This is a genomic window from Paenibacillus sp. ACRRY (genome assembly GCF_022346995.1).
Classification (GTDB): domain Bacteria; phylum Bacillota; class Bacilli; order Paenibacillales; family Paenibacillaceae; genus Paenibacillus.
The window spans coordinates 57,672-173,014 of sequence record NZ_JAKRNM010000008.1 but is presented as its reverse complement, the minus strand read 5'-3'; the positions used below and the strand labels follow the sequence as shown (position 1 = coordinate 173,014).

101 protein-coding genes and 4 pseudogenes (1 of these 105 only partly in view) are annotated in these 115,343 nt (G+C 45.9%); 29 read left to right on the top strand and 76 right to left on the bottom strand.

The window, feature by feature from the left end:
* From MH144_RS23475 to MH144_RS31115, 11 genes and pseudogenes are all read right to left on the bottom strand, one after another.
* Nucleotides 1-567 carry the 5' portion of a hypothetical protein gene (locus MH144_RS23475; RefSeq protein WP_239304648.1) on the bottom strand. The gene continues 27 nt to the left of window position 1, outside the view, so 567 of the gene's 594 nt are visible here — the first part of the coding sequence; it begins with the start codon at nucleotides 565-567; the stop codon falls past the left edge of the window.
* Between the two features lie 202 nt (nucleotides 568-769).
* Nucleotides 770-1,336 (bottom strand): GrpB family protein, encoded by a 567-nt coding sequence (locus MH144_RS23470; protein WP_239304646.1) that lies wholly within the window; start codon nucleotides 1,334-1,336, stop codon nucleotides 770-772.
* Between the two features lie 234 nt (nucleotides 1,337-1,570).
* Nucleotides 1,571-2,224 (bottom strand): lysozyme inhibitor LprI family protein, encoded by a 654-nt coding sequence (locus MH144_RS23465; protein ID WP_239304644.1) that lies wholly within the window; start codon nucleotides 2,222-2,224, stop codon nucleotides 1,571-1,573.
* A 226-nt stretch (nucleotides 2,225-2,450) separates the two neighbouring features.
* Entirely contained in the window at nucleotides 2,451-2,846 is a 396-nt protein-coding gene (locus MH144_RS23460) for a hypothetical protein (RefSeq protein WP_239304642.1), read from the bottom strand.
* 131 nt (nucleotides 2,847-2,977) lie between these two features.
* On the bottom strand, nucleotides 2,978-3,298 hold the full coding sequence (locus MH144_RS23455; protein WP_239304640.1) for a hypothetical protein: 321 nt from the start codon (nucleotides 3,296-3,298) through the stop codon (nucleotides 2,978-2,980).
* Nucleotides 3,299-3,368: 70 nt separating this feature from the next.
* On the bottom strand, nucleotides 3,369-3,725 hold the full coding sequence (locus tag MH144_RS23450) for an NIPSNAP family protein (RefSeq protein WP_239304638.1): 357 nt from the start codon (nucleotides 3,723-3,725) through the stop codon (nucleotides 3,369-3,371).
* A gap of 217 nt (nucleotides 3,726-3,942) precedes the next feature.
* Nucleotides 3,943-4,104 (bottom strand): annotated as a pseudogene (locus MH144_RS23445) (VOC family protein); the annotation flags it as partial.
* A gap of 86 nt (nucleotides 4,105-4,190) precedes the next feature.
* Nucleotides 4,191-4,634, bottom strand: coding sequence for a GNAT family N-acetyltransferase (locus MH144_RS23440; RefSeq protein WP_239304637.1), 444 nt, complete (start codon nucleotides 4,632-4,634; stop codon nucleotides 4,191-4,193).
* A 655-nt stretch (nucleotides 4,635-5,289) separates the two neighbouring features.
* Nucleotides 5,290-5,745 carry a hypothetical protein gene (locus tag MH144_RS23435; RefSeq protein ID WP_239304635.1) on the bottom strand — a complete coding sequence of 152 codons (456 nt, stop codon included), beginning with the start codon at nucleotides 5,743-5,745 and terminating at the stop codon, nucleotides 5,290-5,292.
* A gap of 205 nt (nucleotides 5,746-5,950) precedes the next feature.
* Complete coding sequence (locus MH144_RS23430; RefSeq protein ID WP_239304633.1) at nucleotides 5,951-6,445, bottom strand: hypothetical protein; 495 nt, start codon at nucleotides 6,443-6,445, stop codon at nucleotides 5,951-5,953.
* 76 nt (nucleotides 6,446-6,521) lie between these two features.
* Nucleotides 6,522-6,872: a tyrosine-type recombinase/integrase gene (locus MH144_RS31115; protein ID WP_481857389.1), complete on the bottom strand. Its 351-nt coding sequence runs from the start codon at nucleotides 6,870-6,872 to the stop codon at nucleotides 6,522-6,524.
* Between MH144_RS31115 and MH144_RS23420 the strand changes: the two are divergent.
* A pseudogene (locus MH144_RS23420) lies at nucleotides 6,778-7,005 on the top strand (ABC transporter ATP-binding protein); the annotation flags it as partial. The gene MH144_RS31115 and the pseudogene MH144_RS23420 sit on opposite strands and share 95 nt — an antisense overlap.
* Nucleotides 7,006-7,326: 321 nt before the next feature.
* Here the strand turns inward: MH144_RS23420 and MH144_RS23415 are convergent.
* The 10 genes from MH144_RS23415 to MH144_RS23370 all read right to left on the bottom strand — a co-directional run bounded on the left by MH144_RS23415 (nucleotide 7,327) and on the right by MH144_RS23370 (nucleotide 19,307).
* Complete coding sequence (locus tag MH144_RS23415; protein ID WP_193722926.1) at nucleotides 7,327-8,163, bottom strand: carbohydrate ABC transporter permease; 837 nt, start codon at nucleotides 8,161-8,163, stop codon at nucleotides 7,327-7,329.
* A 14-nt stretch (nucleotides 8,164-8,177) separates the two neighbouring features.
* Entirely contained in the window at nucleotides 8,178-9,113 is a 936-nt protein-coding gene (locus tag MH144_RS23410; protein ID WP_239304631.1) for a carbohydrate ABC transporter permease, read from the bottom strand.
* A 72-nt stretch (nucleotides 9,114-9,185) separates the two neighbouring features.
* A complete protein-coding gene (locus MH144_RS23405) occupies nucleotides 9,186-10,487 on the bottom strand; it encodes an ABC transporter substrate-binding protein (protein WP_239304629.1) in 1,302 nt (433 codons plus the stop codon).
* Nucleotides 10,488-11,014: 527 nt separating this feature from the next.
* Complete coding sequence (locus MH144_RS23400) at nucleotides 11,015-12,139, bottom strand: GntR family transcriptional regulator (protein WP_239304627.1); 1,125 nt, start codon at nucleotides 12,137-12,139, stop codon at nucleotides 11,015-11,017.
* A 159-nt stretch (nucleotides 12,140-12,298) separates the two neighbouring features.
* A complete protein-coding gene (locus MH144_RS23395; protein WP_239304625.1) occupies nucleotides 12,299-13,849 on the bottom strand; it encodes a hydantoinase/oxoprolinase family protein in 1,551 nt (516 codons plus the stop codon).
* Nucleotides 13,842-14,945, bottom strand: a complete 1,104-nt coding sequence (locus MH144_RS23390; RefSeq protein ID WP_153977501.1) for a DUF917 domain-containing protein — start codon at nucleotides 14,943-14,945, stop codon at nucleotides 13,842-13,844. The genes MH144_RS23395 and MH144_RS23390 overlap by 8 nt, the downstream gene beginning before the upstream one ends.
* Nucleotides 14,946-16,211 (bottom strand): cytosine permease, encoded by a 1,266-nt coding sequence (locus MH144_RS23385; protein ID WP_239304623.1) that lies wholly within the window; start codon nucleotides 16,209-16,211, stop codon nucleotides 14,946-14,948. It lies immediately after the preceding gene.
* A 130-nt stretch (nucleotides 16,212-16,341) separates the two neighbouring features.
* Nucleotides 16,342-17,871 (bottom strand): PucR family transcriptional regulator, encoded by a 1,530-nt coding sequence (locus MH144_RS23380; RefSeq protein ID WP_239304621.1) that lies wholly within the window; start codon nucleotides 17,869-17,871, stop codon nucleotides 16,342-16,344.
* 360 nt (nucleotides 17,872-18,231) lie between these two features.
* The gene (locus tag MH144_RS23375; RefSeq protein WP_239304619.1) at nucleotides 18,232-18,984 is read right to left on the bottom strand and encodes a nucleotidyltransferase domain-containing protein; all 753 of its coding nucleotides are present in this window, start codon (nucleotides 18,982-18,984) and stop codon (nucleotides 18,232-18,234) included.
* An 11-nt stretch (nucleotides 18,985-18,995) separates the two neighbouring features.
* On the bottom strand, nucleotides 18,996-19,307 hold the full coding sequence (locus MH144_RS23370; RefSeq protein ID WP_239304617.1) for a nuclear transport factor 2 family protein: 312 nt from the start codon (nucleotides 19,305-19,307) through the stop codon (nucleotides 18,996-18,998).
* 767 nt (nucleotides 19,308-20,074) lie between these two features.
* Here MH144_RS23370 and MH144_RS23365 point away from each other — a divergent pair.
* Nucleotides 20,075-20,782: a CAP domain-containing protein gene (locus MH144_RS23365; RefSeq protein ID WP_239304615.1), complete on the top strand. Its 708-nt coding sequence runs from the start codon at nucleotides 20,075-20,077 to the stop codon at nucleotides 20,780-20,782.
* Nucleotides 20,783-20,970: 188 nt separating this feature from the next.
* Here MH144_RS23365 and MH144_RS23360 read toward each other — a convergent pair whose 3' ends face one another.
* The 9 genes from MH144_RS23360 to MH144_RS23320 form a co-directional block, all read right to left on the bottom strand.
* Nucleotides 20,971-21,267, bottom strand: a complete 297-nt coding sequence (locus tag MH144_RS23360) for a hypothetical protein (protein WP_239304613.1) — start codon at nucleotides 21,265-21,267, stop codon at nucleotides 20,971-20,973.
* 234 nt (nucleotides 21,268-21,501) lie between these two features.
* Complete coding sequence (locus MH144_RS23355) at nucleotides 21,502-22,263, bottom strand: hypothetical protein (RefSeq protein ID WP_239304611.1); 762 nt, start codon at nucleotides 22,261-22,263, stop codon at nucleotides 21,502-21,504.
* 112 nt (nucleotides 22,264-22,375) lie between these two features.
* Nucleotides 22,376-22,777, bottom strand: coding sequence for a DUF4279 domain-containing protein (locus MH144_RS23350; RefSeq protein ID WP_239304609.1), 402 nt, complete (start codon nucleotides 22,775-22,777; stop codon nucleotides 22,376-22,378).
* Nucleotides 22,778-24,184: 1,407 nt separating this feature from the next.
* Nucleotides 24,185-25,996, bottom strand: coding sequence for a serine hydrolase domain-containing protein (locus MH144_RS23345; RefSeq protein ID WP_239304607.1), 1,812 nt, complete (start codon nucleotides 25,994-25,996; stop codon nucleotides 24,185-24,187).
* A gap of 502 nt (nucleotides 25,997-26,498) precedes the next feature.
* Nucleotides 26,499-30,107 carry an S-layer homology domain-containing protein gene (locus MH144_RS23340; protein ID WP_239304605.1) on the bottom strand — a complete coding sequence of 1,203 codons (3,609 nt, stop codon included), beginning with the start codon at nucleotides 30,105-30,107 and terminating at the stop codon, nucleotides 26,499-26,501.
* A gap of 620 nt (nucleotides 30,108-30,727) precedes the next feature.
* Entirely contained in the window at nucleotides 30,728-31,915 is a 1,188-nt protein-coding gene (locus tag MH144_RS23335; protein WP_239304603.1) for a glycoside hydrolase family 88 protein, read from the bottom strand.
* Nucleotides 31,916-31,982: 67 nt separating this feature from the next.
* The gene (locus MH144_RS23330; RefSeq protein WP_239304601.1) at nucleotides 31,983-32,783 is read right to left on the bottom strand and encodes a polysaccharide deacetylase family protein; all 801 of its coding nucleotides are present in this window, start codon (nucleotides 32,781-32,783) and stop codon (nucleotides 31,983-31,985) included.
* 11 nt (nucleotides 32,784-32,794) lie between these two features.
* On the bottom strand, nucleotides 32,795-33,937 hold the full coding sequence (locus tag MH144_RS23325) for a serine hydrolase domain-containing protein (protein ID WP_239304599.1): 1,143 nt from the start codon (nucleotides 33,935-33,937) through the stop codon (nucleotides 32,795-32,797).
* Between the two features lie 26 nt (nucleotides 33,938-33,963).
* Nucleotides 33,964-35,937, bottom strand: a complete 1,974-nt coding sequence (locus MH144_RS23320) for an alpha-amylase family protein (RefSeq protein ID WP_239304597.1) — start codon at nucleotides 35,935-35,937, stop codon at nucleotides 33,964-33,966.
* A gap of 158 nt (nucleotides 35,938-36,095) precedes the next feature.
* Between MH144_RS23320 and MH144_RS23315 the strand changes: the two genes are divergently transcribed.
* Complete coding sequence (locus tag MH144_RS23315; RefSeq protein ID WP_239304595.1) at nucleotides 36,096-36,965, top strand: helix-turn-helix transcriptional regulator; 870 nt, start codon at nucleotides 36,096-36,098, stop codon at nucleotides 36,963-36,965.
* 133 nt (nucleotides 36,966-37,098) lie between these two features.
* On the opposite strand, the gene MH144_RS23310 is transcribed toward MH144_RS23315, so the two are convergent.
* Nucleotides 37,099-37,959, bottom strand: coding sequence for an AraC family transcriptional regulator (locus MH144_RS23310; protein ID WP_239304593.1), 861 nt, complete (start codon nucleotides 37,957-37,959; stop codon nucleotides 37,099-37,101).
* 76 nt (nucleotides 37,960-38,035) lie between these two features.
* Here MH144_RS23310 and MH144_RS23305 point away from each other — a divergent pair, with 76 nt between their 5' ends.
* The 3 genes from MH144_RS23305 to MH144_RS23295 all read left to right on the top strand — a co-directional run bounded on the left by MH144_RS23305 (nucleotide 38,036) and on the right by MH144_RS23295 (nucleotide 43,759).
* Nucleotides 38,036-38,692 carry a hypothetical protein gene (locus MH144_RS23305; RefSeq protein WP_239304591.1) on the top strand — a complete coding sequence of 219 codons (657 nt, stop codon included), beginning with the start codon at nucleotides 38,036-38,038 and terminating at the stop codon, nucleotides 38,690-38,692.
* 69 nt (nucleotides 38,693-38,761) lie between these two features.
* The gene (locus MH144_RS23300; RefSeq protein WP_239304589.1) at nucleotides 38,762-42,715 is read left to right on the top strand and encodes a glycoside hydrolase family 2 TIM barrel-domain containing protein; all 3,954 of its coding nucleotides are present in this window, start codon (nucleotides 38,762-38,764) and stop codon (nucleotides 42,713-42,715) included.
* A 72-nt stretch (nucleotides 42,716-42,787) separates the two neighbouring features.
* Nucleotides 42,788-43,759 carry an alginate lyase family protein gene (locus MH144_RS23295; protein ID WP_239304587.1) on the top strand — a complete coding sequence of 324 codons (972 nt, stop codon included), beginning with the start codon at nucleotides 42,788-42,790 and terminating at the stop codon, nucleotides 43,757-43,759.
* A 52-nt stretch (nucleotides 43,760-43,811) separates the two neighbouring features.
* On the opposite strand, the gene MH144_RS23290 is transcribed toward MH144_RS23295, so the two are convergent.
* The 4 genes from MH144_RS23290 to MH144_RS23275 form a co-directional block, all read right to left on the bottom strand.
* Nucleotides 43,812-48,326 (bottom strand): Ig-like domain-containing protein, encoded by a 4,515-nt coding sequence (locus tag MH144_RS23290; RefSeq protein WP_239304585.1) that lies wholly within the window; start codon nucleotides 48,324-48,326, stop codon nucleotides 43,812-43,814.
* A gap of 51 nt (nucleotides 48,327-48,377) precedes the next feature.
* Nucleotides 48,378-49,247: a carbohydrate ABC transporter permease gene (locus tag MH144_RS23285; protein WP_239304583.1), complete on the bottom strand. Its 870-nt coding sequence runs from the start codon at nucleotides 49,245-49,247 to the stop codon at nucleotides 48,378-48,380.
* 19 nt (nucleotides 49,248-49,266) lie between these two features.
* Nucleotides 49,267-50,166, bottom strand: coding sequence for an ABC transporter permease (locus MH144_RS23280; protein ID WP_239304581.1), 900 nt, complete (start codon nucleotides 50,164-50,166; stop codon nucleotides 49,267-49,269).
* Between the two features lie 83 nt (nucleotides 50,167-50,249).
* Nucleotides 50,250-51,812, bottom strand: coding sequence for an extracellular solute-binding protein (locus tag MH144_RS23275; RefSeq protein WP_239304579.1), 1,563 nt, complete (start codon nucleotides 51,810-51,812; stop codon nucleotides 50,250-50,252).
* Nucleotides 51,813-52,142: 330 nt separating this feature from the next.
* Here MH144_RS23275 and MH144_RS23270 point away from each other — a divergent pair, with 330 nt between their 5' ends.
* The gene (locus MH144_RS23270) at nucleotides 52,143-54,491 is read left to right on the top strand and encodes a helix-turn-helix domain-containing protein (RefSeq protein ID WP_239304577.1); all 2,349 of its coding nucleotides are present in this window, start codon (nucleotides 52,143-52,145) and stop codon (nucleotides 54,489-54,491) included.
* 210 nt (nucleotides 54,492-54,701) lie between these two features.
* Here the strand turns inward: MH144_RS23270 and MH144_RS23265 are convergent, their stop codons facing one another.
* From MH144_RS23265 to MH144_RS23220, 10 genes are all read right to left on the bottom strand, one after another.
* Entirely contained in the window at nucleotides 54,702-56,423 is a 1,722-nt protein-coding gene (locus MH144_RS23265) for a helix-turn-helix domain-containing protein (protein WP_239304575.1), read from the bottom strand.
* Nucleotides 56,424-56,467: 44 nt separating this feature from the next.
* Nucleotides 56,468-57,244, bottom strand: coding sequence for a (2Fe-2S)-binding protein (locus tag MH144_RS23260; RefSeq protein WP_239304573.1), 777 nt, complete (start codon nucleotides 57,242-57,244; stop codon nucleotides 56,468-56,470).
* Nucleotide 57,245: 1 nt separating this feature from the next.
* Complete coding sequence (locus tag MH144_RS23255; protein WP_239304571.1) at nucleotides 57,246-58,292, bottom strand: ABC transporter substrate-binding protein; 1,047 nt, start codon at nucleotides 58,290-58,292, stop codon at nucleotides 57,246-57,248.
* 289 nt (nucleotides 58,293-58,581) lie between these two features.
* A complete protein-coding gene (locus MH144_RS23250) occupies nucleotides 58,582-58,938 on the bottom strand; it encodes a hypothetical protein (RefSeq protein WP_239304569.1) in 357 nt (118 codons plus the stop codon).
* Between the two features lie 124 nt (nucleotides 58,939-59,062).
* Nucleotides 59,063-59,647, bottom strand: a complete 585-nt coding sequence (locus MH144_RS23245; RefSeq protein WP_239304739.1) for a chloramphenicol phosphotransferase CPT family protein — start codon at nucleotides 59,645-59,647, stop codon at nucleotides 59,063-59,065.
* A gap of 142 nt (nucleotides 59,648-59,789) precedes the next feature.
* Nucleotides 59,790-60,272, bottom strand: coding sequence for a hypothetical protein (locus MH144_RS23240; protein WP_239304567.1), 483 nt, complete (start codon nucleotides 60,270-60,272; stop codon nucleotides 59,790-59,792).
* Between the two features lie 20 nt (nucleotides 60,273-60,292).
* Complete coding sequence (locus tag MH144_RS23235; RefSeq protein ID WP_239304565.1) at nucleotides 60,293-60,793, bottom strand: NUDIX hydrolase; 501 nt, start codon at nucleotides 60,791-60,793, stop codon at nucleotides 60,293-60,295.
* A 90-nt stretch (nucleotides 60,794-60,883) separates the two neighbouring features.
* A complete protein-coding gene (locus MH144_RS23230; protein WP_239304563.1) occupies nucleotides 60,884-61,456 on the bottom strand; it encodes a hypothetical protein in 573 nt (190 codons plus the stop codon).
* Nucleotides 61,457-61,898: 442 nt separating this feature from the next.
* Nucleotides 61,899-62,627: a hypothetical protein gene (locus tag MH144_RS23225; RefSeq protein WP_239304561.1), complete on the bottom strand. Its 729-nt coding sequence runs from the start codon at nucleotides 62,625-62,627 to the stop codon at nucleotides 61,899-61,901.
* Nucleotides 62,628-62,691: 64 nt separating this feature from the next.
* Nucleotides 62,692-63,258 (bottom strand): histidine phosphatase family protein, encoded by a 567-nt coding sequence (locus MH144_RS23220; RefSeq protein ID WP_239304559.1) that lies wholly within the window; start codon nucleotides 63,256-63,258, stop codon nucleotides 62,692-62,694.
* Nucleotides 63,259-63,332: 74 nt separating this feature from the next.
* Here MH144_RS23220 and MH144_RS23215 point away from each other — a divergent pair, with 74 nt between their 5' ends.
* A complete protein-coding gene (locus MH144_RS23215) occupies nucleotides 63,333-63,998 on the top strand; it encodes a hypothetical protein (RefSeq protein ID WP_239304557.1) in 666 nt (221 codons plus the stop codon).
* A 357-nt stretch (nucleotides 63,999-64,355) separates the two neighbouring features.
* On the opposite strand, the gene MH144_RS23210 is transcribed toward MH144_RS23215, so the two are convergent.
* The 3 genes and pseudogenes from MH144_RS23210 to MH144_RS23200 form a co-directional block, all read right to left on the bottom strand.
* On the bottom strand, nucleotides 64,356-66,365 hold the full coding sequence (locus tag MH144_RS23210) for a B12-binding domain-containing radical SAM protein (protein ID WP_239304555.1): 2,010 nt from the start codon (nucleotides 66,363-66,365) through the stop codon (nucleotides 64,356-64,358).
* Nucleotides 66,366-66,874: 509 nt separating this feature from the next.
* Nucleotides 66,875-68,755 (bottom strand): DNA helicase RecQ, encoded by a 1,881-nt coding sequence (recQ, locus tag MH144_RS23205; RefSeq protein ID WP_239304553.1) that lies wholly within the window; start codon nucleotides 68,753-68,755, stop codon nucleotides 66,875-66,877.
* 401 nt (nucleotides 68,756-69,156) lie between these two features.
* Nucleotides 69,157-69,450 (bottom strand): annotated as a pseudogene (locus tag MH144_RS23200) (Rpn family recombination-promoting nuclease/putative transposase); the annotation flags it as partial.
* 158 nt (nucleotides 69,451-69,608) lie between these two features.
* Here MH144_RS23200 and MH144_RS23195 point away from each other — a divergent pair.
* A complete protein-coding gene (locus tag MH144_RS23195) occupies nucleotides 69,609-70,133 on the top strand; it encodes a DUF5412 family protein (protein WP_239304551.1) in 525 nt (174 codons plus the stop codon).
* Between the two features lie 99 nt (nucleotides 70,134-70,232).
* Here MH144_RS23195 and MH144_RS23190 read toward each other — a convergent pair whose 3' ends face one another.
* The 5 genes from MH144_RS23190 to MH144_RS23170 are packed head-to-tail and all read right to left on the bottom strand — an operon-like array spanning nucleotide 70,233 to nucleotide 75,357.
* On the bottom strand, nucleotides 70,233-71,363 hold the full coding sequence (locus MH144_RS23190; RefSeq protein WP_239304549.1) for a glycosyltransferase: 1,131 nt from the start codon (nucleotides 71,361-71,363) through the stop codon (nucleotides 70,233-70,235).
* A gap of 54 nt (nucleotides 71,364-71,417) precedes the next feature.
* Nucleotides 71,418-72,164, bottom strand: a complete 747-nt coding sequence (locus MH144_RS23185) for a class I SAM-dependent methyltransferase (protein WP_239304547.1) — start codon at nucleotides 72,162-72,164, stop codon at nucleotides 71,418-71,420.
* Entirely contained in the window at nucleotides 72,151-73,626 is a 1,476-nt protein-coding gene (locus tag MH144_RS23180) for a nucleotide sugar dehydrogenase (RefSeq protein WP_239304545.1), read from the bottom strand. The genes MH144_RS23185 and MH144_RS23180 overlap by 14 nt, the downstream gene beginning before the upstream one ends.
* A gap of 33 nt (nucleotides 73,627-73,659) precedes the next feature.
* The gene (locus MH144_RS23175; protein WP_239304543.1) at nucleotides 73,660-74,649 is read right to left on the bottom strand and encodes a polysaccharide biosynthesis protein; all 990 of its coding nucleotides are present in this window, start codon (nucleotides 74,647-74,649) and stop codon (nucleotides 73,660-73,662) included.
* Between the two features lie 18 nt (nucleotides 74,650-74,667).
* Nucleotides 74,668-75,357: a glycosyltransferase gene (locus MH144_RS23170; RefSeq protein ID WP_239304541.1), complete on the bottom strand. Its 690-nt coding sequence runs from the start codon at nucleotides 75,355-75,357 to the stop codon at nucleotides 74,668-74,670.
* Nucleotides 75,358-75,606: 249 nt separating this feature from the next.
* Between MH144_RS23170 and MH144_RS23165 the strand changes: the two genes are divergently transcribed.
* Nucleotides 75,607-76,317, top strand: coding sequence for a GT-D fold domain-containing glycosyltransferase (locus MH144_RS23165; RefSeq protein ID WP_239304539.1), 711 nt, complete (start codon nucleotides 75,607-75,609; stop codon nucleotides 76,315-76,317).
* A gap of 243 nt (nucleotides 76,318-76,560) precedes the next feature.
* Here the strand turns inward: MH144_RS23165 and MH144_RS23160 are convergent, their stop codons facing one another.
* A complete protein-coding gene (locus MH144_RS23160; protein WP_239304537.1) occupies nucleotides 76,561-76,968 on the bottom strand; it encodes a hypothetical protein in 408 nt (135 codons plus the stop codon).
* A gap of 190 nt (nucleotides 76,969-77,158) precedes the next feature.
* Between MH144_RS23160 and MH144_RS23155 the strand changes: the two genes are divergently transcribed.
* The 12 genes and pseudogenes from MH144_RS23155 (at nucleotide 77,159) to MH144_RS23100 (ending at nucleotide 86,686) form a co-directional block, all read left to right on the top strand.
* Nucleotides 77,159-78,271 (top strand): RluA family pseudouridine synthase, encoded by a 1,113-nt coding sequence (locus MH144_RS23155; RefSeq protein WP_239304535.1) that lies wholly within the window; start codon nucleotides 77,159-77,161, stop codon nucleotides 78,269-78,271.
* Between the two features lie 54 nt (nucleotides 78,272-78,325).
* A complete protein-coding gene (locus MH144_RS23150) occupies nucleotides 78,326-78,904 on the top strand; it encodes an SLOG family protein (protein WP_239304737.1) in 579 nt (192 codons plus the stop codon).
* 112 nt (nucleotides 78,905-79,016) lie between these two features.
* Nucleotides 79,017-79,853, top strand: a complete 837-nt coding sequence (speD, locus tag MH144_RS23145) for an adenosylmethionine decarboxylase (protein WP_095289300.1) — start codon at nucleotides 79,017-79,019, stop codon at nucleotides 79,851-79,853.
* A gap of 180 nt (nucleotides 79,854-80,033) precedes the next feature.
* Nucleotides 80,034-80,525, top strand: a pseudogene (locus tag MH144_RS23140) (GNAT family N-acetyltransferase); the annotation flags it as partial.
* Nucleotides 80,526-80,642: 117 nt separating this feature from the next.
* Nucleotides 80,643-81,074: an NUDIX domain-containing protein gene (locus tag MH144_RS23135; RefSeq protein ID WP_239304735.1), complete on the top strand. Its 432-nt coding sequence runs from the start codon at nucleotides 80,643-80,645 to the stop codon at nucleotides 81,072-81,074.
* 16 nt (nucleotides 81,075-81,090) lie between these two features.
* Nucleotides 81,091-81,609, top strand: a complete 519-nt coding sequence (locus tag MH144_RS23130; RefSeq protein ID WP_239304533.1) for an ankyrin repeat domain-containing protein — start codon at nucleotides 81,091-81,093, stop codon at nucleotides 81,607-81,609.
* 211 nt (nucleotides 81,610-81,820) lie between these two features.
* Nucleotides 81,821-82,330: an RNA polymerase sigma factor gene (locus MH144_RS23125; protein WP_239304531.1), complete on the top strand. Its 510-nt coding sequence runs from the start codon at nucleotides 81,821-81,823 to the stop codon at nucleotides 82,328-82,330.
* Between the two features lie 2 nt (nucleotides 82,331-82,332).
* Entirely contained in the window at nucleotides 82,333-83,670 is a 1,338-nt protein-coding gene (locus MH144_RS23120) for a DUF5643 domain-containing protein (protein ID WP_239304529.1), read from the top strand.
* Between the two features lie 94 nt (nucleotides 83,671-83,764).
* Entirely contained in the window at nucleotides 83,765-84,808 is a 1,044-nt protein-coding gene (locus MH144_RS23115; RefSeq protein ID WP_239304527.1) for a S66 family peptidase, read from the top strand.
* A 64-nt stretch (nucleotides 84,809-84,872) separates the two neighbouring features.
* Complete coding sequence (locus tag MH144_RS23110; protein ID WP_239304525.1) at nucleotides 84,873-85,178, top strand: hypothetical protein; 306 nt, start codon at nucleotides 84,873-84,875, stop codon at nucleotides 85,176-85,178.
* A gap of 278 nt (nucleotides 85,179-85,456) precedes the next feature.
* Entirely contained in the window at nucleotides 85,457-86,218 is a 762-nt protein-coding gene (locus tag MH144_RS23105) for a threonine/serine exporter family protein (RefSeq protein ID WP_343226103.1), read from the top strand.
* Between the two features lie 18 nt (nucleotides 86,219-86,236).
* Nucleotides 86,237-86,686, top strand: coding sequence for a threonine/serine exporter family protein (locus MH144_RS23100; protein ID WP_239304523.1), 450 nt, complete (start codon nucleotides 86,237-86,239; stop codon nucleotides 86,684-86,686).
* 132 nt (nucleotides 86,687-86,818) lie between these two features.
* On the opposite strand, the gene MH144_RS23095 is transcribed toward MH144_RS23100, so the two are convergent.
* The 10 genes from MH144_RS23095 to MH144_RS23050 all read right to left on the bottom strand — a co-directional run bounded on the left by MH144_RS23095 (nucleotide 86,819) and on the right by MH144_RS23050 (nucleotide 96,629).
* Nucleotides 86,819-87,364 carry a DUF2569 domain-containing protein gene (locus MH144_RS23095; RefSeq protein WP_239304521.1) on the bottom strand — a complete coding sequence of 182 codons (546 nt, stop codon included), beginning with the start codon at nucleotides 87,362-87,364 and terminating at the stop codon, nucleotides 86,819-86,821.
* 103 nt (nucleotides 87,365-87,467) lie between these two features.
* The gene (locus MH144_RS23090) at nucleotides 87,468-89,330 is read right to left on the bottom strand and encodes a transglycosylase domain-containing protein (protein WP_239304519.1); all 1,863 of its coding nucleotides are present in this window, start codon (nucleotides 89,328-89,330) and stop codon (nucleotides 87,468-87,470) included.
* Nucleotides 89,327-90,049 (bottom strand): HAMP domain-containing protein, encoded by a 723-nt coding sequence (locus MH144_RS23085; RefSeq protein WP_239304517.1) that lies wholly within the window; start codon nucleotides 90,047-90,049, stop codon nucleotides 89,327-89,329. The genes MH144_RS23090 and MH144_RS23085 overlap by 4 nt, the downstream gene beginning before the upstream one ends.
* Before the next feature lie 123 nt (nucleotides 90,050-90,172).
* Complete coding sequence (locus tag MH144_RS23080) at nucleotides 90,173-91,309, bottom strand: sensor histidine kinase (RefSeq protein WP_239304515.1); 1,137 nt, start codon at nucleotides 91,307-91,309, stop codon at nucleotides 90,173-90,175.
* 66 nt (nucleotides 91,310-91,375) lie between these two features.
* On the bottom strand, nucleotides 91,376-92,107 hold the full coding sequence (locus MH144_RS23075; RefSeq protein ID WP_239304513.1) for a response regulator transcription factor: 732 nt from the start codon (nucleotides 92,105-92,107) through the stop codon (nucleotides 91,376-91,378).
* Complete coding sequence (locus MH144_RS23070; RefSeq protein ID WP_239304511.1) at nucleotides 92,104-93,045, bottom strand: aminoglycoside phosphotransferase family protein; 942 nt, start codon at nucleotides 93,043-93,045, stop codon at nucleotides 92,104-92,106. Before MH144_RS23070 ends, MH144_RS23075 begins: the two co-directional genes overlap by 4 nt.
* Nucleotides 93,046-93,184: 139 nt before the next feature.
* A complete protein-coding gene (locus tag MH144_RS23065; RefSeq protein ID WP_095289288.1) occupies nucleotides 93,185-93,646 on the bottom strand; it encodes a DinB family protein in 462 nt (153 codons plus the stop codon).
* A gap of 185 nt (nucleotides 93,647-93,831) precedes the next feature.
* Entirely contained in the window at nucleotides 93,832-94,773 is a 942-nt protein-coding gene (locus MH144_RS23060; protein ID WP_239304509.1) for a DUF1963 domain-containing protein, read from the bottom strand.
* 150 nt (nucleotides 94,774-94,923) lie between these two features.
* Entirely contained in the window at nucleotides 94,924-96,213 is a 1,290-nt protein-coding gene (locus MH144_RS23055) for an ammonium transporter (protein ID WP_239304507.1), read from the bottom strand.
* Nucleotides 96,210-96,629 carry a hypothetical protein gene (locus tag MH144_RS23050; RefSeq protein ID WP_095289285.1) on the bottom strand — a complete coding sequence of 140 codons (420 nt, stop codon included), beginning with the start codon at nucleotides 96,627-96,629 and terminating at the stop codon, nucleotides 96,210-96,212. The genes MH144_RS23055 and MH144_RS23050 overlap by 4 nt, the downstream gene beginning before the upstream one ends.
* Before the next feature lie 281 nt (nucleotides 96,630-96,910).
* Here MH144_RS23050 and MH144_RS23045 point away from each other — a divergent pair, with 281 nt between their 5' ends.
* Nucleotides 96,911-97,402, top strand: coding sequence for a DinB family protein (locus MH144_RS23045; RefSeq protein WP_239304505.1), 492 nt, complete (start codon nucleotides 96,911-96,913; stop codon nucleotides 97,400-97,402).
* A gap of 129 nt (nucleotides 97,403-97,531) precedes the next feature.
* Here MH144_RS23045 and MH144_RS23040 read toward each other — a convergent pair whose 3' ends face one another.
* A complete protein-coding gene (locus tag MH144_RS23040) occupies nucleotides 97,532-98,038 on the bottom strand; it encodes a GNAT family N-acetyltransferase (RefSeq protein WP_239304503.1) in 507 nt (168 codons plus the stop codon).
* A gap of 134 nt (nucleotides 98,039-98,172) precedes the next feature.
* Nucleotides 98,173-98,595, bottom strand: coding sequence for an Lrp/AsnC family transcriptional regulator (locus tag MH144_RS23035; RefSeq protein ID WP_239304501.1), 423 nt, complete (start codon nucleotides 98,593-98,595; stop codon nucleotides 98,173-98,175).
* A gap of 168 nt (nucleotides 98,596-98,763) precedes the next feature.
* On the opposite strand from MH144_RS23035, the gene MH144_RS23030 reads away from it, so the two are divergent.
* Nucleotides 98,764-98,970, top strand: coding sequence for a DUF1272 domain-containing protein (locus MH144_RS23030; protein WP_239304499.1), 207 nt, complete (start codon nucleotides 98,764-98,766; stop codon nucleotides 98,968-98,970).
* Nucleotides 98,971-99,031: 61 nt separating this feature from the next.
* Here the strand turns inward: MH144_RS23030 and MH144_RS23025 are convergent, their stop codons facing one another.
* From MH144_RS23025 to MH144_RS23015, 3 genes are all read right to left on the bottom strand, one after another.
* Nucleotides 99,032-100,015 carry an alpha/beta fold hydrolase gene (locus tag MH144_RS23025; protein ID WP_239304497.1) on the bottom strand — a complete coding sequence of 328 codons (984 nt, stop codon included), beginning with the start codon at nucleotides 100,013-100,015 and terminating at the stop codon, nucleotides 99,032-99,034.
* Nucleotides 100,016-100,267: 252 nt separating this feature from the next.
* On the bottom strand, nucleotides 100,268-101,506 hold the full coding sequence (locus tag MH144_RS23020) for an MFS transporter (protein WP_239304495.1): 1,239 nt from the start codon (nucleotides 101,504-101,506) through the stop codon (nucleotides 100,268-100,270).
* Nucleotides 101,507-101,528: 22 nt separating this feature from the next.
* Nucleotides 101,529-103,205 carry a glycoside hydrolase family 43 protein gene (locus tag MH144_RS23015; protein ID WP_239304493.1) on the bottom strand — a complete coding sequence of 559 codons (1,677 nt, stop codon included), beginning with the start codon at nucleotides 103,203-103,205 and terminating at the stop codon, nucleotides 101,529-101,531.
* Nucleotides 103,206-103,476: 271 nt separating this feature from the next.
* On the opposite strand from MH144_RS23015, the gene MH144_RS23010 reads away from it, so the two are divergent.
* Nucleotides 103,477-104,376 (top strand): AraC family transcriptional regulator, encoded by a 900-nt coding sequence (locus MH144_RS23010; protein ID WP_239304491.1) that lies wholly within the window; start codon nucleotides 103,477-103,479, stop codon nucleotides 104,374-104,376.
* Nucleotides 104,377-104,558: 182 nt separating this feature from the next.
* Entirely contained in the window at nucleotides 104,559-105,104 is a 546-nt protein-coding gene (locus tag MH144_RS23005; RefSeq protein WP_239304489.1) for a GNAT family N-acetyltransferase, read from the top strand.
* Between the two features lie 61 nt (nucleotides 105,105-105,165).
* Here the strand turns inward: MH144_RS23005 and MH144_RS23000 are convergent, their stop codons facing one another.
* Together MH144_RS23000 and MH144_RS22995 are read right to left on the bottom strand one after the other, a co-directional pair.
* Complete coding sequence (locus tag MH144_RS23000; RefSeq protein ID WP_239304487.1) at nucleotides 105,166-106,458, bottom strand: alpha/beta hydrolase family protein; 1,293 nt, start codon at nucleotides 106,456-106,458, stop codon at nucleotides 105,166-105,168.
* 373 nt (nucleotides 106,459-106,831) lie between these two features.
* Entirely contained in the window at nucleotides 106,832-107,716 is an 885-nt protein-coding gene (locus tag MH144_RS22995) for a LysR family transcriptional regulator (RefSeq protein ID WP_239304485.1), read from the bottom strand.
* A 116-nt stretch (nucleotides 107,717-107,832) separates the two neighbouring features.
* Here MH144_RS22995 and MH144_RS22990 point away from each other — a divergent pair, with 116 nt between their 5' ends.
* Nucleotides 107,833-109,221, top strand: a complete 1,389-nt coding sequence (locus MH144_RS22990) for an MFS transporter (RefSeq protein ID WP_239304483.1) — start codon at nucleotides 107,833-107,835, stop codon at nucleotides 109,219-109,221.
* Nucleotides 109,222-109,435: 214 nt separating this feature from the next.
* On the opposite strand, the gene MH144_RS22985 is transcribed toward MH144_RS22990, so the two are convergent.
* From MH144_RS22985 to MH144_RS22965, 5 genes are all read right to left on the bottom strand, one after another.
* A complete protein-coding gene (locus MH144_RS22985) occupies nucleotides 109,436-109,873 on the bottom strand; it encodes a rhodanese-like domain-containing protein (protein WP_239304481.1) in 438 nt (145 codons plus the stop codon).
* Between the two features lie 96 nt (nucleotides 109,874-109,969).
* Nucleotides 109,970-110,854, bottom strand: coding sequence for a LysR family transcriptional regulator (locus MH144_RS22980; protein WP_239304479.1), 885 nt, complete (start codon nucleotides 110,852-110,854; stop codon nucleotides 109,970-109,972).
* Between the two features lie 194 nt (nucleotides 110,855-111,048).
* The gene (locus MH144_RS22975; protein WP_239304477.1) at nucleotides 111,049-111,411 is read right to left on the bottom strand and encodes a hypothetical protein; all 363 of its coding nucleotides are present in this window, start codon (nucleotides 111,409-111,411) and stop codon (nucleotides 111,049-111,051) included.
* 232 nt (nucleotides 111,412-111,643) lie between these two features.
* Nucleotides 111,644-112,486: an oxidoreductase gene (locus MH144_RS22970; RefSeq protein ID WP_239304475.1), complete on the bottom strand. Its 843-nt coding sequence runs from the start codon at nucleotides 112,484-112,486 to the stop codon at nucleotides 111,644-111,646.
* 56 nt (nucleotides 112,487-112,542) lie between these two features.
* A complete protein-coding gene (locus tag MH144_RS22965; RefSeq protein WP_239304473.1) occupies nucleotides 112,543-112,932 on the bottom strand; it encodes a MerR family transcriptional regulator in 390 nt (129 codons plus the stop codon).
* Nucleotides 112,933-113,158: 226 nt separating this feature from the next.
* Between MH144_RS22965 and MH144_RS22960 the strand changes: the two genes are divergently transcribed.
* Nucleotides 113,159-113,626, top strand: coding sequence for a MarR family transcriptional regulator (locus tag MH144_RS22960; RefSeq protein WP_239304471.1), 468 nt, complete (start codon nucleotides 113,159-113,161; stop codon nucleotides 113,624-113,626).
* Nucleotides 113,627-113,787: 161 nt separating this feature from the next.
* Nucleotides 113,788-115,197: an MDR family MFS transporter gene (locus tag MH144_RS22955; protein ID WP_239304469.1), complete on the top strand. Its 1,410-nt coding sequence runs from the start codon at nucleotides 113,788-113,790 to the stop codon at nucleotides 115,195-115,197.
* Nucleotides 115,198-115,343 lie beyond the last annotated feature (146 nt).

The following is a 115,343-nucleotide window of genomic DNA, read 5'->3' as shown; positions in this document are numbered from 1 at the left end:
TTTCATTTTTTCAGCTGTATCTCGATCTCTTCGATAAATCCATTCAAAGAGCGGCTTATCAATAAAATCTTTCAAAACATATTTGGATTTATCAAGACAAGATAAAATTTCTTCAAACTTAAAATTAATATGGAAAACGTCCGATCGATCATTAGAATCTGGATTATCAGACCAGACGATGGCCATTTTATCCTTATAAGTTATTCCCGGTGAGGGATCATGTCCAAGCCAGGGACTCTCTCTATTAAGAATACAATTATAAATCTCCCTAAATTGTTCTAGACCACAGCAACAACTTGGCATAATAAATTTTTCTTCACTTTCAAAAAAAGCAACACCGCCCAAAATAGCTACAGATTCATTCGCAAATAGTTCATTAAAAGTGTCTTCCATTGATTGATCTACATTTGTATTGCTATATCCAAATAAATGTATTAAAAAGAGTTCAACTTCAGAAGATGTACACTCGCCCGAGAGCGTAAGAAACTCTGAACGATGCACATAATTGTCAAACCACTTTGGACAATCATAATACGGTTCTCTAATAACCGGTCTTGTATAAGACATCTCTGAATTTACACCTCTGAATAAATAATTGGTGGAATTTTAGCTAACGTTACGGTATCTACTAACCAAAGAGGATTAAAGGAGCGTCATCGACTGGATCCGACGGACTTAGCCTCGTAAGGTTGTGAGCTGAATCCGCTTCTCTGGTTACCTCAACTTGCAAATCAAAGGCCGAATGGCCTGCAGCGTAGACACTTTGTCATCAGATGTCTTCATCGTTCTGTAATACACTATCTTGGTATTCATTCATTATTCTCGTAATAAATTCTGTCTTTCCAGCAGTATAGGCTTGGCGATTGTTTCTGTATTTATTAGCTAGTTGGAACTTTAAATTCGCATACTCAGATACTAATAAGGGATGCTTTCTTAGTATATCTCTGAACCTTATATGTCTTTTCAATTCTTCACTTTCCCGATTGCATACGTATAGATGATGTTCTTGCTTCTCATTGCCTACACTAGTGTAGGGTACATCAACGTCCCTTCTTGCAAATGCTTCTCTGTTTTTAATCCCCAAATCACCTTCATGGATATATCCCAATTCTTCTAGCTTTTTGATTACCTGTGGTAGGCAGTCCATAGATTCAATTACTACATCTATATCAATAATTGGTTTGGCTGAAAGACTCGGGATTGATGTACTTCCAACGTGTTCAATTCGTAATGCCAGACTATTTAATTTGCTGGAAATAACCGATTCTATGATATTGAACAATCTTGGCCATTCATTATTGTATCCTTCAATAATCACTGGTTTTTGAATCTTCATTGGAATGCTCCTAGCATAATTATTTTACGAAAATTTCTCATAACGTTCTTGTATCCGAAACGACCCAGCTTTAGATAACTCTTATCTTAGGCTGGGTCGTATGATGTCTGAGTGCTCTTCCATGATTATACAGATAAAAACCAAAGGGTTGTATCCCGCAGCTTGAGTACAGAGATATACGCCGTTACTGCATTCGAAGCATCACCTTAAAAAACATTGATCAAAATTTCAACTTTATTTTTCACTTTGGTAAACAAACTCAACTTCACCATCTAGTAAATATCGATATTCAAATAATTGCATTGTTCTTTCCCTAGTTCTCTCCCGTATAACCGTGGTTAAGCTTACTGGTCCTCTTGATCCAAGATAACCATTATAAATAAATGTCTCCTCTACAAATTTTGATTCCCTTAAGTGATACTGCAACCATTCTTTCTGCGTTTCAATTAGTGCCTCTCTTGGTTCTTTATCCAATTTAGAAAGAAGCGTTTTATATATTTGATTCAACTCTTTATCCCAAATCTCTGTATATTTGCTTTCGAATGCCCCCCATTCCAATGTTGTAATAATCTCTTTAGAATTTTGAAATTGATTAAATTCCACTTCATAATCATGATCTATAGGATTTTGAAGCATTTCATCATAAAATTCTCCTTTCAAATCAAGCTTTCCAATGCTCATGGGTAATATTTTATTGTTAGCAGGATCTGATCGACCTTCCGTTATTTCTTTTGATTCTGTTCCATCACCTATACTCACTACATCAGAAGGCAGTACAGAATTCCTTATTGAATTATTTTCGCTGTTCAAAGTAGTCGGTTGACTACTCTCTTGACAAGATGAACACATTATCGCCATCAAAAATAAGAAGAGTAGTTTAGCTTTCATAATTTATCTCCTTAAGTATTATCTTTAATATTTTCAGGTAATGGTGCATAACGTTCCTTTATTTACGAAACGCCCCAGCCTTAGATAGCTGTTATCCTAGGTTGGGGCATTTATGTCTAACCTCTTCAATGATTTAACATCTGTCAACCAAAGGCAATAGCCTTTATGCGTGAGTACGTTGTTGTAGGATGTCATCGCCTTCTTTAAAATACTTTTTCTTATCTAGTTATTCATTATTATATACATACTGGGAGCCAATTCCCCAAAATTTATATTCATAGTTTGTTGGATTTTGCATTAGGTTCTTAGATCGAGTAATCCATGATTTTAACTCTTCTGACTTTGCTGTCACTTCTATTTTCTTTATTAATTGAGACAATTTATTGAGTTCTTCGATTTCTTCCGCTCTTACAATGTCACCGGTAAACACATAAAGACTACTAAGAAAAAATGAGGTATGTTTGCATTCTTTATCATCAACGAATGTACAAATCATTGGAATGTTTTCAAAACTATTTACGGCTAATTCCCAATCTTGTTCTGGTATTAACTCATTACTATACGCCCACAGTCTAATTTCCTCAGGCGCAGGGTTCCATGCATGTTGAGAATCTCTGAACACATACTTCACCTCCTTGATTTGTTTTTAAATTTCGAGTATGGGGTTCCTCTTTTATTGATTTTAAAGCTATTAGCTATCTGTTTTTTAGCTTTTCCAATAATTCTATCTCCTCTTCCCCTGAAAGTTGTTCTTCAAGCTCTTGTTCTCGTCTCACCTATCTTTCGTACTTTTAATCCTCTTTTTATGAGCCATTCTTCACCAGGTTTCATTGTAGTTGCGGGATGTGGGTATACATCCTCACTTATAATTTCTTCATCGATTATGTAAATATATCCACATAACTTACCATTATGAAATCTTGCGCCATTCTCGTCAAAAGCAACAATAGATGGTTTGTGTGAAAAGATTCTTGCTAACTCTCGATCCTGAGTTATTGTGCTTCCGACTAGTAGTTCATCTAATAATATTGGAGAACCATGAAACCAAGGCTTACTGTAGTCCCAATCCTTCATAAGTATCACCTTCAATTAAGTTATATAATGGTTCTTCTTTTTATTGTTCTTTGGTTTATTCATCTTGACTTTAGGGATTGCGCCTAACGTCTGATAGTGTAGAAATTAGTTCTTCGTTTTTTACTTCATAGATATATTCCTTAGCTATATGATCTCTTCCCCCGTGGAGTTCATACCACTCATTGATCTTCTTATAATGTTCTTTGTCGCTTCTGATATTCGTTTCAATCTCTTCATATTTTTCAATACTATCATATTCCCAGATTGCAAAAATCTCAGTTGTTTTCTCTGAATGTGGGACCATCCATCTACCAACTAGACGAGCTCCATTCTTCAACTGATTAGGTAAATTGGTTTCAATGAAGTGTCTGTTAAAGATGTCAACGAATTCATTATTGACGACATAATATTTTCTTCGATAAAACACAGTGATCACCTCCACTAAGTTATATTATGTACTCTTCGTCTCACGCACTTCGGATTTTTCAGATAACATTCCTGTATTCATGAACCCCGAAGGGATTGTCTGCTGAAATGCCCCTCTAAATTCCTACTTGCAGATCAAGGCTCCATCGGAGCCGCAGCATGAATATTATGTTATCTGACGCCGCACTTCATTTGAAATATCCCAATTAATAAGTTCTTTAATTCATCTCTTTCAAAAGCTCTTCCCATTCTTCTATTGATAATTTATTCGATATATTTTTTAAGTTTTCAGGGACGCTTACAAAACACATTAATTCTAAACTATTTCCATCTGGATCATCGAAATAAACTGAAGCGTTTCCCTGATTAGGTCTGACAAAAATAACGTTTTTGTATCTACAAGCTGGACGACTCGCAGCTTAGGTACACTTTTATACGACGGACCTCTAGAACTACTTTCAGATTCTTATGATTTAAATTTCATGTTTGTATAATATGTTTTAAATCCGAGTTCTTCCCAAAAACTTCTTCCATTCGGATTACTTTCTAAAACATCTATAGATATAGTTGAATCCTGAAATAATTCATTTCTTAATAAATCTATTCCTTGTTTCCCTAATCCTCTTCTTCGATATTTCCTACTGATATAATACTGTCTTATATGGAAGGTTTTTTTCTTCTTATTGCTTACGTCCTCTCTTTCCTGATATAAGGCATACCCTACAACATGATCACCCAAGACAAGTAAAGTCGCCTTCCAATCATTATCGAGAAAATCTTTCATCCTGTTGTTCAATTCATTTATTGTCATTTGGTTATCGTTTTTTTCATCTTCAATAAGCTCTTTATTCATTTGGCTTAAAATGTGCACATCGCATAATTGCGCAGGTATTATTCTCAAGGTTTCCATGTTTCAATACCTCGTCTTCTATAAAATAATTGCTTTGGTCTGTCGTATAACGTTCCCGTATTCACGAGATCCCACCCCTTCAGCTAGAAGGGCAGCCGCGATGCGGTTAGTCGGTGCGGATGTGTCCGCTGAATCTACTTCCCTGCCAATTGCTTCTCGCGGACCGAGGAACCACCAGGCTCCGATACGTGGGTATGATGTTAGCTGAAATCATTGTCGTCCTTGAATATGCTAATAATCTTTACAAAAGTAGCTCTTCAATTGTTTCATTTAAGAACCCAATTTTTTCTTCTAATTCTTCAATATATTTATTCATCTTATTTTTGTATTCTTGTTTAAGTTCAGATGAAATTTTGTCTTTAACTTGTTCTACGATTCGTACGGAATATATTAAGCTTGACCAATTTGAGTTGATTAATTTTATTGAAAGTCATTTGAATTAAACTCCTTATTACAATGATTTCAGCTAACGTTGTTGTATTCACGAACCCTAGAGGCTTAAGGAGCGTTAGCGCCAGGCCGAAGACTTAGCCTCGCAGGGTTGCCCACCTGAACCCACTTCTTCGAAATTCCTCTAGTGGACCAAGGGGCCTAAGCCCCGCAGTGTGAATCTGTGTTATCAGATTTTGGTGCGTCTTTGAATATTACTCTCAAATTATTCTTTTAATTTTTCTTTAGCGCCAGATAACACTATTTCTATCTCTTCATATAAATTTAAGTCACTAAATTCTTCATGAATCCACAATTTCTCTGTTATTTCTCCGCCGCCCATACCTCCGCCAATTCCTTCTTCAGGTTGGCGAACTTCATAATATAGTCCTTTACCTTCACCTTCATTACAGTCCCATGCAATGGTATCTAAATCAATAAGTAAGTTTTTTAATGTGTCTTCATTGCATTTGACTATGTCCATTGGACAAGAAAGATAAACCTGTCCACCCCAATCACCTTCCATAATCACATATGTACCATTTGTATTTTTGGCTTGTAGAAAACTTTCGACAAACATATCATTCGGTTTCCCGTTGGCTTCATTAAGAATATGCCTTACAGCACTATGCTGTTCAGGTACAATCATTTCTTCATTATTTTCATCTTTCTTATTACTCACTTTGATTCACCTTCTTTGATAGTTTTACGCCAATTTCTGATAACGTTATTGTATTCACGAAACGACCCAGCCTTAGATAGCTCTTATCTTAGGCTGGGTCGTTTGTTGTCTGAACTCCTTCCATGATTATACATCTGACAACCAAAGGGCGATAGCCCTTCAGCGTGAATACTTTGTTAGATGCTGTCGCCTCTTCTTCGATTTATCAATCAAAACCTTCATTAATATTTCTATTTACTTGATTTAATATTTTGGGGTAAATATTGTCGATATAGTCATTTTCTATTGCCTCTTCTATCCAAAGCACTCTTGTTTCTTCTTCATTGTATGTAGCATGTTCATAGGTAAAGAGTTTAAATCTACACTCACTCAACTTCCCATTCTTCTGCACTACTATACTTCGATAAGTAATTCTGTCTCTAGCAATAATGTTTATTAAATCTTCTAGATCATAAGGTTTATACCAATAAACTAATTCATTCTCTACAAATGAATAGTTCATTTCAAACACTTTCTCTTTGCTTTTTATTATTGTCCGCTCTTCAATATATGCCCTATGATCAGGAAATGCTGCGAAATTACATTCAAAATAAGGAAATAACAATTCATACTCAGCATCTATAAACTGACTTAGAATTGTTGCTTCTTCTTCAGTTGTTAAATCGAAATTATAAATTGAACGATTGTCAAAGATTAACATCCTACTCACTCCCATGATCTTTAGGCAATTGCGTCTAACAGCTAATTTATGTACTTCGTAAATACCAAACATTCGTTCACGTATCTGAACTACGTATATGATAACCCATGTTGTGGCATTTTCGTAGAAAAATTAGTGAAAAAGGAATATTCAGAAAATCATTTAGTCCCCATTTCCATCCGATCCAACGGGCATTGAATACGCTAAATACTTTTCTTACTAACCGCTGAGTTGTTCGCGCGCTCATGTAACCAAGTAAATCCTGAATGTACCGTAGTTCTGTCCCATTTTCCAGCAAATGAGTGGCGAGGGAGTGCCTCAGGGCATGAATACTTACCTTCGCCAGAGCTTTGGTCGGAGAACCTGAATTAATTCCGGCCGATGAGTCTACTGGAAATCTGGATCGAAAAACCGGAGAAGAGATCATGAATCTCTTGCAGCAGCTCCATCAAGGAGGGAAAACCGTCATTATCGTAACGAATGATCTGGAAGTCGCCAAAAGATGCAACCTAATCATCGAAATTGTTGATGGAAAAATAAATAAAGATCAGCTTTCATAGTATGATGAATGTACAAAGAAACCGTCTCTTTTGGTATATGGTTGCTCGCACACCCCTTTACCAAGGAACGGTTTCTTTTGATTTTACAATTTTAATAATGGGGCTATGCCGCCTAATCATTTACGACTTATGGGACAGCCCCACGAGCTGGATGTTTCTCCTCATCTAAAAGCTGCCTTTCAAACCAACAGAGCCTGAGCGATCTGATCTATAATGCCATTGATGCTTGTGAGTCCATAACAGCCGATCCATGTCGCGGAATGGTCCGTCCTTAATCCCTTGGGTCCCGCATCGTTGGAGCTTCATTCATTTAAATGATGTTCAACCTTTTATACCGCTAAATGTAATGCCGCTAATAAACGTCTTTTGAAGAAAAAAGAACAGAACGATAATAGGTAATGTCATCAAGGTGGATACGGCCATTAATAGACCCCATTCCGATCCCTTTTGGCTCTGAAATTGCTGCAATCCGAGCGAAACCGTGTAAGATGGTTCATTGGTTAAATAGAGCAAGGGGCCCATGAAATCAGTCCAGCTCCCCATAAATTGAAACAATGCCACAGCTAATACGGCGGATTTGGCTAGTGGAAACATGATCTGTAAATATATGCGGAACTCACTAGCGCCGTCTAAGCGGGCCGCTTCGCGCAGGGCATCAGGCAGTCCCATGAAAAACTGCCGCAACAGAAAAATGTAAATGGGCACTCCAAAAAATTGGGGTACAATCAGTGGAAGAGGTGTTCCTACCCAACCTAATTTAGTAAACAACAGGAATAGAGGAATCATTGTCACCTGTCCGGGAATCATCATAACAGCGAGGGTTACAAAGAAAAGTAAACCTCTCCCACGGTACTCTAACTTGGCAAAACTATATGCAACCAAGGGACAGGATATGATCACACCGAGCGTACTCGCGATGGTTATAATCGCCGTGTTTTTCAGATATGTCCAGAAAGGGATATACTCAACAGCACGGGAATAATTACTCCACAGAATTGGACGCGGAATCCACTCTGGTGGGAATGTAAAGATTTGCGTGAGTGGTTTAAGAGAAGTCGAAAGCAGCCAAATGAACGGAATCATGAAAAATGCAGAAGCAACAATTAGACATACATAGGCTAACGCACGATTGATTCTTTTAATAGCGGTAGGATTCATCCCTTACTTCCTCCTTATTTCCCTTGATAATGAACCCAGCGTTTAGACGTAATAAAAATAATTCCGGTTAATGCCATAACGATAATAAATAAGATCCAGGCCATTGCGGAGGCATAACCCATTTTGAAATACCTGAATCCGTTCTCATATAAATACATGACGTAAAATGTCATGGAATTTGCAGGAGTTCCTTGCCCTTTGGTCAACGTATAGGGAAGAGTAAACTGTTGGAATGCACCAATCATTCCCATGACAAGGTTGTAGAAAATAACGGGAGTGAGCAAAGGCAGGGTTACCTTTCTCGTTTTCTGAAACCAGTTAGCTCCATCGATTTGCGCCGCTTCATAGTACTCATCAGGGATGTCTCCTAATCCAGCAAGGTAGATAACGACAGCTTGCCCAATACCCCAAAGCGACATCAGAATGAGAGAGGGCTTGGACCACGACTCACCACCAAGCCAAGCGGGCCCATCGATACCGATATTCGCTAACATCCCGTTCACCAATCCGAAGTTTGGATGTAACAGCCACATCCACAGAACAGCCAGAGCTACTTGTGGCACGAGAGTAGGTAAGAAAAAGATCGTTCTGAATACAGCCATACCCTTGACCTTCATATTCAACATCATAGCGAGTGCCACACCAAAAAATATACTTAAGGGAACAAAAAATACCGTAAAATAAATCGTGTTGTATATGGATTTCCAAAACAAAGGATCATGGAAAAGATCTCTATAATTATTCATCCCGACAAATTCACCAGGCTGTAGAATGCTGTAAGTCGTGAAGCTGAAGTAGATGGACATTAGCATGGGAATTGCATAAAAGCATAGCAGCCCTATAGCCCAAGGTGAAGCAAACAGCCACCCAATCACGTGAGTTCTGCGGAGTGCTCGTTTCCTTGCCGAAGGAATTGCTTTTACTTGAACTGGATCGGCCAGTTTCGCCATGTACATTCTCCTTCCAATTGTCATTTATGAATAGGCAAGGAGAGAGAGTTCGCTCCCTGCCTACCGAGCACTCTATTTGTCGTATTTTTCTAAAGCCTTATTAACCGTCTCTGTAACTCTATCCAGGTTCTCTTTCGGAGTACCGTTACCGCGGGTAGCCTTTTCCGTAGCGGAAGCTAACTCATTCCACAGCAGTTGTCCTTCAGGAATAACCGGGCGGTTATGTGAATTGGGCAAGATATTAATAAATTCCTTCATAATCGGATCGTCTTTGTAACCGTATTTGTCGTTAACTGAATCAATAACGGAAATTTGAGAGTCAGCGTTTAATAACGTTTGCCCCTCTTCTTTCCCTAAAAATTCGAGGAATTCCCAAGCAGCAGCGACGTTCTTGGCGCCTTTAGGGATAATAGCGGACCCGCCTCCCGACCATGTCGTAAAATTAGTACCTGTTGGGGTCGGTATTGGTGCAACACCGTAGTTTAAATCCGGCTTAAATTTTTCGATACCCTTCACCGTGAAGTTTCCACTTATCTTCATGCTGACTTGACCGGAAATGAACGGATCCATTTCCTCCGTACCCGCTGCACTTGTGAATCCGGCGATATCCTCGACATTGTATTTTTTGCCGAAGTCGGTCATCCATTGTAATGCTTCAACGACTTTAGGATCATTTGCGGTAATTTTGCCGGTGGCAGCATCCTGGAATTCTCCTCCAAATGCCCATCCCCAAGTATACAGCCAGCCTTGCGAATACCATGGGATGAACCCGATCCGTTTGAAACGTTTACCTTCCTTGATGGTTAACTTATCGGCGGCCGCTTCAAGCTCGGCGATCGTTTGTGGTGGTTTGTTGGGATCCAACCCTACTTCTTTGAAATGATCCTTATTGTAAAATAGCAGGCGAGAGTCCGTATCCATCGGCATTGCATAAAGCTTTCCTTGATAACTGGACTCCTCCCATGCAAATGGATAATACATTTCCTTACGTATTCCGGATTCTGCTGCCATCGAGGATAAGTCAGTCAGAGAACCTTGTGCAGCCCAAGTACCGACCTTAAACCGATCGAAAAGTGCAACGTCAGGAGGATTGCCGCCTGCGACTGCAGTCAGCAGCTTCTGATCGGATCCCTCGTTGGATTCTGTATAAACCAAATTCATTTTGATCGTAGGGTTTTTCTCCTCAAATGCCTTCACGACTTTATTCATATTATCTAAATCAATTGAGGTAAGACCATGCCACATCGTAACCGTTGTAATCCCCTCTCCGGCCTGATCGCTAGAGCCTCCCTTCGTTGAACAAGCCGTTACAAGTAGTAACATAACCAGAAAGCAAACAAGAATTGGAAATGCGAATTTTTTGGATCTCCTCATTCAAAGTCCCCCTTAAGTTAAATGAACTCGTTTAACTTGAATTCCTATAGGATTCACTTCATTTCCTGATCATCCACAACTTATGTAAGCGCTAACAACTTCGGTGATATGAACTATTAAAATCAGAAAATGATGAACACCGTGAATTTGTTATAGGAACTCACTAGTTATACTAAGTATATTAATATGACATTACAAAACATGTCAATTGCAATATTACGACATCACTATTCATGATGTATGGCTATAATTTAGATATAGAAATCAACGTTTCAAGGTTGGTTGATCTCCGGTCCCCTAACCCATTCCCTGATGTGAAACATGCTTTACCATAAGAAAAACGCTTATCGATATACTTCATAGAAGACAGACCGCGTCTAAAAGAGGTTTTTCTTGCGATATCAGGTCAGGAAGGTCCCTGCTTCGAAGTTTATATGTCTAATATCAAAAAAAAAGTGCCGATAAGCCCCTTGGGACTTCTCGACACTTTGAACTATTGCTTTGGTTTAGCTGCCCTTGTATAAACCTTACCGGTTATCTTTCACGACCATACGATGTTTAATAATGTTCAGCTCGGGAACTGCTGTTCCATGCAATTGAGAGATTAACATATCCACTGCCAATTCACCCATCTGCTTCTCATCCTGCTTAATATGAGTGAAGATGGGTTGACCCAGGTGATCGTTCAGGGAGTCGAAACAAACGATTTCGAATTCCTCCAGAGATTTCCCCATCGAGTGGATGACTTGAGCCAGCATGGTAGCTATTAGGAATTCCGATGCGACAAACGCCTTTACATCAGGGTGTTGTTCCAAAAAATGCTTTACTATTTCTTTATCACTTTCAATCGCTGTTCCATTTATGTTCTTGGGAAGGGTGCCCTTCAAGTTCGTAAAAACATAATTTTTGTTCAAATTCATTCCTTCCTGGGTGAAGGCAAACGTATATCCGAGCAGCCTTTCCTCCAATGTTGAAGTGTTCTCTTCCGGTGGAGATAAAAAGGCAATTTTTTTATGACCTTTGCTAATCAGATGACGCGTAAGATCCATGGCTGCTTTCTTATTGTCTGTATATACCGAACAAACCGGAATTCCTTTTAGATATCTATCGGCCAGGACAATTGGAAACCGATCTAATACAAGTCGAAGCAGTTCAGAATTATAGTGTTGACCATGAATGGGGGTCACGATTAATCCTTTGATGCCTAAACCAATAAATAAGTCGATCGCACGTTTTTCCTCATCCCGATCCCCGCAAGTTCGCTTGATAATGAGTTGATAATTATGCTCAGCACTCCGCTTTTCCATCGATCTAAGAAGTTGCAGGCCAAACTCGTCAGAAAAATTCGGTATAATAAAACCGATCAACCGCTTATCATCCTCAGGAACCAAGGTTGTTTTTACCTCTGAATAGTGCTTCGGTTCTTGTCCTCCAATGATACCATCGGCCACAAATGAACCCTTTCCTTGTATTCTTTTAATAACTCCAGAATCTGCCAATTTCTCCAGAGCCTTTTTAGATGTAATACGACTGACGCCAAATTGTTCAGCCAACTCTTTTTCAGAAGAGACTCGGTCTCCTTCTTTTAATCGACCGTCTTTGATCTCTTGTACAATATAGACATATATCTGCTCGTATAAATGCAATTCCACAAGACCACCCTGACATCATAATATTAATATACTAAGTATATTACACAAGAAGTAATTCGCAAAGTTAATGAGAATACTTTTCCGCTCATCCACTTGCACCTCATCGATAACAAAAAAGAGCCCCACACAAGTTGTATCAACTCATGTGAAGCTCCTCTTCTACTTCATGTTTCCTACGACTTTCACTCGAAGCCTCGTCGCATTTCCCGGATGATAAGCGAGCGGAGTTTCTTCCACTTCCACGAGCTCAACTGTCGCCGGATCGGCGCCAGCAAGTTCCGCCTGTTTCACGGCTTTTTCCCGAGCATCTCTTAATGCTGCCTCACGGGGCTCTGTAGAATAGATGTAAATCTGCTCATATTGGCCGCTGATTTGGGCAATACACGCACCAATGGCGTTAGCCACGCCCCCGTTCTCAGGCTTAATCATATGGGATACCCCGCGAATGGTGTCCGGAATCACGACACTGCCTCCGCCTACCAACACAAGCTCAACATCACCTGAAGATGTCTTCATTTTATCAATGGTCTGTTCTATGATGGCTGCAATTTCGCCCTGCACCTGTTTAGCAAAGTCTTCATCCAGATGCGCTACCAGGCTCTGATCCCCGACATCTGCAAGACCCAGCCGAACGGCAATGTCCGTTGTCGTGAGCGTATTCCCGCCAAAGACAAGAGCCTCTTTTCCGATCCTGTATCCTACGCTGTCCGGGCCAACTGTAATTTTGCCATTCTCCGAGCGCACGATGCTTCCGCCGCCCAGTCCTACTGAGATAATATCGGGCATGCGGAAATTCGTGCGGATATCACCAACCTCGACTGCAACCGACGATTCCCTCGGGAAGCCGTCCTGCAAAACGCCGATGTCCGATGTCGTGCCGCCCACGTCGAGAACCATCGTATCTTTGATTTTTGCCAAATAAGAGGCACCGCGTATGCTGTTCGTAGGTCCACAGGCAATGGTCAGGATCGGAAACTGTTTAGCGTAATCTACTGACATTAAGGTACCGTCATTTTGGCATAAAAACACCGCTGCATCCGATATACCTTCTTCTTCTAATGCCTGCACAAACCCCTCGGTTGTCGTTTCAATGACCTTGCACAATGCCGCATTGAGGATGGTCGCATTTTCCCGTTCGATTAAACCAACCGAACCAATCAATGAAGAACAGGAAACAGGAAATTCGGGTCCGTACATTTGATGAATGAGATCGCGAACGTGAAACTCCTGATCATTTTTAAGGGATGAAAATACGCCGATGACCGCAATGGATTCAATACTACCGCGCCACTCCTCCAGAAGAGCTGTAATTTCGCCTTCGTCAACTTCTCCGAGCAATTGGCCATCGTATTCATATCCGCCCTGTACGAGAGCATATTTACCCGACAGCTTCTGAACCATATCCTCAGGCCAGGACGTGTACGGAGCAACGGAAGCCGTTGCCGGGTACCCCAGACGAATGACACCCACTTGAGCCAGCTTTTTTCTTTCAACGATGGCATTGGTGCATTGTGTTGTGCCTAACATGGCATGTGTGATTTGATTTTTATCAATATTCGCCCCCTGCAGCAGCTGCCGGAGCGAGGTTTCAATCCCTGTGCGAATATCCAAGGTTGTTGGGGATTTCACCGCATGGATCAACTGATGATTCTCGTTCAAAATGATGGCATCTGTGTTGGTGCCGCCTACATCGATCCCGATTCTATACATTGTCAGCCACCGCCTTTTTCACCATTTCCTCAAGTGGTACATAATCGTAATCATAGCCGAAGTATCTTGGACCTGCCGTCTGGATTCCCTTATCCGTTCTCCACTTTTCATGAGCGGGCAATCCAATAACCCGTACGCGTTTACCGTATTTCAGGCTCTCTGTGGTCACAGGCAACAACGTTTCGTAATCAACCAGACAGATCAGATCGGGCGTCATCGCTATCACCTGACCGTTCTTTTCAGCAATCAGGTTTTCATTTTGAAAATGAACCTTCATCTCTCCGGCTTTAAACGCCTCGATGCCTTCGAGATGCATGCAGCCGAGATTAAATCCGCCCTTGGTTTCACGGATGACATCCACAATCTTTCCTTGGAATAGCTCATAGCCGGATACCCGTTTCAACAGCTCCTCAAGCTTGTCCTTGGCATCTCGGTTCTTCGATGTAATGATTGCTCCGATCTGTTCGGACAGGGTTACGATATGATGAACGCCACTCTGCTTGATTTGTGCACCCGTTGCCGGATACAGGCTGACTAAAGAACTGGCCCCCATTTCAACTGTAGCTACCCTGGCGAGCCGTTCTGTCCATTTGTTGTCAATGGTCTCAAAGATGCCAATATTCCCTTTCTCATCCGTTATGGCCATCGGCGTCGCTGGAATGCCGTCCAGGTTAAACGTCACCATCTGAAGCTCCGGGAACGCGCGGCCCATACCGTCACAGTCGATCAGAGGCAATCCCAGCTGTGCCGCAACAACAATCGGAATCATGGAATTGACGCCCCCCGCTTCCATCGGAAACGTACCCGCAATCTTGTCTTTTCCTAAATAATTCGCTAATTTCTGAAAAACCTTCACAAACTCGTCCCCGCGAGGGAATTTCTCCACTAATACGGAAGGCGCCCCCATCATCGCGGCTGGAATGAAAAAGTCCTCATCCCCAATCTCGTCCACGGAATATAGTTTGACAGGTCCAAACTTCTTAATGGCTGAGAGAGCCATCAATTTTCCGATATAAGGGTCTCCCCCTCCACCCGTTCCCAGAAATGCTGCCCCGACGGCAATATGTTCAACAGCTGTTTCATCTAAATATCTCATTTATAATTCCTCCAATATAACAGTCTTCTGAGCAAATAAACGATAGCCGATATAATATATGACAAAAGAAATGACAATTCCGGTCAACGGCTGATTTGGTACCTGGGGCAGGCTTGGGAACAAGGATAACACGACAGGCGTGCAGGCTATGATCGCGCCCACAAGCCATGAGACAACGCCCAACACGTTCACGCCCTCAACCTCTTGCCAGCGTCTCTTATCCCCTTTGCCAAGCACCCAATACGAAGCAATCATCACGCCTGCCACCGGCGGAATCATAGCCGACAGAATGGACATGATCGGAGTAAAATAGTTAAGTATGCCAACGACAGCGAGCACGGTCCCAAGGGTTCCCGCAATGCCGACAGCCCACTTCTCTTTCTCCTTCGAAACGTTGAACACGTTAATTAAGGCAAAACCACCTGAAATCACATTCACAAGATTCGTTTTCCATGTAGCCAAGATCAAAATCATACCGCCAACAAACGGCGTCATGATACTCAAAAAGGTTGCTGTGATGTCGCTGGCTTGGTAAGCAATCGTCAGGACGGCTCCTGCACCAATCATCAGCAAGCCTGCCGGAACAATCCCGAATAGAGCGGCTTTCAAGACATCAGACCGTTTTCTCGAAAATTGCGAATAATCTCCCGCGATGACTGCCCCTAACGCAAATGAACCTAGGGTTACGGCCAGTCCGTCGGTAAAATTCATAACAGCAGCAGGCTTATAATTTTGGATGATCTGCAGAGAGTCCCCAGTCAATGCTTCGATCAGACCGTACACGCTGATTCCGATCAATAAAGGGACGGCAATATAACTGATCACCCGCAGCACTTTAACGCCGTACATGGCCGAAACGACCATCACGAGACCGCAGATGAGTGATGCGAGTGGTACAGGAATAGTTATACCGATCTCGGCCAGCAAATTGGCCAAAGCTTCCCCGCATACATTCGCCTGGATCCCGAACCATCCAAGACACGCAATAGCGAGGATAATGGACAAAATCGTTCGGGAACCTCTTTTGCCAAAAACCTGACCTGCGACCTGAACCGTCGACCTTCCCAAATCCGTACTTTGAATCCCCTGTAAAATCATGAGCAGCACAATAATGGAGTAACCTACTAACGTGACAAGCAATACCTTCGATAGTCCCATGCCAGCAATCAGCGCATTCCCTACCAACAAACTCGGGATGCTGATGACTGCACCAGCCCAGATGATCCCGAGACTGAACCAGGATTGATGCTCTTTAACGGCGTTCATATGATCTCCCCCAATCCTGTTCGTTCGAATATTGTTTTCTTATTGTAAAAGATGAAGGAGGTCAGCGTCTTTTTCAGAAAACAAAAAAAAATCCGATGTTTTTGTCTTATTGGACAAAACATCGGAACTTTTAGTCATGAATGAGACGGTAGACCATGCAGGCAGTATAAACATCGTACGATTCGGAATTGATGGTCACATCATATCCGATGAGCTCGCAAATTTTTTTAATGCGATATTTCACCGTATTTTTGTGGACAAACAACAACTTGCTGCAATCATCCATATTCCCCTTCGCATCCAACAGAAAAGTCATCAGCGTTTTCAACGCGTCAGGGTCGTCCATAATTGGCTCCATGACGGACAGGCATTCTTCAGTGATCTCTTCCCCTTGTTTACTGAGGTCTATGGCTCGTTTCATAGAACGAACTTCAGCTGCGGTGTACAGTTTGCGGTGATGATAAATGCGGTGAACCTCTTTAGAGACCCCGTTAACGAGCTGATACATTCGGCGTACATCCTGTGTGTTACGCATTCTCGGTGAATACACGATGCTTGATATGTCAGCGATGAGACTCGTCGTTTCGATATATTCCGCTGCGATTTCAAACTCATTGTATTTAGAGGAACAATTCCCTAGCAACACGACAACGCAATGATCGATCGTTTGAATGACCGCGGTTTTATAATATTGCAGGAGATGCGCTTTTAAGTCTTCCCTTACCCTTCTTTCCTCCGACAAATCCCGAACGTACACGAGCCACATTATTTGGATCCCGGAAACGTCAATATGGAGCAAACTGGCCAATCTGCGCATTTTTTCGCTTTCATCATTCACGATGGCTTTAACCAAAGCGTACTCGCTGACCTCATTATGCTTGTCTCCCCACAAATTGATGGCCACCTGCACCACTTCGCTGATTTGATCCATCGTCTTCGGAGGCAGCTTCGTATTCTCTTTAATGAGAAACAGGTAAAGGACCTCCCCGTTTTTTTGATGAACCCGTTTGTATTCAACAAAGCAGGACGAATCCAGCTCGCCTTCTCCCAGTCTGCCGTTCAAAATAGAAGGCGCCATGGACCGGATCAGACTCGTCACATCAAGCGATGAATTGCGCGGCCACATGACACGATTGATGATATCCAGATTGCTGTTTGTCAGAACGATGTTCGCTTTCATCCGGTCCGACAGCAGTTTAAGGGTGATTTCCACGCTTCGCAAATGTTCCGGAAGCAGCGAGACCTTTTCCAGTGATTCATTCACGAAATGTTCATTCACCTTCTGATTGCTTACGATTGCCTCCATGGCTTCATAAATGACTTCATTATACCTAAGCGAGTAATCGTTTCTCGGCATGCAAATGATAATAAAATTCAGCGATTCTGCCAGCTCAAGCACTTCATCGGCTATATCCGGCAATACAATGCCAACATAATACAAAATCAATCCCATTTCACCAAGGTCATGCAAGTATTGAACCGTCTGACATTGCTGCTCCACGCTGTCCTTAATGGAATAAAAAGAGCTGATGACCAGCTCTTCAGCATACCATTCTTCTTGAACCGTTTGAATAATTTGCGAGAAGAAATTGACATCTGCCACTTCCAACACAGATAAAGAGGAAACGGTCTGATGAAGCCTGCTTGTTCCAGTGATCACCTGAGCTCCTCTAAATGAAGGAAGCTGCAGTAAATCTTTAACGGTTACCCCAATTCAACCACCACTTTTTTGTTCAATTCATGCTGCTCCTATTGTATCTGTACGTAATCTATATCTGTAATAGATCATTTCATCCAGATGGAGCTTCTCTTCGTAAGAGCTTGTTAAAACCAGGCTATGATGCGCGGCATAACGAAGCAGCCTAAGATAGCTTTCATTATATATTAGTATAACCCTCGCTATGATAAGTAACCAAGTGAGTTCGTGGCCAACTATGAAATTTATTGCATACTCGGCTTAGTCCACTTAGATGCTGAGTCGAGTATCGAGCCGTACCGATAACGCAACTTGTAAACTGCTTTATAATTTTCTCATTGCATTTAGATCGTTCTCAAAATAGCTATAGACTTCATCTGCAATTCCCAGAAACTCTTCAACAAGTACATCACTATCCAAGTAACAAGCATACAGATCCTCAACTAAAGCGGAGTCAATCTCGCAATACTTTATTATGGCATTCTTCATCTCAATAATGTCATCTTGCCATACACCTGTATCTACTATAACCAAAGAGTATAATGCACGAATTAATCTCTTCGAATACCCTTTAATATATCTGGTTTTCAGCGTGTCATCACTAGCAGTAGAAAGTGAACGACGTATACGATCTACTTCTTCCTTGGTCTCTGTATTTAAGTCTAGAATGAACGCTGGAGAAATAATGATCGGTGGTACTTTTTCACCAATATCATTGCCATATACGCAAACACAGATGATCTTAACCCAAAAACCCCACTCATTCGGTTTATTTAACACATCGTCAATTGAGCAAATGATCGTATCAATCTTAGTGACTATTGGATATTCTTTCAAAAGCCTGTCTTTAATATTTGTCAATCTTTCGTAATCAATATCTTCGGGATTTGCACAGACAATAGTAAAGTCCGCATCTGACTTAAAAGGTTTAGCAGTTCCTTTGGGAATCGAGCCACACATATAAACGCTATGAATCTTACCTTTAAATTCGGTAAGGATCTGATCTATATACTTATCAACCAAATCCTTATATTCACTTTGTATTTCAATTCTATCTATAACTTTTTCTAGTATCATATTGATTCCTCCTAAATTAAGAACTTCTTTCGGGCTAACGTTTCCGCATTAACGACGCTTGGCGTATGCCAAGTATGTCCGGAAGCCTCTGCTTTATCTCCTGCGAAAATAATGTTCTTTATTACTTGACGCCTTTGAGAAAATACCTGAATTGACTGCTCTGCTAATGTGCGAAATTCCTGAATCCCCTTTGTTTCCGAATTCACTTCAATGTTTCGAAAATGAATATTTTCATTCAAAACTCCTATTATTCCATCAATGTTAAACGTGTTATATGTGCTCAGGTATTTTTCAATAAGATCTTTTAAATTTGAGTTCTCCATGTCGAATCAAACTCCTAGATTTTGATATTACATATTTGTCCTTATTTCAGATAACGTTGCTGTATTCACGAATCCGAGAGGCTTAAAGGAGCGTAGCGACTGGGTCCGTCAGGACTTGCCTCTCAGTGGTTGTCGCCTGATTCCGCTTCCTTTCTACTGAATTTCGCCTCGTTATGAATCTGCTTCTCTTGTTCCGGTCGACCCATGGCCTTATCAGGCCCGCAGCGTGATTTCTTCCATGATTATACATCTGTCAATCAAGGGGCGATAGCCCCGCAGCTTGAATACTGTGTTAAACGCAGTTGCTGACTTCATCGATTTATCAAATACTAGCTTTCAGTTTGTTTTATATGATGCAGCATATGGTTTATACTCTATAAAATTGTCTGTCCCACCAACGGAGGCGTTTAGTTAAGCAGGACTTCGAAAAGTACACTGTATCTCACAGCAATAATGAATGAGTTAAATTAGTTTGAATAGATTCTTCCAATTATCCATCGAAATACTCCAATCATCAGGAATCCCATTGAAATAGATAACATTCATCCCGTGATGCATTTATGATCCGATATGGCCTCCTTTATCCATAACCATTCGCAGCACGCTTTGCTTTCCTCGAGACACAAAAAAAGACAAGGCGATCTAAATGGTATCGATCATAAAAAAGTACTGGATAAGGAGAGAACCATATTAGGAATAAGTAAATGGCATGCAGGAAAACATAAATCCGGGAACTTCATTAACTAACGGATCTAGGAGGTTGGCAAATGGCAAAGTTTTTCGTTATAACAATATTATTATTGGTGGCAGGCTGTTCGTCCCATAACAATATGATGCAAAAACAAGTGACTCCTGAGCAAAAACAAATTTCAATTCATCAGCATGCTGCTGCACCAAACTCTGTCCACACACAGGCATCATCAACAGCTACATCTTGGCAAGAGAGATCTATTACAACAAAAGAAGCCCAAAATGGAATTCCATTGGATTTGTTGGATCTGATTCGAACACCGGATGGAAATCCAGTAAACCAGGAACCTGCAGGAAATCCTGAAAATAAGGAGCCAACAGGACAAGTACAGGAAGGTAAAAAAAATACTACGGATAAAACAGATTTTGAGCAGCAGGTTCTGGATCTGGTCAATCAAGAAAGGGCCAAAACGGGATTAAGTTCCTTGAGTAGGAATGAAGAATTGTCAAAAGTGGCTATGGTCAAGGCACAGGACATGTACAACAACAGTTACTTTGATCATAATTCGCCAACACATGGATCCCCCTTCGATATGATGAAGGAATTCGGGATAACATATAATACCGCTGGAGAAAACATTGCAAAAGGGCAAACCACCCCTGCCCAGGTTATGAAGGAGTGGATGAACAGTCCCGGCCACAAAGCAAATATACTGAATAATAGTTATACTCATATCGGTATTGCTTATTATAACAACACATGGGTCCAGGAATTTACTGGGTAGCGCCTTTCATCTCCCAACAATAAAGTATCAAAAACCCGCAATTTATGTCGGGTTTTTGATACTTACAGATCCTACATACGCCACCAGTTGTTTTGTTTCCTCGAACCGGAATAAAAGTAAAGATGAGCACAGCCAGTTCAATAAGAAATTGCCACTACATATAGCTACACCAAAGCATACACTACTGATCAATCATGGATACAGTAGACGATTGAACCAGCTGGTACTTCTTCTGGGAATATTTCTTTCCCCAAACATATACCAATATTCTTTTTGCCGGCTATAGAATGATTAATTTGAATAGAAACGACTCCATACACTTGCTCTTCCCCGTCCATTTTTTTTATGATAATCTGGTCACCGATCATCTCTTTGATTGTTGACGGAAGTTGTTTATCCAACCCTTCATTGGCCCCCATAACGATGGTTCCGAATTCCGGTGTATCGATGACTAACCCCACGCCAAACAACATTTTAGCTTCCATTCTTTGACCACCTTATCTCTGATCTATGAATAGCTTGCCTTTGACATCTCGCACCCTGAGATCAGCATAACAAAGTCTAACCTTGCCTCAGACTGAATAGGCTTCCTTACTTCTAAAATGTCTCACCGAATCCCTTCTAACCTTCTACTTGGACTGAGTGTAGGGAGAAAGGACTTTTACTTAGAGATAGATTATAAAGACTTGTAACTTCATGAACAGTTATTAACTTCAATTTCAAAATTCATTGATATGTACATTCGTAAAAAGTTCTTCATATAGATGATCTTTTGAGATATTCTCAAATTTATCACTGTTATTTTCAGTGGCTGTATACATTTTTTCATTGTCCTGATAAGTATATGAAAATTCCAATTTATAAACCGGATAAGTTGATAGAAAATTCACACCAACTTCAGAGCACTTTCCAGCAAAATCTTCCTGTGATAATTTACTTTCACCTGACCAACTTATATGAACAACCAGTACTTGATCTCCGATACTATTGTGAACATATTGAATATTTTCTTTGCCAAACTCTTGATAATACGCATCTTCGTCAATTGATTGATGAAGAACATCGGCTTTAGCCGTAGGGATACTTTCTTGAACTTTAGCATTGAACTGATCTTCAGCATCAGCTAGTAATGCCCAAAACAAAAAGTCATCATCCCTTACACCAATAAACATATTTAGATCAACATTGAACTTAATTTTTTGTTGTTTATTTTGAGTATATACCGGAACTGTATACCATCCATCAAAGATATTATTAAAAATACTCTGGCTCGGCCAACCAATTTTCATATCCTTTTCATAATATTTGTTTTCGAGATAACCTATTGCTTGTTGTCTGGCTACTCCATAAAAGACAAGGTGAATAACCATTATTAGTGTAATAATTAAACCTATTAGACCAAATATCTTTTTTATTTTAACCACTACTTCCGCCAGTTTATATAAGGTTCTGTATTCATGAACTACTATTTTTGTTTTCATGGACCAACTTCTCTAAGGTGTCCGGCTAATGCCGGACCCAGGACGAATGTCCGCAGCGCAAATATTATGTTAGGTGATGTCTACTACTCTTTGAGTCTACTATCGTCGGTTCTTAGCTATAAATGTATAAGTCAAAATCAATTTCTGCCCCTAAATCATATATGAACTTTATAGTTTCTTTATTAAGATACATGGCTGGCTTTACATTATTCTCAATATTAACTACCACTTCAAACTTACATTCAAGATTGTTCTCTCTTATTAATCTTATCACTTTGTCTTTTTTATCCTGAATCAAATTTTTAACCTTATTAATCTGATCATTGATATTCAAAGATTCTTCATACTCTGTCTCTAGCTCCCAACACGTTTCTTTACGAACTAAATCTCTTCGTATAGGATCGCCTTTGAGCCAGATTCTTGTAGGAGTAATTAACAATGTATTTGTAATTATATTGGGGTCAAATTGATCTCCAAATATACTAAATTCGACTTTTACATTTGTTCTATCCATCTTGAAATTCTCCTCAATTTATGTCCCACGGGATTTCACCTAAACAGTACTTCGTGAATTACCACTCATCCTATCATTATCCGAACTATGTATATAATAACCCAAAATATTACATATGCGAAGAAAAATCCGTTGAAAAAGGGGAAGTTAGCATAATACTCAATCTCCCATGTCCTTTGATCAGGCTTTAATTACGCAGAATAATTTTCGTACTAACATGCGTATATCACTGCGTTGTTCGTACTCGTATGACCAAGTAGCTGATGAATGTATCCTAGATCTATTTCGTTTTCCAGAATACGAGTGGCGAAGGGCATGCATGGCTCACCTATTTCACAATTCCTGCACGTGTCTTTCTTCTTCAAAAACCTTGTGCATGCTCCGCTCGGTAAGATGATGAAAAATTTGCCCCGGAAACAGCCAACGATTAGGCCTATATTCTGCTATGTATTTCTGCACGATAACCCAGGCAGGATTTGAAGGAAACGTCTTCCGATCCTTCTGCCCCTTCCCCTCAATATCCAGATCACTGCAACGCAGACGTACAACTTCACCTACACGAAGCCCGGAAGAATAGGCTGATCTTTGTAACTTTAAGTGCCTTTTGCAAAGGTTCTTTGATTTTCATTGGTTGTTTATCTTGTTAGCATTTTATTCGAAATGAAACAATCCACTTACAGATATCGGAAAATTTTGCTAGAATGAAACGGATAATGAAGTGATTTTATGTTAAACGCTAAATAAAATGACCTTTGTGGTCCTACAATTTTAATAATGAAATATTAGATGAATAACAACAGTATTTTTATTAATACAAATATAAGGATGGTGTTTATTTGATTAACAAGAGCCTAATAATTAGCGTCATCACACTCTGTATTCTTATCGTATTGGGTTTTCTCAGGTGGGAGAGTCTTGAATCCAGCGCAGACTCTCGTTATAAGTATGATCGATGGACAGGTCAAAAATGGGTAGAGTTCTACCCACCGCTAGCCTTTTCTCTCAACAGCATGGAGTTTCCACTTATACATATGGATGAAATAAATCAAAATGATATAAACAAATATATAGAAAAACAAGCTCTCTCGGGAGAGTTAGTGAATAAGTGGATTGAAAGAACAAAGTTAACGGATGGATATATAGGTCTATTATTATTGAATATTCTAGTGGTAATTTACAGTTTCATTAAAACATTTATTTTGAGACATAAAAAAATAATATGATCTTGCCTCCCCTTTCAATATTCCGAGACACTAGCTGCCAACTGTCTTACTAATACAAAGACAGCAGTCCCAGATAAGGAGCTGCTGTCTTTGCATCTTTATAATTAGTCCACTTATTATATCACTTAAGCATAGAAGGCATCCTCTAGCCTTTGAAATACTTGAAATACCATCGGTTACCGTTCTAAACATACAAATTCCATCCCACAACAAAAGCAGCCAAGATGAAAGCCGAGATGCCAGACATGATATACATCACCTTTTGCTTTTTGGCGTAACTGCTCTTCCGCAATTTGTAAATGAGCAAACCAAGATACGACACTGCCAAAACTACATATAGCAGGTTAAACCCTAAATTAATGCGTATTGAAGAATAAGCAGGATAACTTGGAAGTCTGGTAAGGATGATAAAAAGATTAAGAAGGAGCAACCCACCTGCGAAATTAATGGCTAGATAATATTTATCAAGATGGGTTGGAGAATCTCCTCGTTTTTTAAGTTTGTAAAGAAGCATCCGGATTATGTAACCGATCAAAGCAACTAAGCTGTAAATGATGGCTAGCGCAACGGGAATAAGAGATATTGCAATCAAGTTCACCTTTAGATTCGATACAGGTAAGTAATCCATGTAAGGAGTGTAGGAAATTTTCTCAACAACGCCATGATGCTCGACCACATTATAAAGACTACTTAACTCCGCTTTTGAAAATTTGGTTATATCCAGCAGGCTAAATAAATCGGTAAATCTAGAGGCGGGCCGCCTTGCGGATTGAAAATATCCTCCCCCCTCAGAAGCAACCGAATTAACGTATGTGCTGTTACCGAAAATCTTGCTAATAAGTCCATAATAATAGACTTCCTCAAACGCAATGTTTGTCATGACCACCATTCCAAATTTGGATTCTGGATCAAAGACAACTTTGCTTGAAAAACCTTTTAAATTCCCCTCATGAAGCAGTGTAGGTACCCAATATTCCATCTCAGCAAACCCATGCGCAAATCGTGGAATCGAAGTCCCGTCATAATATAGACTGGTTGACAACATTTCGTCTAACTTATCTCTCTTGGCAAATAATACACTGTTATCATCAACAGGCATCAGGGCTGCAAGGAATTTCCCTAAATCTTCGGCTGTCCCCATGGCTGCCCCTGTAGGATAGAACGTTACGTATACTCTGTTCTCAGGGATCCGCTTCAAATCTTTCGTATACCCTTCAATCTCATTCCTTCTTTGCACAAGGTCTGGACGATCTTGCCCCGTTGGATGAACCGTAGTGTCGTTCATATCCAGTGGTTTAAATATATGTTGATTAACATATTCATAATAAGGTTGGCCACTTACCAATTCCACGATGTAACCACCTAGACCAACGCCATAGTTGGAATAACCGACGACGCTATTCGGTTTGTATATCTGTTTCGGCTCATTTTTACGCAGCGTTTCTCCTAAATCATATTCTTTATTCTCGTCGTAATAATACACTTCGGTCGCTGTTTGATCTTCCCAACCCGCATTGTGATGCATCAGGTTCAATAGGGTAATCGGTTCATCGTATTTGAGCTTTTTGAAAAATCCTTCTGGCAGATATTCTCTAATATCCGTTTCCAGATCAAGCTTCCCTTGTTCGACAAGCTGCATAAGACTCGTATAGACCAACAGTTTAGAGATAGAAGCCCATTCAAATACAGTGGAGGTATCTGCCTTTCGCTGATTCTCAATATCCGCAAAGCCATATGTTTTATTTACTATGAATTCGCCATCTTTGATCGCCACAACCGAAACGGCAGCGGTATACTTCTCATACGACTCAACATAAGAATCAATGGTTTTCTCTAACTCTGTTAAAGGAATCCTGGATGGTGTTGTCTGAATCAGTTCTTCTTCCGCGTTGACAGGTACCGCACATGCGATAATGACGAGCACGAGTGTCAAAACACAAGCGATTACTTTGTTTACCGTGTGAAAACCACGATCTTTTGGGCGATTTTTCTGCATCAGCAACTCTCCTAATATATAAATGTATGTCACATACTCTATTTTTTACGTATGCGTTTTCAAATGAGTTCCCACTAATTTAAGTTATTCTCAAATGCAATTAAACTCCATTCAGGAGAGAGCGCAAAGAATTTAACCTTTTAGGTAAACCTAGATCATGGTACAACACAGCACCTGTACGATGAGCAGCAGAGTGCACGCGCACGCGAGAATCTTATTAGACGGATCAGGGCCACAACTTTGCCTGCCAGTATCGAAGCCAGTTCTTCGGACAGCAAGCCGTTCGTCGGTGATAATTCGTAATAGTCTGCTTAGCCTCGGTCAGTTCACCGAAAAGGCTCAGGATGGTCTATTTCATTAAAATCACAACTCATATTGTATAACTGTACACATAAAAATGCCCCCTCACTGTAGCAGGTTTAGCTATACACCTGTTAACAATGAGAGGGACAAATCTTAGTCTTACATCTGCTCAGTTTAGAAGCTATGAGCTATTTTGTGGTTAACCCAGCAATTTATCTATCGTTGGATTCTCCCTCAGCATGCGCATGATCACCGTTAAGGCTTCCGCCCTCGTGAGATTGGCGTCCGGTTCAAACCGGTTCTGGCTCTTGCCCTCGAGCAGCCCCGTCTTTGCAGCCGCTTCAATGATCTCCTTCGCCCAATGCTTGGGTGCTACATCAACGAATGTGGCAGCCTCACCAGACAGACTATTCTGAAAAATCAGGATTTTCGAGATCATAGCAGCCATCTCGGCTCGTGTAATCCTGTAATCAGCGTGGAAGGTTCCATCAGAGTACCCGTTGATAACTCCATTGGAAGCAAGAATTTCTATAGAGTCTCGCGCCCAGGAGTTCTGAATATCCCGTAACTCAAACGTTCCGCTTCCTGAACGCAGGGCAAATGCTTTAACAAGAAGTGTGCTGAACTCTGCTCTTGTAATAGAAGCATCCGGTTTAAATCTGCCATCTGGGTAGCCCTTAATTATGCCTATCTTGGCAGCGGTTAAAATATCTTTGGAAGCCCAATGAGACGCCGCGTCCTGGAACGTCACAGCGTTACCGGCCAATGCTTCTTGTATAAAAGCTACGAGCCGATCAGTTTCAACAAGAGCGTGAAAATACTTGGTCTCCTGAACTGGGGGCGTTGAAGAGTCTGTTTCAGCCGGAGTGCTCGTATCGATTGAAGTGCTTGTATTGGTTGGACTGCTCGGAGAGGATCCTGACCCCGAAACTGGCGTACCGGTTACTGTTACGTTTATATCTACCGATTGGGTTCCATACACAGCACTGACGACAGTACTGCCCGCTGTCTTACCTGTAACCCTGCCGCTGGTAACATTAGCAATTGACGGATTGCGAACAGTCCAGGTTACCAATGAGGTCACATCTCTTTGCGACTGATCTGAAAAAACAGCTGTAATCGCCACGGATGCAGTCTGCCCGCTCAGTACGTTTAACGTATTCGGAGCAGCCCTTAAACTGCTTAATGCCTGCAAGGTAATGCTCTTTGTTGCGATACTGCTCATTTTGTCACCATCGCTTACGGTGAAGCTGATCGTGCGCGTCGTCATATTCGTAGAAACTTGTGTGTTTTTGTAAGTAACTGCTCGCAATGCGTTCTGCCACTCCGCCAACGTTGCGGTTCCACCAGCGGACGTCAGCGTCAGGACGCCATTAAGTGCATCATAATTCGCCGCAATATTACCCATGCTCGCTCCATCATTCATGAAAGCAAGCACATCTTTTTCCGCGTCGAAATGACTCGTAATGCTAACCGTTGCGCTAGCTAAGGTTGTATTATCCAGGTCGGCTACCGTTACACCGCTGTCAATAGCTGTCGGAGTCGAAGCTCCAGAGATGTAATTAGTCGAACCACCACTTGTCGTCACAATTGGTGTCTGATTGGTAGCTGTGACCATTACAGCTCGTGTCGCTGTATTGCTTGAATTGACACCGTTCGTCAACGTGAAGCTAACCATACGTGTCACCGTATTTGGCGTGATCGCCATATCTGTATAAGTAATTGATCTCAAGGCCGCTTGCCACTGCGCCGACGTTGCAGTTCCGCCCGCTGATGTCAGCGTCAACACACCCGTAACTGCATTATAACTGGCCGTAATGTTACCCATAGTTTGCCTGTCATTGGTGAATCCCAGCACATCTTCTCCAACATGAAGATTACCTGTAATGGCCACTGTTGCGCTTGCAAGAGTAGTACTGCTATCTGCTGTTACCGTTATGCCAGAGTCGATAACGACCGGAGTTGAGGGCGCATTATCCCCAGCCACGAATGAAGCCGAACCACTACTTGTGGTCAGACTCGGAGGCGTCATCACAGCTACTTGTACTATATGTGTAACAGCAGCGCTGGTCTTCGTTCCGTCGTTTACAGTGTAGTTAATGTTGCGTTGCCCTGGCGTGGCGCTCGTACTCGAGAACGTAATTCCTCGCAACGCACTCTGCCACTGTGCCAGCGTTGCGGTTGCGCCTGATGATGTCAGCGTCATCACGCCAGTGAAAGCATCATAACTCGCTGTAATATTTCCCATCGTCGCCCCATCATTGGTGTAAGCCAGTACATCTTTTCCCGCGTCGAAATGGCTCGTAATGCTAACCGTTGCGCTGCTCAATGTCGTATTGTCCAGGTCTGCTATCGTCAAACCGTTGTCCATAGTCACCGGAGTCGAAACTCCAGAAATGTAATTAGTCGAACCACCACTCGTGTTCACGATTGGTGTCTGGTCGGTTTCCGTCACCGTTACAGTTCTTGTCGCCGTACTACTTTTATTGACGCCGTCCGTCACCGTTATGCTAACCGTACGTGTCGCCGTATTTGGCGTGACCGCCGTATCTGTATAAGTAATTGATCTCAAAGCAGCTTGCCACTCCGCCAACGTTGTAATGGCGCCCGCTGATGTCAGCGTTAGCACACCAGTAGATGCATTATAACTAGCTGTTATATTCCCCATGGTCAGCCCGTCATTGATGAAATTCAGTACATCCTCTCCAGCATGAAAATTGCCTGTGATCGCCACTGTTGCGCTTGGAAGCGTAATACCGCTATCTCCGGTTAACATTATGCCGGAGTCGATAACGACCGGAGTTGAGGGCGCATTATCCCCAGCCACGAATGAAGCCGAACCGCTGCTTGTAGTCAGACTGAGAGGCACGATCACTGTTACATCCATAGTATGTGTAGCAGTAGCGCTGGTCTTCGTTCCGTCGCTTACAGCGTAGCTGATGTTGCGTTGCCCTGGCGTGGCACTCGTGCTTGAAAACGTAATTCCTCGCAACGCACTCTGCCACTGTGCCAACGATGCGGTTGCGCCTGATGATATCAGCGTCATCACGCCAGTAGATGCATTATAAGTCGCCGTAATGTTTCCCATGGTCACCCCATCATTAATGTAAGCCAGTACATCTTTTCCCGCGTCGAAGTGGCTCGTGATGCTAACCGTTGCGCTACTCAAGGTTGCATTGTCCAGGTCTGATACCGTCAGACCGCCGTCAATAGCAACCGAAGTCGAAGTTCCAGAGATGTAATGGGTCGAACCTCCACTCGTGGTCACCATTGGTGTCTGGTCGGTATCCGTCACCGTCACCGTTCGCGTAGCCGCACTGCTTGTATTAACGCCGTCCGTCACCGTTATGCTAACCGTACGTGTCGCCGTAATTGGCGTGACCGCCGTATTTGTATAAGTAATTGACCTCAAAGCGGCTTGCCACTGCTCCAATGCTGCGGTTCCGCCCGCGGATGTCAACGTCAGCACGCCAGTGGATACATTATAACTAGCTGTAATATTCCCCATGGTCCGCCCGTCATTAATGAAAATCAGCACATCTTCTCCAACATGAAGATTGCCTGTAATCGCCACTGTTGCGCTTTCAAGGGTAGTGCTGCTATCCGCGGTTACCGTTATGCCAGAGTCGATAGCAACCGGAGTTGAGGACGAATTATCTCCAGCCACGAATGAAGCCGAACCTCCAGATACAGACAACACAGGACCCGTGGCTGCAAAAGTGGTCGGTGTAATATAATTACCGAGTCCCGTCTGGAAGGTTAATGCAATGGTAAGCAGGACCATCAATTTACGTATTACGTTCTTCATTGACTATTTCCCCCGTCATTTAGATTTAATCCTGAATGTGTAACCATTGCTGTAAGGTAAGCATCAGACTATATCTAGACAATGTGTTCTCATATTCGATGGATACTATAGCTCCTTTTCTACTTAGATAAAACCCATTTTGCGACATTCTCGAAGAGAATTCCTGTGCTTTATGAACTATTTTTAGGACTTTAAGCATATTTTTTCGATTTTTCTTTAGTGTAATATTGATCTAGCATTCGCTAAAAACTAAAAAACAGGCCACTTTTCCCCCTCCTGAGACAAAAGATGACCTGTCTATGGGTGCCACAGGATTTACCCTCAGCCCCACCAACCATTCCCAAGACCCGTTGCTCTGTGGTCAATATCCCATCGTGCATAAGCTTAGTACTCAGCAAGAAGTAATGACTCGCTTGAGCCGATAATCTCTCAACCGAGATATGATAGGTATATAGGCATTATGATCTCTATAAAAAAGTATGGGACAATGCCCTCTCCCACGGCCCTATCAAAGAACCAAGTTTGAAAGAGGATCATCATCCCAATGTGTCAGTACGTTGTTTTTCCAAGTCTCTTATATCCATGTTCCAATGACTTATCTCATTTTCGTTATTCTCCTGTTATTTCCCGCTACGCTCATACCAATAACCAGGAATACCATGCGCAAGACGCATTAACGCTTCCAGGTAAAAGTAGTCGCCCCAGATCATATAATCATCAGGGGATAAGCCGCCATGAATATGATAAGACCCATGTTTAAGAAAGCCCTCTGCTTCATCGTCACCGATCGTGGCATAGTTATTGATCAGCGATTCCATGCTTGTTGCCAGCATCTTCTCGAAATACGGACGATCTGGATCAGCCACAGGCAAATGGGAGATGAGCTCCGCCAGTCCGGCAGCGACGATCGCTGAGGCTGAACTGTCCCGGTAAGTATCCTCAGCTACAGGAGCGTTGAAGTCCCAATAAGCAACACTGTCCTCGGGTAAATGCTCAAGGAAGTAGCGGGCCATACGCTTGGAAGTCTCCAGTAACGCCCTATCTCCAGTATAACGATAAGATAGCGCAAACCCATATACTCCCCAAGCTTGACCCCGCGTCCACGTCGAACCGTTGCTGTAGCCTTGATGTGTGGCGCCGCCGATGGGAACACCCGACTTCGCATCGAAGAAAAACGTATGATACGAACTATCATCCCCTCTAACGATATAACGCCGTGTTTTCTCTGCTTGGATCTGTGCTATTTGAGCGTACGTTGAATCACCCGTCTGTTCACTTGCCCAGTACAATAACGGCAGATTAAGCAGGCAATCAATAATAATCCTACCCGCTTCTCCCTCATTATCTGGGGCCCCCCAAGCTTGAATATAACCGCTGCCGTCACTCGTAGTCCGCCAACGTTTCACTAATACATCAGCTGCAGCAAGAGCCAGCTCCCGAGCGCCTTCATCGCCAGTGATGATCCACTGGGCTTTGGCCGATAAGCTGTACAGAAATCCGATATCATGGTGATCCAGGGAGACATGCTGCTCAAGCCGCTGACGTAAACTTACTACAGCCCCTTCTGCTGCCTTTCGATAGCGTTCATCGTGTGAATATTCATAGCACAACCACAAGATCCCCGGCCAGAAGCCATCTGTCCAGTCATCGTTATCATTCAGTATATAGGCTCCATTCAGACTCACATGGGGAAACCGGGTCCCGAACTTATCCATATTATTTAGCGTTTTCGATAGAATGTCCTCGATGGCTTGTATATAACGTTGTTTTCCTTGTAATTCCGTTGTTTGCATTCCCTCGGTAGACATCGCACTTCAATCCTCTCTTCATCTATTAGGAGAAATTGACCAGAGAATGACAGCAAAAAAGGGATCATCAACCGAGCTCGGTCAATTGGCCTGCCGCAAGCTCTACGACGTCCATTTCCACGCTTACCCATACACTTTGTGCAGATGGATTATGGACGATCCGGTAATCTGCCGAGAATCGGAGCTGCCGCAATGCATGCATATACGAAACAATTTCAGTATTCGTAGCAAACCAGATGTTTTCGTTTCCGGCAACGAGTTCTCCAAACCGATCGATCAGCTCCCAGTTGTTGTCGTTCTCAAATTCATAGCTGTGCCCCCACACATACAGCAAAGCCATCTTGGTATGCCTCTGTTTTAGAGCGAGTAACTGCTGCGCGTACTCTACCATTTGCCGATAATGGCAGGTCGGATGCCATCTCAGGAAGTCTGAAGGCATATTCAACCCGAACTCGTTTGCTGCTGTCCGGGCATACTCTATTCCCAGGGAAGGCAGCAGCGAGACCAGTTGGTCGTTATATGTACCAAAAGGATAGCTCATCCCACGCACAGGATAACCAACCAGAGCCTCCAATCCCTTTCGATCCTCTGTGATTTCCTGAACCATTTGTTCGACCGGCGACTGTTCGAGAAAAGGATGGCTGACGGTATGTGCAGATACTTCATGACCCGTGAACAGGGGCCGTATCTCTTCCCTTGTAAGAAACCCTTCTTTTCCGAGCGTACCGCTGTTTAGGTGAAACGTGCCTTTGAGACCATATTCATTAAACTTCCCGACCAGTCTCCTGTCATGAATCTGCCCATCATCAAAACTCATGGTGATGGCCTTATGCACGCCACCCGGAAAGCGATCATAGCGAATTCTCATACCAGTTCCTCCTAACGATGGTTCAAGCAAGCGTATACGAGATTTCTCAAGCGTGGATGCACATAGGGCTCTTGATTGTTCAACATATGCTGCGCATACATGACGGTCAGCTGAGAAGACGGGTCCATGATCGCCAGAGCACCAGCTGCGCCGCTCCAGCCAAATTCACCAAGTGGACTGAGCGACCCGCTGGTCTGCTTGGAACAATGGGTGCGAACACCAAGCCCGTAACCATACCCCGCAAGCTGTGACCACGAGAAATGACTGCGAGTGGCCTCGGTCAGATGATCTGTTCTCATGAGATTCACCGTGTCGGCTGCGAGGATTCGAATGCCTTCGGGGCTTGTTCCTTGTTGGGTTAGTGCATTCAGAAAGACGGCGTAATCATTCACCGTGGAGAATAACCCGGCACCGCCGCTCTCATATTCCGAACCGATCCGGTAATCGTTCCCCTCCTTGGGAATAGGTTTCCCTAAGAACTCGCTATATTCATACTGTGGAGCCAAACGGCTCCGTTTCTCTTCCGATACATCGAAGCCGGTATCACGCATCCCGAGCGGGCCGGTAATTTCATCCCGAACATAGGCGCCGAACCGTCTTCCATCGACAACTTCGACCAAGGCGGCAAGAACGTCATGGCTTAAACTGTAGCTCCACCTTGCCCCCGGTTCGAACAACAGCGGTTCCTCGGCAATGGCCGCAGCAACTTCGCGGGTTGGCGATCTTCCGCTTGTGCGTCTTACGACTTCCCGGATCGAAGGGGAACGGATATCATAAGAGAGCCCGGCCGACATGGTAAAGAGATTCCGTACCCGGATCGCTCTCTGGGCTTTCTCCAATACCGTTTCACCGCTCGGCAAGGTCACCTTCACGGCCATCTCGCCATATTCCGGAAGATAGTCCGACAAAGGATCATTTAACAGGAGTGCTCCCTTTTCTACCAGCTGAAGGGCTGCCGTGCAGGTCAGAATTTTGGTCAGTGAATACAGCCGAATGATGTGCCTGTCGTGGATGGGAATACGTTGTTCCAAGTCAGCATAACCACTGCGGTAGCGGAAGACCTCTTGATTACGGTGCAGAACCAAAACCTCTGCCCATGGAATACGCCAATCCGTTAAGCGGTCGATAAATATGGATAGCGGTTTGAAGTCCATCGCTTTGCTTCCTTCCTGTCTCAATATCACTCGTAATCGATAACTACCATCTGATGGCATTCAAGCTTCGGAACGGTGTAGCTAACCGAACCCTCCTCCGATTTAAAGGGAATGGACTGTACTTGCGGTGCCAAATACACATTCTTCACTTGATGGGGAGTCCGGATGGACACCTCAACATCATATAGGGGGATGATATCCTCAATTACTTCGATCTGTTTGCCACGGCGGACCGGTGACGCATACAGCAGATGATGGACCAGCCTTTTCTCTTGCTTTTGCTCCTGCAGGGTGGTTAAGCCCTGGGCAGGCAGATCGGTGTTCAGCGTTTTATTAGGCAGCAGGCGGTTCAGCGCATACAGGATCGTCTCCTTCAGGATCAGACTTCCTTGATTCGCATAATCCTCGAACACGTTCCAGGCCAGATAGATGCCGCTGGCGCTCTCTACCATGCCCGGTCCTCCATAAACATCGCTGCTTGGCGTGTGCTGGTGCGAACAGAAGGTAAAGACATCGCGGTTAAAGTACGGATCTTTCCTGCTTCCAAGCTCCGTTCCGCCGGCAAGTTCAAGCTTCTGGCCTTCCGTATACATGACAAAGGAAGCTTCCCCCAGGCTCGCAGGCTTGAACAACGGATGAAAAAAGTCCGGACGGTATGGATTCACTCCCACATATCTCACTCCGAAATCAATGGCGAAGGACGTGCCGTCCTGATCCAGACCCGACCAGCCTGTGGCGAGGACCTTACCTCCCTGCTGCAAAAACAAATCCAGCTTACCCTTCAGCTCGTCATTCACCGCCACATAATCCGGTAAAATCAGCACCTGATAATTCGTAAAATCATGCTCCGTATCAATCACATCAAATAGGATATTGCCCTCCAACAGCATGCGTACAGCCCCTGCATCCGAATCGTTCCGACTTGTGTCTTCTTGGGCTTTAGGGTGCACGCCCGTTGCTTCCAAGGACAACAACGCTACATCCGCAATGTTCGCAGCATTCACGCACCATGCTTCCTTACTTTCGACTTCACGGTAAGCCGTACCGATCAATTCATAGGTTGCAGGATCCATGCGGCCATCAGGCTGAAGCTGATCCCCAATCGAACACTTTGCACCATTTGCAAGACTGAGAGCGGTTTCATAGCGAAGTGCGTTTGGATGTTTATATCCGCCGAATTCTCCCCACGCCGTATGAAATTTCCCGGTCATGCCAAGAAATTCGAATCCGAGCGTTTGTACGTACCTCGCAGATAGAGGAAAATGGTCATACCCCCATCCGCCGGTAGGCAGCGACTCCAATTCCAAATGGGTATTCATTGCTGCCAGGTCGCGACGACCGCGCTTGATATGTCCGCCGTTATGGAAGATGGGCAGACCTGGTTTTATCGATTCCACCGTTTCCTTCACCCTGGCTGTGTAATTGGCATATGTGCTCTCCCATAGGTTCTTCATCGCTTCCTCGTTGCGGGGATCATCCCCCTTACGCCGTATGGTGTCCACACAGTTATGACAATAACATTTGCGTACACCCACAATATCGAAAAACAATCCGTCTACATCATATCGGAGCATAACCTCCCGAATCTGTTCTATCAGGATATCGAGATAAGGAGAGTTCATGCAAAACTGATGGTAACCTGGCTGCATGAAGCCTTCAGCCCAATTCGTTCGATCATTCATGTCACGGATCAGCCACTCGGGGTGACGGCGTGCTAGCTTTTCATCCAAACCGGCCGAAAGGTACACTGGTGTTTTTACGTTGATTTCATGAGCTGCCTCAATCTGCGCCGCAAGCAAATCGAAGCTTAAACCCGGATGAATCTCATTGGCCTCCGAAGGATGATACGCCCAGCCATGATGGCACTTGGAGAACACCGTAATTGAGTCGACATGCCCCAGCTTCAACATGTCTTGAAACTGCCTTTTGTCAAAACGGTCCCCAATGGGGACAATGGCTTCCGAGGTGTGAAAATCCAGATGGACTTGACGGAATCGCATGATTTCGCTTCCTTTCTCGTTCATATACCCCTAATATAGGCCTTCCAGCATTGAACGAATAGGTGTAAAGACGACTTTTTATAGCACAATTCCGACCATTCGCAATTCAGTGCATGATACAATAGGTGCACCAAGAAGTAATGGAAAGGGCTGGCTTTATGAATTGTCTTGAGCTAACCATCCCCCCACTTCCGCAGTTAGTGACGATCGGTCACTCCATCTGGGATCCGGGGCAGCAGCACCTGAGCCGTTCGTTTAACTTGTATGACATGCTCATTGTAATGAAGGGTACCTTGTACATGACGGAAGATGATGTGCCATTCGAAATCACAGCAGGCTCCTTGCTTGTGCTTGAGCCGAACCGTCTGCATGTCGGGCATCGCCCTTGCGAGGAAGAAACGGAAATATACTGGCTCCACTTGGCCCACCCTGAGCCTGTCCGAACGATGGATAGCGGACAAATTCCATGGTCGACTCCCTTCACGAAAGGCTCCAACCTGGATGTCACTCCTCACCGGCAGGTCATGTATATTCCCAAGTTCACAAGCCTGCACACCCCAAGCATTCTTCCCTTCCTGCAGCGAATGATGGAGCTTCACCTAAGCTTGTCTCCCGCAACGTCCTTGCCGCTGCAGGGTCAGCTCGCTGGCTTGTTGACCGAATTGCAGTCGGCTATGCGCCTGCAATATACTCCCCGCTCGAGAATACTGTGCGATCAAACGATAACCTATCTCGAGGAGCATATCACCCGTCCCTTCGATGCGAAGCATATGGAAGAAACGCTCCATTTCCATGTGGACTATCTCTCCCGCTGCCTGAAGAAATACACGGGGCTGAGTCCACTTCAATACCTGCACGAGCTGCAGATGAATAAAGCGAAATCTCTTTTGGAAAATACGAGCCTTCCCGTATCCGAGATCGGTGTGCTGATCGGGATTGAGAACGCCAATTATTTTATTCGCTTATTCCGAAAAAAGCTGGGAATGACACCGGGTCAATATCGAAGCACCCGATTGGGCCGCACATGACAAAAACAGCAGGAACGTAATCGTTCCTGCTGTTTTCTTATGAATTCCTAATCTTATGTTATCAGTTTCTGTTGTTTTGTTATGGTTTCCTATTGTTTTCCTATAAGTTCCTGTTGTCTTCTTATCAAAACGTTTAGTTATATTTGTCCCGGTATTCCGTAGGCGTACACAGGTAAATCTTCCTGAACTGGCGGGCGTAATAATTCTGGTCCCGGAAGCCGCTCTCTTGAGCCACTTGCAGAATGGACAGGTTGGGATTACGCAGCAGCATACAGGAATAATCCAGCCTCCGCCGGATCACATAGTCCATGGGCGTCGTTTGGAAGTTCCTTGCGAACTCGCGTAGAAACTGCCTTTTGGACAAATACGCCCTTTCCGCTAGCATATCCAGATTGAGCGGCTCCTGAAAGTGTTCCTCCAGATACGTAATGGACTCGGCGATTCGCAGCGCTTTATTCTGAGGCCACCCGTTGTTCGCCACATAATAGCGGGAGAGCACACCCATGAGTGCCGTAAAGTAGGAGCGGATCAGCATTCGGTAACCTTCTGGCCGCTGATCATGCTCATCCAGAATGACATCCAGCAGACCGGTGACCTGCTGCAACTGTTCATCATTCAGGGTAAGCATTCCTTTGAAGTTCATTTCCTTCCGGTAAAACGGCTCGAAATAAAATAATGCCTGGAAGCCGGCCATCAGCTTCAGTTCCTGCAGCTGAGTCATCTGGTCAGGATGAAACATGACATTGACGTACTCGATATGATCCACGTCTTTATAGCCGTGAGACACATTGCCATGGATGAAGAACACCTGCCCGGCAGAGATCGGATACTCCCTTCCTTCGATAATGTGCGTTGCGGTTCCTCCAAGAATAACAACGAGCTCGGAATAGTCATGCTGGTGGACATCAAAGTCATGAGTTAGAGGGCATTTCTCGATGCGAAAAATAAAATCCTGTTCAAGCCCCAAATCCAGATAATGGCTTTTTCTATTCATGTCGCTATTATGCTAAAGAAGGTCACTATCGTCAAGGAATCCTGAAGCAAATTACAGTAACATGGAGATAAAAGACATGAAATTGAGGTGGCTTATGTACCGCTATCATTTCCGTGCACAGTGCCGCGAGAATATGGACCCGATGCAATTGTTCCACGAAGCTTTACCCATACTTCAAATCCAGACGCGGGAACTCGGGGCCCATCAACTTAGTTTGTTCCATTTCGGAACGCAGCTGTTTCTTTATTATGAAAGTCCGGTCCAATCGGTTGATCCACACGAACTGTTCGCTCATTGCGAAGACGCTTTGGAAATCTGGCCCGGAACGAGCAGTGCTAGAAGATGGGTACCGATGATCGATATTTTCCACTATCACAAGCCGGTCAGCGAGAAACAATGGTTAAGACAAAACGCTTCGGCCCGGCCTTATGCCAGAATTGCCCATCTCAAGCCGGATCAAGTCGCCAGTTATGTTTTTTACCATTACCAGTATCAGGAGGAGAAGCCGGGGGATGGCGATAAGTACGGGATAATTGCCCTGCATGAGAATCTGATGTTCTTCTACTCGGAAGATCCGGCAACCATCGAGAAGCCGTCCTATTCAGGCAAGCTCTCCACATCCCATACGCCGTCCGACTGGGCGGGAACAATGGAGCCTCACTTCATACCCTGGGATTCGTCCGATGGGAACTCCCCGATCTGGCTGGAAATTCCGCTCGTTATCCGGGTATAACGAATGTCAAACGAAAGGAGTATTCCTACCATGCGAACTCAATATTGCTTAAACGGTGAATGGAATTTCATGCCTTTGTATAAGCAGGGCACTGGCTTCGGGCTTCCTGCAGAGCTGGTTTACGAAGAGCAAAAGGTTCAAGTCCCCTCCAGCTGGAGAAGCTCCTACGAAAGGCCTCCGGGAAAGAGCTTCGGGATCATTCCCGAGTACGAATATGCGCCATATGATGTATTTCAATATCCGAAGGAGTGGGCGCAAGCCGAAGCGGGAGTTCTTCACCGGTCATTCCGGGTGCCTCCATCCATGAATGAACCAGGGACACGCCTCTTCCTCCGTATGGACGGGATCATGCAAAAGGCTGCCGTGTATCTCGACCATCATCTCGTAGCCATGTGGGAGGATGGTTACCTGCCTCTTCTCGTGGAGATTACCGAACTGGTCAGAAAGGATACGGAGCACGAACTTCATGTGGTCTGCGGCAGCTTTGACAAGGTTGAGATTCCTTCAGGTCAACAGAAAATCACGGGTCTTGCAGGCTCGTGGTTTGGTTCGATTGCCAGAGGGATATGGCAGGACGTATATCTGGAAAGTCGGCCGGATATCTCGCTTACCGATGTAACGATCCGAACGTCGGTACGGAAGAATCGGCTGGAAGTAGATGCTGCGGTAATCCATCCCTTGACTTCCTCCTTGAAGACATCCCCCAAGGCTATTCTTCATGTGCGCGAAAACAGTGATTCGGCGTCCTCCCCCATTCTTCAGGCTGAAGCTGATGTGTTAGCCGTAAGCGGCCAAGGGGATTCAAGCCGGCTCACGTTCCGCCTGGATTGGGAGGACGCCAAGTACTGGAATCCGGAGCAGCCTTTCTTGTACAGCTTGGAGCTTGTGCTTCTGGACGGTGACCGGGTTATCGACCGGGTGGAACAGCCATTCGGCTTCCGTGAGATCTGGACCGAGGGTTCGCTGTTTATCCTTAACGGTACGCCTATTAACTTGCGCGGTGACTCCTGGCATTTCCAGGGTGCCATTCAACAAACGCAGGAGTACGTACGCACCTGGTATGGCATGTGCAAGGAGGCCGGAGTTAACTGTGTTCGGCTGCATGCCGCGCCTTATCCGACCTATTATCTGGATATCGCCGATGAGATGGGCATGCTGATTGTGGATGAAACGGCCATCTACGGTTCGAGCAAATCCATGCCTGCAGATCATCCCGCTTATATCGCGAACTGCACAGCCCATGTCCGCAGACTGGTAGAGCGTGACCGTAATCATCCATCCATTATCCTGTGGAGCTTGCAGAACGAGATGCGCTGGGTGGACGGCCGCGATATATTCAAGCAGCATATGCCTTCCATGATGAACCTCATTCGTGAGTTAGATCCTACCCGCCCGATTATCGCAGAAGGCGATAACCGTCTCCTCCCCCAAGAACTCACGGAGGTGGAGAGCAGACACTATAACATAGATGGCACTATTGACGCATGGGATCGGAAGGCACCTCTCGTATTCGGCGAGCATGGCGGCTGGTGGTATGTCTGTCCCCAGAACAGCAGCATGTACGTAGGCTTGGCCGCGTATCGAAACACGGATGAATGTATCCGAGGTCTGGCCGAGAAGGAGCGGCTGTTCGTGGAATATGCGAGGCGGCAAGGCGTTTCCGGAATCTCCACCTTTAACTTCGCCCATTATTTCATGCGGGCCATGCCGGAACGCGATATTGTGCTTCCTCCATCCGCTCCAGATACGCCGGGACCAAAACCAAAAGTCATTCCGAAATACGCGCTCACGCTGAATAACGGTCTTCTTCCGAAGGAATACCCGCTTTATATGAAGAACCCGTCCTTCCCGATTATGGAAGCCTCTTTCAAGCCCGCTACCATGATACCGGCAGAATACAACCGTTCCTTCTTCGATGATGGACCGATTTCCAGAAGCTTTGATGTCTATAACGATACCTTCCATTCAAGTCAAACTCGGATTGAATGCAAAGTACGTCAGGAAGGCAGACTCCTTCACCAGGAGCTCTTCCTATTCGACCAAGAACCGACGGATCATGAGATCGTGACCGTAACCTGGAAACCTGAGCCTGTTAAGGATGTAGCCGCTATACACATTCATGCTGTAATGTTTCACGATGACAAGCTCGTTCATGAGCTGAATTTGCAGTACAAACTGTATCCCTCACATTATAAAACCACCCCTGTCTCTATAGGCCGACCTGTGGCCTACATAGGTCGGGACGAAGACTTCGATCGGATAAACGTCCTTGTCCCTGAATGCAGACGAATTCCACTTGAACAGCTTGGTGAGCTTTCACCTAATCACCTCGTCGTTGCAGGCAGCGGGCTGGAGGATGAGGACGGTCAACTGGAGATGGCGCTCCAAAATTATGTACGGAGGGGCGGGCGTCTTCTGCTGTTGGAGCAGCTCCATCTGTCTCTGGGTCATTTGACGATTTCGCGGCAGGATTTCATCCGTGCCCACGCGGGCAGCTATACCCATCCCATCCTTCAGGGCTTGGACAATGATGATTTGATGTATTGGGACGAAAAGATACGTGAGGATGGTCCTCCTCCTATCATCCACGCCGCTTTCGAGAAACCGATCAAGGGCAACTTCAATATGATTCTGGAATGCAGCGCAGGGGATTTGGGAGATGGCGGGGATCTGTGGTCACCTCTTCTGGAATACCGGGACGGCAGCGGCTTCTTCATCGCTAATCAATTGCAGCTCATGGAGCACTTCAATACCGTCCCTGCGGCCTGCTGCTTGCTGCGCAACATGCTCGCTTATGCAGGAAACGTTGAAACGATATCGATTCGAACGGGTGCATGGGTCGAACCGGGAGGAGCAGCAGAGCATTTCCTGCGGTCCCTTGGCCTTTCCTTCGACGTGCTTGAGACTATCACAAGCAGCCTTCTTGCGACATATCAACTGCTTGTCGTTGAGCCAAACCTCCTGTTGGATCGGGATTCCATCTCCCTGTTGAATGAATATGTTCGGCATGGTGGTAAACTCGTCGTCCTTCCCGCTGCTCCAGGTCATGAAGCCGCCCTATCTGCACTGTTGAAGCGTCCTGTCTCGATCCTGAAGCATGAAACGTACCACTTGGAGGCGAATTACGATAGACCTGCGGTCCAAGGATTAAGTCCGGTTGACCTGTTCGGTTTCGATAAGGTTTTTCTCTCGCCCAGAGAAGTTGTTAATCGTCCCTTGGCCTCTTACAGTCTACATACGACCGATGCAGCGGTACTATGTGCAAGCGTAGAAGGGACAGCATGGAAGGATTATTTTGTGCATGGGCATACGTCGGAATACAGCAGGCTGGCATTGGTGGAGTTAAACCGGGATCATCAGCGTCCTGCCGGGAGTTTCGTACTGCAAGCGGAACCAGAACAAGGATGTATCATTTTATCTCAACTGCTCCTTGAACCGGATTCCGCCAAGTCCATACGCTTATATAGCCGACTTTTGGCCAATCTGAGGGCCGCCATAGACGACGGTCTTCTTCACAGCTCCAAAACAGACGCGCACTGGTCGATTGAAAAGGTCATGGCACTGCCTTGCAAGCCTTGGGTCAATTACGAGGCAATGAAGGCCTATTATACAGATCCGGAATTCTCGCTGAACAATCTGGGCGAGGGGCTCTACGGCTGGATGCTGAAGAAAGAGCGAAGCTCTTCGGACGGTGCCTTTCTTATCCAGGACCCTGGGGATGAGCGCTGGTTCCTGAGCTGTTTCGTTCATGGTTTGGACCCTTCATATAATCCGGTCGATGGTACCCTTCGAGGTAAGCTTCAAGTCAACACAAATTGTGAATATGAGATTTATCTGAACGGGTGCCGTGTGCCCAATCCAGAGAAGCATATCGAGCTGCGTGCCGGTATTAATCGTCTGATCGCCATCGTGCAAGGAGCCGGTGAGGACATCCGGTTCGGAATGGTATTTAGGAACGCAGACGGTTCATACATGAGGCATCTTCAATATCGTCTGACCCTGGATGATGTGGAGCCCAAGTAAGTCTACTTTTCCGTATCTGATACTGCGACAAGGATATTGATAGATCATTCCATTTCAAAAGAGGTGGGTTCCATGCATATAAAACATCCGACTGCACTTGAAGTTCTTCTTGATCAAGCAAACGAGAGTCTTACTGCGAACGGTCATGCGATTGCCACTTGGGAAATTCCCGGCTTCTACCAGGATACCGAGGGACACACGCTCGCGAAGCGGCGGATGGAAAAGGATGCCCAAGCGGCCTACACGACTGCACTGGCCTATCGGCTGTCAGGAACAGCTGCTTATGCAAGCAAAGCGAAGGAAATCATCATGGGCTGGGCAGTGGTCAATCGGGAAATTACAGGTGCGGACGGACCATTGGTATCCGCCTATCTGGGGGTTGGACTCCTTCTCGCAGCAAATGAAATCAAAGAATACGTGGACTGGAGCGAAAAGGAGCGAGAAATGTTCACCCAATGGATGACCCGCGTGTGCCTGCCGGAGTGGGATCGAATCCCTCTCCGCAACAACTGGTGGAGCTGGAGTCTGTATGCCCAACTAGCGCTGTATCGTTTTATGGATGATAAGCTTCATTTGGCAGAAGAGGTGACCGCGCTCAAAGAACATCTCGACCACTCCCTATCCATCGAAGGATTCATTCCGGAAGAAGCCTCCAGAGGCAAGCACTCCCTGTGGTATCATTATTTCGCTCTCGCTCCGGTAACGGCTGCCGCCAAGCTTATCCTGGACACGACGGGAGAGGATTTGTTCTGCTGGGTCTCACCGGGCGGCAAAAGCCTCCAGTGTGCCGTTGAACAATTCTTCCATTATGTCAACGGGCATCTAAAGGAATGGCCATATGACGATAGTCCGATCTTCCCGGCACAACTCTCTGGCGGCACATGGCCCCTCGATCTGGTTGAGGCGATGGCGAACATCTATAAGAATCCGGAATTTGAACGTTTTGTCGCCACTCACCGTCCAATCACGGGCAATATTAATATCAATAGCGGCCATTATCATGCTTATGCCTGGATCTATCCCGAGCTGCAATTTCAAGATTAGCTATAAGAAAGAAGCCTTTCCGAATATGATCGGAAAGGCTTCTTTCTGTGGTCTATTCTGTTGTTACAGCCTGCCCATCCCGAAGCAGGTAGGCTGCTGCTTCCTCCGTAATATGTTTGCCACTCTGGGCTTGAACCTCATGGAGGAACGCTTCCGTATTCCCATTATCCAGTTTCTTAAGCAGGCTATTGGCGATCCCGCCATTATCAATCCAGGACTTCTCCCGAAAGAGGGTTACCAGCGCTTTCAGTGAGCTGACATTTGCATAAGTGGAGAACGTCACAACCGCTTCCTGTTCATTCCCCGCTTCGTCTGTGGCGATTACTGTGAAGGTGTGAGCTCCCAGGGGCAGCGTGTAGAGAAGCACCGCCGCTCCCTGCTCGATCTGCTGATCATCAAGCCTTGCTGTACTCTTCAATTCATCGACCCCGGACACCTCATCGACAGCCGTCCATGACAGATTCAGAGACTCTGTGCTTGTGTAATCTCCAGCAATTGGCTCTGCCACCGAAATCATGGGTGCCGAAGCATCCAGATTAAACTCGAGCGATTTCGCTTCCTCCGCGTTTCCGGATGAATCCAGTGAACGATATAGAATGGAATAACGGCCATCCTGACTGAAGGTCAGGGAGTCTTGATAGACCAGCCAGGTATCCCCTCCATCCAGACTATATTCTGTGGATGCGGATTCAGAAGAGCCTTCAGAAGAATGCAAGGCAAGGGTTACAGGCTGTGTATACCATCCATTCATGCCGTCCGGTTCTGCCGGACTCATGATGGCCGTGGTCTCAGGAGCCGTTCGATCCATATCGATCAGGGAAAACTGGATGTCATCGAACCACATTTCACTGAACCCGCCAATATAGAAGCCTACCGTTCCAGATGGATTGTGCTTGGTATCCGACCCTTCAAGTCTAAGTTCGCCGTTAACGTACACGCGGATGTCCGCACCTTCGGCCCGGATGCGAATGGTATACTCCGTATCAGGCTTCAGGTCCTCTTCAGGCAGATTCGTCGTTTTCAGAGCTGTCCATGCTCCATTATAAAGAATCCATTGTGAAGTGCCGTCCGCCAGCTTCTTGTATGCAATTTTCCCGGATGTGCTGGAGACGGAACGATCATATACATATAGTGTTCCCGTATCCGGCATGACCGCCGGCGTTTTCAGCGTGAAGGTAAGGTCATAGTCGGTATATGTCTTCGGATGAAGAGCCGAGGCACCTTTGAGGATTTTATACTTTTTGTTGCCATCCACAGTTACGATACTGCGGTTCGGGTCCACCGGCCATCCGTTCGCTCCCGAATCGAAATCCGTAAAGTGCATCACATCGGATACCTCGATGCGCACGGATGCTGATGCTTCCGGGTTGGCGACTGATGTGACGGTGATATCTGCCTCGCCTTCCGCCAAAGCAGTTACCCATCCATGTTCATCCACAGCGGCAATGCCCGGTTGGGAGGTATGAAAGATAACCTCCTTATTCTCGGCATCAAGCGGATCAAATTGAACTTGCAGCTGCTTTTGTTCCCCCTTGACCATGTTGGTATTGCTCTCACCCAGCAGCAAACCGGATACTTCCCTGCTAGGAACCGTGAATTTGATGTCATCAAACAGGAGCTCACTGAAACCGCCGGCATAAAACCCTACCTGGCCGGACGCATTGAATGTCGAATCACTTGCTTTTAGCTTCAGTTTGTTATCCACATAAACACTGATCTCCGGACCCTTAACAATGACTTTCATGTTATAGACCGTATCCGGCTGCAGATCAGGTGCAGCCAGCGTATTCTGCTTCACTGCAGCCCAGGCCGCATTATACAAGAGCCAGGCAGATGTTCCATTTGCATACTTCCGGTAACCAATCCTGCCTCCGCTTCCGCTAGAGTTTAACCGGTCAAACACATAGAAAGTGGCATCATCTGCGATGACCTTCGGCGTCTTCATCTTAAAAGTCAGCTCATAATGGTTAAACTCATTCTCGTTTAGCGTTGTTGCTCCTTTAACGAGCTTATACATATGGTTGCCGCCTTCCACCTCGACAATGCTCCGGTTCGGGTCTGTCGGCCAGCTGTTTCTCCCGTTTTCGAAATCGGTATAATCGATAATGCCATCCCCAACTTCAACAGTAACCTGAATCTCATCCTTTAAGGCCGGGTTGTCAGCAGAAACGGCTGTAATCGTGGCATTCCCTATACTAACACCCTTCAGCTTGCCACCTTGATCCACCTTAACAATCGAAGGGTCGCTCGACGTGTACTGAATAGCGGGGTTCGTTGCGTTCCAGGGAATGACTGCGGAATACAGAGCGTATGACTTCCCGATGCCGATGGTTACGCTCTCGTCATACAATTGGATCCGATCCACAGCAATGTGATCCGGAGCCAAATATGGACCGGCTTTTCCCTGGATCCCTATCTCGCTGAAAGGGATGGCCGGGAAGCCAGGGATCTTTTGGAACACTTCCGCATCCGCCTTCAAATTCAAATCCCCATTCGCCAGATTAACGAAGCCGGGATCATGATCCGTAATCCAGTTGTTCGCATACTGGAGCAGGTTGCGCTTGTCATTTGCTCCCTGATTATTCGTGCCGCTTAGTTTCCTCGTCGGGTTATAGATCACATTGTTCTGAAACGTGTTGGTATCCGGGTAAAACCGGTTCTCTGTGAAGAAATCCGCCAGTTCCGGGTATTTCTCCATATGCGGCGTGCCTTCGAAATTGTTGTTCTTTTCAAACAACGCCTTCCATTTGGGCATATAGTTTTTGGAGATTTGCTGATCCGGTTGATCGCCTAGATACATGTCCGAATATTCATACGGTACTTTGGCATCAATAAAAAGATTGTTTCGGGTCTTGATGTGAGCACCGCCGTTATTGAGAATCGCATCGTTACCCATACCCTTAAATATGTTCTCTTCAATGGTAATGCCCATGGTAAAGTTATCGGGATATACCCCTTGAACCCCTGCTTTGCCTTCCCCGATATTGTGGAAATAATTCCGGCGGATTATCGATCCCCGTTCCTGAGGCGACTCGCCCAGATTCATATAGATGGCACCGAGGTCCGAGAAGGTTTTGCAGACGTCATAAATGTTGTTGTATTCCACGAGATGGTCATTGCCGAAGATCAGCATTCCCGGATGGGGAGCATCATGAATTTCGTTGTGTGAAACTTTGTTCCCCGCACCGGTCAGGAAGATGCTCGGATTATAGGCTTTATGGTAGTAAGCAAAATCATGGATATGGCTATTCTCCACGACATTGTTGCCTGGCTCAAGCGTCTTCTTATCTCCCCCATTCAGAATCACCCCGGTCCCGCCGATGTGATGAATATGGGAGCTGCTCACCGCATGATTAACTCCGTCCACTTTGGCAAAGTCGTTATACAGCCAGCGGCTCTGCGTATTAATCAAAACGCCCCCATTGGAGAAATTCCGTATTTCGCAGTGCTCCAATCGGACGCTGTCCCCGCCCATAATGACTGCAGCGGAGTCCCGGCCATTCTCCAGGATCAGGTCCTCAAAGGTCACATGCGAAAGATTGTTCGCGTTAATCATCGGTGTTTTAAGCATTGTAACCATGATCTCAGGATGATCACTTTCAAAGGCAGCCGTCGGCATAAAGTAGAGTTTGCCTTGCTTCCGGTCGATGTAATATTCACCTGGCATATCGATCTCCTCAAGCAGGTTCTGGGCAAAATGGAAGTCCGGGTACCAGTTGGTAAACAGACCGCTCATCTCTCCGTATGCCAAGGTAATCGTCTTGTTGCTTGTATCGATGGATGCCACTTGGTTGTACGACCATTCCCAGCTGTAACCGAATATGCCATCCAACCAGATGTCATCCGCCTCTTCCCAGAGATCCGGTCTTTCATAATTGTAGGTAAAGGTCCCGCCGCGTGTCTGCAAATCTGGATCACTGCGGGTAGGTCCGGGATCCGTGATGGTACCCATCTGGACCGTTCCATTATTTGGCCAGCGGGCAAGGGTCATGCCTTGACCTTCGACATACAGCTCCATCGGAGGAACCTGACTGACGTCATTGGCTTTGTAATAACCATGCCGGCTCATTACACCGTAATCGGTGATGCCTTGAGCTTTCAGGTCTGCCTGCAGAACCTTCGTTCTGGCATCCGCACTGATGATTCGGTCCAGGACATTCGTGTCCGTTACCGGAGAAAACCAGCTTTTTTGAAGCTCCAGACCGCCGTTCAACCGTACGCTTTCTCCGGGATAAGCCTTGTAGGTTATCCGCTTATTCTCCGTACCGGAGTCCTGTTCCTCCAGAAGAAAACTTTCGCTTCTATTGTAGGTGCCGCCCCTTAAATAGACCGTCACACCGCCTTCAGGAAGCCCGGAACCCTTCTTCAATTGCCGGATCGCATCCCTGGCCTTCTCAAGTGTACGGAATGGAGCGGCTTCCGTTCCCGGATTCGAATCGTCACCATTATTGGAAATATAAAAGACAGTACCAGGGTTCACCGCATCTTCCGCATTCGCTCCCGTAACCGGCAGACACCCCACCAACAACACCAGAATTAATGCAATAATGATCCGTCTCCTCATCATCTTCGGAAATACCTCCCTTATAAGATCAATCAGATATAACGCGCACGATCACTACCCTTTTACAGACCCAATCATGGTTCCTTTTTCGAAATATCGAAGCAGGAAAGGATACATGACGATTACCGGCAAGGAGCTGACAATGACAGCCGCCATTTTCAAGCTCTCCGGCGCAGGCGGTGTTGCAAGCGTCGCCGTAGTAAACGGGTCGAGTTTGCTCTCGATGAGGATCTGGCGGACAACCTGCTGCAGCACGAATTTGGATGAATCGGTGACGTAAAGCAGGTTATCCATAAACGCATTAATGTGGTAAACCAGATTCCAGAGCCCGATCGTCACAAGAGACGGAATGGACAGCGGGAGCAGGATACGGAACAGAATTCGCAAGTCCCTTGCCCCGTCGATACGAGCTGCTTCGATCAGCGCATCCGGAACGGAGCGGAAAAACGAAATCATCACAAGTACATGAAAAGCATTGGCAGCGGATGGCAGCACATAGACCCAGTGCGTGTTAAGCAGATGCAGTTCTTTTATCAATAGATATTGCGGGACAATCCCGCCATCGAAGATCATCGTGAACAACAGCAGCATGATCAGCAGCCGCTTCATGGGCAGATCGGGACGGGAGAGCGGATAAGCGGCGCAGATAGTAACGAGAAGTGTTAAGGCCGTCCCAACGACCATCCGAAACAGCGTATTCGCATATCCTGACCAGATTAGCGGATAGTCCAGCAGCCCGCGGTAGGCTTCCCACTCGAAATCTCGAGGATAAAAATGAAATCCGCTTCGAAGTGCTTCTCCCCTACCACTGAAGGAGACGGACAGGACATGAATGAATGGGTACACAACGATGAGTGCCAGGATGGACAATATAAGGTAGATCATGGCGGGTGCAATGAGCTCTTGCCATCTTTTTGTTTTCATGACTGTCTTCCTCCTGCCTTTACCATAGACCGCTCTCGCCGCGGCTCAATTTTCGCACGGTCAGATTAGCCCCCAGAATCAGCAGGAGCCCCACCAGCGATTTAAACAAGCCTATGGCCGCCGTGTAGCTGTACTGAAACTGCTGCAGACCTACCCGGTAGACATAAGTATCGATGACGTCACCCGTTTCGTAATTGACCGGGTTTAACAGATTGATGATTTGTTCGAAGTTTGCGCTAAGGAAACCACCAAGACTCAGGATGAACATAATAGCGACCGTGGGCATAATGGATGGGATATTAATTCGAATGATTCGCTGCCACCGATTGGCTCCATCGATGACGGCCGATTCATGCAGCTCCGGGTTGATCGCTGCCAAAGCAGCAAAGTATATAATCGAGCCCCAGCCGATATCCTTGAGAATTGAAGAAATGACTATGATTGGGCGGAAATATTCCTTCTTCCCCATATAAAAGACAGGTTCCCCTCCGAACCATTTCACAATTTCCCCTACAACGCCTGACGTGGGAGAGAGAAAATAAATAATCAGCCCGGACATGACGACCCACGATACAAAATGAGGCAAGTACATGGTCGTCTGGATGAACCGCTGGAAATACCTTGACCTCACCTCGTTAAGCAAAATTGCCAGTATGATTGGTGCGGGAAAAGCAAAGATCATCTGATACAAATTCAGGAGCAGGGTATTTTTAAGTAATCGATAAAAGTCCCCATTCTGAAATATTTCTTGAAAATGGCGGAAACCGACCCACGGACTCCCCCATATGCCGTCGACGACCCGGAAATCCTTGAAGGCAATGACGACTCCATATAATGGGCCGTATTTAAATACGACGAAGAATGCGAAGGCGAACAGAAATAATAAAAGCAGCTCTCCGTGTTTTTTTATCGTTTTCATGGCGCACTTCCTTGTTAAACCAAACCGCCAGCCCTCCCGCAAGGGATGATTACGCCCTCACAGGTGGCCTAGCCAAGTCAGGGTTATTTTTTGAATTGTGCTTGGTACATTTCATTGGCTTCCTTCGTTAATTCATCGCCGCCTTTTGCCTTCCATTCCGTTACGAATGTATCAAACTCAGTCAGAGGAATTTCACCGCTGATGATTTGTGCGAAATATTTTTGCATGAGTGACGTCAATTCCTGTTTGTATTTTCCGTCCGAAGGCAGCACAGAGAATAGCAGCGCATCGGTCCATCTTGGAGCAGATGAATACTTTTTGACCGCCTCATTCAGCTTCGGATCGGAATATTTGTCCCGATAAGCCTGGGTGGTAATGTTACCAAAAGAGAACAGGCGGATTCCCAGTTGATCACGCTGCTCCTGCTTGTCGAATCCAGGCAGGAATATAGTCGCCCCCGAGGTAGCCCCGCTCTCAGCAAAATCCCATTGCTCCCCCTTTACACCAAGGCTGGTCATATTGATGGTCTCTTCATCATTGCTCTGTGCCTGTAAAATTTCGAACAGCTTCTCAAGCTTCTCAGGCTGATCCTTGACTTTGCTGCCGATAACCAGGAAATTGCTCTTGATTCCCCAATCCCATGAGCCATCACCGCCAGGTCCCTTCGGATTTTTGGAAAATGTCATCTTGGCATCCGGATTTAGTGCCAGCATTTCCTTGACTGTTGCAGATTCCGGCAGAGCGCCTTTGCTAATCTGCTCTTCAATAACGCCGATCCGGTTGTTATACAGTTTTTTACGATATGAATCCTGTGTATCTGTAATAAATTCCGGATCGATGACCCCATCCTCATACCATTTGCGCAGCTTCGCCAAGGCTTCCTTGGTCTCAGGCATGATCGATCCGTTTACAATCTGACCATCCCTCTCCATCCACATGGTCGGCTCCACACCGAATGCACCGAAGATGGAATAAAACCCGGATGACCACGTGGACGTAGCCGTTCCAGTCAAACCGTACGTATCCTTCACACCGTTACCGTCCGGATCTTTTTGTGCAAAGGCATAAACGGCTTCCTCGAATTCATCCAACGTCTCCGGGACTTTCTGAATGCCGACCTGGTCCAGCCAGTCCTTACGCCACAACATCCCCAGATCGTAAGGCTTCAAATCGATAAACATCGGGATAGCCCACAGCTCGTTATTAACGGTAACGGTTTGGAAAAGCTCTTTCTTTTTCTCAATATCCGCGTAATACTCCGGCATTTTCTCCTTCAACATGTTCTGATCAATGCTCATTAACACGCCCTGATTTTGGTAAGCGATTACATTGGAAGGATCACCGAGCATGAATATGTCTGGTATATCCCCGGAAGCGATACTGGCGTCCGTTACCTTCACGGGTTTGATCTTTACATTAAACTTCTGCTCCAGCCACTTCTGAACCTCCGAGTCATTCACAACTCCATCTGCGGCAAAGTGAATGCCCCAGGAGATTTCGATTGGATTGGAGTTAGCTCCCGGCGTTTCTCCTGCATTAGAACTCGGGCTTGAGGTGTTCGTCTCGGAAGTGCATCCGGTAAGCAAGCTTGCCGTTAAACTTACAGCCAGTAAGATAACGCTTACAAATTTGATTCTTTTATTCAAAAGAACCTACCCCCTGTTGTTGGATTGATATTGATTTCGGGAATCCCGCATCCTACATGACGACCCGGCCGGGTATTCGGAAACGGCTTTTACATACTTAAAATTTAAGCTTTTTACCTTCCGGCGCACAATCCTCTCATTCCATTTTTTTTATGTTTTTGGCTTCAGAAGCCGTATAGAGCCACTAACGTTATTCCGTTTTTTGTATGTTTTTCAACTTCGATCTGTTCTAACGCGTCTGGTGTGAGATATAATGGACTGCACACAACAGTTAGGATGATCAAATTTCATTGTAAGCGCTACCACGATTGAAGTAAGGAGGGGATTGTCATGAGGGGACTTTTAGCCATGAAAAATAACTCGATGTTCGTTAAACTGCTCCTATCGATGACCGCTATTGCTTTGATCACGGTTGTTCTCATTTCTTCGATCACTTACATGATTTCGGCTGATAACAGTGTCCGTAACGCCATCGGCTATAATGAATCTGTCTTGACTCAGCAGAAGGAGCTGATTCATAAGGAGCTGACCACCATCAGAAATGCGGCCAATAGTCTGCTAATGGCTCAATCCTATGTGTACCATACCATCGGAGGCAAGCTCTCTGTAGGTTCATTAATTGATCTATCCACTCTCGTAGAAGAGCAAAAAAAGCTCAGTCCCTACATCGATTCCATATATCTGTACTACGCCCCGCTTGAACTTGTCCTGACATCACGTCCGGAGATAAAGACATCTCCTATATCCGACTTTGCTGACCAGTCCTGGCTGGATACCTTAAGTCAAGACTCATCATCTCGTACCGTCTGGTTAACGGGAAGATCGAATGGATTTTCTCCGGATCATCCTGCGACCTCACTAATTCAGAAAATGCCACTGATTGGCCAAGTGGAGGGCGCGATCGTCATTAATTTGAATCTGGATCGACTCTTCGCTGACTACTTAAGTCATTACAATAGCAAGAAAGGCACCATCATGGTCATTGGTCCACAGGGTGAACTTCTCTATTCCGATGCTCATGACAGAGAAGCACTCCTTCAGCAATGGGATGCCGAACAGATAACATTGGACAGCGGCTACTATATTAGCGATTCCGATCAGATCGTATCCTACACTGCATCGAATATGACAGGCTGGCGATTCGTCGATATCACCGAACGATCCGTCCTTCTGCAAGGCATGAATCGAATTAAAGTCCTCATTTGGACAGTCGCCATCCTATATATAACGGCTGCTGTTGCGATCTCCTATTTATTATCGAGAAGACTGTATCGCCCGCTGCAAAGTGTGATCTCCTATATTGTGAGCTCTGAAGAATCCGAACGGCGCGACAGATCCGGCGCTCCGAGCAGCACGGATGAAGCCGGCTTTATCCGTCATTCATTTGAGCAGATGACACGGAACCGCGATATTTTAATCAAAGAAAAGCTAAAAGTGGATGAACTCCTCACCGGAAATCGCACGGCCATTAAGGAAAAGTATTTGAACGATCTCATTCTGGGCAACGTTCCAGAAGAAGCACCAAACAGACCCGACCATGCGGCAGAGCTGCTTGGATTACAGCTTGATTTCAATCGTTTTGCCATCCTGACCCTTGAACTCGAGGAGCATCAGCCGATGAGGGGATCGGAAGATCTATTCCATTCCCATCTGCTCCAGTACAGTCTGATGGAAGAGCTGGGAAAGGATATCAACGGAGAAATTTTTGTCAAAGACAGCAGGCACACCGTCATCCTTCTCTCCTTACATCCGGATGCCGATGATACCTTTCCTGTGGAACAAGCCAGAAGCCTCAAATCATATTTTCTCAGTCGTTATGGGATCTCTGTGACCATCGCTGTCAGCCGCATTCACACCGGAGAACAAGCCGTGCGTGCAGCTTACAACGAAACTCAAGAGGCACTAAATATGAAAATCTACATTGGGAAGGGCGAAATTCTGCCCTATTCGATCCTTGATGAATGGAAATCGGAAGAAGGTACCTACTATTATCCGTATGAACTCGAAACGAAGCTGCAGCAATCCCTGCTCAAGACGGATAAAGAGGAATGTACTGCCGTGATCCGGGCCATCACCCGGGAGGTGCTAAAGCAAAGGCTGGGTAAAGCCAATATTCATCAGCTGTATGTTCAATTAAGCGGGGAGTTGGTTAAAACACTCGTCCAGACTGGCGGAGAGGTGACCGCTGTTATCGGCGAAGGATCGTCCTATACCGATGCTCTGGCGCGTGCCGAAACCGTTCAGGATATGGAGACATGTGTGTTAACGATATGCAGCAAGATCATCGACTACCACCGGGAGAAGCGCTCCAAAATGACGGATGTGACCCTTCAGCTGGCAACCGAATTCATGGACAACCATTACAATAAGAATATATCTGTAGATAACGTGGCGGAACATGTGAAACGCAGCTCTTCCTACTTGGGGCGCATCTTCAAGGAGTCAACGGGCATGACGGTTAATGACTATCTCATTCAGCTGCGCATCAAACGTGCCATGGAGCTGTTGAAGCAGACAGACGCCTCCGTTGAGGAGGTTTGCAGGGAGATTGGATACGCAAACGTCAGCTATTTCAACAAAATATTCAAGGCCAGAACAGGACTTACCCCAGGACAATTTAGGCATCAACACGCGGCAGACCAACGATTAACTCAGGGAAAGGGGCCGAAGACATCCTAATTGGGCCAATTTCCGAATGAAGAGTCGACCAGGCTCTACCCCAACATTCCGTTGTTCTTGGCATTCCGAAAAGAGCAATATATCACTAAGATGACTCGCCTAGAAATGTTGAATGTAGAAAGAAACCGTCCTTTGGTCTGTGGTTGTGCACACTTCCATTTTACAAGGAACGGTTTCTTTTGGTTTTATCATTTTTTCAGGATAGGGCTCTCAAGCCAACAATGCCTGAGCGATCTGATCCACAATACCGTTGATCCCTGTGGGTCCATAACATCCGATCCACGTTGCGGCATCGACCGAGTATATGCGCTGTCGCTCACTGGTATCAAGCATTCCCCACACATGCTGCTCTGTAGCAGATATCCCATCCTGCATGAGCTCATTACTCAGCAAAAAGTAGTGGCTGGCTTGTACAGCCGGTAGTCTCTCAACCGAGATGTGATAGGCCGTGTCGGAAGTATCTGCTACAAATAACGGAACAGGCAGACCTAGATCGCGGTACAGCACAGCGCCAGTTCGATGAGCAGCGGAATGTACACGTACGAGAGAATCCAGCGGACGAATCAGGGCCACACTTTTGCCTGCCACTACAGAAGCCAGTTCTTCGGACAGCACAGCAGTCCGGCGATGATAATTCGCAATAATTTGCTTGGCTTCTGCCCGCTTGCCTGTCAGTTCACCGAACAAACTCAAAATCGTCTGCCAACTTTCATTGCGCTTGAACATGAGTACTGGAGCAATCCGACTTAAACGTTCAACATGCTGACCATGCACCTCAGTGCAAATAATCAGATCCGGAGACAATCGCTCTACCGCAGGCAGATCGGGGTATTCATACGTGCCAAGCAATTCGGTATGCTGAAGTCCTGCCCGAAGTGATGGAGGGAATGTTAACACGGTACTTCCCACTCCGACGCTTCCTACTGGAGACAATCCAAGCGCAAGCAGATGATCGGCATATTGCACATCGAGGACAGCGATACGTTGTGGTGATTCGGTGACGGTATACTCCCCTCGCATATGGCAGATGACTGAGCCTTGGGCAGATTCATATGATGAAGCTGTGCGGTTTTGCAGCAAAGCATTGGCATAGTCTGCATCTGTTCTCGAAGCGGCGGCAAGTCGGTAATGCAGCGGTGGGACGCCATAATGTTTCTTAAACGCTCTGCTGAAATAATACATGTCCTGATAGCCCATTTTGTCAGCAATCTCACCGATGGAAGCATCCGTATGACGCAGCATCCGCGATGCACTTTCCATGCGCAGCTGAATGACGTATTCCATCGGTCCGAGCTGCTTCTCTTGTTTGAAACGGCGCTGTAACTGCCTTACGCTGCATCCCGCAAGGGCTGCCAGCTCTTTCAGCTCCAGGTTCTGACGATAATGCGAGGTTATATAGGAAGCCACAACATCCACCATGTCGGACTCTGGTCCCCCTTGACCTTGTTCGTATTCCATGATCAGCTCGTAGATCATTCCCTGGAGTAGCGCATTGGCATAGAAACGTTCCAGCCCTTCGCCGCGGCGCCATTTGACAACGATTTTTTCCGCGTTCTCGATCCATTCCGCGTGGGTTACCGAATGCTGCACAAATGACCTGCGCAGCGGATGTTTACGATACGAAGGCATAACAAGAGAGGCTCCCTCCATGGAAGAAGCCTTGTACATGATTACAATATAGTGTATGTCCTCTGATCTGGCTGTCAGCGTAAAGGATGCCCCCTCTACCACATGACAGGCAAAAGAAGCTCCAATGTGGCAACCCTCGCCATCCATCTCAAGCTCCCCTTCCCCTCCGCATGCCAGCAGCAAGACATTTGAAGTTAAATCCGTTTCGCGTAGAACGCTGCCTGTCTGCAAAGTACCGCTATACCCGTCAAGCATCTTGATCGCCGTATCACTCCAACCACTTGTCTGTTCTTGCAGCGGCATTTCTCTCATCTCCTGACAATAGCAAAGGTAAGTTGTTGCTGCTGTCATTTTAATTGAGATTCATTCTCATTGTCAATTTTCGGACATTTGTTGCAGTATTCCTCGGACATCTGATAATAAAAGCAGCAGGTGATGCGCTTGCTCTTCGCAACAGGAACGCTGCTCTTGGTTTCTGTGAATCGGGTAAATGGATTACGTTTTACACCGAATACCTGCCCTGGCGCATCTTGAGTCAGATATGAAAAATCATTCTGGATGTACTGGCATTCCTCCCCGTCATCGTCTGCAACAGGGGTATACAGCGGGCCAATACGTACCATGATATTCTCCCAGAGAATACTCATGGATAGAGGTGCAATCGCAGCAAGCGATTTTAACAACGGTGTAAGCTGTACCGCAAACATCTCTTCTACCACCTTTTCTCGCCACACTTCCCTGTCTGCCGTTTGTGCTTCTGCTTGAAGCCGATTCACCGCCAGAAAAGGAAAACGTGTACCACCCTCATGAGCTGAGAGCGGCGGATGATAGAGGAAGCTGTTCTCCAGCTCAAAGGAGACATGCTGATGATGAAAACTCATTGCCTTCACCAGCGGAGCGGTCCACAGATAGCCAATTCGCTTGGCTAACATTGAAGCCGCAACCTTCATGTCAGGTGCATCAATGTACTCCTGAAACCAGCTTATATACTCTCGGCATGCAGATTCTTGATGCAGCTCGCTTAGAGCAATGGTACGGACACTACATTCAGGCGGCTCACCGAGCCATATCGAATGATCCTCCACGGTCTCTTTCCATAAGTCTGTCGAGAGATACGGGTTCATATTAATTCGATCCGAGCAGGGCTTCGGATGCCTGATCTACGATAAGATTAATAGCAAGAGGTCCGTAGTATGCGATCCAAAGTGTTGAGTTTACATCATACGTACGGTTATTTTTCACGGCATCAAGGGATTTCCACACCGGATTGCTAATCATAGCCTCTGCCTCTGCTGCAAACAGCTCATCCGATAGTACGAAATAACGATCCGCGCCAATCTCCGGAACCTTCTCCATTGAGATTTCAACAGAAGTATCATCCTTGATTCCCTCAACGAGTGCAGGCATGTTCAAGCCCAGATCCTGATACAGAATGCCGCCTGTACGATGTTCAATACCATGAACACGAATGCCTTCTTTTCTCGGACGGATCAGGGCGACTGTTTCATCTCCCATTTTCTCTGACAGCTTCGCTTTCAGTCCAGCGACTTTGTCCTCATAAGCCTGACGCACCGTCTCTGCCTCGTCCTGCTTGTCTGTAATCTTGGCGACTGTGGCTAGCGTATCGCGCCAATCCTCATAGAAGTCGAGTACGAGGGTAGGGGCTATTTTGCTTACATTCTCATACTGTTTCTCCTGGAAGTCGGTCATGATAATCAGATCGGGATCCAAGGCTACAATCGCTTCCAGATTGGGCTCGTCCCGTGTACCCAGAACCTGTACGTCATTCGGCTGATCACCTAAGTATTCTGGAAAATCGGTGTTGCCTCCAGCGATAACACTGCCTGCCGGCTTCTCGCCAACGGCTAACATTTGGTCCAGAAACTTAACATCAAGCACAGCAATTTTATTTGGTTTTTCGTTTAGTGTCAGCTCACCCTTCATGTGCGTGATCGTTACAGGGAAAGCTCCTGCAGTCTGAACTTCTTCATTCGCAGGTGTCTCCGCTGGTGCTGCAGCAGACTGCTTACCACTATCAGTACCTGTACCTGTTCCGGCACCGCAAGCTGTCAGAACAAGAATTAGGGCCAGCATCAAGCCCATTAACAATCGTGATTGGCGGGCAGCGTAGGCATTGCTTCCAGCCCCTTGCCCTTTCATTCCTTGATTCATGATGAATCCCCCTTATGGTTAATACTGATAATGATTTTCATTATCGAAACATAAGGAGAGTATAAACGATCTCCGCATGGCGTTACCATGTACTTTTGCGACATTTCAGCCGGACTAATGCGACATGCAGGGAGAAAGAAGTTTGCTTTCTCAAGCAGAGTAACCCCACAGTTAAAATGTAAGTTCAATACAAAAGCACCTCCAGGATCGAGCTTCATATCATACGATATAATTGCACGCTCTCGGAGGTGTTTTATTAATCTCAGACTTTTAGCCATACATCAATATACTATTTCTCTGTATAGTTGTTATTATAGGCAATGAAATATCTGGATGTAGAATCTTCCACAGCAATCATATCCTTAGTATTTTTGTTAATCATTTTAAATAGCCTTGTACCTACTTTATATGTATTCGAACTTATTGTGTTCGCCTCATTAAGATCACTCTCATTGGTTGAGGATACTTCTATCTCGCCTATTTGTTCAGCTAGTTCATCTTCTGTAACCGTCTCATTGCTTGTAATGTAGACTTCATTCTCTAGTTTTATCATTTTATCTGAAGCAAAACTTCCAGAGGACGATGAACACCCGGATAAAAGTAAAATCAAAGAAATGTAAGGCATGAATAGAATTTTCCTTTTCATATTACCTCACCTCCACATATAGACTAAGGTCGCTATTTCTAGGAACCATGCTGTAGTGCGCTAGAAGCTCCATGATAAATAATATAAATGGGGTTTCTCCACCAAGACGATCGTTTAATCTCCTTCAGTCTCTTCTACTCAACTTCTTAAATGCCGAGAATTCCTGCTCGGAATTGATATAATCAAGTATCTTTTCCGCACAGTCCACTGAACTGAGTTCTTCCGTGTTCACTTCAAGATCATATTCATCATAGGAATATATGTAGTCAAACTGGGAATGGGCAAGTCCAATTGCACGATCTCCCCTGCTTTCCTCTCTTCTGGTGAGTTCTTCCTTGGAGCAGTGCACACCCACAAACAATATCGGATAATCTGCAAGCAAATCATAAAAACCGTTAAACCACTTGTCATTGGTAATGACCGTATCCACAATGACATTCAAACCCATCTCCGAAAACAGTTTAATGGTTGAATAGAACAATGAGACAATCGGGTCAAAAAGGATATCTGTCATCACATGAGGTTCCACTTCTCTAGTTGGTTTCATATCTGGGTAGGTATTGTCGATAAACTGATCATAATTTTGGCCAAATTGATCTACAGACAGATGATGTAACGGAATGTCTCCATGCTTTTTCATTTCCACCGCAATACTTGTCTTCCCCGAACTTGACGTTCCGTTCAAAAATATAATGAGTCCTCGTTCCACATGAATCACCCTCACGTATAAGATTGGCGTATCTCTCTTTCAAGGCCCTATGCCTGCAGCTTGAATATGATGTTATGTGTAGTTATCTACACTTATCAAGCAGATTTACATATTCTTGCGGAGTGGTTAGAATGCAGCGACATTAAGCTCTACTTTCTTTATCGAGGCTTACATTAAACGAAGCTAGTATAGGTTTTTGTCCAGAATCATTGGGTATCACAATAATTTCAACCTTTAGATTTAGAGAATCAGGCAGATCGTTTTCATCTATATTCTCAAAACCAACAAAGTAATAGTGCTTTTCGTCCAGTTCTATCAGACCTCCACCTGTTGAGCCAGAAGTTGATATTAAATTCCCGTCATGATAAAGCTTACAAGAAATGTTATTCTCCTTCAAACTGAACCCTTTCACTTCATATCCAACCTTAATTTCATTATCGGTGTAATAAGCATTTCTTAAATTAATCGTACCACCATCAACCATTTGGGTCTGAATCTCAATATTTGCGTTGGGCATCTCTGGTTTTCTTAATAAATATCCCACTCTAAAATACCATATCGTCACCAATACAATTACAACAAGAACAGTAATAGCAACAATATACTTCTTTTCTTTTATATACATCTTAATTACTCCTTACATCTTCAGTCTCCTCCGAATTCCTTTCCAAACCTGTGCTTCAAATAATATATTATCCCTGCGCGATCAACATCTGAGAACTGTCTTGGATCATTAATCATACGATCATAAATCTCATCAATCGTTCTCCAGCCGATATTTGTCGTTTCGTCACCCTCTTGCAACAGCTCCCCCTCCACCTGACATATAAAATACATGCCGATTGAATCCACAGGCCCTTTAATGGTCTGATATACGCAATACGGCTCCAAACATTCAACTTCAAAATTCGGGTTGATCCCACATGTATCTATTCGCTTGTGACTACCTTCTACAGCTACTACGGTCAAACCTGTCTCTTCATATACTTCTCTTCTCAATGCATCTATGATGGATTCATAAAGTTCCAATCTGCCGCCCGGCAATTCCAAGGACTCCTCATTCTTTTTATTTCGAGTCTGGATTATGATTTCTGTTCTATCCCTATCTTGACGTTCAATAAAAGCTCTGGCATTAACATAGAACATTATAATTCTCCTTTAGTTAACGTTGCTTGCTCAAAGCACTCAAAGAGAACGAGGCTCAAGAAGCCTAGTCTAATATTTATCTCCAAAATCCTATTTGAAGCTGTCCTTCACATAATTATAGACGTTAAAATCATCGTACTTCACGTAGAACCCTTCTCGTATAAGCTTCTGTTCTTCTGGATCGATTCCAAAAGAGAATGACGCGCCCGGACCAACACCTGTCTGACCTACGGAGAATTCTTTCATGTTCTTATCGAACAATCTCACATTCCCTGAACTGTAAGTAGAGATTCCATCCTCATGAAAAATACCATTATATATGAACACTCCGGAGGGATTCTCCATATTAAACGTAGTTTTAAACGTAAAATAAATATCGCTGCCTCTGTTCAGCACATCCAACAACAGATTATTGTTGTGAAGCTCTGCTACACGGATATCTTGTTTCATTGGATCATTTACTTTAAAGGTAATCCATTCTGGCTTCACAAAAATTTCGACTGGAATATGTTCTGATCGTAGTGTGACTGTATACCCATCTTGATTCAAAACCTTGTCCGTTATGCCCTCATTGGTATAGTTTGACATGTAGTATTGATAAATGAATATAACGGCTAAGATAAGTACAGCGAACAAAAGTATCGTCCCTCTTTTTTTGTTCATATCTATCCTTTCATTTTCTGTGTTGTAACTGGGACCCACCAATTATGCAATTTAGAGAAAATCCTCTTTTGATCTTTCCTTCCAATTAAACTACATGACAGTACCTTATGGCAGGTCCCCTCAAAGCATTCGACTTTATGCAATGGAATGTGTAAATCTTACTTTCCCCATCCACCCTTTAACTTTTCAGCAATGTATAACTGCAATCTGTGGATGTCTGAACAAACCTCTTCTTCCTCCGGTGTATTTCCGTATTCCCCTAGCCAACGGGGTGTGTTGATAGGCCATTCGTTTGACAAATATTGTTTACGATTCCGATAATCTATCATATGGTTCAAGAGATACTCCAAGGAGCCGAAGGATTGCTTACTTCGATCGTTAACTATGATTTGTATTTTTTCAATGATCGCCTGTAATATGTCTTGAATATATTCTTCTGTACTCATGAGCGTTTACCAATAAATAGCTTATTCTGTGTCCAATGTAGATTATAGCCATAGCGATATAGCTCAAAGTATGGATAAAGGCAGTCTTCTGCCTCCTGCAAACCTTGATAACGGGGCCACTGCAAGTAATAGGCTACCCAATAGTCGCATGCGATGGAATAGTATGCTTCACTCAAAAGCTCGATATTTTCGTTGTAATCGCTACGCGAGCGAAGAAGATCTCCGAGCGCTTCGTAAACAACCTCGCTATCCTCTTCATCCGCACCTTGAATCAACCTTTGCTCTAACTTGCCAATTTCGCCTGGCTGTAATACAACAACTTCCTCTATACATGACAAAGCCCCAAATGCTTCTTTAGCTGCGTCCGTTGCTTCGTCATCCTCCGGTACCTTGGAGAATAAGATCTTCAATCTTAGAATTAACTCCTCCCCCAGACTACGCAATGTGTCCTCGGAAGCATCCTCATTCCCACCATTGAAATAACCTGGCACATATTCGCCGGCGAAATCCTCTGGATTCAACATCTCATAGATCAGACGAATCTTGTCCAGGAAAAGCTGGCCTTCTGGAATCGGCTCAAACACCCGTTCAACGCCTGCTCCCGTTGACATAAACCACTGAAATAATCCATAGAAATGGTCTGCTTCAACCTCTTCATCATCTTCTGGCTCAAATTCGTCTCCGCCCATCGCTAGTAAATAGCGGCCGTATTCCTGTTGTTCCATTCATACCATCCCTCTCTTGGTTCAACCTAATGACTACTCTCTCTCCCTACCAATTACTTTTACCCTATGCTTCCCATAACCTTGTCACTTGCTCTAATTGCATCCCTTCGAATTGAAGCTTATAGATATCGGGTTTGCTGGTTTGATTAGAAAAATCAAAGCCGTAGCTTGCATCAAAGTAATTCATCATCAACGTCATGACATGTCCGTGCGTGCCAATAGCTACCTTTTTCCCCTGGTGCTCTTCTAGAATTTGCTTGAACACATTTACAGCTCTGTTCTGGCAAACCGTATTAGACTCTCCTCCTGGTAATGCATATTTGGGGTCTTCAAACATTCGCTTCGTTGCAGGCATAAATTCTTCATCCCTAATATGATCATCTGAAAAATGCCTTTCCCGAAGGTCCTCCATAATCTGAATGTCTATTCCCAACGTTGTTGCCAGCCCCTCCAAGGTTAGGACAGCTCGTGCATACGGGCTTGAGATAATGGTATGTATTCCTTCATCCTTTAATATTTCTGTTATTTGGGCTGCATTCCCTTTACCCTTCAAAGTAAGTCCTCTCGTTCTTTCCGTTCCTTCCGTATACGGCGATTCTGCATGCCTAACCATATAAATGATGGTTTTCATATGCCCCTCCTTGAATCCTTTTGACTTATATATAATTAAATTTACAATAATTTTCAGATATGTGTATAGTAGAAATGAAGCAATACTCTTGGAAGGAAACTACATGTAACCGAAGGGATGAGATCATGGTTCTTTTCAAAAAAAAGTATCTACTATTCTATGTATTATTTGTACTGGCCGTCTCTATTAGTACACTCGCATATATAAACAGTTCGTCGAAACTGGAGGAGCCCATTCAACAAGTAGTTAACCTTTCGGCCAATTCATTAACCTTACGTGAACTAGACAAGTTGGATGCGTTTGCTGAACTAATCGTCATTGGTTATGCCACAGAGGACTTTAGGGATCGAGAGCATGTCATTACTACATTTAATGATGGGATCATGCAGTCCTTCCACACCAATACAACTATTAAGATTGAGCAAATACTAAAGAAACCCGAGGATTATCCTTCTGATCAGAACGAATTGACAATCATTGAACCTGTCAGTCTGAAGGGAGACCTCAAATACACAGCTAATGACTATGTAGAACTGCAGAAGGGGGATAGAAGTGTTCTTTTTTTGCTAAGAAACTCCTATGGTGACTATGGATTAATCAATGATAACTGGGGGAAATTCAGCATGGAAGGGATCAGTCAGAGCAGTATGCCTCAATCCGCCACTTCTAATGAATTATTAGAGTACGAGACATTTCGTGACTCAGTTATGAAGAAGTACAATCTAGACAAACAGTCTTAATGGAAATATAGGTGGGCAGTAAAATATCCGAATATTACGTTTTTCATCGCTCTCTCTGTTTGGGTATTCAATGGAGTAAAATCCGTAAGTACTCACCGAAATCTTAAAATACAAAAAGGGAAGGCCCCTCCTCATCCCATGGGGAATCAGACGACCTTCCGATGCTTACAGAACATATGGTTGTTGTAAAAGGAAAAGATTAGCGCGGCTTGTGCAATGGCGAGCCGCGTAAGGGTAAGGTGCTGCTCTCATTCAGGCAGCACCTCAATAGGGAAGCGCCACGACCGCAAAGCCGTGGCGCTTCTTCCGCTGCATGCCGCCAAACGGCCTATGCAGCTTCTTCATGGGCCGCTGCACCTACATGGCAGCGGCTTCTTCTCCCAGCGGCAGCGTGTAATACTGCGCCTGCTGGTCTTCATGCTGCTGGTACACAACAACCAGCAGCGTCCGGCCTTTCGCGGCAAGCGGGCTGGCGCCAGCTAGCACACGCTCAAGCCGGAACGGAAGCACGTCCAGAACGGCGTGCTTCTGCAGTTCCTTTTCGCCGAGACCAAGGTCGGCGAAAGCTCGGGCACCCATGACCGTCTGTGCGGTCATGGCCGAGGTCATCGGCAACGCACGCGAAGCGTTGCCGTCCCCACCGTCCGCCGTTCCGTCCGCGGCGGACTGAACAGCTTCGCTGCCGATCACACCCGCCGCATCTGCGGCAGAGTTTTCCCCGGCAGCAGCCGCACTTCCCGCAGCGGCACTCGCACCTGTGCCGCTGCTTTCCAGCCATGCCGTGCCTGCGGCACCGGCCACGCGTGGCAGGCGAACATCTTCGGGACGTTCAGCCAGCGTTTTCATATACAGCGCCCACTGATCCTTCTCCAGCGCATCATCCCACCAGATTTTGCGTGGTTTGTATTTGTGGCCGAGGAAATAATCCAGCTTCATCAGGCCGAGCACGATATCCATATGCGGTGTGTTCCGCGATTCCAGGAAGCTGTGCAGACGAGTGAACAGATCTTCGAGCTGGTGGCCGATCTTCTGCCAGCCCTGACCCTCCCAGTAATCCCCGAACGCCTGGAAGAAATCAAACGGCGAGTTGAACTCCTGCTCCATCAGATACTTCAGCGTATGGTCCATCCGGTGAGCGTTCCAGTATTTCTCGAGTACATCCTCCAGCCGCTTCAGGCGCACGATGTCGCTGAATGGCAGCACGTCACTGCCCAAAATCTCATACGGTGCGTGATCCATATACGTGTAATTGTACTTTTCCGCATCCAAACGCAGACCGGTACCGCGCAGCATTTTGAGGAATCCGAGCTGAAGCTCTTCCGGCCCCAATGCAAATACATCGTTAAACGTCTTACGGAACGTATTGTAATCTTCCTCCGGCAATCCGGCGATGAGATCCAAGTGCTGGTCGATTTTCCCGCTGGCTTTGACCTTGTTCACCGTACGGCTCAGCTTGGCAAAGTTCTGGCGGCGTTTCACCAGTTCATTCGTTGGATCATTCGTGGACTGCACCCCAATTTCGAACCGGAACGTGCCCGGTGGCGCATTCTCTGCCAGATAATCGAGTACCTCAGGACGCATGATATCAGCCGTAATTTCAAACTGGAACACGGTCCCCTGATGATTCTCAATCAGGAATTTAAACATCTCCATCGCGTAATCACGCTTAATGTTGAATGTCCGGTCCACAAACTTAATCAGCTTCGCACCCTTCTCGATCAGATACAGAATGTCCGACTTCGTCCGCTCAATATCGTAATATCGCACGCCGACCTCAATACTGGACAGACAGAACTGACAGCTGAACGGACAGCCCCGGCTGGTTTCAAAATAAACAACCCGTTTCCCGAGATCCGGGATATCCTCTTCAAATCGGTGAGGTGATGGCAGATCGTTCAGATCCGCCTTCGGCCGTCCTGGCATGAGGATGACCTCTTCCCCTTTGCGGTAGGCCAGTCCATACACAAAATGGAACTTTTTACTTCCCTCCAGCTCCGTCAGAAGCTGATGCAGCGTCTCTTCCCCTTCACCCATGACGATAAAATCAACATTGGGAATCCGGTTCATCCAATATTCCGTGTCGTAGGACACTTCCGGCCCGCCCAGCAATATTTTCACGTCAGGCATAACCTTTTTCAGGTTATCAATAACCTTGATTGTCTCTTCAATGTTCCAGATGTAACACGAGAATCCAATCACGTCCGCGCCGCGCTGATACAGGTCAGACACAATATTCATGACGGGATCCTTGATCGTATACTCCGCCAGCTCAATATCAAAATCCTTCTCACTGTACGCCTTCAGACACCGCAAAGCCAGCGAGGTATGGATGTACTTTGCATTTAATGTAGAGAGAATAACCTTCATGGTTCACAACCTTTGCCTGGACACCCAGACCATATTTTTTTGGTAAAAGTAAAGCGCCACAGCCATCCAGCCCCGGATGCTGTTCATGTAAACCTATATCGACACCCAGACTCGGATGCTGTTCGTGTTAAATCTCTATCAATAGCCATTCCACATATCATGGACATATTCCAATTTTGTCTTTCAAAGGGTGGACACCCTTTTCAAAAAGACATCCAGTCCCCGGGTCCCTCCAATCTACTACATGTAGACCCAGAGACACTCATCGGAACCATATCCTGTGTAAGCCAACCATCGCTTTCTTCTAAAGCAATGTCCACCTTATGAAAGACAATCCATCTCGTTTCGTCCACCATATAGAGACACTCGAAAAACTTCAACCCCATATAGCCTCGCCAACAACTGGATTCAAGTTCTGTTCACGATCCACAATCCACGATTCGCAAATCAAAATTCATCATCCATCATTTCACAAGCACATTTCCGGAATTGGAGCCTTGCCCTTTTACTTACTCATACTCGTAAAAGGCATCATCATCCGTATCCACTTCTTCGCCCGTTTGCTTCTGGAAAAACTCGAGGAATGGCAGTCCGTACTTGCGGTACTTAACCTCACCGACCCCTTTAATCATCAGCATGTCACGTTCCGTCTGCGGACATACCACACTCATCTCGCGAAGCGTTGCATCATTGAAAATAATATACGATGGCACATGCTCCTTCGCCGCCAAATCGCGCCGGATCAGGCGCAGCTGCTCGAATACCGTCTCGTTGACCGCCGATGGCATCGCATCGCGACCCCGACGTCCGCCATAGTTCGTACCTGAAGCCGTGGCCGCCGTCTTGCGAACCACACGCTGCATCACTTCACGCTGGCCTTTCAGCACTTCCACCGCCAGCGGCTGTAAGCGCACGACCGGATATTGTCCTTCGGACAGCATCAGATACCCTTCGGATACCATGACGTTGATGATCTCGGCAATTTCGCGTTCCGTGCGGTTACCCATCACGCCATAGGTCGGCAAAGAATCGAAGCCGTACTCCAGTACTTTCTTGGCACGCGAGCCCTTGAGCACCGACGCCACCAGAGATACACCGAATCGTTCGCGCATGCGGTGAATGCAGCTGAAGATTTTCTGTGCATCAATTGTCATATCCACCAGCTCGCGGTCGTCCGTACAGGAACTGCAGATGCCGCACGGCTTGTCCTCGTGAACCTCACCGAAATAATCCAGCTGCGCACTGCGCAAACAACGTGTCGTGTAACAGTAGTCCACCATCTGCTGCAGCTTCCGATAATCATTTTGTTTCCGGTCGCCTTCCATCGGGTTCTGCTCAATCAGAAACTTCTGGGTGATAATGTCCTGTGCTCCGAACAGCAGAATACATTGACTCGGCTCTCCGTCCCGTCCCGCACGTCCGGCTTCCTGCACGTATGCCTCCATGTTCTTCGGCATGCTGTAATGCAGCACGTAACGCACGTTGGATTTATCAATTCCCATCCCGAATGCATTTGTAGCAACCATCACCCGGATATCATCGTACAAAAACTGCTCCTGGCTCTGGGCCCGTTCATCGTCCGTCATCCCCGCGTGGTAGCGCCCTGCCGGCAAGCCTGCCTGCAGCAAACGCTGATGCAGATCGTCCACGTCTTTACGGGTCGCGGCGTACACAATCCCCGGCTCGCTGGCATGCTCGCGCGCATAATTCAGGACAAAGTCCTTCTTGCTCTCGCCGCGCAGCACGCTAAACGCCAGATTATCACGCCCAAGTCCGGTCACATACGTCTGCGGGTCTTGCAAACGCAGCAGCCGCAGGATATCGCCCATAACTTCTGGCGTCGCCGTCGCCGTGAAGGCCGCAACTACCGGCCGCTCCGGCAAACTGTCCACAAACGGCGCTACCGCCAGGTAGCTTGTCCGAAAATCATGACCCCACTGTGATACACAGTGGGCCTCATCCACAGCCACGCAGGAGATGGGCAGCTGCCCCATCTCATCGCGGAACCAGTCCAGCTCCAGTCGCTCCGGCGCGACGTAGAGCAGCTTCAGGTCACCGCGCTGCGCCGCGCGGATGCGATCATTCACTTCTTTGCCGCTTAACGTACTATTGATATAAGCGGCGGCAATGCCGGCGGTCGTCAGTGCATCGACCTGGTCCTTCATCAATGAAATAAGCGGGGAAACGACCAGCGTAAGCCCCGGATATAACAGAGCGGGAATCTGATAACAGATCGACTTCCCGCCCCCGGTAGGCATAATGCCCAGCGTATCTTCGTATTCAAGCAGGCTGGACACGATCTTTTTTTGACCCTCGCGAAAGTCGGGATAGCCATAATATTTTTGCAGGAGACCCTGCGCTTCTTCTAAAGTTGGTGCTTGCACACTCATGTAAAGACTCCTTACTTGTCACTGGTGTTCATCCACCAGCTTGGTCCCATCCGATTCTGACATCCGAACACAGCACCATTGCCGCATCCTTGACAACAAAATGGCGTTCTCATGACTTGTCCGTCAAGCAAAACGCCGCTCCCTTTAGTTTAACGGGCCAGCCCCGAATGAGCAACCGCGTTTTACTGTAAAACGTTTGAAGCTGCTTCGCCAAAATAAAAACAACCGTTCATCCTGTTTGGACAAACGATTGCTTTTTTTTCTTTTACCTAACTTTTACTCATCTCCGAGTAGTCCACTCTACTTATACAATTAGATATGTGAGCAAACTGTTCCTTGGAACCTATATCTGTAAATTGCAATTGTGAACACTAACTGTAAATGTAATTTGTAACTTCACTTTAATCTTTCAACGCTTCTACCTCAGATTCCGACAAACCACTGGCCTTCGCGATAACCGAAACTTCGATTCCTAACGAGAGCATATTTTTTGCAATCTCAATCGCCTTTCTTTTTTCACCTTCCACTAGTCCTCTAGCTATCCCCTTTTCAGTAGCCCACTCAATCATTGAGGCTTCGTCATGCAAATACTTCTGTCGCTCTTCATACAAACGACGCGCCTCTCGATCTTGACTTAAAAACTCCAGCGTATCCATCGCTTTCTTCAGCGTAGGTTCATTCATTTGCAGCACCTCTATTAGATATATCATTCATATTAGGATATTTTTAACTTCATTGTAATCATTAAAACAATTCCTATGATATTATCATTAAATGCAGCTTTTAAATGATTCACATGAATAAAACCACCTACATATCCATGTCATTTGACTCCAAAGGAGGCAAAACATCAATGGAACGCCACCAACAGGCTAATTCGAGTTCATCCACAACCAAGTCCCGTAAGCTCTGGATACGCAGACATCCCATCCTCACGACAACCACCTTATTGATCTTCATACCATTATTCATGCTCGTCGCCTATTCCAACCTCCGTCCTTACTTCTCAACATTTGAACGTTCCGAACAGGGAGAACTAAGCTATTCTATACCTTCACGGAATGGAGAATATACAGCTGAGATATACGGAGTACCTTACGGCGGTGCAGCCGGTGGAGTAACCATTTGGGTGGATGTGAGGAAAACGAATGGTTCGGATGCCTCAATTGTGAAAACCATCTACCGCGCCGAGCATCACGGGAATAACCATCTGGAATGGGAGAGCGAAAATACACTTCGGATCGAAAACTGGAGTAAATACTCGGATGAGACCATAACGCTCAACATCGAAGACGAAATCTATGATGGCCGGGGCTGGGCATGCAAAAGCCTGCACATGAAGGACCAGTATGTACATTGTTTATCCCCGGAAAAGTAAATGAACACCAATAAGCAGCCCCTCTCGCCAATATCTTGGCAAGCAGGACTGCTTATTTCACATCTATTAAACTGTATCCTTGCCTTCACGACTGTTCTTCTACGTTCGAGACTGTGCCTCGTCTTTCTCTTCCCGATTCCGAATCTCTTTGCGTAAAATGACTTCCAGCTTCTGACGATTATCCAGCAGGCCGGGATCGTTCGGCAGAAACTCCCGGGCTTTTGTGTTATGCTTAAGTGCCTGTTCCCAATTGCCCAGATGGGCATAACAGAGCGATAAACGTGCATGCGGCAGCCAGGTGCGGCAGGCTGCGGGCACCGGGCGCAGACCCGTATCGCGGCTGCTCACATCTACAGCCTGCATATACCAGTAGATCGCTGAGACCAGCTCCTGCCGTTCATGGAAGCAGGCCGCGATCGCACAGCAGAAATCCGCATGCGGCAGATCGTATTGAAACGACTGCAGCAGAGCACCCAGCTTGCGTCCCGGCTGCCCCAGCCGCTCATAACACTCTGCCAGCCGCGCACAGGCAATGAGCCGATCCTCGCGATAGCCGCTGGGCTGCTCCAGCAGCTTCGCGTACCCCCGAGCCGCCGCCGCATAACGCTGGCGGTCAAAACATTCGCCTGCATAGTAGAACAGCAGGCGACCCTGGGCTACGCCCTCTTCGGCGATCCATTTGCGCAGAATGCGCACGTTACGCGCCGAATGATGGCCCGCTTCGCGGCGGTGCGTGACGGCAATGTCTGCCGTAATGACCCCACTCGCCGGGGAGCTGAGCTGCTCGTGCAGCCGGCCATGCCAGCGGCACCCGGCATCCCGCTTGACCAGGCGAAGCCTGCGGTCCGTCACGAGCTGACTCCCCTCCGGCCCCTCGGCCAGCGTATAGTTCAAGATCACAGCTGCCGTCTCCCCCTCGGACGGCAGCTGCTGCTTCACCTTCTCCAGCTTCGCCCGTTCCGCTGGCAGCAGCACATCATCCGCGTCAAGCCACAAGATATATTCCTGCGTTGCCTGGTCGAATGAGTAGTTTCGCGCTGCGGCAAAATCATCCATCCACTCATACGTGTAGATCCGGTCGGTATACTGCGCAGCAATGTCCATCGTACGGTCGGATGAACCGGTATCCACAATGACGATCTCGTCCGTGATTCCGGCTACCGAATCCAGACAGCGCGCAAGCGTGCGTTCCTCGTTCTTCACAATCATGCACAGACTGATGGTGATCACGTTCCCGTGCCCCTTCCTGTCGTACGCGTATTTCGTTGGTTCTTCCTACACCCGTTACCCTTCCGCATTCTCCTGACGACGAAGCCGCTTCACCTGCTCTACCGCCTGGTCCAGCGCCTTCTTGCGCAGTTTCATCAGGCGAAGATGGTTCTGCTCGACCTCAGCAAAATGCACATGATCCAGCTGCATCCACTCCGTTACTTGTTTCAGGGTTGGCGACATATGCAGCTGCGTTTTCCGGCGCTTGCGGGCCACGCAACATAGATATTTATGATGAACCTCCAGTTTCAATACTTCAAAATACGGCATCAGGCACATCGCCAGGTTTCCTGCATAGAACGTCTGCTTGTGATCATAAAACGGATGATAGCCATACGGCACAGTCACGATCAGCGTCCCTTCCTCCTGGAGCAGTCGATGAACTTGAAGCAATAATGTCTCCGGATGGGCAAAATGCTCCAGCACTTCTCCGAGCAGCACGGTATCGAAAGTGGTCTTTACTTTCCACTGGGTAATGTCCAGCATGCGAAAATCCACATTGTTCCGGACAGGTTTGGACTCTTTGGCGAGCTCTGCCTGCGCATACCGGATACTCTCTTCCTCCAGATCGATCCCTGTTACACGAAACCCCTCACGCGCCAGTAAAATGGAGGTAATCCCCTGACTGCATCCGACGTCCAGTATTCGTTTGCCAGTTGTTTCCCGGCACATCCAGTGGATGCGGGTCCGGGTGGCTTCATGGGAATCTTCCGAGTTGATCTCGCCATAATACCGTTCACTTACCCGATCATGATTCGCCATGGGTATCCACCGTTTTCTCTGAAAGATGTGCAGGTTCTTCCTTGGCTGCACCCTGAACTTCATCTACATTCTGCATTACTTGCTCCTCTTCATTCACTTGTTCCTCTTGCGCATCATGCACTTTCTGGACACTTTGCAACACTGCTGCCTCAGTCCGATTGGGCTGTCCCAGCACCACGATATGCCCTCCGTGGCACCCGGCTGTCGCATTCCGAGTATCGAATATGAGCTTTGCATGATCCGCCATTTCCTGATAATTGAAGCCCGAATGGTCAGTCGTGATGATCACCAGATCGGCCCAAGACCACAAGCCGGGCACAGCAGGCTGAGACTGAAGCACAGAGCCATCATCCTTGCGGAAGACCGGTACCATTGGGTCTGTGAAAACAACCTCTGCTCCCGCTGCGCTCAGCAGGCGGAAGACGTCCAGCGCCGGCGATTCACGCAAGTCGTCAATATCCTTTTTGTAAGCCATGCCTGCCAGTACTATGCGCGCCCCCTTAACCCTCGTACCCGCCTGTTTCAGCAACTCTACTGCACGCTGAACCACACGCTCTGGCATCTGCCGATTGGTCGCATCCGCGAGTGTAATGAATTGCAGATCTGATCCCTGCCGGTTAGCAGCCCAGGACAGATATATGGGGTCAATGGGGATACAATGTCCACCGATGCCTGGACCCGGATAGAACGGCATATAGCCAAAAGGCTTGGTTGCTGCCGCGTTCAGCACTTCCCAGATATTCACGCCCATTTGTTCACAGGCAGGCGTGAGCTCGTTTACCAGCGCAATATTGACGCTGCGGAACGTATTTTCGAACAGCTTCGCCGTTTCGGCCACCGTCGTTGAACTGACGGGAACAATTTCATTGAGGAATGAGCCATAGAATTCTTTGCCATAGGACAGGCAAGCAGGCGTTGATCCACCGATAATCTTCGGGGTATTTTTCACACCATAGTTCACACTGCCCGGGTCCACCCGTTCGGGAGAGTAACAGACATAAAATTGTTCGCCTACTCTCCAGCCTGTGGCTGCTTCGAGCGGCTGCTTCACATGCTCCTCCGTTGTGCCGGGGTACGTCGTGCTTTCCAAAATAACCAGGCTCCCCTCCTTCAAATAAGGAGTCATGCCATCCACCGCTGCAGCAATATATGAAATATCCGGCTGATGATCAGCTGTCAGCGGCGTAGGTACACAGATCACAATGACATCCGCTTGCGTTACTGCGGCATAATCCGTACCCGCTGTAAACAACCCGGCTTGGGTTAGCGATTGTATGATCTCGTCTTCAATTCCGATGACATAGGAATCACCCGCACGCAGTCTTGCCACCTTGAAAGCATCTATATCGATCCCGTGAACGCGATAACCGGCCTGTGCCATCTCCACCGCCATGGGAAGTCCAACATAACCAAGACCAATCACGACGGCTTTCAGGGAGCGGCTGTTTAATCTGTCTTGCATCGTTTGTATCTCCAAACACTCCGCCTCCCTTTGTTAGTCGATATAGCCGCCTGCACGCAAAAATTCGGCAATGGCCTGCCGCTTCATCAAGTCACTGTCCGAACCGTACTCGGAGAAGGTTACTCGGGGCAGTGTACGATATGCATCGCTCAGGCGCTTGTCCGGTTCCTGCGGCAGGATCACGTAATATTGTTCATCGTATTGATAGGTACGCGGCGCCTCATAAGGCGAAATCAGCACTTCATGCAATTTCTCACCTGGACGTATGCCCGTAACCTTATAGTCGAAGGCCGGTCGCCCGGCATATTCAAGCATGACAGACGCCAGCTCTGTCATTTTGCAGGCTTTCATTTTCATCACAAAGGTCTCACCGCCTACCGCAGCTCCAGCTGCCTTGAGTAGTAAATGAATGGCTTCCGTACGAGTCAGAAAAAAGCGGGTCATACCCTTATCCGTAATCGTTGGCATCTTACCCTCGTCAATCTGGCGACGGAACAAAGGCACTACACTACCGCTTGTACCCAGCACATTACCACCGCGGATGCAGACAAACCGGGTATGTTCACTCAGCCAATTGGCACGAATCATCATTTTTTCACCCAGCGCCTTCGTCATGCCGTATACGTTAATCGGATCTACGGCTTTGTCCGTCGAGACATCGATGACTTTTGGAATTTGCATACGGATCGCGGCCCGGATAATGTTCTGCGTACCGATGACATTCGTCTTGAACGCTTCGTCCGGCTGGTCCTCGCATACTGGAACATGTTTCAATGCAGCCAGATGAAAAAGAACGTCCACGCCCTTGCACGCATCTTCCACTGCCCGGTAATCCCGGATATCCCCAATGAGGAAACGCAGTCGGGCATCATGGCTGAATTCCCGCTGCATGGCAATCTGGGCATATTCGTTACGCGACAGGATGCGAATCTCGGCAGGGTCCTGTTCCAGCAGGACTTCAGTCAGCTTTTGACCCCAGGAGCCTGTTCCTCCAGTGATCAGAATCGTTTGTCCTTTAATCATGGATGAATCCCTCCCTAGTCAGATCATGAATTCACGTAATACCTGATCCATCTCGTCCCGGCTTAACCGGTCTTTTGGTGGTACCTTCTTAACCGAAGTGTTGTTGGAATGAACGATATTGACATAATTGCGCGGAGCGAGCAGCTCGTGCGGCAGATCGATGACATTGCCATGCGTACCTCTGCCTGGGAGCTTCACCCGGTATCCCGCTGCATACTCGGCCGTTTTGTATAAGTAGACATAGAATTGTGGTGAACGGTGAAATGCCGGGGCCATCTCGTTATTCACGCTGTCCCACAGGTATCCGTTCTGATTGATCAGTGCCATCGTCTGCGGCTGTGGTTGCACGTCATAGAGCTGCTGTACGAAGGTCCGGTGATACAGATCATCTGAATCCAGACGGGCAATATAGACGTACTCCGATCCTTCTGCAAAGGCCAGAATTGCCCGCACACTCTCGATGTTGGTCCCAAAACGAATGTTGCTAGGAAGTGGCTCCTGCTGGGCAAGAATCTCCTGCATCAAATCTCCCGACTCCTTGGATAGCTTCACAACTGTCAGAAAATCCTGATTTGTCTGCGCCTTAAGAGAGTGCAAGGTAAAGGTGCGAAAAATGCTCATTCTCCGCTCCAACCATTCTCTCGTAAGCCGCTGCGGATCCATCCCATAGTTGTTGAAATTAATCTCAATCACGACTTTCCTGGACATAACATTCCTCCTCATTCGAATCTGCCAATCTTCCTGCGCCGAAGACAGATTCATTTCATAGTTTTGGCAGTCGACTCTATAGCGTATGAAAGGAAGATAGAACCGGTACGGACACTTGCACTAGTTCCTATATAAATAGATTGATATACACCCCCAAGATTGCCCCTGCGGGTTGAACGTACAAAACGTTGAAGGAACGCGAACATAGAATAGAGCAATTCCATTTTCAAAGGAGGTCCGTAAGCTGCTATGAATTCACAATATCTTGAGATGGATGGTGTGCTGGATCAGCTGGAAACGGCGATCAGAGAACAACGTCCCTTCTCTCTTGTTCGCGTTGGGGATGGCGAGAATATTGTCATGTCCCAGGAAACGGTATGGACGACGGAGCAGGTTCTTCAAGAGCGCTGGGCCATTAAGGCCAATCTGGGGCAAAAAGGGCTTACCCTACCCAATACACAGCTCCGGGATGAAGTAGCTGCCTCCTTGCAGCGGGCCGATCTCGTAGGGGTTCTTCCCTACGGAGACAGTTCAATCAAAGCTCCCGATCATCTCAAACGGCCGCTAACCGACGTGCTGTTCGCCCATTTCGGCATCTCTCCAGCCCTCACTTGCCATGCCTGCGTGAACAGGGAATTGGCCCAGACGCCTCGCTTCTGGGAGATGCTCGGAGGCCAACGAATTCTGCTGGTTACCCGCGAGCTTGAGGCACTGCATAACATGCTGGTCCAGGAACCCTATCATCTGAACATTGCAGCAGCATTGCCTTTTGACAGCTGGGATCAGATGGGAGAAACGCTTCAGTGGATTCAAACCAACCGGGATGCTTTTGACGTTGCCCTCTTCTGCTGCGGTGTCAACGCGGTTGTGCTGGCGGAACGCACAGCTGCACTGGCGGGTAAGGTTGCAATCGACTTTGGCAAGGCCAATAACATCATTCTCAAAGGTCGTGCCAACTGATCTGCATAAATGAAACCTGACGGAGTAAACCGTCACACTCGCACGCTGCACAGCAAAAATCCCGGACTCCTGGAGCCGGGATTTTTGCTTCTCTGGTACATCTGAATCCAAGGATACTTCCTTGAGAGCCAAACCATCTTGAACCACCATCACTAGTTTGTTCCGGGTATAAGGCAAACTCTGCTGGTCTTGCAAATCAGGATTCTAACGCTCTACATCCAGTGGAAAGAGTTACAACTAATACTAAGGAGTTGCTGCAATGCCGTAGAACATTTCCGGTCCAGTACGCACTGCCGTAGACACTCCGGAAATAAACGAAGTATACACGCTTTCCAGAGCAGGTGGCGCTGACAGATCCTGCGCTGTAAACGTATGAAATTCGGCCCCGCCGTTCTGACCTATCGTGCCTTCAGCCCGATAGATTAAAAAGAATGGATCGTATAAGTGGCCACGTACGATTTCTACAACGAACGTATCTCCAAGTTCTCCGGTAACGCCAACCGTGCCATTCAAGGTGACAATGGGATTCACAACACCAAGGGTCTGAAGGCCAATTGAACCAAATGCTTCTGGAGTTGGACCTAGAGATAAACCGGGCTGTCCTACGGTTCCCGAGTTCATCGAAGTTCTCATATCGAGGAATACACCCATGAGTAACACCTCCAATGCTATGGGATACCTTATTCTATGAATCTCAATTCTCGCTCGCTTGGATGGATAACAGATTTGATCCACCTATTTTTATTTGCACCCGGTTAATGGTATATTGAACTGCATAAACGAAATGAACGGATCGTATGCACACAAGCGGTACAGGCTGTTCAGAAGGAGATTAGTATTCATGAATAAACGCAATCGATCAACAGGCCGTCCCTCGGCCAAAGGTAAAGGACCAGCGGGTGGTGCCTCGGCAGCACGTTCCACGAAAGCAAACTCTTCGTCTTCTGGGGCTTCCAAATCCCTTAATAGTGGAGCATCGAAGAAGCCCTTAGTCTCGAAAACCTCGACAGCTTCCAAACCCAAAGGTGCTCCTAAACGTGCGGGCAATGCCCATTATCGTAAACAGGAACCTCCTCGCCAATATAAAGTAACTGAGCCGGATGAGCTGCTGAACTTCCTGCTCCAACATCTAAAATCAGGCCGAAATGCAGTCAAGTCCATCCTGGGCCGTGGACAAGTATCCGTGGATCAGAAGGTGATTACCAAGTTTAATCAGGCGCTGACACCAGGGCAGATCGTATCCATCAGTAAGGAAGGCGCCGTAGCCGCCCCTACCATGTCAGGACTTACGATTTTGCATGAGGATGATGATATCATTGTCATTCGCAAAGAAGCTGGATTGTTGTCCATTGCTGCGGATCGCAGCGACGACCTTACCGCGTATCGACAATTGACCGAACATGTACGCCGCACCGATTCGCGGAACCGCATATTTGTCGTGCACCGGCTTGATCGGGATACATCAGGTGTCATGATGTTTGCGAAGAGTGAAGAAGTGAAGCAGAATCTGCAGGACAACTGGAAGGACAAGGTCCAGGAACGTGTATACGTGGCACTTGTCGAAGGTCAGGTAGCCAAACCGGTGGGTACCATTTCCTCGTGGCTGAAGGAAAGCAAAACATTGAAGATGTATTCCAGTCCACGTCCCAATGATGGACAGCATGCCGTCACACACTATAAAAGGCTGCAATCGAACCGTGAATTCTCCTTGCTCGAAGTTCGGCTGGAAACCGGCCGCAAAAACCAGATCCGCGTGCATATGGAAGATCTCGGACATCCCATCGCAGGTGACAAGAAATATGGTTCACGCACCAAAACACTCGGACGTCTTGGACTCCATGCGCGCGTGTTATCCTTCATTCATCCTACGACGGACGAACTCATGACATTCGAGACGGATATTCCGAAGCAGTTCCTTTATCCTTTCCGTACAGATGCGCCAGCTTCGAATTAATTTTGATGGTTGGGCATCTAGAAGACAAGTCGTGCTGAGAAGGAGGAAGTTACGCTGAAAAACCTGTTAATTACCGGATACCGGGCACATGAACTGCAAATTTTCGGACAGAAACATGAAGGGATTCCCTTCATCAAAAAGGCCATCTCCTCCCGCCTCACGCCGCTTGTGGAGGATGGGCTGGAATGGGTGCTAACCCCTGGACAATATGGTGTGGACCTGTGGGCCTGCGAGGTGGTGCTTGAGCTTAAGAAGACGTATCCCCACTTGAAGCTGTCCATCATCACTGCGTTTCAGAACCCGGAGGAACAATGGAAGGAAGACAAGCAGGAATACTACCGCACCATCCTTCAGGGCGTGGATTACTACGGAGCGGTGAGCAAGCAGCCCTACATCGGCCCATGGCAATTTACAGCACGGGATGACTTGCTGCTGCGCAAAAGCGATGGTATCCTGCTGGTCTATGATGAGGATGCCGCGGAGGGCAGCCCCCGATTTATGAAGGAAAAAGCCGTGAAGAAACAGCAGAATGAGGATTACACCATCATCAGTGTCACTTCCGAGGATATTCAGTCCATCGCCGAAGACGAGCGGATGAACAGTGTAAGCGAATATGAGGACTCCTCATTCTAATACGGCTGGATAAGCCGGAATTCGTACTTATGTTTTTTTTGGCGGAAGGTTGGGTATAAGTAGTATTAAAACTGCGATTACCATGTCGTATGGATAAAGGGGAACTGCAGCCATGACATTAACGCCTGAGCAGCGCATTCAACTGCATGGGTTCAACAACCTGACCAAGTCGCTGAGCTTCAACATGTACGACATCTGCTACACGAAAACCAAAGAAGAACGCGAAGCTTATATTGAATATATCGATGAACAGTACAACGCGGATCGGCTGAGCAAAATTCTGAAAAATGTCGCGGACATCATTGGTGCGCATGTACTCAATATCGCGCAGCAGGATTATGTCCCCCAAGGGGCCAGCGTGACGATGCTTGTCTCGGAAGGACCCATCGTGGAGGTTCCGGAGGAATCGTTTGAAGAATCCCCAGGCCCGCTTCCGGACAATGTCGTCATGCAGCTCGACAAGAGCCATATCACCGTTCATACGTATCCCGAATTTCACCCCAGTGAAGGAATCAGTACCTTTCGTGCCGACATCGACGTCTCCACCTGTGGGGAAATCTCGCCGCTGAAGGCGCTGAATTATCTGATCCATTCCTTTGACACGGATATCATGATCATGGATTATCGGGTTCGTGGATTCACGCGGGATACAAGCGGCCGCAAGCTGTTTATAGACCATGAGATCGGTTCGATTCAGAACTATATTCCGGACGAGATCAAAAAAGGCTTCGACATGATTGACGTTAACGTGTATCAGGAAAATATTTTCCACACGAAATGCAAACTGAAGGCGTTTGATCTCGACAACTACCTCTTTGGTTATACCAAGGATAAGCTGAGCCAGGCGGAACAGCATGAAATTACGGAGTGGCTCAAGCTGGAGATGGATGAGATTTATTATGGTAAAAATATAAACCGTCCTTCTGTACAGAATTCCGATTCGTTATAATTCATCATCGGGCTATGCGCCCCACCAACAGGGCTTTGCTGACAACTGGGTCGGCAGAGCCTTTTTGCTGTCTTTCGGCAATTGTCTGGTATCCATAGTATAATAATCATACGAGACATTTTTAGCTAACACGACCTAAAACCTAAAGCAGATTATAAAATCAAAAGAGGTGCACGCAGCATGGCTCCACGTAACTTGAATGCTTTTCACGGCTCCAAAGTCCGGCTCGCCGCCCCATGCCCGGAAGATTGCATGCGTCTGGCACGTTACACGGACAATTACGAATATTTGCGCAACCTGGATACAGACATTGCAGTTCCGCTAACCCCGGACGAAACGGGTTCATCTGCTGTCCGAAGAGACAACGGTTTTGAATTTGCCCTGCGAACACTGGAGGACAATCGATTTATCGGATTTACCGCCCTTTACCGGATTGAATGGAACAATCGCTCGGCTCGCCTTGCCATTGGCATTGGTGAAGATAAGGATCGTGGGCAGGGATACGGGAGTGATGCACTTGCCCTGATTATTCGTTATGGATTTCATGAACTGAATCTGAACCGAATTGCGCTGGAAGTGATTGAATACAATGAAGCCGCCAGATGGGCGTATCTAAAAGCCGGATTCAGGGAGGAAGGTCGGCAGCGCTCCGCTGTGTTGCGAGATGGAACCCATTATGACCTGATCTCCATGAGCATTCTGGCTGAGGAGTGGGCTGCCCGGACCGGACTTCCGCTGTCGTTCCAATCCACGTCGCCGAAGCTGAAATCCGAATACGCAGCTTCCACTATGCCCGCTGCAGCTGCCTCCGATCAACCTCGTATCGGTGTCGGGGCTGTTATCCTGAACGAACGTAATGAGGTGCTTCTCGTATGGCGGAATCGTCAGCCGGAGCAGTACACTTGGAGCATTCCCGGGGGCAAAGTCGACCCTTACGAATCACTCGAAACGGCGGTCATTCGGGAGATCAAGGAAGAAGTGGATCTGGATATTACCATCGATCAATTACTCTGCACCGCTGAGACCATTCGTCCGGAACGAGAAGAACATTGGATATCAGTCCTTTACTCAGCCCGGAATATCCGCGGCATCGCCCGGAATCTGGAAGAAGGTGGAGCGATAGGCGAGATCGGCTGGTTCCCGCTCCATGACCTGCCTTCTCCACTCGCCTGTTTTGCCGTACCTGGCCTAGAGGCAGCTAAGCGAATTTATATGGATTAGAATGGAGGTCATTCGGTTGAATCAATCCGAAGCAATTCACGCACTATTTCAGGCAGCACAACATGGAGATGTGGCGAAGCTGCAATCGCTCCTTGCTACCTACCCTGAGCTGGCCAATACCGAGAATGGAGATGGGCTTACCCCGCTGGGATATGCCTCGCATTATGGACAAGCAGATGCAGTTCGTACTCTCCTGGATCATGGATCAGATGTAAATGCCATTTCTCATTCCAAGATCTCATTCATTCCTTCCAATACGGCGCTGCATGCGGCGCTTGCAGGGGAGCGGTCTTCAGAGATCATCCGTTTGTTGCTGGAACATGGAGCATCTTGCAGCATCCTCGACAGTGATGGACAGAACGCCCTCCATTCTGCAGCTTTTCATACGGATCAGGCTGAACTAATTCAACTGCTGCTTCAGCATGGTGCGGACCCGAATGCTCTGAATGCAGCAGGTCAAACTGCACTGGACATTGCAACTGAACGCGGCAACACTTCTACCGCCTCATATCTGCGAGAAGCAGCTGCAACGTAATAGCAATCCATCGCAGGCCAAGTGAAACCAAACTTGAATAACCGTCAGGACTCTTGTTGAACTACAAAGAGACAGCCTGGCGGTTGTTTGCTATCTGATCCAAGGTATTGAACGAGAGTTTAGCAATGATCTACATATTTTTCTAAAAGCAAGAACCGATTGGCCCTTCACACGGTCTAATACGAAACAGAGCCATGAAAGGAGGCGCCATGTGACCCCTACAGAGCTTACCGCTGCCGCACAAAAAGGGGATGCTGAGGCTTTTGCAGCCTTGATGGCAATGCATCAGAGCCGCCTGTATCGGATCGCTTATGCTTACCTTCACAACGAGGGTGATGCCCTGGAAGCGATACAGGAGTCTACATACCGAGCATACCGCAAACTAAAAAAACTAAAAGAGCCTTCATACTTCGGCACCTGGCTTATTCGTATCCTGCTCAATTACTGTGCAGACGAGCGCAAACGAAAGAACCGTTACAGCCCCGTCACAGAGATGCACGAACCAAGCAGCTGGGACCGGCCCGAGGACCCGGATCTCGCCGCAGCAGTATCTGCATTGGACCCGGATTGCAAGCAGATTATTATCCTGAGTTATTTCGAAGGATTCTCCCTGACCGAAACCGCAGAGATCCTCGAAATCCCGGTAGGTACGGTCAAATCCCGACTTCACCGGACACTTGGACAGCTTCGTGCTCAGCTAGAAATGAAAGGAGATGTATGATCATGACCGATGAACAGAAGCAGCTTGAGGAGTTGGAACAACGTTTGCATGGACGTAAAACGGAATACGATACGATCACTGTTCCGGATGGTGCTGTACATCAGTCCGTACAGACCGGAGTACGACAGGCTGCACGCAGGCGCAAATCGCGGGTGCGCTGGTACATGAGCTCAATCTCGGCAGCGGCCATCATCCTGCTGTTTACCGGATGTATCCGAGTCTCCCCTGCCTTTGCCTCCTTCGTGGAGCAATGGCCTGGCATGGAAGGCATCGTCAGCATGATTCGCCAGGATAAAGGGCTGCAGATGGCGATTGATCAATCCCTACTGCAGAAGGTCGGGATTACCGACGAGCATGACGGCGCTTCCGTGACCATTGACGGTATTATTACTGATGAGTCACGTATGGTAATTTTTTATACGATGAAAGGCATGAAAAATCCGGAGAAGGGTGAGTATGATATCGACTTGCTGGATGGGAATGGTGACCATCTTCCTGTTGCTTTTGGCTATTCTTCACCCAAATCCACTTCAGACGAGAATGTGTACGAGAATATGATTGATGTTGTTTTTACCGACGAGGCCAACCCACCCGACGAGCTGAATGTGGTGTTCAAAACCAGAGGTAAAGCGAATCCTGGAGAATGGAAGGTCACTTTACCGGTGGACAAAAATTTGACCAAAGGCATGAAGAGAGTCCTGCCGGTGAATCAAACATTAACGGTAGATGGGCAGCGTATTGATGTTAAACAAGCTACCCTGTATCCGACTCGTCTCGTGCTTGATGTGACATTCGATCCGAAGAATACCAAGAAGGTGTTTGGGCTCAGCGATCTTCAATTGGTTGATGAGCAAGGGCGTGCATGGAGAACGGACACAACGATGGGTGGCGATGGCGAACGTTCCATTTACTTTGAGAGCATGTATTTCTCCATTCCGAAAAAGCTGACTTTGCAGGGTTCTGGTCTTTCTGGTCTTGATAAGGATGAACTGGATCTCTCCCTTGATTTGGAGTCGGGGAATATTACGGGAGGCCCTCCCACTATGAAGTTTATAGGAAGCCAAATTGTAGGCAAAGACCGGATTCTAATGTTCTCTGTACCAGACATGGAAGGTGGGTTTGCTCTGGGCTTTACTGAGATTAAGGACGAGGCTGGTAAGACTTATAACGTTCCAACCTCAAGTTACCGCTCGGGAGATGGAGATTCTTCGGGGATCACTACCGTCCACTCTACTGTAGAAAATGGAGCAAAAATAAAAGGTCTTCTAAAAATGAAGCTGAGCACCTATCCAATGAAAATCAAAGCACCCTTCTCTCTCGAAATTCCTTTGGATAACTAATTCTTAAAATAGCTGCTGGAATAAATAGGGGCACTCTATATAATGGAAATCATCTATCAAAAAATAATGATAAACAGAAACGGAGGCTTACACAATGAATACCCATTCCATCCGTTACCCCCAGCCACTTGCTTCAGGAGACACCATTGGCGTAGCCGCACCTTCCAGTGGTGTGGATGAATCCCTGCATCATTATCTGAATGAGAGCAAACGCAATATGGAGCGACTTGGTTTTCACGTTCAGGAGAGTCGCTGGCTGCGGCAAAATATCAAATGTGTAAGCTCATCCAAAGAGAACCGTGCAGAAGAGTTACACACCTTTTTCCATGATCCAGCGATCAAGGCCATCATTCCACCTTGGGGTGGAGAGTTTCTGATGGATATCCTGCCATTGCTGGATTGGGAAGCTCTGCGGTCACTACCGCCGAAATGGGTTCTAGGCTACTCGGATATCAGCACTTTTTTATTCACCTATACCCTGCTCACAGGAACAGCTACAGCACATGGTACCAACTATGTGGACCTTAGATCGAACAAACTCGATCCCGTGACTGCCCGCTGGATTGATGTATTACAGACGGGGCAGGGAGGACAGATTACGCAATCTTCCTCCACTCATTATCAATCGGCCTGGATCCGGGAGTCACCTGGTTTCAATCTGGACACCCCTTCTCGCTGGAAAATTCTTGGTCAACCCGATGATGCGAATGCCGCTGTTACGTTCTCGGGACGACTCCTGGGCGGTTGTATGGATACGATCACCTGCCTGATCGGTACTCCTTATGCTCCGGTTGCAACGTATCTGGAGCAGTATTGCGCGGATGAAGGCACCATATGGTATTTGGAGAGCTGCGAAATGAACGCAGGGGATATTTATCGCCATCTTTGGCAGATGAGACAGGCCGGCTGGTTTGCGGGCGTAAAGGGCTTTTTGTTTGGCAGACCAGCAGGTTATTCGGATACCGGAGATTTCAATTTCACCGATGCTCTGTCCTCGGCACTGGGGGATCTGAATGTGCCTATACTTTACGATGTGGACCTCGGTCACATTCCCCCGCAGATTACTTTTGTGAACGGAGCACTGGGTCATGTCGACTACCAGGCTGGACGCGCGGGACTTCAGATGTCATTTGTGTAATCACCTTTTGTAGGCGGATGCATACCTTGAAGTAAGAACTTATTTCGAGGAAGGGTTGTGCACCATGTCTGAATCCACATCCACGCCATCCGCACGCGTCGTCTACCAGGCCAATCAACCGATGCTCCAATCCGTGCAAAGCGTGCGGAATATGCTTCATCATACAGCCCGGCAATATGTGGGCCAGAAAGTACAGGTCCAAAATATCGATGGTCAGGTATGGGAAGGCGTCATCATCAGTGCAGATCGAGGAATTCTGTATCTTCAGGTTACACCAATGCATGGATATCCGGAGCAGCGCGCACTGTTTGGACCAACCATCCTGCCACTCGTGCTGTATGAGCTGCTGGTTATTACCCTGTTAATGTAGGACATACAATGGGCAATAACGCAACATTCAAAAGGCTTTGCTCCTGTCACCTTCGGGGATTAGGAACGAAGCCTTTTCGGTGCTGCTGCAAACGATTGAGCGGTTGTATTAAATATGTGTTCATGACTTTATTGCTCGTGCGGTATGTTTCCGTGTTAACGTGTGAAATATGATACAATGGTGTCGGCCCCAGGCCTTATCTCATAAGAAACGGAGCATGATCCCGCTTGGAATACAACCCTCTTGATCCCCTTCCCACGGTCCAGACCGAGAAGGAGATTCCGGAAAAAAATACGACTGAACAGTCCCGCGTGATAGCCATCTGCTTGTTGGCAGGCAAAATCATGCTGCAAAGCGGGGGTGAAACCTACCGTGTGGAAGACACGATGAAACGGATGGCTGCCGCCCTGGGACTGCCTCATTCACATAGCTATGTTGTACCGACAGGTATCTTTTTCTCGGTAGATGCTACCGAACCAGCCAAGCTGATTCGGATCTCCGAGCGTACCACAGACTTGGATAAGGTGTCCGAAGTGAACGCCGTTTCCCGCCGCATAGGCCAAGGGCAACTCTCTGTTCAGGAAGCTCATGATCTGCTGCTGCAGATTGAAGGTAAACCCTCTTCCTATTCTGCACGGGTTAAACTGCTTGCCGCGGCACTTTCGAGCGGTTGTTTTACTATCATGTTCGGCGGAGGCTGGGATGACTTCCTTCCTGCCGTGATCTGCGGAGGGATCGGTTATGCCGCAGTTATCGTTTTCCACCGGCTGGTGCTGGTTAAGTTTTTCGCAGAGCTGAGCGCTGCCTTTGTAATTGGCTTACTCGCCTTCTTACTGGTTGCTATCGGAGCTGGACATGAACGCGACAAAATCATCATTGGATCGGTGATGCCACTCGTACCCGGACTCCTGATTACCAATGCTGTGCGTGATCTGATGGCTGGACATCTGGTGTCCGGGTTATCCAAGGGAGCTGAGGCGTTCCTGACGGCGTTTGCCATTGGTACAGGCATTGCGGTTGTATTTTCACTTTTTACGTAAGACGGAGGTATGCAGGTTATGCTTCATTTTATAGAACAAGCGCTGACCAGCTTTGTCGCTTCGGCTGCGTTTGGCATCATATTCAATGCACCACGTCGCATGCTGCTTCATGGCGGCTTCGTCGGTATGATTGGCTGGATTATCTATGTCGTGCTGGAATATGCGGCAGATGCCGTTCCTGCCACACTTGCAGCCACCATCGCAGTTGGTGTGATCAGCCAAATGTTCTCCCGCCTGTTCCGGGCGCCGGTCATTATCTTCAGCGTCGCCGGCATCATTCCACTCGTCCCTGGTGGTCTCGCGTATAACGCCATGCGCAGCTTTGTACAGAATGACTACAGTGCGGCCATGGAGATGGCTGCCAAAGCACTAATGTTATCCGGAGCCATCGCTGTAGGGCTCGTACTCTCTGAAGTTCTCAATCAGATGATACGCCGGCTGCCTGGCGTGCTAAGGGCCAAATCATAATCGGTTCTGGAACTACATGTCGACTTATACTTCAGACGGTCATAGAAAAGGCCCGTTACATCAGGATTCAACCTGATCGTAACGGGCCTTTTAACATGTAATGTTTTTGGGTGATTGGTGGGTACGAGCCAATTATTTTACGAATGTGTTTTTCACCCGGACCGACTTCTTAAAATATGGAATGAAGATACAGCATGTCAGTATCGATCTGATGGTTAAATTCCGTGCGGGAGTTGTATCGAACGCGTTCAGCGCTCCTGGAATCTCAGTCTGACCAATCATGACCCATGTCCCGATGGCAGCCAGCACGTTAGCCAAGTACAGCATGATCATCATGCGTGGAAACTGCCTTTTTTTCGTATACAACAGGACCAAATTCACAATAACGATGACCAGAAGAATGATGTTACTTATGGCTCCGTACCATAATAACGGGTTCATGACACGATGGTACAGGTCCAGATCCGCCTCACTGAACATTCCTCGATCGGCTGGATTCATGATAACAGAAACCTGGGACAGATCCACAACCAGTAGCAGAAGCGAAGCAATTAAACTAATTTGAATTAGAATAAGCCAGCCGCCCAATCCGGATATTCCAGGCAACTCCACCCTTGTCCCAGGTTCAGCAAACAATTGTCTTGTGTCAACCTCGGTGTTACGTTCTTGATCTCCCATCTCATCCTCCCTCCAAACCGTTAAAACGTACATTATACCTTATAATCCATATTTTGTGTTGTAAATCAAGAAAGAAAAGACAACAAATTGGATCTATTCAGCTCTACCGACCTGCACGGTTCATTACTGATGCAAACAAATCTGCCGCCGCACCGCTGCTCGAACGCATGTAATGTTCTGCATCGGTGTGATCAAATCCCATCCAGACAGCTGCAGTCCACTTGCTCGTGTAACCGACGAACCACAGGTCCCGATTACCCTTACTGCCAATCCCAGGTACTGCTGCCTGTGTCGTTCCCGTCTTCCCCGCCACCTTATACCGGCTCAGCTGGGCCCGGCTGCCGGTTCCCTGGCTAACCACATTTTGCAGCATCATGGTCATTGTATTAGCCGTATTCGCTGTGATCACCTGCTTGTGCTCGGGTCGATACGCGTAAATAATTCGTCCATTCGTGTCCCTAATTTCTCGAATTAGATGTGCCGAATTGAATCTGCCATTATTGGCAAACACAGAATAGGCCTGGGCCATTTTCAGCGGCGATACGCCTTTATGTACACCTCCCAGCGCAATGGAGAGGTTGAAATCTTCCTGATCCAGTTCAATACCCAGCCGGCTTGCAAACTCATGTGCCTGTTTCAGCCCCGTCTCGTTCAGGAGCCATACCGCTGGTGCATTAATGGACTTCTGGAGTGCAAATGACATCGTGACAGAACCTCTATACTGCCCTCCCAGATTGCTTGGCCGATAACTGCCATACGATGTGCGTTTGTCAGGCAGCATGCTCTCCGGCTTATAATGACCCGATTCCAGAGCCGGACCGTACGCAATAATTGGCTTAAATGCCGAACCAGGCTGCCTCGCGTCGGTGATTGCCCGATTCATGCCACCCGTCACTGGGTTTCGTCCACCCATCATCGCTTTCACTTCACCATTATGCTGATCAATAATAACCATACTCGCCTGTACCTGTTCATCTTCCCGATCATCGCTAAACCGTGAGGGGTCACGGAATGCTTCCTCCATGGCAAGCTGTGCCTGGCTGTCGAGTCCGGTGTGAATGGTCCATCCTGCGGATTGAATATCCGTTTCTCGTTTGCCCGTGAGACGAGCGGCTTCCTGCATCACTGTATCCACCGCAGATATATAATCCGGCATCGGTTGATCTGTTGTAGCAGACACAGATGCTGCTTCTGGTGGCGTATAGTCTACGCGGCGTGCTTCCTGCATTTGTTCTTGGGTAATCAGACCCTGTTCGTGCATGAGAGTAAGGATAACGGAACGCCTGTGCTTGGATCGCTCATCATCATCCACCGGATTATAGATGGAAGGCCCCTTGGGAATACCCGCAAGCGTAGCGATCTGCCATAGCTCAAGCTGATGCAGGTCTTCATGGCCGAAGTAACGCCGCGCGGCTGCTTTCACCCCATACTGCTGGCGACCCATATAAATATGATTCAGATACATTTCCAGTAGTTCATCCTTGTTAAATCTCTTCTCCAGTGAAATGGTTATCGACATTTCGTTCACTTTCCGCACCAGCGTTTTCTCTCCACTCAAGTACAGATTTCTGGCTAACTGCTGCGTAATGGAGCTACCTCCCTGACTCCAATCCATGTGTACGATATCCTGCACAATAGCCCGGCTTATTCCGAAGTAATCGATCCCTTCATGCTGATAAAAACGGCGGTCTTCCGTAGCCAAAAATGCTTGTATTAACAACTCCGGCATCTCTTCGAGATCCGCATATTCTGCAAATCCGCTCGACTGCGTACGGAATCTCGCAACTTCAACTCCAGTCGAGTCGGTAATAACGGTCGAAGAAGCTTTGGCTATGGCCTCCGGATGATTGCGCACTATAGCCTCACCGTATAGAGCCATGTATAGACAACCTATCAGCAACAAAACAACAACGATTACCGCTGCATCAAAAATATGATACATTCCCTTCTTTATTTTCTTTCTCAATATCCCTGCTCCCTGCCTTCCTGCTCTTCCGGGAAGGCTTGTTCACGCGCATCCAGGTGAACGGACTCAAGCGCATGCTGTAACAGTAATGTCTGCTCATAGGCAAGCTTAACCCAACGCTCTATCTCGGCTTCCTCTCGGCAGTGTCCATTCATTATCTCCTCCAGAGCAGAACGAACACCATACAGCGTCAGTTTGATCGGCAAATCGGCTTGTGCGGAATCTCGCTGCACTTCATCTCTTTTCATCTTTTCGTCAGCATGATTATCGAGACCTGGAGTATATTCAGTCATTGAAGCGAAACCTTCATGTCCACTCAACTGCCCCTTATGCATGCGAAGCGCGACATCATTCAGGTTGGCTGCAATCTGCCGAAGCTCACCTCGATTCAACACCTCAATTGGGGCGGGAATCTGCCCTGCTGCCATCTTCTGTGTTCCCAAGGTAATTCGGTTCATATCGTCTGAAATTTTCTGGGATCGAATCCAAAAGAACAGAGCAAATAAGGCTACTCCGATGAATATCAAGAAAGGCCTTGTTCCGACATGATTGATTCCCCAGTGGACGATACGATTCACCCCAGTGGCCTCAGACAAGATGTGATGATAAGCGAAACGGGACATGCGATAAACGACAAACAGGAGCATGGCGCTAAGCAGCGCACTTGCTCCACAAATGTATATGTATCTTAATCTGACTGTACGTAATGAACCTCTCATATTCGGTCTCCTCCTCCATTTATGCAGATCCTTGTGGATTGAGGTTAAGCTTACCGAATACTTCTTAATAAGGAAGTGGTTAACTTCTTATCATTTTCTTAATATATGCTGCTTCTGTTACCTTCACTGTTCCTCTGAATCATGATGAACAGAGGCAGGTGCCAGTGGGAAGCGGGTCACAAAATCGGTTCTGCCATTCTCACTGAATGCAGCGATACGGCCATGATGCAGCTCAATCATGGATTTCGCAATAGCCAGACCAAGCCCCGTGCCTCCCGTGTCGCGCGAGCGAGATTTGTCGACCCGGTAGAACCTTTCGAATAGACGAGGCAGATCCTGGGCCGGGATAGGTTCTCCATAATTACTGATACGAACCACTGCTTCTCCCTCATCAAGGGATAATGCAATCTCAACAACTTTCCCTTGTGCTCCATACCGGATTGCATTGCTGAACAAATTCTCGTAGGCCCGAACAAGCTCTCCCGGAGCTGCCATAATCCAGAGCGGCTCCTGACCGCCAGTGATCTTGTACGTCATGCCTGCCTCTTCCAGCATTGGAGCAAACTCTTCGGCCAGCTGCATCAGGAACGGATTCAGGTTAAGTGGTGTCAGAGACAAGGGAAGGCTTCCTCCGCTAACACGCGTATACTCAAATAAATCATCAATCAGTTTCCTTAAGGTTAAGGATTTCTCGTATGCAATGCTGACATAATAACGCATTTCAATCTCATCCTGGTAACGATCCTTCTCGATGTACTCCAGAAAGCCAAGAATGGAAGTCAGCGGCGTTCTGAGATCATGAGAAATACCCGTGATCAGGTCATTTTTGGCAGCTACTGCACTTCGCTCTTCCTGCAGTGATTGCTGCAATTGTTCAGCCATCTGATTGATGCTGGCAGCTACAACGCCGAATTCATCCGATGTCTTCACCTCGATCCGGTGTGACAGCTCCCCTTTGGCTACCTCCTGGATGCCGTCAGTAATTTCGTCCAGAACCAGCATCACCCTGCGCGTGAACAGGAAAAAGAACAAGACAAAAGCTAGCACGCCGATCATAATCATCAGCGGAACAGAACCAATATTGTTGATTAGCCAACGGATTCCTCTGGCCGGAATGGAGTAATTGGGATATACCTGGGCTGTCAGAATGGATTGCACAACCTTGCTGCCGCCATACAAAATAGCTGCCGTCAAAATTCCGCTCAGCAGAAAGGCATAGATAAACTTCCACCGAACCGTATTAATTAATTTTGAATTCATCTACAAGACTCCCTGCTCATGTGCTTCAACTGTCAGGCAACGTAGCGATATAATCGAGGATTTGTGTTACGGTTTAATCATTTTGTAGCCGACGCCCCATACGGTTTGAATAAACTTCGGATGTTTGCTGTCGACTTCAATTTTCTCGCGAATCTTCCGGATATGTACCATAACCGTATTATTCGATTCCATAAATTCTTCTTTCCATACCTGTCTGTAAATTTGCTCCATGCTCAGTACAGAGCCTTGATGACGTGCGAGCAGTTCCAGCACGGCAAATTCTCGTGGAGTCAGACGAATAGGCTGCTCGTCTACCCAGACCTCATGTGTATCCGTATTGATGACCAGATCATCAATGACCCACTCATGCTCCTTTTGTTCCCGCCCTTCATTGAACGTATAGTACCTGCGAAGCTGGGATTTGGCCCGGGCGACAAGTTCGAGGGGATTAAACGGCTTGGTCACATAATCGTCCGCACCAATGCTCAGTCCCGTTATCTTGTCGATATCCATGCTCTTGGCGGACAGCATGATGATGGGCATCTTCTGCTCCTCCCTGATCTTCATGCAAGCTTCGATTCCGTCCATATTCGGCATCATGACATCCAGAATAATCAGATCGATCTGTTCTTTCTTCAGTTGTTCCAGTGCTTCGAGTCCGTCACTTGCCGTTAAAACTCTATAGCCTTCATTGCCAAAATAAATCTCCATCAGTTTAATAATTTCCTGCTCGTCATCCACAAGCAGAATGGTAGCTGGCTGTGCCACGGCATTATTCCTTTCGATTCCATGAATCATTGATTCTTCAAATTATACCACCGGGGAATGAATCTGCGAAAATCGTCATGATCTTCCCGGACACGCTCAATCTTGTCCATCATGTCATTCGTCTCTTCCGGCTTCACCTGCTGAATCCATACGACAGAAGATACAAGCGCCATTGCTGTGTATAGGGAATATAATCTCCAGAATTGCTCATCAGGCTCGTTACCGTCAAAATAACCCTGGATTTGCCCAATGGAATATGGAATGCTCGTCTCGGATGCAAACAGGCCCAGCTTCAGAAATTCATGAACCGGATCACCTTGATCAAAGCGGTTGAAATCAATGACCCCTGCAAGCTTATCATCCTTGATGACAAGGTTGCCCGGATGAAAGTCATCATGCTGGAATCCATCTGGCCGATCCTTCATCCAGTGCAGATGTTGTTCAATAAATGCAACAATGTTCTGATCACGATTCATTTGTACATAGCACTGTCTGTACTTCTCCATATATCGCTGATGCTTTTTCCCCTTGCGGATGTACCAAGACTCCGTTTGTCCTTCCACCTTATAGCGATGAATTTTCCGCAGTTCTGCACCTGCTTCCATGCCTACGTCCCACTGACTCTGTTGGTTCATCCGGGGAAGAGCCTCTGATGCTTCTTCACCATCGATATAGCCAAGAAGCATATAACCATTCTCTTTATCCAGCCGTCCCATGCTTATCGGTAATGGGCAGCGGACCCCCAGTTCCCGCAGGGCTGTCATGCATTGATATTCAGTCCTTTTCAAAGGTTCCTGAGACAGGTGATATGTGCGCAGCAAAAAATGCCCCTGATCCGGGACAAAGACCTTACATTTCAGATCCGATGAATATCCCCTCAACAAGGGCTCAACCTCTGTCGCCTGATGCAATTGAGGAATGCTCTGAAGCATGTCTTGTAACGCCTGATATGTAAGAAACCGTTTCACCCCATGGTCCTCCGCTATTAACGTATAAGTAGTATCGTCCGTCTATTGCTCCTTTAACCTATTGCATGACCGGACTCGCAAGCTTCTATGTATTGTATCAGAACGATCTGTTTCAGACACCACCAAAAACTCTATGTATTCAATTATTCAAACAATACGCCTTGGACTCTCTTCCCGTCAGGGTCAGCATCGTATATAGTTGCCCTCTATGATGATACACATGTCCCATAATCTCAAGCAGCCATTCCAGACGACTGTAGGACGCTCCCCAATAGGAATCAGTCACCTTCAGCAGTTCCTCTGTATTAAATTGCCTGTACCGTTGATACAAATACATCTGATTCTCAATAAGAGCCTGCTTAATCTCGCTTAACGTACGGGGTTGATTCTCTTCATAAAACGCAGCCATCTCCTCTTCCGAGGCACCTTCTGATATGTACACACCTGCACGACAGATCATTGACAAATGAGAGAGCAGCTCACCGACCGGTGGTTTTCCCTCAATCGGAGTCAAAGTCAAATCCTGTTCGGACAGCTCATCACAGATATCAATCAATGATGTGACTGCCACATCAATATGTTTGAATGCAGATTGAATCACCGATATCACTTCCTTTTCATCCCATTATACAGAACATATGATCTCATTTCAATTAGAATTACACCCCCTATATATATAAACAAGCTACCTACCAAAACCAACATTCACGAACAAAAAAAGTCCCTCCTCCATCATATAGACGGAATCAGGGACATTTTGTTGCTTCTATACATTTAATCTGAATTTTAACTTGAGTATAACGAACAATAGGTTTGATCGAATCTTCCGGCAAACAGATCAGACTTCCGAATGAAAAATTGCAGTTCTCCGCAATCCCACCACTGGAAACCAATGGCGTCATGGGTATCTATCTTAAGAAGCAGCAACGTATCCTCCAGTTCCTGCCGTGTGCGGTCCGGATCTCCGCCATAATGGGCGGTCAGCTTGTTCTCGCACTTCGCTTCATCATACTCGTATTCTTCACCAAGTACGATCTGTAACAGGGCTTGATGCTCTGCATCCGGGTGCTGACCGTCAGGGTAACCGAACATTCCGCCCCAATTCTGGGTACTCGGATGATTCCAGTCCGATTCGAATTCAAGGTACCGCTCATAGAGTCCCCCTTCCGGGTCTGCCACTTCACTCTGGCCTGTCTGCTGTACAGATATCTCATTCAGCGCCTGTGCATCAACATAAGCATATGTAGGAAACTCCAAATTCGGCAGCACCGTAACGGCATGTGCAACAAATTCGTTCTCCAGCGCGGTAACACCTTCAGGCTCACGCCTAGTCAAGTTATGCGAATCCGGTTCATAGATCACATGATGTTCAATATTGTAGGCGGGTTCATCGACCCCAATAAAAAAGTAGAGCATTCCCCGTTCAGGCAAGCTCACGCGTCCATCATTCGGGGTATATGGAAGCAAGTCCACAAGATTCAGCTGGGCAAGAAAAGTCATCGGCACACCATCCTGTGTCAGTGGCCACTGGATATGCTCAGGGAGGTCCGGATTGCCGCCCACACGTGAATTGCCCGTGCGGCGATATTCATCGAGTGTCGATACATCCAGCCGGATTCCCCAGCGACTTGAGGATACCAATAGATCAGCGGCAGTGCCCAATCCGTACTCCTCCAGCGTTTTGCGAGCTTTTCTAGTCAGACGTTCACATTGTTCAGGTTTAATCATTCAGATCCTCTCCTTCAGCCAATACATCTATGGTGAGACATATTCACGTTCACACCTGTATATTCTTCCGGCACGAGTTCTTTCCCTGCTTGTGGTTAAAAAAAGAGACCCGCAGAACCATCTGCAGGTCTCCATCCATATATAACCTTGCTAACGATTCTGCTCGGACGAACCACGCTGGAAAGCTCGAATGTGCTCTTCTCCATCGAGAAACTCATGAGCCTGATGCGCAGCCATCACCCCATGGTAGCTAATATCCAGTCCCAGATCTTCCTCTTCTTCCGTAGAGCGAACAGGTACCAACTTGCCAATGAGCTTCAGACCGATCCAGGTCATGACAAAGCCCCAAATGACAAGCGCAGCGAGTCCCAGCGCCTGAACACCGAGCAGCTTCCATCCACCGCCCATGAATAACCCACCGTCTGTGGCGAACAACCCTACAGCAATGGTTCCCCACAACCCGGATGCGGCATGGACAGGGAAAGCACCAACCGGATCATCAATCCGGCGTCGGTCAAGCCAATTGGTTGCTGCCATCATGAGCAGACCGGACACCGCACCGATAAAGATCGCTGCTGCATCCCCTACAAATGCACAGCCTGCCGTAATCCCCACCAGACCGGCAAGGGATCCATTAATGACAGATGGAGCATCTGAACGTTTGAAGCGGAACAGCGTGTATAGCATCGTAACCGCTCCACCCGAGGCAGCGGATAGCATGGTGACAATCGCAATATGGCCGATTCTTGCATCCGTGGCGCTCAGCGTGCTCCCTGCGTTGAAGCCGAACCAGCCGAACCACAGCAGAAATGCACCTACGGACGCAAGCGGAAGATTGCTGGGAAGGGCAATTGCACTTACGCCATGAGGCGTGTATTTGCCTTTGCGCGGACCAATAATGATCGCTGCAGCCAAGGCCGAGAATCCGCCCAGGGCATGAATGACAGCCGATCCGGCAAAATCTTGCATACCCAACTCGCTGAGCCAACCGCCGCCCCATGCCCAGTGACCACCAACCGGGTATATTATGGCCGTCATCAGAATGATGTACAGGAGATAGGCCCGGAAGTTGATCCGTTCTGCTACCGCACCTGACACAATGGAGATAACGGCGATGGTGAACGCGGCCTGGAACAGCCAGAACGTTTCAAGCGATACAGGCACGTCGATATGGGACAGATCGCCATTCAGGAAGAATCCCGTAACTCCAACAAAACCTCCGGCATCAGAGCCGTACATCAATCCGAATCCAACAGCATAAAACAGCAATGTTCCTATCGTAATGTCGGCAAAAACCTTCATAATAATGTTCACACTATTTTTATAACGAACAAATCCGGCCTCTAGGAGGGCAAATCCACCCTCCATCAATAAAATCATGGCTGCACTCAATACCACCCAGACCGTGTCGATCCCGGAGCTTAACGTCTCCAAAGTCATGCTTGTACATCCTCCGTTTCACTAAGCTGTCTGATCTCGCGGATCATATCGGGCGGAAGCTCAATCTCGCCTTTCTCCTTGATGTGAGGGTGCTCGATTTGCTCCATAATCCGATCCAGTTCACGAATATGTCGGCGGATCTGTTCCATCTTGCGAAAGCGCTCCTTCACCTGCACCATATATTCCACTGCCTGATGATGGGAGGCAGGACGGCCTGCAAACCATTTCCGTACGGTCGACATGGATTGATAGGCAACTTCTTCCGCACGCTTCTTTTGTTCAAATTGTTCAATTTTATGTTTGAGGGTTCCAATCTCATTTTCTTTTTTGACCTTCAGCTGCTCGATAAGGTACAATAAATCGGACGATGATATTTGCAATGCTGTATGGTGATACACCTCGTCGATTACTAACATATCATGTCAGGACTCCTTACATATCAAGTTACTTGTTACCGATTATAGTTTGCCGTGGACTGCCCGTCAATCTTTTTTTGGAGTCCGTTTATTTAGATGAGAAGTCGTTCTTCGCAGACGGCTTTATTTTTGATTATATCATTACACATAACAACATCAATTCGGCATGATTCGCATTTCCCGCTTCGATCCTCTATGCTAGTAGATCAAGCATCCGCATTTCAGTACTGGACCATCACAAATTGACATCTAGAACCCATGTATAAGGAGAGGATTGCAACATGTTAACTCGCAATGACGATATTCGGCATCAAATCTGGCAGACCGTCTCGGTGCTGGACGAAGAACAACTGAACCGGAAACCTGCACCGGAGCAATGGAGTGTTATGCAGGTACTCCGTCACTTGAACCTGATGGAGCGCATCATCGTGAAGCAAGCCGAGCTTGCTCTGCAGAAGGAACAGAATGTGACCGTGGATAAAAAACCTTACGAACTTTCACTGGACCGCAGCCGTTCCGTTGATGCTCCACCCCATCTGCAGCCTCCCGCAGAGCCGGAATCTCTTGCTGACGTTCGCCGGGATCTGGAACAATCCCATCAGGCATTGACTGATTTCGCCCAAAGCAATGACTCCTCCCTGCTGCGCAGCAAGTCTTTCCCTCATCCTGTATTTGGGGAGATGGACCTTGCCCAGTGGGTTGACTTTGCAAGCTATCATGAAGAACGCCATCTCGGGCAGATCAAGGATATCAAGCAGCAGCTCGGGTTTTAAAAGCTCTCCATATCTACAATAAAAACCTAAAAAACCTCCAATGCACGTCATCGTGTATTGGAGGTTTTCAGTTAGAAATCACTATACATTTAAAATGCTGATCATGGACATGGCCTGACAACAGATCAATTACATTATTTTTTTGCCCAAAATAGCCAAATCCCGGTTCACACCGTCCAGTACAGCCACTTCCGGATAGTAGCCCCATTGCTCAAATCCATGCTTGCGCAGCAAACCAAGACTCGGTTCATTATGTCCAAAGACAAAGCCAAGAATCGTCGTAATTCCCAGTGCAGGACAAGCGGCAAAAATCGTATTCAACAAACGTCCACCAGCCCCGATCCCCCGGCATTGCTGGTCAACGTACACACTCACTTCCACCGTACCATTGTAGGCTGGCCGCCCGTAAAATGAACTCAGACTGGCCCAGGCCACAACTTGTCCTTCAAGTCTCATCACCCAGAGCGGACGACGGTCCGGTGAATGCTCCTCAAACCAAGGCACGCGTTGCTCAACCGTAACAGGCTCCAAGTCTGCTGTCACCATCCGGCTCTCAATCGTGGAATTATATATCTCCACAATCCTCGGCAAATCCTCAAGACTCGCATATTCAATCTGCACACTATCCAGCTTCATGGCTACTCCTCCATCATTCCAGATCGAACTCTAGTATGACGAATATTATAACGGAGAAGGCAAGCAGACGTCATCCCCCAAACATTCCTATGCAAAGTCGAGGGAATAACATGAACGGTTTACCTTCATAGCATTTAGGTGATTGGTTTACTCTCCACAGGTGAAGAAAGTCTAATCAAGGTCGATGGCTGTCCAAATGACATGGAAGCATCAATAAAGCTCTCTAGAGATTGGACAGAATCCGTCAAAACCTTGATTAAATAGTTGTACGATCCAGCCAGCCGATGACACTCGATTACACTCGTATGATCTTTGCAGAACGCTGTGAACTGTTCACACTTTGTATTGTTATAGAGGATAAACGCTGAGATAGGTTTGTCTATTTTATCCGGATTAATGATTGCTTTATAGCCAGCGATAATCCCTTTCTCCTCAAGTTTCTTAACTCTCTCATTCACTGCAGGAGTGGATAACCCTACTTTCTTCCCTAATTCGGTAAAGGAACACCGGGCATTTTCCTGCAAGTGTAATAATATGTCACGATCAATCTCATCCATGGTTGTAGCTCCTCATTAAAATTTTTAAGTTAAACGCCATTTTTTCAAGCAGAAAGAAAGTCATTCTACAAAATTACAATCAGATCCTTATGTAAGGGGAGCAACGGTTTTATTAAAATTAGATCATTAGAAGGTTTCAAAAAAATAAAAGTACAGGAGGTCTTTACCTTGTCTTTAGAAATGAGAAATACATGCCAAACCTGCGAAAGCAGGCTCCATACGGATTCTTTAGCGTATATTTGTACGCATGAATGTACTTTTTGCCATGAGTGTACTGTGAAAACGAATTATGTGTGCCCTAATTGTAAAGGAGAACTCGTAAAAAGGCCAAGAAGTGAAACTACAATGAGCTGTCCGCTATCACCTGTTAAATGAACAAAAGCAGTCGATCATCATTGATCGGCTGCCTTATTTAAAATTTCTCGTTGAGCTTTTCTTATTCCCTATCCTCAATATCATTCATGAATTTCAAGAAAGCTTCGTTCATCTCCTTGGAATGGGACCAATGAAGGTAATGATGACCTTGTAAAGGGATGATTGTACTCGCAGGATGATCCGTAAGTTGGGTTTGTAAAAAAATAAATAAGGATTTACCATCCTCCCTCACCCTGTCATCTTCTTTGCTAAAAAATAACACAGGCATATCTGATGGAAAGGACATATGAGCTGTCTTTCTCACATTATCACCCAATTCATTGGTCTCTTGAACGACATTTTTGTTGTAAGCATTCCAAGCTGTAATGGCTTTGGTCATTACTAGATTCTTGTCTGAATACGTATCCTCACTCGCAAGGGGAAGATAATTACGAGCATCCAGGGAAATGGCGAGTCTAGCTAATCCAGTGGGTGCCACATATCTCATATAACCTGGCATGGATGGAAGAGTTTCATTGAAGTAATCGAGAGCTGCTGGCCATGTTGCATCTATACCTACAACAGCCTTAACCTCTTCAGGATATTCATGAGCATAGTACATGCTATAAATTCCGGAAACAGAATGCGGCATTAATACATATGGGCCTGGGATATTCAATTGCTGCAGTGCACTTCTCAGTTCCCCAACGATGTGTTCCACCGTTCTTTTCTCATCGGTCATATCACTCCAGCCATATCCGAATGGCTCTATGACGACAACTCTGTTATGTGTGGACATTTCATTAATTAAAGGCTCAAAATCCAGCACAGGTGAGGCTGTTCCCAGGCCGCTTAATAATACAATGGTGTTTGGTCCGTTCCCTTTTGTGTAGACATGCACCCGTCCATTCTCCACCTGGATATACTTTCCTATTGCCGGGTATTTATCTCGTTCTACCAGCATCATGATATGATGAAAGCAAATCCAGATGAGTACAACGGACAACATGAACACAAGCATTCTCTTGAAGATGGTTAGAATCTTACTTTTCTTTTTGACACTCACTTCATACTTGGCTCCCCTCTATATTTTTCCGTCGTCAAAATGCCTTTTTCATTCCTCCATCTGTTATTGATGATCACCTTGGAAACGATCATAACCCTCCAGGTTAAAGGTGAAGTACGGGCCAAGTTTAAGTTAAGTTTAAATTTTTGATTTTTCTCATTTTCTTGATAGAAAAAAATAAAGAAGACCATGCCTTCATGGCATAGTCTCCTTTATTCCGTAAACTTGCTTTGTTCAAAGACGATTTATAAACTATCTGGTTACGGATTTAATGGAGAGGATTGAAATTCCTCCGATAATCGCTAGAACAAATGACATGATAAAGATGGACGAAAAACCGATCTGAGCAATCATAAAAGCTGCAATCACTGGCGCAATCGCTTGTGTCACGGTATTTCCCAGGTTATAGATTCCCAAAAACAATCCAACTTGTTCCTTATCAGGAATAACTCTTAAATTCAATAGATTGTCCAGTGAATTCCATATACCCATTCCCAAGCCAGCCATAAACCCATAGATGATGATACCTACGTCATTCTGCAGGAAGAAAAGGCTTAGCGCTCCGATTCCCAGTGCAATTGTAGACAAACCAACCGGTAGTTTCAAAATATTAAACTTATCTGAAATAGGCCCGGCAATAAAACCCATGACTATGCCAAAGATCAACATGATGATATTAATTAACTGCACCGACTGCTGTGTCGCTGAAGTGTCTTTGTGCAAGAAATCTGTCATGATGAATAGGAGGTATCCTGTTATCGCAAAATTCCCAATCCCTTGAGATATCTTACCGATTAATGCTAAGTAGTAGTCACGACCAACAGACCATTTTGGAAAAACAGCCAGTATTTCTTTGATTGAAAGCTTGTTCTTCTTTGGCAATGATGACTGATCCATCTTTTCTTCCAGATTCGATGGTTCACGTACAATAAACGCTGCAATCAGCGAACCAATGAATGTAATGATGCCGAAGATAATAAACCCTAAACGATATTGACTCAGGAACACGGCTGCTAAGATCGTAAAGCCATTGTTACCAAGCGCCATACCCAGTCCACCATAAGCTGACGAAGCTGTCCCTTTGCCGCTATCCGGCGCCAGATCCAACCAGGCAACCATTGGTGCGACAATGAAGTTTAATGCAATTTGACCAAGCATCCAACTTAGCAATAAAAAAGGAATGGAAGTGGCCGTGGAAGCGAGGATCATGGCTAACATAAATACAAATGCCCCAGAGACGAGCCAAGGTGTCCGCTTTCCGAAACGTGATTTGGTTCGGTCAGAGAAGTATCCGGCTATCATATTAGAAATAGCTGCCACGATCATCCCTAATGCTGAAAACAGTGCTAAGATGTTAATTTTGTTTTCAGCATCCAACTGCTGTATCATTGCTGGCAAAAACAAGCTTGCTGTAGCAATATATGGCCCCAGCCAAGAAGCAGGCCCAATGATTAACCCTGGTACTAATCGTTTAAGCGGTATCGTTTTCATGTGTAATTTCCTCTCTGAAGGCTTAATCATTCTTAACTGAATAGAAGTCAAAGTCTGCATATGAGTCATGCTGATGTGCATCAACCGAACCTATGAAGTTAAACAGTCCGGTAAACCCACCTATTTCACCCGGCTGACCGTTAACACCTTCATCAGATAAATACGCAGCATCAATCGTATTTGCTAATACTTGCCATGGCCCATCCGGTTCCAATCGATAAAACATATCTGCAATGCCTGAATTATAGATCAATTTCAGATCGATCACATTCTCAGGAACCGGGATCGTTTCTTGAAGCAATTCATTACGATTCCCTAACTTTGCCTGCAATACGTTTAATACCGTTCCATGTGTTAATTCGGAATAGGTTAAGTGAGCGTAGAGCCAGTTATTTGAATCATAGTAGAGTCCCATACCAGCCGTTTCCGAGTAGTGATCAGGGACAAATTGAACCCTTGTTTGAAATTCATAATGAAATGATGTCGCCCGAGTTGCCATCAATGCCGGATTCACTTGTGAAAAGAGAGAGTTCTCTCCGTATATACGCAAATATCCGGGACGTTCCATCGTGTTGACCCAACCAGCTTCTTGATTTCGATATGGCGTCATAAACTGCACACCATAGGTTGCATTATCAAAATGATCATGAACATCATGAGAAGCTGGAGACGATAATTGAACTCCCTCCATGCCCTTCACTTCCATTTTGGCCAAGTTGGACCCATCTTCCATTTCAAGCCAACCGTCCTGCGACCACTTCATTTTTTGAATAGACGTTTCCCGTCCTAACGGATTTAGCAGGGTACCCTCAAGAGGACGAGACATGAGATGAGCAATATACCATTCACCCGTATGGGTTTGTACTAATGAGCCATGACCTGCTTTTTGCATTTTTGAAGTTGGATTGTACATTTCAAAATGTCCTGCATCCGGATCACCAAGTGAAAACAAATGCCTTGGTGAAGAGGTGATGATTGGCTCTTTGGAAGGATGCGGTTCATATGGTCCAAAAATATTTGTTGATCGTCCAATCTCTACACCGTGTGCATAGCCTGTTCCACCCGCAGCAATGATAAGGTAGTAATAGCCGTTATGTTTATAAATCTGAGGTGCTTCTGCACAACCCCGGCTGGTAAACCCCTGGGTTACCCGTTGCCAAGTCCCCATAATCTTTCCTTCATCTAAATCAAATTCAGCTATTACAATATGTCCGGGCGCTTGATAGCCTTGACGCGTTTCCCATTCAAGTATGGAAATGTAGTGCCTTCCATCCTCATCATGAAATATAGCTGGATCAAAACCTATGGATGTAAGATAGAGCGGTTCCGACCATGGCCCATTGATATTGTCAGCCCATATTGCGTATGAATCGGCATTAAATTCACGACCTGCCATATTCGTCATGTGGGAATACGCGAGCCAATACTTCTTCGTGGAAGCATCATAAGATAAATGCGGTGCCCAGATCCCAGCAGGTGTATACGTCCCCCGTAAGTTAACTTCGCCCTCTTTCAATACGAAGCCCGTGAGTTCCCAGTTTGCCAGATCTGTTGATTTGAAAATTTGTATCCCTGGATTCCAGTGAAAAGTGGATGTTGCAATATAGTATTCATCATCAACCCGAATAATCGATGGGTCTGGAGCCATTCCAGGTATTACAGGATTATTAATCATTGTCATTTCTCTAATCCCTTTCATAGTCATCTGATTGGTTTAGCAATATTTTAAGCGCTTTCTATTTTAGGGCGAGTCTTACCCTTTTTACTGAATCGCCAGCAACAAATTGATACCGTTTTCTTTTTTGACTATAATAAACGTACACTCTTGCTAATATCGATAATAGAAGATATATCAAGGTCAGTTACGAAAGCGTTTCCCTGTTGCTTACTTATATTATAATAACGATTCATGTCGAATTTCGATTGCATCATTAACGTTTAATTTACCCAAATCAAAGGTGGTCACATAGATGGATCATAACATGCAAGCATTTATAGGCAGCACAACAGAACTTCTTCCACGCATTGATTGGAACATTCGCTTTTTCGGTGCCCACAAGCAAACGGTTCCTTCTCCATGGTCCATGACCAAAGAGTTCCATCATGCTTTTGAGATTTTAATTGTATTGGATGGTGCGCAAGAGACCGTTCTTGAAAATGAACAATATATCATTCAACAGGATGAGATTCTCCTTATTCCTCCTGGCTTTGAACATACCAACCATTGCATCTCTCCCGAATCCATGACCTATTTTTGCGCTCATTTTGATATTGACGAACCTGCTCTGCGTATGAAGATCATGAAAAATTGTGATTGGGTCTATACCCCTTCCAGTCCATATCACAATAGGTTAAGGACATGTCTGCAAAAATGGATCGACATTCTAAATGATAGAGACATATTATTCGCTACAGCAAAGTTAAGGGCACAAGTGGTCCTCTTTGAATTATTAGAAATTCTGATGGATATCCAGCCAACAACCACCGACGTAAGAACAAATCAATCCATTACGACAGCAAAATATGCGAAGGAAATTGCTGAAGCAATAAAGTGGACCTTCAAAAAAAGATGCATTGAAACAAACGGTAGTGTAGATTTTACGATTCACATCCAACCGATTATTGCCTCTCTCGGCATCAGCCCCAACTACGGTTTGGAAGTCTTTCAAAAAATATATCAAATGTCGCCGCGAAAATATCTGTCCGATCTAAAACTTCAAGAAGCAAAGATTTTACTACAGCAGCCCCAGTTGTCATTGAATGAAATAGCAAATCGGTTAGGATACAAAAACCTTTCTCACTTTAGCCGGCAATTTAAAAGATGGACTGGAATAAATCCTTCGGAATTTCGGAAAAAGACCAGCATTTAACCGTTTAGCCTGGACTTTCTACATTCTCGTCCAAAACCAAAATATGAAATGTTCATGCTCTTCGACCTGTTAAAAGAAGCCAGCTCGTCATCATGACGAGTTGGCTTTTAATTATAACAATGAGTAATTTACTTTTTATGGTATTATATAAATCAAAACATCATAAAAGGAAGTGTGTAATATTGGGTAGTGAAAGTGAAATCATTATTTCTCCATTACATTATGACTTAATAGAGGATATCAATATGACAAATGATTCTTTTAAGATATATGGTCGAGTTGTCCCCAGTTTACAATCAGGAAGATGGTCTTATACAGAAGAACTTTTTGATGAAATGAGAGAAACTCGTTTCCCAGATGACAACCTGGATTGGAGCCAATATATAAATCGAGAGGATAAAGCTTTGTTTTTAGCTTATATGAATAATACTTGCATAGGACAAATTAGAATCATTAAGGATTGGAATCGTTTCTGTTATATTGAAAACATTGCTACTAGAGAAGATTATAGAGGCAGTGGAGTCGGAAAATTGCTCTTACATAAAGCAGAAGATTGGGCCCTACAAAGTAAACTGATCGGAATGTCCTTGGAAGCACAAGATGATAATCTAGGTGCATGCCGATTTTATGTGAAACAAGGATTCATACTGGGTGGAGCTGACACACTAAAACAGTCATATAACCCCAATATTGAAACCACTTTATACTGGTATAAGTTGTTTAAGTAACGCGGGTGTAGCAAAACACAATACAGTCTTTCCAACATAGGAGTGGCTGTTTTTTTATACCTCACATGTCGTGTGTTTTTACGAAAGTCACCTCCGGATAGTAGCTATTCGGTCCTTTCATTAAGGTGCCCTTTTGTTGTTTTAGATACAAATTGAAGAAATCCAGCATGTAGGCATTGATAGCGAAGTTAGCTCTTGAGGGCGCAATCTTTCCTGTAATGCCTAGCATATTGAACATTGGAGAAATGAACTGTACATCGGTAAAATTCAAGTGTTCCGTATTTTCGATATAAAGGATTTGTCCCCCTCCGTCGGCCGCTAGTCGCATCCGTTCAAGCTCTAACTTTTTGTCTTCCGTTACTTGATCCTCCCACTCTCTTGTTGAGCCCATACGTTTAAGCTCTTCATCCGTGTAGGCGCGGTTTTCCATCACCATGTTTAATTTTTCGTAATAGCTTTCCGAGTTGATAAACAAAAACGGCTTTCGTAGACCCTCTCTGTCACTCAAACGATAAAGCCCTCCATCAAGATCTATTCCGACCGCGATTCGCGGATCGTATGAAGCATCATAAGCCGTCGCCCCGCCGATGGAGTGACCGAACACCCCGATATGCCCCAGATCCAACCTTCCCTTTAGAATACTTGGGATCTGTCCCGATTGGATAAGCTCGAACTGGTCCAGTGTAAAGATTACATCGTTTGTTAACATTTCCCCCAACTTGTCGCGAATGCTTCTACTCTCCCTATAATCCTGATCCGGCGAAAATAAGTCGTTGGTTGTGTCGGTTGTGATTCGACCATCTGGAAACTTGGTTGCAAATGTATTGTAGGTGTGGTCGATCACTACCACGATATATCCGTGACTCGCGAGATGTTCAGCTTGCGTCGTGTGGAGGAACCTGGAAGAGCCAAACCCGGGACTCGCAAGGATCAATGGGTATGTGTTCTGTTGCGAAGAGACTTTGGCCTCCAAATAAGCATGACTAGATACATACTTTAGGTGTTGAAAAGTGAACCCGGGAAGGCCGTAATTCCCAGCCATATAACGTAAAATCTCAGTATCAGGAATAAAGGGAGCGTAATGGTCAGTACCAGCCTGAGCCGGATACCATACCTGAACCATCAATTCCCTTTTACCATTCGGGGTTTTCCCAAGTGTCTCCTCGCGGCTTGGATCGATAAAATGAAAAACTTGTGTGCCTACCTTCAACTCGCCGGTTGGCACTGGAAGGTCAAAGACGGGAAACACGTAGAGGAGGCACCCCGTTGCAATTAGCCCTATCCCGATAAAAAGCCTACCGATTACCTTTCGAATTCGAGAGACATTCCAAACGACTTTCGGCTTGATGAACATGCCTATAAGCCTCACGCCAACTCCCCCTTAAAAATAATCCTATCCTTGGATTAGTCTAAAGGAGCAGCTATGTGGCTACCATTGATTTAAATGACAATTGCCTTACATACTTGTAAGAATATCCAACACATTACCCAACTCTCTGAGATGTATTAAAGGAATAGCATCTATCAATCATAATATGTTTTGTATATGGCCTTCTATTGTTCTCTTTCTTAATTAACTGGTAACTCACTACTAAAAAGCTATACTAACCTGCCCGTTAACTTAACAAAAGCAGCCGACCTTGATGGTCAACTGCTCCCCTGGTTTTTATAAATTAACTTTTCCCGTTAGTGGAATAATCGGATTTGAGACGGTATTCGTTGTCGGATCATTGTTCTTTGGATATTGTCCCGAAATATTCTACAACTACCTCACGAAATTCGAGAGCAGCCCGCGAAATGTACCGACTCCTGTGCCATAACAAAGCGATCTCCCGTACTAACTCATGATTCTCTACTTTGAGATATTTGATATGTTCCCAAGAATATCTTGCCGTACTTGGTATAAAGGCTATGCCAATTCCCGCTTCTACTAGAGAAATTAACCTTGCAGGTTCATCACCTTCATACACATACGTAGGTACAAATCCAACCGATTTGCATATAGAATCCACCAGATCACGAGTACCGTAGCCTCTTTTTACACCAACAAAACTTTCATTTTTTAGCTCAGTCAAAGATATGCTGTTTTGGTCAGCAAGCCGATGCCCTTTGGGAACAGCTACAAGAATCGGGTCGATGAACATGATTTGACATTCAATGTCTTCCCCTCGTATAGGAGGTGAGGACAAGCAAAAATCAACCTCTCCTCTATGAAGAAGCGTAACCATTTCCTGCGTTGTGAGCATTTGCACATGAAATTGGATATCGGGTCGCTTGTTCCGAAACTCTCGAAGGATCTGAGGCAATGTGCTTGCGGTGGTCACCGCCAATTCGAGTGTGTCATGTTCTAGACTGGACAAATCGCTAATCTCCTGCTTCCCCTGTTCCAATTCAAACAACGCTCTTTCTGCACGGCGATAGAATCTGTTTCCAAACTCATTCAATCGCAATTTCCTCCCTATTCGATCGAACAACGGGACTCCCAAATCTTCTTCCAAGCGCCCAATCGTTTTGCTTAGTGATGATTGAGTGACATGCAGACTTCGTGCTGCTTCGGTCATATGTTCCAAACGAGCTACTTCGAGAAAATATTTCAGTTGAAGAAGTTCCATTTTACACCCTCCACTCATTCCCTTGAGTCAATGAAATCATAACATGAAATGCATTGGAATAAATAAATGATTTCAAGTACGATGATGACACTAACATACAGATTGGGGGGATTGAAATGAGTATTCGCAATAGGTGGTTGATGATCTCCGTTGGACTAGGAATTCTATTGAACCCCTTAAATTCTTCAATGATTTCAGTGGCAATTCCAAGGCTGCAAAATGAGTTCCAACTCGATTTTACCGTGGTATCCTGGATCATTTTTTCTTTCTACATTGCGAGCGCTATCGCTCAACCTATTATGGGAAAAGCCAGCGATTTATTCGGTCGAAGAAGGATATTTCTTGCAGGGCTTGTTGTATCCTTCGTTGCATCATTATTAGCTCCACTATCCCCAAACTTCGGTTCGCTCATCGTGTTCCGCATTGTGCAATCCATTGGAACAAGCATGATGGTTGCGGTTGGAATGGCCATTGTGCGAATTCATATTAGCGAGAAACAAGCGACTGCACTGTCAGTTTTGAGCATATTCCTATCCGGAGCGGCAGCGATTGGCCCCTTTATTGGCGGGGTCTTCATTCACTGGTGGGGCTGGCCCGCTATCTTTTTGGTTAATATTCCTTTCGTAGTGACAAGCTTTTTATTAGCTTGGAGGCATATTCCTAAGGATGTCCCGTCTACGACATCCGTTGCTCGCAACATGTCCTTTCGCAAATGGTCTGATTTGATTGATGTGCCAGGAGTTCTGTTATTCACCGTGGGTCTGGTTGCTCTGCTCGTTGGATTATTGTCCGCAAAATCATCTGGTCGAATTTCATTAAGTAACGTTATTGTCGGGCTGATTGGCTTCGTTGGACTGGGAGCTTTCGTGCGACATGAGTTAAAAGCGAAGGCACCCTTTATTCCTTTGCGCACATTCGCTAAATATCCTGCAATGACTTGGGTCAATGTCGAATTCTTGGTCGTTAACTTGCTTTTTTACTCTCTCTTCTTCGGGCTTCCGTCCTACTTGCAAATCGTACGTCATGTCAGCGAGTTCCATACAGGGATGCTCATGCTAAGCTTAGGCTTGTGCTCGCTGGTTGCTTCTCCAATGGCAGGACGATGGATCGATAAATCAGGACCCGGGCCAGCATTGCTTATGTCCGGAATACTGATGACATTTGGGTCCGTGTGGATTGTGACACTGGATCAGACTTCACCGGTTATCAGTGTATGTCTGGCTTTAGCTGCATTCGGTATTAGCAACGGGTTGAACAGTGTCGCTATGCAAGCGGCCTTATTCAAAAGTTCACCAAAAGAAATTATAGGTGTAGCATCTGGAATATTTAATACCTCAAGATACCTGGGAACCATTCTCTCTTCTATACTAATTAGCAGCGTAATGGGAGATAACTTCAGCTTCGAAGGATTTCGAGTACTTGGGATTATCCTCACGTTAATTGCATTGTCATTGGTATTCATAAATGGGCGGCGCAAGGAGACAGGGCAGTTACATGGGTCCTAGTTATCTGACTGATGTAAATTATACTTCGTTACCTCAACAGAAAGCGGCAGCTGATCGTGAAAACCAGCTGCCGTAATAATATCTTGTTGAGCTAACGTTACCCGATCGTTGAAATTTCCGTTTGATCGTTTGTCCAGTCGAATTAAACGCCTGTCGCAACTAGAACATTCACGTAATTCGTAAATGGATCAGATAGGCCAGCTATTTCATGAGCTTACCCAATCGTGCATGCTGAATGGCCAAGTGTACCCTCTACCTCATTTCCTTCCTTACGCCAGTACTCAATGCCTCCAAGCATTTCTTTGACCTGAAAACCAAGACGGGATAAGTGGGCTGCTCCTTTGCTAGCGCCATTGCAAGCCGGCCCCCAGCAGTAGACGACGATGAGTTTATCTCTGGACAAAGACGCTGTTGTCGCTTCGCTGATCGTGTTGGAAGGTAGACTAAGTGCTCCCGGTATATGGCATTCTCCATAAGCAATAGTGCTTCTGACGTCGATGAGTACAAAGTCATTGAGGCCTTGCTTCATATCGTGCTTTACATCTGAGACATCCGTTTCTACGGAAAGCTTATTTATGAAATGCCGATGAATGTACTCCGACGTAGGAGCAGGTGTCTCTAAGACGAGGGAATATTGGATTTGATTTGTCATTTGGGTTACCTCCAAGGTGTGATTTGATTTCTTGCAATCAATGTAACACAGCCTTTAACCATGGAGTTATCGATAGAAATCGATAAGATACTTCAATCATATTGATAATTGGTTTCCGCTGATCAAATCCACGAAACCTTGAAAAGCTTTGGACTTCCACTTCTTCTTCGAATAAATGAGTTGCGTATAAAATCTACACTCCGGATGGACGAAAGGAATCGCGACAATTTGGCCCTTACGGATTTCCTCGGCAACCGCTATACGCGGCAGCAAGGCAATACCAAGATCGTAAATAACACACTGCTTGATTGCTTCCAGATTGCCGAATTCGTAGGAAAGACTGTAATTCACTTGATTCCTTTTCAAAACATTGAGAAGCATGGCCCGGTAAGTACAGCCATCTTCTGTCATAATCAACGATTCACCCTCAAGATCTTCAATGTGGACTTCACTTTGACAAGCAAGTTTATGATCAGGATTCGTGATAAAAACTAACGTTTCCTCCCTCAAAATGCTGCAGTGAAGATCGAGATCCTTAAATGGAGGATCCAAAATGATCCCCATGTCTAGTTCGCCACTTTTGACTGACTCAATAATATAAGGTTCGTTACCAGGCTGGATGATCACATTGATACCAGGATATTCTCCACGATACTTTTGAAGATATGGCGGAAGGCAGAAGGCAGCCAATGTCTCGATAGTTCCTATAGACAGTCTTCCCTTGGATTGTTTGGATACGACTTCTTTGGACTCTTCATGCAGTCTGTTTATATCGTTGGCGTATTGCAACAGCGCTTCGCCAGCCAACGTTAGTTTCATTCCCCTGCCAAAACGTTCTAAGAGAACGGTGCCGTAAGCTTCCTCCAGCTTCTGAATCTGAGTCGTGATGCTGGACTGTGCATATCCCAGCGTTTCCGCGGCTCGTGTATAGCTTCCCCATTTTGCCACTTCCCGAAAGGTTTTCAAATAAGTTAGTTCCACTAGCAACCCTCACCTTCTGCAAGTTCCTGATAATTTATCATGAACTCTCGGTTATGACTATTAAATTATCAAAATTAACGGTATTACCTATCCCAAACTACAGATAACTTTGAGGATAATCAACATTGTATGGTTTGTGCAGTGTTGAGAAATGCAGAGCGAATCGCGATAAAGAGCTTGATTAAGTCATGTATTTATTGGAGGAAAGGATTGTCTTGTGACGGAGTTAACCCGACAAATTCCTCATTATCTACAGGTTTTAAAGTAATTAGCTCTTCTCCAAATTGCTTGTTAAGCTCTTCAACTTCACTGTCCGTTAGTTCTGCCTGCACAACAATTTTTCCAATATCAGATTCGTAATAAATTCTTTGTTTTTTCCCTGACACATTGTAATCAACATAGTCTGCTATTGATTTCAATAATGCCTGCAACTCACTTGAAGTAAATTCGGTTATTTTGGCTTCTTTTACTGAGATATTTCCGCCCAGAAAACTACACCCCGTAACCAAAAAAACGTACACAAAAACTAAACACAAAACGAAAAAATATTTACGCATCATAGCCCCCTATCACACTAATCATAATATCATCTAACTATTGGACCAAAAAGACTCAGTATATGTATATATCTTTCCGCGACCTTATGCTAACCTGCCCGTTAGTTGAACAAAAGCAGCTGATCACATTGACCAGCTGCTTTCTTTATATTGTTATATTAACGTTTCTGCGTTAGCTTAAAGAATAATTAGGATTTCTTGAGTCTTCCCTTTAAGAGACGGCTTTTGATTGTTATTCAAAATCAGCGTTGAGCGTGATTTCTTTCCATTCTTCTATGTCTGAAAGCACACCTGTGAATTTATGTGTTGCTGCTTGATATGCAGCTTTACCAAGAAGTAAACGAAGTGGTGGGTTTGGTGTCTCAACTACCTTGATTACAGCTGCTGCTGCTTTTACTGGATCGCCTGACTCTTGTCCACCATTCTGCTGAACACCTTGCAGCATCTGTCCTACAAACGAATCCTTCAATTCAGGGATTTGAGTATCCGTCTTAACGGACGATCTGCCGCCCCAATCCGTACGGAAGCCGCTTGGTTCAATTAATGTTACTGCAATGTTAAAAGGCGTCAGTTCTTTCGCCAAGCTTTCTGAAATCCCTTCAACTGCATATTTGGTTGCATGATAGTAACCGAGTGTTGGAAATGAAGTTAGACCACCGATAGAGGAGAAATTAATGATATGACCGGACTTCTGAGCTCTCATATGTGGGAGAACAGCATTAGTCATATGCATAAGCCCCCAGAAGTTAATTTCGAACATTCGGCGTGTCTCTTCTTCCAAGCTTTCTTCCACTGAACTAAAATATCCAATCCCAGCATTGTTCACTAGAACATCGATACGCCCGAAATTGGCTATGGTCTGCTGAACTGCATCTTTAATTTGACCATTATCAGTTACATCCAATGGTAAAGCAAGCGTGTTCTCTTCATGCCCTGATACAATATCTTGAATCTGCTCAACTCTACGTGCCGTCACGACTACCTTATAACCAGCTTCAATTGCTTGTACCGCTATATGGCGGCCAAATCCAGTAGAGCAGCCCGTAATAAACCAAACTTTCTTTTGTAGAGACATTCTAATCACTCCTTTTAGATGATATCTCTACCTTACATCTTCAAGTATACTTTAAGTCAAATAAGCAAATCACCGGAGCTTTCTCTTTTCTTATACAGCAGCACGTCATAAACAGCTATCTTACGAATAATTTTTTCAAGATGATACTGTTTTTTAGCCAAGGCGATCTCTACATTTTTTTTGTGTTCAGTTAGAAAATCTCTTCTGACATCCAACGTATTATCCCCTTGAAGAATAAGCTCTGTATACGATTTTATTTCTTCTATCGACATTCCTGTGTCTTTTAATGCCACCACGAGTTCAAGCCACTCGAGTACTTTCTCATTATATTCTCTTCGTCCATTCACGCTTCTTTTCACTTCGGGAAGAATCCCCACTTGTTCATAATAGCGAAGCGTAGATGCTGGTATTCCGGTTATTTTTACAAGCTCGTTGATACTGTACATTAGAGGAAACCCCTTTTTTGTTAAAGTTGGATTTAAGATAATACATATGAGGTAGTTAGTCAATATCTCATACAAGTCATTATTGACAAATTTCTTTGTCATGACAGTCACGACGCTAACCTGCCCGTTAGTAGATGTTTACTCATCCGAACTATTGTTGAAGCAGAAACAAAAAATCAATATAATTATTACATAGTGTATCACAGGGCAGGAGGAACAGTCGGCCATGAACAAACAGGAACTAGTTATGAAGGAATTTAGGGACTTATTCAACAAAATGGTGTGGCTTAATAAAAGTAAGCTGGAAGACAGTCTTAAGGGCCATAAGCCTTCAGAAGTTCATTGTATTGAATACATTGAAAAAAATGTAGATCCGAATGTTACAAAACTTGCGGAATCCCTATACATGACCAAAGGTGCCATAAGTAAACTAACGAAGAAGCTCATGGGGAAAGGTCTCATTGAATGCTACCAGAAGTCTGACAATAAAAAAGAAATTTATTTTAGGCTCACTAAGCAAGGGAAGGAAATTTATAATATCCATGAGGATCTGCATCAAGAGTTTCAGGAGCGGGATAAAGACATCTTTGAACAGGTAACCGAGGAACAGTTTGAAAGTATGCGTAGCTTCATGAAAAAGTATAATCAGCATCTGGATGCAGAAATAAAAAAACTGGGTCTAGAAATTAATTAAGCTGGAGAGTTTTGAATTATAGAAACTGAAATTACAGGCAGCCGAGCTCTACTGAGAGCTGGCTGCTTTTTTATGGATATAATTTTGTTGACAAGGAAACTAAAATGAAATAACATTTTGTTGACGAGGAAACAAAAAAACTTCTTAAGAGGAGAATTACAATGGCAGAAAATAAAGTAAAGAAAATAGGCTTGCCCAAAGAAGTCCTTATGGCCGCCTGGGCCATTGCACTTGGAGCTATTGCTCCTATGCTTGACTCCACGATGGTGAATATCGCCATTGACAAACTGACGAAGGACTTCAGCACAACATTGGATATCATTCAATGGGCTATAACTGGTTATGTTTTAGCTCTTGCCGTTGCGGTTCCCGTATCCGGCTGGCTTATGAACAAATTTAACGGCAAGAAAATTTTCGTTGGAGCCGTCATCGCTTTTGGTGTAATTTCTGTTTTAGTAGGAGTTAGCTGGGACATATCCAGCTTCATCTTTTTCCGTTTGCTTCAAGGTTTTAGCGCCGGAGTAATTACCACGCTAATGTTCACGCTTTTAGTCAAAACAGCGGGGCAAGAGAATTTGGGCAGAGTAATGGCAATCGTCAGTACCCCAATGATCTTTGGTCCCATCTTAGGGCCTGTTATTGGGGGGTTCATTGTTCAAGGAGCATCCTGGCGCTGGATTTTCTTCATAAACGTGTTCATCGTTTTGATTGCTGCGCCGCTGATGATGAAAAAGGTACCCCATTTTGAACCGTTTAACAAAGATAGTAGACTCGATCTATTTGGGATTATCAATTTGTCAGTAATGAGTGCGGCATTGATTTATGGAATTACAAAAGCTGCGGATCATGCTTCATTTAACAATAGCGAATCTATTATTTGGGTTGGCCTTGGCCTTGTCTTAGCCATCATCTACTTCGTATATAATCTAGTAAGAAAAAATCAAACCGTACTCCCATTGAATTTATTCGCACATAAGAGCTTCACAGCCTCCAGCATCGGGTTATTCTTGACTAATGCCGCTATCATGGGACCTATGTTAATTCTCCCTTTATATTTTCAGAACTTCCGTCATTTCACAGCGACCGAAGCAGCGCTTGCGTTAATTCCTCAAGGGGTTGGGATGCTCATCACCAGACCTTTGATAGGAAAAATGATTGACAAGATCGGTGCGAAATATGTGGTTATGGTCAGCTTAATCCTTTCACTTATTGGGTCTGTTCCCCTTATCTTTATCACCGATAAAACAAGTATGATTTGGATCTCCATTGTATTGTTTATCCGTGGTGCCAGCGTTGGAGGAATCAGCCTTCCTTTGACAAGTGATGCCTATACAGGAATTGACACTAAACAACTCCCTGAAGCAGGTGTTGGGATTAACATTATAGAGAACTTGGGCTCAAGCTTTGGTTCAGCTGTTATCGCAACCGTTGTCGCAGCTACCCTACAAGGATTGCAGCCAACCATTGCAAATCATTTAAAGGGTTATCATTCCGGGTTTTTATTATCCGCTATTGCTCTAGCTGTAATCTTCATTCCAAGTCTCTTCCTTACAAATAAAAAGAATGCCTAACAAAGAACCTGCGCTTAAACATTTTAGCGCAGGTTCTTTTGAGATCTATCTTCAAGCTGGAGCGTGTTGTATTCGCGACATTGATGAGCGTTCACACAGGAACGCGTGAACCGGATAAAGGCGTTTCGGACTGCTCTCATGAGACT

Bases quoted from the DNA above. Each gene is read 5' to 3' on its own strand.
- MH144_RS23055 (WP_239304507.1), bottom strand. From the start codon at position 96,213: ATGACTTTGGAGACGTTAAGCTCCGGGATCGACACGGTCTGGGTGGTA.
- MH144_RS23215 (WP_239304557.1), top strand. From the start codon at position 63,333: ATGAAGCAATACTCTTGGAAGGAAACTACATGTAACCGAAGGGATGAG.
- MH144_RS23405 (WP_239304629.1), bottom strand. From the start codon at position 10,487: ATGAGGAGATCCAAAAAATTCGCATTTCCAATTCTTGTTTGCTTTCTG.
- MH144_RS23290 (WP_239304585.1), bottom strand. From the start codon at position 48,326: ATGATGAGGAGACGGATCATTATTGCATTAATTCTGGTGTTGTTGGTG.
- MH144_RS23120 (WP_239304529.1), top strand. From the start codon at position 82,333: ATGACCGATGAACAGAAGCAGCTTGAGGAGTTGGAACAACGTTTGCAT.
- speD (WP_095289300.1), top strand. From the start codon at position 79,017: ATGACATTAACGCCTGAGCAGCGCATTCAACTGCATGGGTTCAACAAC.
- MH144_RS23085 (WP_239304517.1), bottom strand. From the start codon at position 90,049: ATGAGAGGTTCATTACGTACAGTCAGATTAAGATACATATACATTTGT.
- MH144_RS23155 (WP_239304535.1), top strand. From the start codon at position 77,159: ATGAATAAACGCAATCGATCAACAGGCCGTCCCTCGGCCAAAGGTAAA.
- MH144_RS23115 (WP_239304527.1), top strand. From the start codon at position 83,765: ATGAATACCCATTCCATCCGTTACCCCCAGCCACTTGCTTCAGGAGAC.
- MH144_RS23285 (WP_239304583.1), bottom strand. From the start codon at position 49,247: ATGAAAACAAAAAGATGGCAAGAGCTCATTGCACCCGCCATGATCTAC.
- MH144_RS23195 (WP_239304551.1), top strand. From the start codon at position 69,609: ATGGAACGCCACCAACAGGCTAATTCGAGTTCATCCACAACCAAGTCC.
- MH144_RS23000 (WP_239304487.1), bottom strand. From the start codon at position 106,458: ATGTTCATCAAGCCGAAAGTCGTTTGGAATGTCTCTCGAATTCGAAAG.
- MH144_RS23350 (WP_239304609.1), bottom strand. From the start codon at position 22,777: ATGGATAGAACAAATGTAAAAGTCGAATTTAGTATATTTGGAGATCAA.
- MH144_RS22975 (WP_239304477.1), bottom strand. From the start codon at position 111,411: ATGCGTAAATATTTTTTCGTTTTGTGTTTAGTTTTTGTGTACGTTTTT.
- MH144_RS23395 (WP_239304625.1), bottom strand. From the start codon at position 13,849: ATGTATAGAATCGGGATCGATGTAGGCGGCACCAACACAGATGCCATC.
- MH144_RS23095 (WP_239304521.1), bottom strand. From the start codon at position 87,364: ATGGGAGATCAAGAACGTAACACCGAGGTTGACACAAGACAATTGTTT.
- MH144_RS23180 (WP_239304545.1), bottom strand. From the start codon at position 73,626: ATGCAAGACAGATTAAACAGCCGCTCCCTGAAAGCCGTCGTGATTGGT.
- MH144_RS23355 (WP_239304611.1), bottom strand. From the start codon at position 22,263: ATGAAAACAAAAATAGTAGTTCATGAATACAGAACCTTATATAAACTG.
- MH144_RS23100 (WP_239304523.1), top strand. From the start codon at position 86,237: ATGCTTCATTTTATAGAACAAGCGCTGACCAGCTTTGTCGCTTCGGCT.
- MH144_RS23135 (WP_239304735.1), top strand. From the start codon at position 80,643: ATGCCCGCTGCAGCTGCCTCCGATCAACCTCGTATCGGTGTCGGGGCT.
- MH144_RS23255 (WP_239304571.1), bottom strand. From the start codon at position 58,292: ATGAATCAAGGAATGAAAGGGCAAGGGGCTGGAAGCAATGCCTACGCT.
- MH144_RS23160 (WP_239304537.1), bottom strand. From the start codon at position 76,968: ATGGGTGTATTCCTCGATATGAGAACTTCGATGAACTCGGGAACCGTA.
- MH144_RS23010 (WP_239304491.1), top strand. From the start codon at position 103,477: ATGGATCATAACATGCAAGCATTTATAGGCAGCACAACAGAACTTCTT.
- MH144_RS23300 (WP_239304589.1), top strand. From the start codon at position 38,762: ATGCCTTTGTATAAGCAGGGCACTGGCTTCGGGCTTCCTGCAGAGCTG.
- MH144_RS23310 (WP_239304593.1), bottom strand. From the start codon at position 37,959: ATGAATAGAAAAAGCCATTATCTGGATTTGGGGCTTGAACAGGATTTT.
- MH144_RS23470 (WP_239304646.1), bottom strand. From the start codon at position 1,336: ATGAAGATTCAAAAACCAGTGATTATTGAAGGATACAATAATGAATGG.
- MH144_RS23060 (WP_239304509.1), bottom strand. From the start codon at position 94,773: ATGATTAAACCTGAACAATGTGAACGTCTGACTAGAAAAGCTCGCAAA.
- MH144_RS23020 (WP_239304495.1), bottom strand. From the start codon at position 101,506: ATGAAAACGATACCGCTTAAACGATTAGTACCAGGGTTAATCATTGGG.
- MH144_RS23040 (WP_239304503.1), bottom strand. From the start codon at position 98,038: ATGAAGCTGGATAGTGTGCAGATTGAATATGCGAGTCTTGAGGATTTG.
- MH144_RS31115 (WP_481857389.1), bottom strand. From the start codon at position 6,872: ATGATCTCTTCTCCGGTTTTTCGATCCAGATTTCCAGTAGACTCATCG.
- MH144_RS23250 (WP_239304569.1), bottom strand. From the start codon at position 58,938: ATGAAAAGGAAAATTCTATTCATGCCTTACATTTCTTTGATTTTACTT.
- MH144_RS23225 (WP_239304561.1), bottom strand. From the start codon at position 62,627: ATGGAACAACAGGAATACGGCCGCTATTTACTAGCGATGGGCGGAGAC.
- MH144_RS23375 (WP_239304619.1), bottom strand. From the start codon at position 18,984: ATGATACTAGAAAAAGTTATAGATAGAATTGAAATACAAAGTGAATAT.
- MH144_RS23185 (WP_239304547.1), bottom strand. From the start codon at position 72,164: ATGGCGAATCATGATCGGGTAAGTGAACGGTATTATGGCGAGATCAAC.
- recQ (WP_239304553.1), bottom strand. From the start codon at position 68,755: ATGAGTGTGCAAGCACCAACTTTAGAAGAAGCGCAGGGTCTCCTGCAA.
- MH144_RS23050 (WP_095289285.1), bottom strand. From the start codon at position 96,629: ATGTTAGTAATCGACGAGGTGTATCACCATACAGCATTGCAAATATCA.
- MH144_RS22970 (WP_239304475.1), bottom strand. From the start codon at position 112,486: ATGTCTCTACAAAAGAAAGTTTGGTTTATTACGGGCTGCTCTACTGGA.
- MH144_RS23440 (WP_239304637.1), bottom strand. From the start codon at position 4,634: ATGGAAACCTTGAGAATAATACCTGCGCAATTATGCGATGTGCACATT.
- MH144_RS23165 (WP_239304539.1), top strand. From the start codon at position 75,607: ATGAATTCACAATATCTTGAGATGGATGGTGTGCTGGATCAGCTGGAA.
- MH144_RS23280 (WP_239304581.1), bottom strand. From the start codon at position 50,166: ATGAAAACGATAAAAAAACACGGAGAGCTGCTTTTATTATTTCTGTTC.
- MH144_RS23325 (WP_239304599.1), bottom strand. From the start codon at position 33,937: ATGGACTTCAAACCGCTATCCATATTTATCGACCGCTTAACGGATTGG.
- MH144_RS22995 (WP_239304485.1), bottom strand. From the start codon at position 107,716: ATGGAACTTCTTCAACTGAAATATTTTCTCGAAGTAGCTCGTTTGGAA.
- MH144_RS23045 (WP_239304505.1), top strand. From the start codon at position 96,911: ATGTTAACTCGCAATGACGATATTCGGCATCAAATCTGGCAGACCGTC.
- MH144_RS22955 (WP_239304469.1), top strand. From the start codon at position 113,788: ATGGCAGAAAATAAAGTAAAGAAAATAGGCTTGCCCAAAGAAGTCCTT.
- MH144_RS23265 (WP_239304575.1), bottom strand. From the start codon at position 56,423: ATGCCGCTGCAAGAACAGACAAGTGGTTGGAGTGATACGGCGATCAAG.
- MH144_RS23415 (WP_193722926.1), bottom strand. From the start codon at position 8,163: ATGAATCCTACCGCTATTAAAAGAATCAATCGTGCGTTAGCCTATGTA.
- MH144_RS23305 (WP_239304591.1), top strand. From the start codon at position 38,036: ATGAAATTGAGGTGGCTTATGTACCGCTATCATTTCCGTGCACAGTGC.
- MH144_RS23335 (WP_239304603.1), bottom strand. From the start codon at position 31,915: ATGTCTACCGAGGGAATGCAAACAACGGAATTACAAGGAAAACAACGT.
- MH144_RS23385 (WP_239304623.1), bottom strand. From the start codon at position 16,211: ATGAACGCCGTTAAAGAGCATCAATCCTGGTTCAGTCTCGGGATCATC.
- MH144_RS23465 (WP_239304644.1), bottom strand. From the start codon at position 2,224: ATGAAAGCTAAACTACTCTTCTTATTTTTGATGGCGATAATGTGTTCA.
- MH144_RS23340 (WP_239304605.1), bottom strand. From the start codon at position 30,107: ATGAAGAACGTAATACGTAAATTGATGGTCCTGCTTACCATTGCATTA.
- MH144_RS23430 (WP_239304633.1), bottom strand. From the start codon at position 6,445: ATGTTAATCTTTGACAATCGTTCAATTTATAATTTCGATTTAACAACT.
- MH144_RS23035 (WP_239304501.1), bottom strand. From the start codon at position 98,595: ATGGATGAGATTGATCGTGACATATTATTACACTTGCAGGAAAATGCC.
- MH144_RS23075 (WP_239304513.1), bottom strand. From the start codon at position 92,107: ATGATTCATGGAATCGAAAGGAATAATGCCGTGGCACAGCCAGCTACC.
- MH144_RS23365 (WP_239304615.1), top strand. From the start codon at position 20,075: ATGGCAAAGTTTTTCGTTATAACAATATTATTATTGGTGGCAGGCTGT.
- MH144_RS22960 (WP_239304471.1), top strand. From the start codon at position 113,159: ATGAACAAACAGGAACTAGTTATGAAGGAATTTAGGGACTTATTCAAC.
- MH144_RS23330 (WP_239304601.1), bottom strand. From the start codon at position 32,783: ATGAGAATTCGCTATGATCGCTTTCCGGGTGGCGTGCATAAGGCCATC.
- MH144_RS23080 (WP_239304515.1), bottom strand. From the start codon at position 91,309: ATGAATTCAAAATTAATTAATACGGTTCGGTGGAAGTTTATCTATGCC.
- MH144_RS23210 (WP_239304555.1), bottom strand. From the start codon at position 66,365: ATGAAGGTTATTCTCTCTACATTAAATGCAAAGTACATCCATACCTCG.
- MH144_RS23455 (WP_239304640.1), bottom strand. From the start codon at position 3,298: ATGAAGGATTGGGACTACAGTAAGCCTTGGTTTCATGGTTCTCCAATA.
- MH144_RS23360 (WP_239304613.1), bottom strand. From the start codon at position 21,267: ATGGAAGCTAAAATGTTGTTTGGCGTGGGGTTAGTCATCGATACACCG.
- MH144_RS23240 (WP_239304567.1), bottom strand. From the start codon at position 60,272: ATGTATATAAAAGAAAAGAAGTATATTGTTGCTATTACTGTTCTTGTT.
- MH144_RS23175 (WP_239304543.1), bottom strand. From the start codon at position 74,649: ATGATTAAAGGACAAACGATTCTGATCACTGGAGGAACAGGCTCCTGG.
- MH144_RS23260 (WP_239304573.1), bottom strand. From the start codon at position 57,244: ATGAACCCGTATCTCTCGACAGACTTATGGAAAGAGACCGTGGAGGAT.
- MH144_RS22965 (WP_239304473.1), bottom strand. From the start codon at position 112,932: ATGTACAGTATCAACGAGCTTGTAAAAATAACCGGAATACCAGCATCT.
- MH144_RS23270 (WP_239304577.1), top strand. From the start codon at position 52,143: ATGAGGGGACTTTTAGCCATGAAAAATAACTCGATGTTCGTTAAACTG.
- MH144_RS23220 (WP_239304559.1), bottom strand. From the start codon at position 63,258: ATGAAAACCATCATTTATATGGTTAGGCATGCAGAATCGCCGTATACG.
- MH144_RS23390 (WP_153977501.1), bottom strand. From the start codon at position 14,945: ATGAGATATTTAGATGAAACAGCTGTTGAACATATTGCCGTCGGGGCA.
- MH144_RS23110 (WP_239304525.1), top strand. From the start codon at position 84,873: ATGTCTGAATCCACATCCACGCCATCCGCACGCGTCGTCTACCAGGCC.
- MH144_RS23320 (WP_239304597.1), bottom strand. From the start codon at position 35,937: ATGCGATTCCGTCAAGTCCATCTGGATTTTCACACCTCGGAAGCCATT.
- MH144_RS23345 (WP_239304607.1), bottom strand. From the start codon at position 25,996: ATGCAGAAAAATCGCCCAAAAGATCGTGGTTTTCACACGGTAAACAAA.
- MH144_RS23235 (WP_239304565.1), bottom strand. From the start codon at position 60,793: ATGTTCTATGTTAATGCCAGAGCTTTTATTGAACGTCAAGATAGGGAT.
- MH144_RS23230 (WP_239304563.1), bottom strand. From the start codon at position 61,456: ATGAACAAAAAAAGAGGGACGATACTTTTGTTCGCTGTACTTATCTTA.
- MH144_RS23015 (WP_239304493.1), bottom strand. From the start codon at position 103,205: ATGAAAGGGATTAGAGAAATGACAATGATTAATAATCCTGTAATACCT.
- MH144_RS23295 (WP_239304587.1), top strand. From the start codon at position 42,788: ATGCATATAAAACATCCGACTGCACTTGAAGTTCTTCTTGATCAAGCA.
- MH144_RS23315 (WP_239304595.1), top strand. From the start codon at position 36,096: ATGAATTGTCTTGAGCTAACCATCCCCCCACTTCCGCAGTTAGTGACG.
- MH144_RS22990 (WP_239304483.1), top strand. From the start codon at position 107,833: ATGAGTATTCGCAATAGGTGGTTGATGATCTCCGTTGGACTAGGAATT.
- MH144_RS23370 (WP_239304617.1), bottom strand. From the start codon at position 19,307: ATGGAGAACTCAAATTTAAAAGATCTTATTGAAAAATACCTGAGCACA.
- MH144_RS23410 (WP_239304631.1), bottom strand. From the start codon at position 9,113: ATGGCGAAACTGGCCGATCCAGTTCAAGTAAAAGCAATTCCTTCGGCA.
- MH144_RS22985 (WP_239304481.1), bottom strand. From the start codon at position 109,873: ATGACAAATCAAATCCAATATTCCCTCGTCTTAGAGACACCTGCTCCT.
- MH144_RS23170 (WP_239304541.1), bottom strand. From the start codon at position 75,357: ATGTCCAGGAAAGTCGTGATTGAGATTAATTTCAACAACTATGGGATG.